General features: G+C 63.4%; 102 protein-coding genes, 1 tRNA gene and 2 pseudogenes (1 of these 105 only partly in view). 61 read left to right on the top strand and 44 right to left on the bottom strand.

Annotation, left to right across the window (positions count from 1 at the left end; translation table 11 throughout):
- The 12 genes from argS to CLI93_RS08725 all read left to right on the top strand — a co-directional run.
- Window positions 1–295, top strand: the end of a protein-coding gene (gene argS, locus CLI93_RS08780) for an arginine--tRNA ligase (RefSeq protein WP_095542254.1). The gene continues 1388 nt to the left of window position 1, outside the view; only the last 295 of its 1683 coding nucleotides appear in the window; its start codon lies off the left edge, out of view; its stop codon occupies window positions 293–295.
- Between the two features lie 73 nt (window positions 296–368).
- Window positions 369–1085 (top strand): SPOR domain-containing protein, encoded by a 717-nt coding sequence (locus tag CLI93_RS08775; protein ID WP_095542255.1) that lies wholly within the window; start codon window positions 369–371, stop codon window positions 1083–1085.
- Between the two features lie 550 nt (window positions 1086–1635).
- Entirely contained in the window at window positions 1636–2943 is a 1308-nt protein-coding gene (locus CLI93_RS08770; protein WP_095542256.1) for a nucleotide sugar dehydrogenase, read from the top strand.
- A 41-nt stretch (window positions 2944–2984) separates the two neighbouring features.
- The gene (locus CLI93_RS08765) at window positions 2985–4103 is read left to right on the top strand and encodes a UDP-N-acetylglucosamine 2-epimerase (protein ID WP_095542257.1); all 1119 of its coding nucleotides are present in this window, start codon (window positions 2985–2987) and stop codon (window positions 4101–4103) included.
- 13 nt (window positions 4104–4116) lie between these two features.
- Window positions 4117–5403 (top strand): oligosaccharide flippase family protein, encoded by a 1287-nt coding sequence (locus tag CLI93_RS08760; protein WP_143326381.1) that lies wholly within the window; start codon window positions 4117–4119, stop codon window positions 5401–5403.
- A complete protein-coding gene (locus tag CLI93_RS08755) occupies window positions 5400–6152 on the top strand; it encodes a class I SAM-dependent methyltransferase (protein ID WP_095542259.1) in 753 nt (250 codons plus the stop codon). Before CLI93_RS08760 ends, CLI93_RS08755 begins: the two co-directional genes overlap by 4 nt.
- A gap of 67 nt (window positions 6153–6219) precedes the next feature.
- Complete coding sequence (locus CLI93_RS08750; protein WP_095542260.1) at window positions 6220–6948, top strand: TylF/MycF/NovP-related O-methyltransferase; 729 nt, start codon at window positions 6220–6222, stop codon at window positions 6946–6948.
- A gap of 34 nt (window positions 6949–6982) precedes the next feature.
- A complete protein-coding gene (gene asnB, locus CLI93_RS08745) occupies window positions 6983–8896 on the top strand; it encodes an asparagine synthase (glutamine-hydrolyzing) (protein WP_095542261.1) in 1914 nt (637 codons plus the stop codon).
- A complete protein-coding gene (locus CLI93_RS08740) occupies window positions 8889–10037 on the top strand; it encodes a glycosyltransferase family 4 protein (protein ID WP_095542262.1) in 1149 nt (382 codons plus the stop codon). Before asnB ends, CLI93_RS08740 begins: the two co-directional genes overlap by 8 nt.
- Before the next feature lie 6 nt (window positions 10038–10043).
- The gene (locus CLI93_RS08735; protein ID WP_095542263.1) at window positions 10044–11147 is read left to right on the top strand and encodes a glycosyltransferase family 4 protein; all 1104 of its coding nucleotides are present in this window, start codon (window positions 10044–10046) and stop codon (window positions 11145–11147) included.
- Between the two features lie 114 nt (window positions 11148–11261).
- Window positions 11262–12272 (top strand): NAD-dependent epimerase, encoded by a 1011-nt coding sequence (locus CLI93_RS08730; protein ID WP_095542264.1) that lies wholly within the window; start codon window positions 11262–11264, stop codon window positions 12270–12272.
- A 48-nt stretch (window positions 12273–12320) separates the two neighbouring features.
- A complete protein-coding gene (locus CLI93_RS08725; protein WP_095542265.1) occupies window positions 12321–13661 on the top strand; it encodes a UDP-glucose dehydrogenase family protein in 1341 nt (446 codons plus the stop codon).
- 67 nt (window positions 13662–13728) lie between these two features.
- On the opposite strand, the gene CLI93_RS08720 is transcribed toward CLI93_RS08725, so the two are convergent.
- From CLI93_RS08720 to CLI93_RS08680, 8 genes are all read right to left on the bottom strand, one after another.
- On the bottom strand, window positions 13729–14571 hold the full coding sequence (locus tag CLI93_RS08720) for a glycosyltransferase family 2 protein (protein WP_238945797.1): 843 nt from the start codon (window positions 14569–14571) through the stop codon (window positions 13729–13731).
- A gap of 246 nt (window positions 14572–14817) precedes the next feature.
- The gene (locus CLI93_RS08715; RefSeq protein WP_095542267.1) at window positions 14818–17889 is read right to left on the bottom strand and encodes a fused MFS/spermidine synthase; all 3072 of its coding nucleotides are present in this window, start codon (window positions 17887–17889) and stop codon (window positions 14818–14820) included.
- A gap of 112 nt (window positions 17890–18001) precedes the next feature.
- Window positions 18002–18757 carry a TfpX/TfpZ family type IV pilin accessory protein gene (gene tfpZ / locus CLI93_RS08710; protein ID WP_095542268.1) on the bottom strand — a complete coding sequence of 252 codons (756 nt, stop codon included), beginning with the start codon at window positions 18755–18757 and terminating at the stop codon, window positions 18002–18004.
- A gap of 61 nt (window positions 18758–18818) precedes the next feature.
- A complete protein-coding gene (locus CLI93_RS08705) occupies window positions 18819–20579 on the bottom strand; it encodes a tetratricopeptide repeat protein (protein ID WP_172424260.1) in 1761 nt (586 codons plus the stop codon).
- Window positions 20580–20824: 245 nt separating this feature from the next.
- Window positions 20825–21247 (bottom strand): pilin, encoded by a 423-nt coding sequence (locus tag CLI93_RS08700; RefSeq protein WP_238945798.1) that lies wholly within the window; start codon window positions 21245–21247, stop codon window positions 20825–20827.
- 27 nt (window positions 21248–21274) lie between these two features.
- Complete coding sequence (locus CLI93_RS14880; RefSeq protein WP_143326385.1) at window positions 21275–23125, bottom strand: hypothetical protein; 1851 nt, start codon at window positions 23123–23125, stop codon at window positions 21275–21277.
- A 146-nt stretch (window positions 23126–23271) separates the two neighbouring features.
- Window positions 23272–23706, bottom strand: coding sequence for a pilin (locus tag CLI93_RS08685; protein ID WP_095542272.1), 435 nt, complete (start codon window positions 23704–23706; stop codon window positions 23272–23274).
- Between the two features lie 328 nt (window positions 23707–24034).
- Window positions 24035–24736: an FHA domain-containing protein gene (locus CLI93_RS08680; RefSeq protein ID WP_124857713.1), complete on the bottom strand. Its 702-nt coding sequence runs from the start codon at window positions 24734–24736 to the stop codon at window positions 24035–24037.
- A gap of 424 nt (window positions 24737–25160) precedes the next feature.
- Here CLI93_RS08680 and recA point away from each other — a divergent pair, with 424 nt between their 5' ends.
- From recA to CLI93_RS08665, 3 genes are all read left to right on the top strand, one after another.
- A complete protein-coding gene (gene recA / locus CLI93_RS08675) occupies window positions 25161–26228 on the top strand; it encodes a recombinase RecA (RefSeq protein WP_095542274.1) in 1068 nt (355 codons plus the stop codon).
- Window positions 26228–26920, top strand: a complete 693-nt coding sequence (gene recX, locus CLI93_RS08670; protein WP_095542275.1) for a recombination regulator RecX — start codon at window positions 26228–26230, stop codon at window positions 26918–26920. The genes recA and recX overlap by 1 nt, the downstream gene beginning before the upstream one ends.
- A 92-nt stretch (window positions 26921–27012) precedes the next feature.
- Complete coding sequence (locus tag CLI93_RS08665; RefSeq protein WP_095542276.1) at window positions 27013–27327, top strand: hypothetical protein; 315 nt, start codon at window positions 27013–27015, stop codon at window positions 27325–27327.
- Between the two features lie 139 nt (window positions 27328–27466).
- Here the strand turns inward: CLI93_RS08665 and CLI93_RS15395 are convergent, their stop codons facing one another.
- The 4 genes from CLI93_RS15395 to CLI93_RS15390 all read right to left on the bottom strand — a co-directional run bounded on the left by CLI93_RS15395 (window position 27467) and on the right by CLI93_RS15390 (window position 29760).
- Window positions 27467–28282, bottom strand: coding sequence for an exosortase H-associated membrane protein (locus CLI93_RS15395; protein ID WP_238945800.1), 816 nt, complete (start codon window positions 28280–28282; stop codon window positions 27467–27469).
- The gene (gene xrtH, locus CLI93_RS08655) at window positions 28275–28835 is read right to left on the bottom strand and encodes an exosortase H (protein ID WP_095542309.1); all 561 of its coding nucleotides are present in this window, start codon (window positions 28833–28835) and stop codon (window positions 28275–28277) included. The genes CLI93_RS15395 and xrtH overlap by 8 nt, the downstream gene beginning before the upstream one ends.
- A 165-nt stretch (window positions 28836–29000) precedes the next feature.
- Window positions 29001–29354, bottom strand: a complete 354-nt coding sequence (locus CLI93_RS08650; RefSeq protein ID WP_095542277.1) for an RNA recognition motif domain-containing protein — start codon at window positions 29352–29354, stop codon at window positions 29001–29003.
- A gap of 244 nt (window positions 29355–29598) precedes the next feature.
- Window positions 29599–29760, bottom strand: coding sequence for a hypothetical protein (locus CLI93_RS15390; RefSeq protein ID WP_172424262.1), 162 nt, complete (start codon window positions 29758–29760; stop codon window positions 29599–29601).
- A 75-nt stretch (window positions 29761–29835) separates the two neighbouring features.
- Here CLI93_RS15390 and metX point away from each other — a divergent pair, with 75 nt between their 5' ends.
- From metX to CLI93_RS08630, 4 genes are read left to right on the top strand one after another with little or no spacing between them, the layout of a single operon-like run.
- Window positions 29836–30978, top strand: coding sequence for a homoserine O-succinyltransferase MetX (gene metX / locus CLI93_RS08645; RefSeq protein WP_095542278.1), 1143 nt, complete (start codon window positions 29836–29838; stop codon window positions 30976–30978).
- Window positions 30975–31556: a methionine biosynthesis protein MetW gene (gene metW / locus CLI93_RS08640; protein WP_095542279.1), complete on the top strand. Its 582-nt coding sequence runs from the start codon at window positions 30975–30977 to the stop codon at window positions 31554–31556. The genes metX and metW overlap by 4 nt, the downstream gene beginning before the upstream one ends.
- A gap of 49 nt (window positions 31557–31605) precedes the next feature.
- Window positions 31606–32469, top strand: a complete 864-nt coding sequence (locus tag CLI93_RS08635; protein WP_095542280.1) for a hydroxypyruvate isomerase family protein — start codon at window positions 31606–31608, stop codon at window positions 32467–32469.
- A gap of 56 nt (window positions 32470–32525) precedes the next feature.
- The gene (locus tag CLI93_RS08630; RefSeq protein ID WP_095542310.1) at window positions 32526–33527 is read left to right on the top strand and encodes an NUDIX hydrolase; all 1002 of its coding nucleotides are present in this window, start codon (window positions 32526–32528) and stop codon (window positions 33525–33527) included.
- A 122-nt stretch (window positions 33528–33649) separates the two neighbouring features.
- Here CLI93_RS08630 and CLI93_RS08625 read toward each other — a convergent pair whose 3' ends face one another.
- Window positions 33650–35170 carry a high affinity choline transporter 1 gene (locus tag CLI93_RS08625; RefSeq protein ID WP_095542281.1) on the bottom strand — a complete coding sequence of 507 codons (1521 nt, stop codon included), beginning with the start codon at window positions 35168–35170 and terminating at the stop codon, window positions 33650–33652.
- Window positions 35171–35541: 371 nt separating this feature from the next.
- Between CLI93_RS08625 and lhpI the strand changes: the two genes are divergently transcribed.
- Complete coding sequence (gene lhpI, locus CLI93_RS08620) at window positions 35542–36489, top strand: bifunctional Delta(1)-pyrroline-2-carboxylate/Delta(1)-piperideine-2-carboxylate reductase (RefSeq protein ID WP_095542282.1); 948 nt, start codon at window positions 35542–35544, stop codon at window positions 36487–36489.
- Between the two features lie 99 nt (window positions 36490–36588).
- Here the strand turns inward: lhpI and CLI93_RS08615 are convergent, their stop codons facing one another.
- Window positions 36589–37641: a tripartite tricarboxylate transporter substrate-binding protein gene (locus CLI93_RS08615; protein ID WP_095542283.1), complete on the bottom strand. Its 1053-nt coding sequence runs from the start codon at window positions 37639–37641 to the stop codon at window positions 36589–36591.
- A complete protein-coding gene (locus tag CLI93_RS08610; protein WP_095542284.1) occupies window positions 37638–39140 on the bottom strand; it encodes a helicase HerA-like domain-containing protein in 1503 nt (500 codons plus the stop codon). The genes CLI93_RS08615 and CLI93_RS08610 overlap by 4 nt, the downstream gene beginning before the upstream one ends.
- A gap of 210 nt (window positions 39141–39350) precedes the next feature.
- On the opposite strand from CLI93_RS08610, the gene CLI93_RS08605 reads away from it, so the two are divergent.
- Window positions 39351–40811: a DUF4139 domain-containing protein gene (locus CLI93_RS08605; RefSeq protein ID WP_095542285.1), complete on the top strand. Its 1461-nt coding sequence runs from the start codon at window positions 39351–39353 to the stop codon at window positions 40809–40811.
- 84 nt (window positions 40812–40895) lie between these two features.
- On the opposite strand, the gene arsC is transcribed toward CLI93_RS08605, so the two are convergent.
- Genes arsC through argC form a run of 3 tightly spaced genes read right to left on the bottom strand, consistent with a single transcriptional unit; the run spans window position 40896 to window position 43004 of the window.
- Window positions 40896–41270: an arsenate reductase (glutaredoxin) gene (gene arsC / locus CLI93_RS08600; protein ID WP_095542286.1), complete on the bottom strand. Its 375-nt coding sequence runs from the start codon at window positions 41268–41270 to the stop codon at window positions 40896–40898.
- A gap of 8 nt (window positions 41271–41278) precedes the next feature.
- The gene (locus tag CLI93_RS08595) at window positions 41279–42037 is read right to left on the bottom strand and encodes a MarC family protein (protein ID WP_095542287.1); all 759 of its coding nucleotides are present in this window, start codon (window positions 42035–42037) and stop codon (window positions 41279–41281) included.
- Between the two features lie 52 nt (window positions 42038–42089).
- On the bottom strand, window positions 42090–43004 hold the full coding sequence (gene argC / locus CLI93_RS08590) for an N-acetyl-gamma-glutamyl-phosphate reductase (RefSeq protein ID WP_095542288.1): 915 nt from the start codon (window positions 43002–43004) through the stop codon (window positions 42090–42092).
- Window positions 43005–43436: 432 nt separating this feature from the next.
- On the opposite strand from argC, the gene sucC reads away from it, so the two are divergent.
- The 3 genes from sucC to CLI93_RS08570 all read left to right on the top strand — a co-directional run bounded on the left by sucC (window position 43437) and on the right by CLI93_RS08570 (window position 45765).
- Window positions 43437–44600 carry an ADP-forming succinate--CoA ligase subunit beta gene (gene sucC / locus CLI93_RS08580; protein WP_095542290.1) on the top strand — a complete coding sequence of 388 codons (1164 nt, stop codon included), beginning with the start codon at window positions 43437–43439 and terminating at the stop codon, window positions 44598–44600.
- A gap of 9 nt (window positions 44601–44609) precedes the next feature.
- On the top strand, window positions 44610–45503 hold the full coding sequence (gene sucD, locus CLI93_RS08575) for a succinate--CoA ligase subunit alpha (protein WP_095539331.1): 894 nt from the start codon (window positions 44610–44612) through the stop codon (window positions 45501–45503).
- Between the two features lie 187 nt (window positions 45504–45690).
- Window positions 45691–45765: transfer RNA gene (locus CLI93_RS08570), tRNA-Val, on the top strand.
- 201 nt (window positions 45766–45966) lie between these two features.
- Here CLI93_RS08570 and CLI93_RS08565 read toward each other — a convergent pair.
- Window positions 45967–47574 carry a leucyl aminopeptidase gene (locus CLI93_RS08565; RefSeq protein WP_095542291.1) on the bottom strand — a complete coding sequence of 536 codons (1608 nt, stop codon included), beginning with the start codon at window positions 47572–47574 and terminating at the stop codon, window positions 45967–45969.
- A gap of 64 nt (window positions 47575–47638) precedes the next feature.
- On the opposite strand from CLI93_RS08565, the gene lptF reads away from it, so the two are divergent.
- Genes lptF through cobJ form a run of 6 tightly spaced genes read left to right on the top strand, consistent with a single transcriptional unit; the run spans window position 47639 to window position 53641 of the window.
- Window positions 47639–48811 (top strand): LPS export ABC transporter permease LptF, encoded by a 1173-nt coding sequence (lptF, locus tag CLI93_RS08560; RefSeq protein WP_095542292.1) that lies wholly within the window; start codon window positions 47639–47641, stop codon window positions 48809–48811.
- A complete protein-coding gene (lptG, locus tag CLI93_RS08555; protein WP_095542293.1) occupies window positions 48808–49959 on the top strand; it encodes an LPS export ABC transporter permease LptG in 1152 nt (383 codons plus the stop codon). The genes lptF and lptG overlap by 4 nt, the downstream gene beginning before the upstream one ends.
- On the top strand, window positions 49938–51416 hold the full coding sequence (locus tag CLI93_RS08550) for a precorrin-3B synthase (RefSeq protein ID WP_095995838.1): 1479 nt from the start codon (window positions 49938–49940) through the stop codon (window positions 51414–51416). Before lptG ends, CLI93_RS08550 begins: the two co-directional genes overlap by 22 nt.
- Window positions 51338–51967 carry a precorrin-8X methylmutase gene (locus CLI93_RS08545; RefSeq protein ID WP_095543717.1) on the top strand — a complete coding sequence of 210 codons (630 nt, stop codon included), beginning with the start codon at window positions 51338–51340 and terminating at the stop codon, window positions 51965–51967. The genes CLI93_RS08550 and CLI93_RS08545 overlap by 79 nt, the downstream gene beginning before the upstream one ends.
- Window positions 51957–52724, top strand: coding sequence for a precorrin-2 C(20)-methyltransferase (locus CLI93_RS08540; protein ID WP_095543718.1), 768 nt, complete (start codon window positions 51957–51959; stop codon window positions 52722–52724). The genes CLI93_RS08545 and CLI93_RS08540 overlap by 11 nt, the downstream gene beginning before the upstream one ends.
- A complete protein-coding gene (gene cobJ, locus CLI93_RS08535; protein WP_095543719.1) occupies window positions 52718–53641 on the top strand; it encodes a precorrin-3B C(17)-methyltransferase in 924 nt (307 codons plus the stop codon). The genes CLI93_RS08540 and cobJ overlap by 7 nt, the downstream gene beginning before the upstream one ends.
- On the opposite strand, the gene CLI93_RS08530 is transcribed toward cobJ, so the two are convergent.
- Complete coding sequence (locus CLI93_RS08530; RefSeq protein ID WP_095543720.1) at window positions 53605–54369, bottom strand: cobalt-precorrin-6A reductase; 765 nt, start codon at window positions 54367–54369, stop codon at window positions 53605–53607. The two genes, cobJ and CLI93_RS08530, sit on opposite strands and share 37 nt — an antisense overlap.
- Here CLI93_RS08530 and cbiT point away from each other — a divergent pair.
- Window positions 54368–55615: a precorrin-6Y C5,15-methyltransferase (decarboxylating) subunit CbiT gene (gene cbiT, locus CLI93_RS08525; protein WP_095995837.1), complete on the top strand. Its 1248-nt coding sequence runs from the start codon at window positions 54368–54370 to the stop codon at window positions 55613–55615. The two genes, CLI93_RS08530 and cbiT, sit on opposite strands and share 2 nt — an antisense overlap.
- Window positions 55616–55643: 28 nt before the next feature.
- Here the strand turns inward: cbiT and CLI93_RS08520 are convergent, their stop codons facing one another.
- The 11 genes from CLI93_RS08520 to CLI93_RS08475 all read right to left on the bottom strand — a co-directional run bounded on the left by CLI93_RS08520 (window position 55644) and on the right by CLI93_RS08475 (window position 70560).
- Window positions 55644–57803, bottom strand: coding sequence for a UvrD-helicase domain-containing protein (locus CLI93_RS08520; protein ID WP_095543601.1), 2160 nt, complete (start codon window positions 57801–57803; stop codon window positions 55644–55646).
- A gap of 4 nt (window positions 57804–57807) precedes the next feature.
- On the bottom strand, window positions 57808–58182 hold the full coding sequence (locus tag CLI93_RS14875; RefSeq protein WP_124863885.1) for a hypothetical protein: 375 nt from the start codon (window positions 58180–58182) through the stop codon (window positions 57808–57810).
- Window positions 58179–59297, bottom strand: a complete 1119-nt coding sequence (locus CLI93_RS08515) for a hypothetical protein (RefSeq protein ID WP_238945933.1) — start codon at window positions 59295–59297, stop codon at window positions 58179–58181. The genes CLI93_RS14875 and CLI93_RS08515 overlap by 4 nt, the downstream gene beginning before the upstream one ends.
- An 89-nt stretch (window positions 59298–59386) precedes the next feature.
- A complete protein-coding gene (locus CLI93_RS08510) occupies window positions 59387–62443 on the bottom strand; it encodes a site-specific DNA-methyltransferase (protein ID WP_095543602.1) in 3057 nt (1018 codons plus the stop codon).
- Between the two features lie 137 nt (window positions 62444–62580).
- A complete protein-coding gene (gene dinD / locus CLI93_RS08505; protein ID WP_095543603.1) occupies window positions 62581–63426 on the bottom strand; it encodes a DNA damage-inducible protein D in 846 nt (281 codons plus the stop codon).
- Window positions 63423–66497 carry a BPTD_3080 family restriction endonuclease gene (locus CLI93_RS08500; RefSeq protein ID WP_095543604.1) on the bottom strand — a complete coding sequence of 1025 codons (3075 nt, stop codon included), beginning with the start codon at window positions 66495–66497 and terminating at the stop codon, window positions 63423–63425. Before CLI93_RS08500 ends, dinD begins: the two co-directional genes overlap by 4 nt.
- 18 nt (window positions 66498–66515) lie before the next feature.
- Window positions 66516–67667 carry a polyphosphate kinase 2 gene (ppk2, locus tag CLI93_RS08495; RefSeq protein WP_095543605.1) on the bottom strand — a complete coding sequence of 384 codons (1152 nt, stop codon included), beginning with the start codon at window positions 67665–67667 and terminating at the stop codon, window positions 66516–66518.
- A gap of 127 nt (window positions 67668–67794) precedes the next feature.
- Window positions 67795–68520 carry a histidine phosphatase family protein gene (locus tag CLI93_RS08490; protein WP_420823120.1) on the bottom strand — a complete coding sequence of 242 codons (726 nt, stop codon included), beginning with the start codon at window positions 68518–68520 and terminating at the stop codon, window positions 67795–67797.
- Window positions 68517–69155 carry a DUF4136 domain-containing protein gene (locus CLI93_RS08485; protein ID WP_238945934.1) on the bottom strand — a complete coding sequence of 213 codons (639 nt, stop codon included), beginning with the start codon at window positions 69153–69155 and terminating at the stop codon, window positions 68517–68519. Before CLI93_RS08485 ends, CLI93_RS08490 begins: the two co-directional genes overlap by 4 nt.
- Window positions 69143–70129 (bottom strand): tRNA 2-thiocytidine(32) synthetase TtcA, encoded by a 987-nt coding sequence (ttcA, locus tag CLI93_RS08480; protein ID WP_095543606.1) that lies wholly within the window; start codon window positions 70127–70129, stop codon window positions 69143–69145. The genes CLI93_RS08485 and ttcA overlap by 13 nt, the downstream gene beginning before the upstream one ends.
- 125 nt (window positions 70130–70254) lie before the next feature.
- Entirely contained in the window at window positions 70255–70560 is a 306-nt protein-coding gene (locus CLI93_RS08475) for a hypothetical protein (protein WP_095543607.1), read from the bottom strand.
- 213 nt (window positions 70561–70773) lie between these two features.
- Between CLI93_RS08475 and CLI93_RS08470 the strand changes: the two genes are divergently transcribed.
- The 4 genes from CLI93_RS08470 to cobF are packed head-to-tail and all read left to right on the top strand — an operon-like array spanning window position 70774 to window position 73310.
- Window positions 70774–71229, top strand: a complete 456-nt coding sequence (locus CLI93_RS08470) for a cobalamin biosynthesis protein (RefSeq protein WP_172425536.1) — start codon at window positions 70774–70776, stop codon at window positions 71227–71229.
- Window positions 71226–72044, top strand: a complete 819-nt coding sequence (cobM, locus tag CLI93_RS08465; protein WP_095543635.1) for a precorrin-4 C(11)-methyltransferase — start codon at window positions 71226–71228, stop codon at window positions 72042–72044. Before CLI93_RS08470 ends, cobM begins: the two co-directional genes overlap by 4 nt.
- A 22-nt stretch (window positions 72045–72066) precedes the next feature.
- On the top strand, window positions 72067–72480 hold the full coding sequence (locus tag CLI93_RS08460) for a PaaI family thioesterase (RefSeq protein WP_095543634.1): 414 nt from the start codon (window positions 72067–72069) through the stop codon (window positions 72478–72480).
- A 14-nt stretch (window positions 72481–72494) separates the two neighbouring features.
- Complete coding sequence (gene cobF, locus CLI93_RS08455) at window positions 72495–73310, top strand: precorrin-6A synthase (deacetylating) (RefSeq protein WP_095543633.1); 816 nt, start codon at window positions 72495–72497, stop codon at window positions 73308–73310.
- A 303-nt stretch (window positions 73311–73613) separates the two neighbouring features.
- On the opposite strand, the gene CLI93_RS08450 is transcribed toward cobF, so the two are convergent.
- Together CLI93_RS08450 and gpmA are read right to left on the bottom strand one after the other, a co-directional pair.
- Window positions 73614–75104, bottom strand: coding sequence for a S41 family peptidase (locus CLI93_RS08450; protein WP_095543632.1), 1491 nt, complete (start codon window positions 75102–75104; stop codon window positions 73614–73616).
- A gap of 50 nt (window positions 75105–75154) precedes the next feature.
- Entirely contained in the window at window positions 75155–75868 is a 714-nt protein-coding gene (gpmA, locus tag CLI93_RS08445; RefSeq protein ID WP_095543631.1) for a 2,3-diphosphoglycerate-dependent phosphoglycerate mutase, read from the bottom strand.
- A 564-nt stretch (window positions 75869–76432) separates the two neighbouring features.
- Between gpmA and CLI93_RS08440 the strand changes: the two genes are divergently transcribed.
- From CLI93_RS08440 to CLI93_RS08420, 5 genes are all read left to right on the top strand, one after another.
- Complete coding sequence (locus CLI93_RS08440) at window positions 76433–76852, top strand: rhodanese-like domain-containing protein (protein WP_095543630.1); 420 nt, start codon at window positions 76433–76435, stop codon at window positions 76850–76852.
- 62 nt (window positions 76853–76914) lie between these two features.
- Complete coding sequence (gene grxC, locus CLI93_RS08435; protein ID WP_095543629.1) at window positions 76915–77169, top strand: glutaredoxin 3; 255 nt, start codon at window positions 76915–76917, stop codon at window positions 77167–77169.
- Between the two features lie 117 nt (window positions 77170–77286).
- The gene (gene secB, locus CLI93_RS08430; RefSeq protein WP_095543638.1) at window positions 77287–77757 is read left to right on the top strand and encodes a protein-export chaperone SecB; all 471 of its coding nucleotides are present in this window, start codon (window positions 77287–77289) and stop codon (window positions 77755–77757) included.
- Window positions 77758–77912: 155 nt separating this feature from the next.
- Entirely contained in the window at window positions 77913–78953 is a 1041-nt protein-coding gene (locus tag CLI93_RS08425) for an NAD(P)H-dependent glycerol-3-phosphate dehydrogenase (RefSeq protein WP_095543637.1), read from the top strand.
- Window positions 78954–78990: 37 nt separating this feature from the next.
- A complete protein-coding gene (locus CLI93_RS08420; protein WP_095543628.1) occupies window positions 78991–79659 on the top strand; it encodes a LysE family translocator in 669 nt (222 codons plus the stop codon).
- Between the two features lie 97 nt (window positions 79660–79756).
- Here the strand turns inward: CLI93_RS08420 and clpB are convergent, their stop codons facing one another.
- Window positions 79757–82342 (bottom strand): ATP-dependent chaperone ClpB, encoded by a 2586-nt coding sequence (gene clpB / locus CLI93_RS08415; RefSeq protein WP_095543627.1) that lies wholly within the window; start codon window positions 82340–82342, stop codon window positions 79757–79759.
- 61 nt (window positions 82343–82403) lie between these two features.
- The gene (locus tag CLI93_RS08410; protein WP_095543636.1) at window positions 82404–83369 is read right to left on the bottom strand and encodes a LysR family transcriptional regulator; all 966 of its coding nucleotides are present in this window, start codon (window positions 83367–83369) and stop codon (window positions 82404–82406) included.
- 132 nt (window positions 83370–83501) lie between these two features.
- Between CLI93_RS08410 and CLI93_RS08405 the strand changes: the two genes are divergently transcribed.
- Together CLI93_RS08405 and CLI93_RS08400 are read left to right on the top strand one after the other, a co-directional pair.
- Window positions 83502–84716 (top strand): CaiB/BaiF CoA transferase family protein, encoded by a 1215-nt coding sequence (locus CLI93_RS08405; RefSeq protein ID WP_095543626.1) that lies wholly within the window; start codon window positions 83502–83504, stop codon window positions 84714–84716.
- Window positions 84717–84746: 30 nt separating this feature from the next.
- A complete protein-coding gene (locus CLI93_RS08400) occupies window positions 84747–85745 on the top strand; it encodes a Bug family tripartite tricarboxylate transporter substrate binding protein (protein WP_095543625.1) in 999 nt (332 codons plus the stop codon).
- 275 nt (window positions 85746–86020) lie between these two features.
- Here the strand turns inward: CLI93_RS08400 and CLI93_RS08395 are convergent.
- From CLI93_RS08395 to CLI93_RS08370, 6 genes and pseudogenes are all read right to left on the bottom strand, one after another.
- A protein-coding gene (locus tag CLI93_RS08395; RefSeq protein ID WP_238946661.1) for an IS5 family transposase occupies window positions 86021–86792 on the bottom strand; the annotation gives its coding sequence in 2 pieces (ribosomal slippage) (window positions 86021–86435 and window positions 86434–86792; 774 coding nt in all).
- A gap of 51 nt (window positions 86793–86843) precedes the next feature.
- Window positions 86844–87005, bottom strand: a pseudogene (locus CLI93_RS08390) (ABC transporter substrate-binding protein); the annotation flags it as partial.
- A gap of 154 nt (window positions 87006–87159) precedes the next feature.
- On the bottom strand, window positions 87160–87513 hold the full coding sequence (locus tag CLI93_RS08385) for a YgiW/YdeI family stress tolerance OB fold protein (RefSeq protein WP_095543652.1): 354 nt from the start codon (window positions 87511–87513) through the stop codon (window positions 87160–87162).
- Window positions 87514–87635: 122 nt separating this feature from the next.
- Window positions 87636–88853 (bottom strand): formate-dependent phosphoribosylglycinamide formyltransferase, encoded by a 1218-nt coding sequence (gene purT, locus CLI93_RS08380; RefSeq protein ID WP_095543644.1) that lies wholly within the window; start codon window positions 88851–88853, stop codon window positions 87636–87638.
- 86 nt (window positions 88854–88939) lie between these two features.
- Window positions 88940–89926, bottom strand: a complete 987-nt coding sequence (ispH, locus tag CLI93_RS08375) for a 4-hydroxy-3-methylbut-2-enyl diphosphate reductase (RefSeq protein ID WP_095543645.1) — start codon at window positions 89924–89926, stop codon at window positions 88940–88942.
- Between the two features lies 1 nt (window position 89927).
- Window positions 89928–90404, bottom strand: coding sequence for an FKBP-type peptidyl-prolyl cis-trans isomerase (locus CLI93_RS08370; RefSeq protein ID WP_095543646.1), 477 nt, complete (start codon window positions 90402–90404; stop codon window positions 89928–89930).
- A gap of 57 nt (window positions 90405–90461) precedes the next feature.
- Between CLI93_RS08370 and radC the strand changes: the two genes are divergently transcribed.
- From radC to CLI93_RS08345, 5 genes are all read left to right on the top strand, one after another.
- The gene (gene radC / locus CLI93_RS08365) at window positions 90462–91151 is read left to right on the top strand and encodes a RadC family protein (RefSeq protein ID WP_095543653.1); all 690 of its coding nucleotides are present in this window, start codon (window positions 90462–90464) and stop codon (window positions 91149–91151) included.
- Between the two features lie 92 nt (window positions 91152–91243).
- A complete protein-coding gene (locus tag CLI93_RS08360; protein WP_095543654.1) occupies window positions 91244–91897 on the top strand; it encodes a Smr/MutS family protein in 654 nt (217 codons plus the stop codon).
- A gap of 111 nt (window positions 91898–92008) precedes the next feature.
- The gene (locus tag CLI93_RS08355; RefSeq protein ID WP_095543647.1) at window positions 92009–93337 is read left to right on the top strand and encodes an ABC transporter substrate-binding protein; all 1329 of its coding nucleotides are present in this window, start codon (window positions 92009–92011) and stop codon (window positions 93335–93337) included.
- Window positions 93338–93458: 121 nt separating this feature from the next.
- A complete protein-coding gene (locus tag CLI93_RS08350) occupies window positions 93459–95165 on the top strand; it encodes an ABC transporter permease (protein ID WP_095543648.1) in 1707 nt (568 codons plus the stop codon).
- A gap of 3 nt (window positions 95166–95168) precedes the next feature.
- Entirely contained in the window at window positions 95169–96260 is a 1092-nt protein-coding gene (locus tag CLI93_RS08345) for an ABC transporter ATP-binding protein (RefSeq protein ID WP_095543649.1), read from the top strand.
- A gap of 53 nt (window positions 96261–96313) precedes the next feature.
- Here CLI93_RS08345 and proB read toward each other — a convergent pair whose 3' ends face one another.
- Window positions 96314–97480: a glutamate 5-kinase gene (gene proB / locus CLI93_RS08340; RefSeq protein ID WP_095543650.1), complete on the bottom strand. Its 1167-nt coding sequence runs from the start codon at window positions 97478–97480 to the stop codon at window positions 96314–96316.
- Between the two features lie 190 nt (window positions 97481–97670).
- A complete protein-coding gene (gene mnmH, locus CLI93_RS08335; protein ID WP_095543651.1) occupies window positions 97671–98732 on the bottom strand; it encodes a tRNA 2-selenouridine(34) synthase MnmH in 1062 nt (353 codons plus the stop codon).
- Here mnmH and CLI93_RS14870 point away from each other — a divergent pair.
- The 14 genes and pseudogenes from CLI93_RS14870 to CLI93_RS08270 all read left to right on the top strand — a co-directional run bounded on the left by CLI93_RS14870 (window position 98731) and on the right by CLI93_RS08270 (window position 113180).
- Window positions 98731–98970 carry a hypothetical protein gene (locus CLI93_RS14870; protein ID WP_143326479.1) on the top strand — a complete coding sequence of 80 codons (240 nt, stop codon included), beginning with the start codon at window positions 98731–98733 and terminating at the stop codon, window positions 98968–98970. The two genes, mnmH and CLI93_RS14870, sit on opposite strands and share 2 nt — an antisense overlap.
- A gap of 49 nt (window positions 98971–99019) precedes the next feature.
- Window positions 99020–99721 carry an arylesterase gene (locus tag CLI93_RS08330; RefSeq protein WP_095996029.1) on the top strand — a complete coding sequence of 234 codons (702 nt, stop codon included), beginning with the start codon at window positions 99020–99022 and terminating at the stop codon, window positions 99719–99721.
- Between the two features lie 22 nt (window positions 99722–99743).
- Window positions 99744–100613: a TlpA disulfide reductase family protein gene (locus CLI93_RS08325; RefSeq protein WP_172424348.1), complete on the top strand. Its 870-nt coding sequence runs from the start codon at window positions 99744–99746 to the stop codon at window positions 100611–100613.
- Window positions 100613–101326, top strand: a complete 714-nt coding sequence (locus CLI93_RS08320) for an AraC family transcriptional regulator (protein WP_095996025.1) — start codon at window positions 100613–100615, stop codon at window positions 101324–101326. Before CLI93_RS08325 ends, CLI93_RS08320 begins: the two co-directional genes overlap by 1 nt.
- 107 nt (window positions 101327–101433) lie before the next feature.
- A complete protein-coding gene (locus tag CLI93_RS15635) occupies window positions 101434–101652 on the top strand; it encodes a helix-turn-helix domain-containing protein (protein ID WP_095996026.1) in 219 nt (72 codons plus the stop codon).
- 420 nt (window positions 101653–102072) lie between these two features.
- Window positions 102073–104247 (top strand): TonB-dependent siderophore receptor, encoded by a 2175-nt coding sequence (locus tag CLI93_RS08310; RefSeq protein ID WP_095996027.1) that lies wholly within the window; start codon window positions 102073–102075, stop codon window positions 104245–104247.
- Between the two features lie 5 nt (window positions 104248–104252).
- On the top strand, window positions 104253–104750 hold the full coding sequence (locus CLI93_RS08305; protein ID WP_095543368.1) for a hypothetical protein: 498 nt from the start codon (window positions 104253–104255) through the stop codon (window positions 104748–104750).
- Between the two features lie 551 nt (window positions 104751–105301).
- Window positions 105302–106726, top strand: coding sequence for an arginine-ornithine antiporter (arcD, locus tag CLI93_RS08300; protein WP_095543367.1), 1425 nt, complete (start codon window positions 105302–105304; stop codon window positions 106724–106726).
- A gap of 116 nt (window positions 106727–106842) precedes the next feature.
- Window positions 106843–108093 carry an arginine deiminase gene (arcA, locus tag CLI93_RS08295; protein ID WP_095543366.1) on the top strand — a complete coding sequence of 417 codons (1251 nt, stop codon included), beginning with the start codon at window positions 106843–106845 and terminating at the stop codon, window positions 108091–108093.
- 24 nt (window positions 108094–108117) lie between these two features.
- A complete protein-coding gene (locus CLI93_RS08290) occupies window positions 108118–109128 on the top strand; it encodes an ornithine carbamoyltransferase (RefSeq protein ID WP_095543365.1) in 1011 nt (336 codons plus the stop codon).
- Window positions 109129–109220: 92 nt separating this feature from the next.
- Window positions 109221–110150 carry a carbamate kinase gene (gene arcC / locus CLI93_RS08285; RefSeq protein ID WP_095543364.1) on the top strand — a complete coding sequence of 310 codons (930 nt, stop codon included), beginning with the start codon at window positions 109221–109223 and terminating at the stop codon, window positions 110148–110150.
- 528 nt (window positions 110151–110678) lie between these two features.
- A complete protein-coding gene (locus CLI93_RS08280) occupies window positions 110679–111284 on the top strand; it encodes a type IV toxin-antitoxin system AbiEi family antitoxin domain-containing protein (RefSeq protein WP_095543363.1) in 606 nt (201 codons plus the stop codon).
- Window positions 111281–112133, top strand: a pseudogene (locus CLI93_RS08275) (nucleotidyl transferase AbiEii/AbiGii toxin family protein). The gene CLI93_RS08280 and the pseudogene CLI93_RS08275 overlap by 4 nt, the downstream one beginning before the upstream one ends.
- Window positions 112134–112253: 120 nt before the next feature.
- A complete protein-coding gene (locus CLI93_RS08270) occupies window positions 112254–113180 on the top strand; it encodes an integrase core domain-containing protein (protein ID WP_143326452.1) in 927 nt (308 codons plus the stop codon).
- Window positions 113181–113427: 247 nt separating this feature from the next.
- On the opposite strand, the gene CLI93_RS14865 is transcribed toward CLI93_RS08270, so the two are convergent.
- Complete coding sequence (locus tag CLI93_RS14865; protein ID WP_143326451.1) at window positions 113428–113811, bottom strand: hypothetical protein; 384 nt, start codon at window positions 113809–113811, stop codon at window positions 113428–113430.
- Window positions 113812–114135 lie beyond the last annotated feature (324 nt).

Here is a 114135-nt window from a genome sequence, read left to right as displayed (position 1 = left end):
GCTGGCCCAGGCAGATCTGGCCCCGCTGGACACCCCCGCCGCCCAGGCGCTGATGCTGCAGCTGGCCAAGTACCCCGACATGCTCACCGCCGCCGCGCGCGGCTTTGCGCCGCACGACGTCAGCTTCTATCTGCGCGAGCTGGCCGCCAGCTACCACAGCTACTACGACGCCGAGCGCATTCTGGTCGAGGACGAAGCAGTTAAACTGGCCCGCCTGGCGCTGATCGCCGCCACCGCCCAGGTGCTGCGCAACGGCCTGGGCATGCTGGGCGTGAGCGCCCCGCAGCGCATGTGATTCAGCCCATGTGATTTAGGGCCTGTCACACCGAACACACGACGGCGTCAACTCCACTTGCACAGCTATGGCTATGGCAAACACCCCCCTGCGGCACGGCGGCCGCACCCCACAGCGCGGCGGCACCATCGCCGGGATCCTCATCGGCCTGCTCATCGGCTTTGCCATCGCCATTGCCGTGGCGCTGATGGTCTCGAAAATGCCGGTGCCCTTCATCAACACCCAGGCCAACACCCGCCCCTCCTCGCTGGACGCGACCGAGCAAGAACGCAACCGCAGCTGGAACCCCAACGCCTCGCTGGCCGGCAGCCGCCCCAGCGGCAGCAGCACGCCGCCAACACAGGCCCCATCGCGCACCCTGCCCCCGCCACCGCGCGAGGAAATCAAGCCCCCGGTGGAACCAGAGCCGCCCTCTGAAGTCGTGGCCGTCGCCCCCGTGGCCCAGCCCGGCTCCGACCCCCTGGGCGAACTGGCCGCCCGCGTCGGCAACCGCCCAACTCCTGCCACAGCACAGCCCGCGCCGGCCCCTGCCACAGCAGCCCCTGCGGCAGACAACTACCAATACTTCGTGCAAGCCGGCGCATTCCGCGCCCAGGCCGACGCCGACGCCCAACGCGCCCGCCTGGCCATGAACGGCTGGGACGCGCGCATCACCAGCCGCGAAAGCCAGGGCCAGACCATCTACCGCGTGCGCGTAGGCCCCTTCGGCAAAAGCCAGGACGCCGCCAACATCAAGCGCCAATTCGACCAACAAGGCATCGACGCCGCCGTAGTGCGCCAGCCGCGTTGAAACAAACTTAGCTGACTCCTAGCTGTAGTTTCTCAACACGTAGGTCAGTCGCTGGGTGCGCCGCAGTGCTACGGCGTGCTTGATCTTGCCGGCATCAGTGCGCCTGGGACTGCGCTGTGGGCACGAGCTGCAATCGCGCAAACCTGCTTCGCCCTAGCGAAGAAGCGGCGCTGCCACTTGGTGCAGTACGGCAACTAATATCGGCTGTCTGGGCCGCTGCGACCAAACACAATACGGCATCTGGGAGACCAGATGGGTTTGCCCTTTGGGTGTCAATGAGGCATTCTTGTGGGTGTTCATCCGGGGACTCCTGAAGCAGGTGGTTTGGCTTGAGAACCTCCATCTTGCTTCACCTCGGGTGGACAACCTGTTGGAAGCGACACGCTGGCAAGCTCTAAACGTGGCAGCACTCCAAATGGCGATGGGTGCTGCACTTGGAGATTGAGTTTTAGTACGTTACATTCGATCCGTAAGAAAAGTTAATTTGTAACAAATCGCCTTTTCATTGTTAGCCATCATATTCAATAACTTACAAATTTCTTCCCAACCCATGAGCGTCCTTCAACTTCTTCACCAACGCATAGCCGATAAAAGCATCCGTATAGGCATTTTTGGCCTTGGTTACGTGGGTCTGCCGCTTGCGCTGCGATTCAGCGAAGTCGGCATTCGCGTGATCGGCTTTGATATCGACGCCACGAAAGTCGCTCAGCTCAATGCAGGCCGCAGCTACATAGAGCGCCTCACCACAAAGCAAGTCGAAGCCGCCAGGAGACACGGCTTCGAGGCCACAACCGACTTCACGCGCACCCATGAGGCCGACGCCCTCATCATCTGTGTGCCCACACCCCTGACTCGCCATCGAGAGCCGGATCTGAGCTTCATCATCCACACCGTTGAAGCCATGCTCCCGTACATGCGCGAAGGCCAGTTGCTCAGCCTGGAAAGCACCACCTGGCCTGGCACTACCGAAGAGGTGTTGGCCCCACGCCTGCAAGCGCGGGGCCTGCTGCCTGGCCAAAACTGCGCCTTGGTGTTCAGCCCAGAGCGCGAAGACCCTGGCAATCCACACTACGGCACTGCGGATATCCCCAAAGTCATCGGCGGCGTCACCTCCAGTTGCCTGGAGTTGGGCCAAGCGCTGTACCAGCATGCCATCAAAACCATGGTGCCCGTCAGCAGCACCCGCGCCGCCGAAATGACCAAGCTGCTGGAAAACATCCACCGCAGCGTCAACATCGGTCTGGTCAACGAAATGAAAATCGTGGCCGATAAAATGGGCATCGATATCCACGAGGTGATCGATGCCGCTGCCACCAAGCCTTTCGGCTTTGTTCCCTATAAACCAGGCCCCGGCCTGGGTGGTCATTGCATTCCCATAGACCCCTTCTACCTGACCTGGAAGGCCCGCGAATACGGCATCAACACCCGCTTCATCGAGCTGGCGGGCGAGATCAACCACTACATGCCCCATTGGGTGGTGAGCAAAGTCGCAGACGCGCTCAACGAACGGGGCAAAGCCATCAAAGGCAGCCGCATCCTCATTCTCGGGCTGGCCTATAAAAAGAACATTGATGATTCGCGCGAATCACCCGCCATGGAGATCATAGACTTGCTGCAAACCAAGGGGGCGCATATTGATTACAGCGACCCACACATTCCCCGTTTTCCCAAAAAGCGCGACTATGCTTTCGATCTGCAATCCCTTGCCCTGACGCCGAAAGTCATTCGCGATCACGACTGCCTGATTCTGACTACAGACCATGACGCTTTTGACTACGGCATGCTACAGCAGCATGCGCGGCTGATTGTCGATACGCGGGGGCGCCTTGAATCTGGATCAAATATCATCCCAGCATAACCAAAGTTATGACTCACTCACTGGTTTCTTCATAATTTCGCATGCCAGCTCCCTCCGAAACTCGACCCTATGCGCTAGTATTCATTGGAACCAAAGCGCAATTTATCAAGACTGCTCCAGTTCTTTCGGAAATGGATCGTCAAGGACTGGCCTATCGGCTCATATATACCGGGCAGCATTCGGAAACCTTTGATTTACTGGAAAAATCGTTCCAGACCCAACCTCCCGATGAAACTATCGTTCCCAGCTTTGAAGCCGATACCCATGTCAGTTTTTTGCGCTGGACCTTGAGGTTCTGGAGTGCGGCTGTTCGGCGCATACGCTCGCCAGATTGGCGTCATGCCTCTGTAGCTTTGGTGCATGGTGATACTGCTTCCGCCCTGTTTGGTGCTTTGGCCGCACGCTTGGCAGGTGTGCCCGTGGCCCATATTGAAGCTGGACTGCGCTCAGCTCGCCTGCTTGAGCCTTTTCCCGAAGAGTTGATTCGAAGATGGGTAGCGTATTTAGTCCAGCTGCACTTTGCGCCAGATACCAGTGCCGTCGAGAACCTCCGTCATATCCGAAGCCATGTCGTTAATACAGAGGGTAACACTCTACGCGACGCGCTACGTATGACATTACAACAACACGCTTTACACCCTGAGGGCGGATATGGTGGGTATGGCGTGGTCTCCCTACATCGGAATGAAAATCTATCTCAGAAAAACACCTTCGAACAGCTAATGCGGGAAGTTGCCGAGACTGCAGCCATCACCCCATTGATTTTTGTTCTTCACCCCGCCACACGCGCCAAGCTCACCCGTACCGGCTGGGATCAGCGACTCTCTAGAGTTTCTGGCTTAAGGCTTGTGCCTCGTATGGATTATCCTGATTTCATTAAATTATTATTAGGGGCGTCATTTCTTTTGACAGACGGTGGCAGCAATCAAGAAGAAGCTGCCATGATGGGGCTGCCTACCTTTTTACTCAGGCGAGAAACTGAGCGCAGTGATGGATTGGGTGATGTTGTGAAAATTTCCGGTCTCGCGGCAGGTGAAATGACCGATTTTGCCAGAAAAAACTCCGGGAGGCGCTGGGTTTTGCGAAATATTCCTGAAGACTCTCCATCCAAAATCATAACCAATGAGTTAACAAAGATTTTTGGAATTACCAAAAAATAATAGGCACTTTCCATTGTCAATTTCCAAAAAACTTTTAATTTCCACGCTGCGTATCAATCCAATTTTTGGAGGCGACTCATTGGCCCGCAGCACACTCATCGTGCTGTGCTGGAACATGGCGCGCTTGGGTTTGCAACTGCTGTGGGTGATCTTGCTGGCCAGGTTGCTGGGTGTGGCCGGATACGGAGCATTTTCCGGCGCTGCCGGCCTGGCCATCGCTTTCAGCGGCTTTACTGGGGCGGGCCTGGGTTTACGCCTTTATCAGGATGTGTCGCGTGCCCCCGGGTTGCTGGGCGTACGCTGGGCGCAGGCGGTGCGCATGCAGGCAATCAGCAGCCTTCTGCTCGCCCTGCTTTTTCTGCTTGCTGGCGCCGTGTGGCTGCCGGATATTGCCTGGCCCGCCCTGCTGTGCATCGCCATTGCGGAACTGCTTTGTATGCCGGTAGTGAGCTTCGTGGCCTTTGCTTATGGCTCCCAAGGGCAAATGGGGCGGGTGGCTGCTGCCCCGGTACTGATGTCGCTGGCCAGAATCATGGCAATCTTGGCTATGCTGTTGAGCGGGCAGGCGATCAGTGTCACAGCGTATGCCGGCTGGCACGCAGCCGCCGCGATATTGGCCGCTGGCTGGCTGCTGTATCGCTGCCGCAAGCAACTGCGTCCCCCGCCTGATTCAGCAAAGATTGGCCTTGCGGACTTCAAGGAAGGCATGCGCCTGTCTTCCATCTGGGCCAGCAGCCTTGCCCTGGGGGCGGTGGACAAGGCCGCGGCACTGCGTTTTGCCGGTGCCGACGCAGCAGGCAATTACACGGCATCGCAGCGTTTTGCCAGCCTGTTGGCGGCACCGGTGGATGCGCTGGTTACGGCGGTCATGCCGCGCTTGTTCCGTCACGGTGCCGGGCAGATCGACAACACGCGCCTGATTGGCTTGCTGGCGCTGTGCGTGGCGGCCTATGGTTGCTTGAGTGGGGGCGTGTTGTGGCTTGGCGCAGACGGGCTGCCATGGATTCTCGGCGCCGATTTTGCTGCGGCGGTGCCAGCTTTGCAGGTCATGGCCTTTTATCTGCCAGCCTATTGCCTGAGAACCCTGGGCGCCAATATCTTGCTGGGATACGGGCAGGTAGTCTGGCGTTTTGGTTATGAGTTGCTGGCATTGCTGGTTTTGCTGATCCTGATGCTGGCATGGGCAGGTAACAGAGCTGCCGTCGGCGCCGCCTGGGCGCTGGTGGTGACCGAATCGCTGTTGGCGGCCTTGCTGTGGGGGCGGTTGTTGCTTGGCAGACGGAGGGGAGAGACAAGATGAGTCTGGAATGGTTGCGGGTGATACGCGAGCATGAATTCGAGCAAATACTCAAATTCATGCCGCCGGCAGATTCCGCTGCCAGGGTGCTTGAAATCGGTGCCGGTACCGGGCAACAGGCAGCGCAGCTTGAGGCATTGGGTTACCAAGTCACCGCGATCGACATTCCGGAAAGCGCCTATGCCCGGCAACGGGTATACCCGGTCAAGGATTACGATGGAAAGACCTTGCCGGTTTCGACGGCATCCATGGATGTCGTATTCAGTTCGAATGTCCTGGAGCATGTCGTGGCAATCGACGCCTTGCTGGAGGAAATGGCGAGGGTGCTCGTGCCGGGCGGGCTGGCTATCCATGTCCTGCCAACGCCGGCTTGGCGTTGTTTGACCACTTTTACCTACTATCCTTGGCTGCTCAAGCGCTTCTTGCAGATTGTCTTTCGATCAGGTGCAAAGCGGCATGACAGCTCTCCAGTCAGCCGTTCGATGCCGAATCCGGGATCAGCGCTCTCCATGCTCTGGCAGAAAAAGCACGGGGAACGGGGCAACTTGCTGACGGAGACCTGGTTTTTCTCCGAGGCCTGGTGGCGAAGGACTTTTTCCAGGGCCGGATTCAAGGTGGTCGAGGTCCGGCCGGCTGGCATCGTGTACTCCGGCAGTTTTCTTTTTTCGGAGTTGCTGCCGATGACGGTGCGCAAACCTCTGGCGAAGTTGCTGGGCTCGGCTACCAAGATATACATCCTGAGGCTTGATTGAGTGTGCTGGCGGGGTATGGGTTCATTGGGCGCTGGATTGTCTGATATCTGAAATTCGAGGTTTGGCAATGATGTTTTTGGGGACGATAAAAATGTTTCGTGCATTTCTCAGGGAGCAGCGGCTGGCCGATGTTCCTGCCTGGCAGAAGGACATTCTTTATCGGGTGCGACCATTCACGATGGCGGGGGTGGCAAGAACACTGGCAACCATCTCTACGGTGGAATATCTTGAAAAGAACAAAATAACGGGTTGCATAGTCGAGTGCGGGGTCTGGCGGGGCGGGCAAATGATGGCTGCGGCGCTTGCCTTGCAGCACATGGGGGCAAAGCGCGAGCTTTATCTTTTTGACACCTTTTCCGGGATGACGCCGCCAGAAGCCAGGGATGTCGATCATGAAAAAATATCTGCGAAGGGCACCTATCAATCTTCGCTGGCACGCCCGGAGGGGCAACGCTGGTGCGAGGCGGGCATTGAAGAAGTAAGAAAAAATCTGCGGACAACGGGGTATCCCGAGAGTTGCATGCATCTGATTCCCGGGGATGTCGAGAAGTCCATTCCCGCACAGGCGCCTGAGCAAATAGCCTATCTTCGCTTGGATACGGACTGGTATGCCTCCACGAAGCATGAGCTTGACCATCTTTTTCCTCGCGTGGTATCGCGAGGTGTGGTGGCGGTAGATGATTATGGCCACTGGCAAGGCGCGCGAGAGGCTACAGATGAATACTTGGCTGAGCACGGAATTTGCGCTCTGCTGCACCGCATTGATTACAGTGGGCGTCAGTTCGTCAAACTGTAATCGCACGGATTTCAAATAAAAGCGAGCATTGCTGATGTGCGGACTGGCTGGAATCCTTGGCCCGGGCGCGGATGATGCCCATAGGCTGGGGGCGGCGATGGGGCTGGCCCTGGCGCATCGGGGGCCGGATGCGCAGGGCATTTGGGCCGATGCCGAGGCGGGTGTGGCCCTGGTGCACAGGCGCCTGAGCATTCTGGAACTTTCCGCTGCCGGTGCCCAGCCCATGCATTCGGCGGATGGGCGCTGGGTTCTGGCCTTCAATGGCGAGATTTACAACCATCGCGCCTTGCGCGCTGAGCTCGAAAAATCGGGGGGGCGCCACTGGCGCGGGCATTCCGATACCGAAGTTTTGTTGGAAGCCATTGCGCAATGGGGCGTGAAAGAAGCTTTACAGCGGTGTACCGGCATGTTCGCGTTAGCCGCCTGGGATCGGCAAACGCGCATATTGACTTTGGCGCGGGACCGTTTAGGCGAAAAACCCCTATATGTTGGTCGGGTAGGAGGCGATATTGTTTTTGGCTCGGAGCTGCGTGCCTTTCGACAGCATCCTGCTTGGCGCCATGATGTGGAGCCGGCCGCCTTGACGTGGATGCTGGAAGTGGGCTACGTCCCTGCTCCTTGGAGTATCCATCCGGGGATTTTCAAGCTACCGGCAGCAAGCATGCTGCAATTGCGTCCTGCACAAGCCTGGTCAAAGGACGTCGGGGGCTTTTGCCAGCAGCTTCAACCATATTGGCAACTGGACAGCGAAATCGAGCAAGCACGTCAATCCCCTTGGACTGGTAGTGAAAGCGAAGCGCTGGAAACCTTGCAATCGCTGCTGGATGACGCAGTATGCGCACAAATGGATGCGGATGTGCCTGTCGCCGCCTTGCTTTCGGGCGGAATCGATTCCAGCCTGATCGTCGCCAGCATGGTCAAGCAGGCGCCCGGCAAAGTGCACGCATTCACTGTGGGTTTTGACGAGCCAACATTGGACGAAACCTCTGCGGCAACTGCCACCGCTCAATTTCTGGGAGTTCATCACACAGTCTTGCCGTTGCAATCCAATACAGCATTGGATTTGGTTGAAAGCCTGCCAGAAGTTTATGACGAACCGTTTGCCGATGCGGCGCAGTTACCCGCACTGATGGTTTGCCATGCCGCCAAAGGGATTGCTGGCGTCGTGCTGACAGGAGATGGCGGCGACGAGTTGTTTCATGGCTACCAGCGTTACTTGGATGCGGCTCGCCTATGGCCATGGATGACCCGCACTCCTGCACGCCTGCGGGGCTGGATATGTCGACGGGCGGAGACTCTGGCAGAGTGTTTGCCCCCTGGCAGGCTAGGCCGTGCGCTGATCCGGCAATCGACTCGCCTTACTTCAGGCGATGTGCCAAGTTATGCCATGTCTTTGTTGCGTTTTCCCAGCATGCGAACAAAAGCAGCGACGCTTTTTTTGCAAGACCCTGCTTGGCCACGTTTACCTGCCTGTCTTTTACAAGCCCCCATAGGCGAACAGTTACGTTACTTCGATCAAGCTTTTACCTTGCCGGAAGGTATTCACACCAAGCTTGATCGAGCCAGCATGCGGGCTGGCTTGGAGTTGCGGGTGCCAATGCTGGATCTGCGATTGCTTTCTTTTTCATGGCAACTACCTTTGCATTGGCTTGCCAATAAAGATCAAGGCAAGTGCCTGTTGCGCAAGCTGGCTGCAAGCCAGCTCCCCCCGGCGACGGCACACCGGCGCAAACACGGTTTCGATGTGCCTGTTTCTCAGTGGTTACGAGGGCCGTTGAAGAAATGGTCGGCGAGCTTGTTGGCACCACATGCTTTGGAAAACGAACCCCACTTAGACGCTAAGCGTATCCAAGTTTTATTCAAGGCGCATCAAAGTGGAAAAGCGGATTATGGTTATGCTTTGTGGGCAGTATTGATGTTTCGCTTGTGGAGTCTACGTTATGGTTGATCTGCGCTTACGTATCCTGGTACTGGCCAACTTGCCCCCCCACGTCATGGGAGGTGCAGAAAATCAGGTATCGCGTCTGGTGGCATGTTGGACACAGCAAAACACACATGTGGAAGTTGCCGGGCACCGCATCCCTAAAGGGCAGCAGCAAATAGGGGCAAGTCTTGTGCGCACCCATCACCTGCGCTCTTGGAAGACAGCTGGCAGAGCAGGGCGTGCGCTTGGTTATTTTTTTTCATTGCTCAAGCTGGTCTTGCAACGCAAAAAAGATTTTGATGTCGTATATTGCCGCGGGCTGGGCGATGGCGCCATTGCGATGGCATTGTTACGCTGGCTTGGTTTTTGTCGTTGGCCCTTGGTTGCTGTGCCTATTAATGCACGTGGTGCGGGGGATGCAAGCTTCATCCGCTCGATCCCGGGGTGGCGTTTTTTTTGCAGACGATTGAACCAGGAAATTTCAGCCATCAACCTGATTAACTTGGAAATAGCCCATGAATTGAATGCATTGGGCATTACCAAGCCACCTCGCAGCACAATTCCTAACGGAATTCCACTTCTGCCGAAACTGGAGCGCAGCTCGGTTGCTGCGACGCGCAGACTTGTGTGGACAGGCCGGTTGGAGCCACAAAAAGGAATTGATCTGCTGCTCACAGCCCTTGCTGCATGCCAAGCGGCAGGCAAGCACTTTCACCTTACGCTATGGGGTGATGGCGCGCTACTGCCACAATTACATTCGCAGGCGGTCGCGCTAGGCCTTATCGAACGAGTCAGTTTTGCAGGCGTATGTACGGCGGAACAGGTGCGCAGCGCTTTGCAAGATGCAGACATTTTCGTTCTTCCATCACTTTACGAGGGTATGTCCAACTCTGCTCTCGAAGCTATGGAAGCCAGCCTGCCTGTACTGTGCACCCGCTGCGGTGGCATTGACCAGAGCGTGGCGGAAGGCGCTGGCTGGGTATGCGAACCCAACGACTTGGCAACATTAGAAATAGCACTGCTGGACATATTTGATGCTTCAGATGAAGAAGTTTTGGCGCGTGGCCGATATGCTCGTGCTTTGGTTGAGTCTCGGTTCAATATTCAGCAGGTGGCCACGGACAATCTCCGTCTATTGAGAAGCGTGTCCAATCCGTCTGTATAAAGAACCATGCGTATTCTCGTTTTATGCAAGCGCCAATATACGGGACGTGATTTGCTTGAAGATCGATATGGCCGCTTGTGGGAAGTTCCCACGGGCTTGGCGCGGCTGGGGCATGAAGTCCAAGTTGTGGTGAGCTCTTACCGTCGGCGCGGGCCACTGAGAAATGTAGAAGAGGGCGTTACTTGGTATTCAACAGATGCTCTCTTTGGCGATGCGCTAGGAGCGCAGCGTTCCATTGCACGATCATGGCAGCCCGAAATCATGTTGGCCAGCTCCGATGCATTGCATCTAGTCGCAGGCGCGCGCTTGGCACGGCGCCGTAAGATTCCAGTGGTTTTGGATTTTTATGATGACTATGAGGCTTTTGGCCTGACAAACATTCCTGGTTTAAGGTGCGCATTGCGTAGGGCATGCGCCAGAGCGGAGGCAGTCATTTCAATCAGCGGTGTATTGGCAGATCTCCTGCAGAAGCGGGGCGTTTCAAAGCAGCGGATCAGTATCATTGGTAACGGGGTGCCGAAAAACTTCGCTATGGCTTGTAGTCAAACAGAAGCTCGACTTTTATTGAATCTCCCCATTGATGTGCCCTTGATTGGAACAGCTGGTGCGCTAGACGATTCGCGTGGCATTCAAGATTTATTTCAAGCCTATGCCCACTTGAAGAAAACCCACCCCGCGCTTCGGTTGGTTTTGGCTGGGCCTCGCGATCGTAAATTGGCTTACGCTTTTCCCTCTGATGCAATTGACTTAGGTCACTTGCCTCATAGCCAAGTTGCCTTGCTGTTCCGTGCCCTGAATGTGGGTGTGGTTTGTAACCGTGACAGCGCTTTTGCGCGCTCCTGCCATCCGATGAAGCTTGTCGAGATGACCGCATGCCGCTTACCTGTTGTTGTCGCAGCCGTTGGCGAAGCCGCTGCCTTGCTTGCAAAACGGCCAGATGCGTTGTTTTCACCCGGGGATGTGCATGCTTTGACATCCCGCATCGCTGCGCAAATCGATAATCCTCGCCCACTCCCGCAAGACTCCGTACAAGACTGGGGTGTGATCGCCCATAAATTTGATACGGTATTGCGACAGTCTGCTCGTCACTATTGGCAGACAGAGGTTTGATTTATTTTAATAACTCACACCCATGGTGCTCAAGCAAACACCCGTCATTTTTTGCACGAAATGGCAAATGCACATAAACCATCAACAACCAAGGTCGCCCCAACAATTAATCAAATGAAAAAAGTAATAGTAACAGGCTGCGCCGGATTTATTGGCATGCACTGCACTCAAACCCTTCTTGCGCAGGGCTATGAGGTTTTTGGAATTGATGACCTGAATGAATATTACGATCCTTCCCTTAAAATGGCCAGGTTATCCAATCTAAAAAATCACCAAAATTTCCAATTTGAAGAAATGGACATTTCTAACTGTGCGGCAGTTTCTCAAATATTCAAGAGGGCACGACCGGTGCGAGTGCTACACTTGGCAGCCCAAGCAGGCGTACGTTACTCTCTGGAGCAGCCCAAAAAATATACGGACAGCAACCTTATTGGTTTTGCAAATATTCTAGAAGGTTGTCGACTCTCACAAGTTGAACATCTCGTTTTTGCCAGCAGCTCTAGCGTATACGGCGGAAACACAAAAATGCCACTTTCAGAGTCTGATGCTGTAGATCATCCCATCAGTTATTATGCAGCAACAAAAAAAGCCAATGAAATCATGGCTCACACATATGCGCACCTTTATTCCATTCCATGTACGGGCTTGAGGTTTTTCACAGTTTATGGCCCATGGGGAAGACCTGACATGGCCTTGTTCAAATTCACACAGTCTATGCTGGCAGGCGAGCCCATAGAGCTTTATGGCAATGGCCAACTGGTACGTGACTTTACTTATATCGACGACATTGTTGAAGGCGTATTACGAATTTTGGCAAAACCAGCCACCTCAGACATGCTATTTGATCCCATGAATCCCAATCCCAGCACGTCATGCGCACCCTACCGAATCTTCAACATTGGCAACTCCAGACCAAAAACAATTATGGATTATGTCGCCGCATTAGAGTTGGCGCTAGGATTTGAAGCAAAAAAAATTTTTCTGCCACTGCAACCGGGCGACATGAAAAAAACGGCGGCTGATACCCATGCACTGAGCTCTTGGATTGGCTTTGTGCCGAACACTCCAATTCGTGTTGGCGTGAATCGCTTCGTTCAATGGTATCGCGAATACTACAAAAAATGAAGTCGCACCAATAAAATCATTAGACGATATGCTGGAGGTTTTGCAATCATGAAAGTAACTATTTTTGGCACTGGCTATGTTGGCTTGGTGCAAGCTGCCGTGTTAGCTGATGTTGGACACGATGTGTTTTGCGTAGACATCGATGCAAAAAAAATATCTTCCCTGCAAAAAGGACTGGTTCCGATTCATGAACCCAATCTGGTGCCTTTGGTGGTGGCAAATCAGGCTGCTCAGCGTTTGCACTTTACCACTGATGCTGCGACAGGCGTTGCCCATGGCGATATTATTTTTCTTGCTGTAGGGACGCCACCTGATGAGGATGGCAGTGCTGACCTTGAATATGTTTTATCTGCAGCAAAATCTATTGCGAGACATATGAAATCTCCAAAGATTATTGTCAACAAATCTACTGTCCCAGTAGGTACGGCAGATAAGGTTAGAGAAGTCGTATGCAGCATACTACGTGAGCGGGGTGTCTCCATTGATTTTGAGGTCGTGAGCAATCCTGAATTTTTAAAAGAAGGCTGCGCTGTCGCCGACTGCCAGCGCCCTGATCGAATTATTATTGGCAGTTCTAGTGAAAAAGCGATTCGCACGCTTCGAGAACTCTATGCCCCCTTCAATAGAAATCACGATCGAATCATCTTAATGGATGTTCGCAGCGCTGAGCTAACAAAATATGCCGCCAATGCCATGCTTGCCACGAAAATCAGCTTTATAAACGAAATTTCAGGCTTGGCAGAGCGTCTAGGAGCAGACATTGAAGCTGTACGGCGCGGGATCGGCTCGGACCCGCGTATTGGCTATCACTTTATCTACCCTGGAGCAGGCTATGGGGGGAGTTGCTTTCCAAAAGATATCAAGGCCCTCATCAGCACCGCGAAATCAAGCAATTTCGACCCCAAGATACTAATCGCAGTAGAACAAAGAAATAATGAGCAGCGCCACGTATTAGGCGACCGAATCTTGAGTTTCTACAAACACAACATAAAAGGCAAGAAAATTTCCTTATGGGGCTTGGCCTTCAAGCCTGAGACCGATGACATGCGCGAGGCGCCGAGTTGTATTCTTTTAAAAACCCTATTAGATGCGGGAGCGCACGTACAAGCATTTGATCCCGCAGCCATGCATGAAGCCCGCCGGATCTTCGGAAATCATGCCGCCTTCAGTTTTTGCGAAAACCCCATGCAGGCTCTTGAGGGCGCAGATGCATTGGCTATCGTGACCGAGTGGAAGCAGTTCCGCGCACCAAACTTCGTACGCATGGCAAACTTATTAAAAGACCGTATTGTTTTTGACGGACGCAACATATACGACCCTGAAATGATGCGTCGTCATGGACTAAACTACTTCAGCATTGGACGACCACCCGTAATCATTAAAACCTGACAATCACATTTCCTACCCGCAATAGCAAAATAATCTAATCATTGATTTTTTATGCAAAGAGCAAACATCAAGCATCCCGACGATAGGTTAAAGCCGTAATCTGCTCCGAAATCAGCCCAATTAGAAAGATGATTACAGCCGCGCTGAGCAAAAGCAAGCTCATATTGGTAAACCTGCCAGCCGCATGGAAAGTCCATCCATAATAGATAAGCCCTGTCACGAAGAAAAATGTGGCAATCGGCGCAAACAGTTTGAGCGGGGAAAATAGCGTGGCAATCTTGAAAATGATGAGCAAAAAGCGGATGCCGTCGCGAAAAATGCGGATATGGCTGGTGGTTCCCACCCGTTGATGCACGGGGATCGGTAGATAGGCCACCGAATACCCGCTGCGAAAGAAGGCCATGGTGCAGGTGGTGGGGTAGCTGAAGCCGTTGGGCAGCAGGTGCAGGAACTCGCGAAACTTATCGGCGCGTACCGCACGAAAGCCAGAGGTCAGATCGTCGATGCGGTGCCCCGTCATCCAACTGGCCAACCGGTTGTAGAACGCATTGGCCATGCCGCGGTGCCGGCTGGCTTGGCCTGCGGCATCGCGTGCGCCTACGACCATGTCGTAGCCTTCTTCCAGTTTGTCCAGCAAGGCCTGGATGTGCGCAGGGTCGTGCTGGCCATCTGCGTCCATGAACACGATGATGTCGCCTCGCGCGGCACGCGCGCCAGTCTTAATGGCGGCACCATTGCCCTTGGAGTAGGGGTGGCGGATGACGCGCGCGCGCGCCGCCTCGGCCACTTGGGCCGTTGCGTCGCTGGAGCCGTCGTCAACCACGATCACCTCGGCCTGGGGCCAGGCACGCACGATGCGCTCGACCGTCTGGCCAACGGCTTCCTGTTCGTTCTTGGCGGGCAGCACCACGCTGAGTGTGAGTGCGTGCGGGCCCGCAGTGAGCGTGATTGGCTTCGTCATGGCAATGTCTCCCTAAATGCATGGCGATGGTGCGCACCGCACACCATCGGTCTGTCTTGTACGTCTTTCAGAGGCCTCTTTAAGCAGCAGTGAAAGCGCTGCGTGCCGGGCATGGTTTCCTTTAGGCATGGGGTGGTTGTGGCGACAGGCGGGGGCATCACATCCCGTCATTTACGCGATCTGCAACGTGGCGGTTCATTGGGAGGCTTCTTGCATTTTTCCCTGCCGCGGCTCACCGTCGGCCATGGCCAGCAACAGCATGCGCGTGGCCAAGTAGGCGCCGCTGGACTCCACCTTCGCCCCCAGGCTTTGTTCGGCTTCGCTCAGACCTTGCCAGTCGCCCTCGCGCGCCTTGTGCAGCAGCACGGCCGACAGGGCCACGTCGTCGAAATGGCTTTTCCATGTGGCTCCGCCGGGCGGGACTGCGAGCCAGTCTGCGCCCAACGCACTGGCCTGCGCCCACTCGCGCCGCGCCAGTGCGTCGAGCAAGGCCAGCACGCGGGTCAGGTCGGGCGAGATGCGTTCGGGTGCGCAGGGCAGCCACGCCGGAGCGATCAGCACGCCGCGCTGGACATCGGCAGGCAGCAAGGGCATGGTGAGGTCTGTCACTTCGCGCAAGCGGCTGGCCAACCCTTCTTCCCACACCGCTGCCGGTTCGTGGCAGACCTGTTGCGCCACGGCATGCAGCAACTGCGCGGGCGCCAGTTCTGCGGCCGGCACCGCAACCGCTTCTGCCGTCGCCTCCGCCGCTTCACCGCGCAGCAAGCGGGCCATGGCGCGAGCGCGCCGCGTGGCGCCATCGGCGGTGAAGTGATTGAGCCGGGAGGGGGCAGTCGACGCGGGCAGCGGCGAGCGTACCGACAGCGCTTCCAGTAACAGCGCGGGCCTGTAGGGTAGGTCGGCCAATGACCAGGCTACGGCATTGGTAAAGCGCGTCTTGGGCGCCTCCAGACTCAGCAACGGGTGGTAATACGAATTGGGCCTGGTGCCATAAAGCCGTCCGTACGCCCGCAGCATCCGGCCATCGGCCACTTGCCGGAATGCCAGGTGTTCCGGCACATCCAGGCCCAGGCGGCGCATTTCCCCGCCCAGCATGCCTTGCAGCACGCGCTCGGCCTTGACGGGCGGCAGCTTGCCATCGTGCGCTGCCACGATGATGAGATCCGCATGGTTGGTCAGGTAGGCTTGGTAGTCGGTGAAGGTCGCTGTCAGCCCGTTCAGGATGGAGGCCACCAACGCGTCGTCGATTTCGTACAGCTGCACCCACTGCACGAACAAGCCGCCCGGCTTGAGGTGGCGCGGCACGAAGGCATAGAACTCCTTGGCAAACAACGCCCCGATGCCGCTGACCCAAGGGTTGGATGGCTCCGACACGATGATGTCGTATCTGGCCTGACGGCCGGAGAAATAGGCCTTGGCATCATCGATCACGATGTGCGAACGCGGGTCTTCGTAGGCGCGGGCCACACGCGGGCCGAAAGCCCGGGCGCCATCGACCATGACCTGCTCGATCTCAATGGTGTCCACGCGCCGCACGCGTGCGTCGCCCAGCAGCGTATGGGTGGTCATGCCCGAGCCAAAGCCGATCACGCCCACCTCCTGCGGGTCGCCATGCATCGCGAGCGGCAGAGTGGCCAGCAGCCCCATCGTCGCTTCATCCGACATGGGCGCGCTCGCATCAGTCATAGTGATGGAGGCGTCGGGCTTGCCATTGGTGGCAATACTCAATTGCCCGCCGGGCAAGCCGCGCACCGAAATGCTGGCCGTTTTACCATCACGGTAGAAGAGCATGTGCGTTCCCTGCGGCACGCTGGTTTCCCCTGTACGGAACACGCCGCTGGCAAGCCGCTCCGGCTCAAACGGCACGCGCAGCACAGCCAGCGCCGTGGCCAGCAGCACGGCAAAGCCGGCTGCGGCCACCCGCCACAGCGCCGGGCGGCTTTGTACCTGCTGCCGCAGCAGAAACAGGCCGATGCCCATGTCCACCAGCGCGGCCGCCACCAGTGCCAGCTTCAGCCCCAGGCCGGGAATGAGCACGTGCACGGCGACGAACACGCCCATGATGGAGCCCACGGTGTTCCAGGCATACACCTGCCCGATGGCGCGTTCGCCCTGCCGCGCACGCAGCAGGGCCACCGTGAACAACGGCAGCGTGGTCCCCGCGAAGAAGGCCGCCGGCAACATGATCAGGATGGCGATGGCCGCCGTGCCCAGGGTATAGAGGCTGTAGCCGTGCTCCGTCTTGCCCAGCGCCGACATCAGCCAGCCTACCCATTCGAAGGCATTGCCATACAGCGCCAGCGAAGCCAGCGCGGCCAGCCCCATGCACACCTGCATCCAGCCCACCAGGCGCAGCGGCGCGGGGTGCGCATCAGCCCGCTTGCGCACCCACAGGCCGCCAAAGGCAATGCCAGCAATGAACGAGGCCAGCATCAGCTCGAAGGCATGCAAGGTGCTGCCCACTGCCATGACCAGCATGCGTACCCACACGATTTCGTACACGAACGAGGCCGCGCCCGACAGCGCCGTGCTGCACAGCACTAGCCATAGCAGGCGCTGGCTGGCCGGGCGCCCGGGCGCCGGTGTGCCCTGAGCCCGGGTTTCAGGCACCGCTGGCGTGGCCCGCGCCAACTCCGGCCCAAGCGACAGCCACCAAGCCAGGGCCGCCACCAGCAGATTCAGCACACCCGCCGTCACCATGGCGCCGGGCAGACCCACCCAGGGCAGCAGTACGAACACCGACACCAGCGCCCCCAGCGCCGCGCCAATACTGTTGGTGAAATACAGGCCGCCCAGCAAGCGGCCATCGTGATGAGGAAAGCGCCGCGTCAGCCCGCCGCTCATCAACGGGAAAGTCATGCCCAGCAGCACCGTTTGCGGCACGATCAGCAGCGCCGCCACCGTCCAGCGCAGGACATCCGTGGCCCAGGGCGAGCCTATGGACGGAATCAGCACGTCGTAGCTGAACCCCGCCACGGCCGTGAAAATGAGGTGGAAACCCAGGCCCAGCAGCCCGATCAAAGCCTCAATGAGCGCGTAAGCCCGGATCAAATTGCGCCAGCGCTCGCCCACGTGGGCGATCCACATCGCGCCAGCGGCCATGCCGCCCATGAAAATCGCCAGCACCAAGGCCTGTGCATAGGCCGCGTGCCCCAGAAACAAACCCAGGTAGTGCGACCATATGGACTGATAAACCAAGCCAGAAAAACCGGACAGAACGAATACGCCCAGCAACAATGCCTTGGGAGAGCGCAGGAGATTTTTCATAGATATGAAATTTGGAATGGGTGAATATTGAAAATATTTCCAAACCGTGGCCTTGGCACCCATCAGCCCATGCCTTTCTCACCCCCAGAATTCAATGGAACGCCTTCTGAGGTCATGGCTTCAGACTGTCAAATGCAGCATAGCCCATAGGATTGGCCTCAGCATCCAAAAAAACCGTCCAGACCACAAAATTACGCCCAACAACAGGCAAATAGCGTATGGCTGTTTTGGCCACATTGAACTCTTTAGCAAGCTGCTCAAGCATAGGGGACAACTCAGGAAACTGCTGTGCCAGCGCCTGCGCGGGGTGCGCTGCGGCCAGCACCTCCTCGCGACTTTCCGCGTAAGGCACCCACAGCTGCGGCTGGAAGGCTTCATACGTGCCCATCAAGGCGCGGGTCAGTACCTGGTCGCGCTGCATCGGGTCTGAAGGCATGCGCACCGCCAGCCAGCTTGGCCCGTTCCACGGCAAAGGAACGACTCCTGGGTGTAATTTGCCCAGCGCCCGCGCATCGACATCAGCCGCATGCACCACCCTGAACAAATCCTTTTCAAACACCATGTGCACAGGCCTGGCCTGCGCCAAGGTCCACATGCCATAGCCAAGGGCCATGAATTGAACGAATGCAATGACGCCATAATCGAAACGGATCGCGCGTCGGGATTTTTTCTCGTTGTAAATGACCAAAGTCACCAGTGGCCCGACAATGACGTCGATCGCCATGATCATCAGGAAAAGCTCCAGCCCGCCCGACAAGCTGCGATACGGGTGGGGATACCAACAGAAAAATGTAAATGCCGCCACCCCCAGCGCGATGACGCAACTGATGGCCAGGTGTATGGCAAAGGCATGAATGCGCTGCTTCATGGGCGTCTTTTAGTCTGTCAGGGGGAAATATCGGTGTAGCCGCGCGCGGTGTGACCTGAAGTTATCGCAGGGAATCCGAGGGGCTGAGCCTTGCGCGCAACTCGTTCATGCGCCGCACCTGGCTTCGACTCAAGGATGCACCTGTCATTTCATTTAAAACAGTTTGCGCTTCGTCTTGCATGCCCAAGTCGGCCAGTATGACAGCGAAATTCAGGGCTATGGTCAGATTCTGGGCATCGGCTCGGTAGGCCTCCTGAAGAAAGGCTGCCGCCGTGGGCAAATCGTCGCGGTCAATGAACAACTGCCCCAGCATGGTGTTGACCCTGGCCTGGTCGATGGGTCTGATTTGGGGGTTGGCCAGCAAACCATGCGCCAACTCCAAAATGACATCCATCTCGAAGCGGCAATGGCCCCGGTGCTGGCATTGCATCAGGCTGACGATGACCTCCGGCGTGGCAGCGGCCAGGGGCGGAGTGGCCAGTAACTGTGCCACTTGCGTCACCGCCTGCGGGTCGCTGTCTCGGCCCAGCCGATTGTGGGCCACGAGCTGCCCCACGGCCGACTGGGGCGTTCCCCGCACGGCATCGGCCCTGGCGTAAAAATCCAGCGTCGCCTGGAGCAACTGGCGCTGGCTGGATTCATCCGGTGCATGCAAGGCCCTGGTCCCCAGCAGGGCGGCCACGTCAGTCAGCGCACGCACGGAGCGGGGGTGGTGCTCAGCCTCCATCAGGGCACGCCGCAAATCATCGCTCCACTCGACCGCGCGCCAGGCAGTCAGCGCCGTCAGGCACAGCAGGGCCAGCGTACAGGCTGCCGCCAGCCGTCTACGGCGCACAGCCTGGCCACGCTGCCATGCCAGGCCCGCCCCATAGGCCACCGCAAAGGCCAGCCCGAAGCTGGGCAAATAGTTGCGGTGCTCATGCACCATTTCCAGGCCCAACACGCTGGACTCGAGGGCGTGCCCGATCAGAAAGAAAAAGACGGCAAAGGCCAGCACCGGCCAGTGCCGACGCAGCCGCCATGCCAGCCATACCAGCATCAGCAAGCCGATGATCGCCGGCAGGGTGGACCATGGCGCCCACAGACTGCGCGAAATCTCGAAATCATCGTGGTAAAGGCCCATCTGGCGGATGTCGGGCAGCGCCAGCAGACGCAAATAAAACCAAAGCACCCGCGCTTGGGTGTACAAGCGCTCCTCCCAAGTGAAATCGCGAATGCGGTAGCTGCCCAGAATCCACTGGGGATGCAAGGCTAGATAGGCCAGCACCGCCAAGGCCGGCAGAACGCACAAGGTCAGATGCAACCCCTGCAAGGCGCGACGACCCTTGGGTGCCAGGCCCTGCCAGCGGAAGAACAGCCACTCGGTCAACAGCAGCAGCGGACTCAGCAGCACGCCGTTCTCCTTGCTCAGGGCCGCCAGCGGCAAAAAAACGCCCCAGGCCGAGGCAATCATCAGCCACGCGCCCCAGCCGGCATGCCCCTGTACCTGCCGCTGGCGGCCCAGGGCATACAGTGCCAATCCCCAGGCCATGAACAGGGCCGCCAGGCTGGCCATGCGCTGCACCACATACAGCACGCTGGTCAGCTGCAACGGATGGAGCAACCACAGCGCCACCGCCAGCAGCGCCAGCGGTCTGGCCCAGTGGCGGCTGCAAGTCGCTGAGCTTGCCGTTCCCACATCACGCCGCGCCAGCACGCCAGCCAAGGCCAGCGCATAAACGTAAAAGCCCATGCCCGCCAGCAGGTGGATGACGAGGTTGCTCAGCTTCATCGGCCATGGGGCCATGCCGCTGACCGCATGGTTGAGCGCGAAAGTCAGCATGCTGACCGGGCGCTTGAGCGCCCCGGCGTCGCCGGACCAAGCTGCATCTTGGATGGCCCGCCAATCCCACCCACTGATATTTTGCAAGGCTACATTTTCCCTAATATTGGGAATATCATCAAATACGAAACCGCCAGGCAGGCCTTGCCAATAAATAATCACGCAAAACAATAGAGGCAGCAGCACGATTCCGCCATTCATCTGCTTGCCAAGCCATCCTGCACCCATACTCTTAATACAATAAATTAATTGCAGCTAGATGGCAAATACACTTTATCTGCCGTACTACTGCATGCCCAAACATAGGAGCCATTCGGATGGACAGAGGTCGTCAATGTCAATGTCTTGCCAGCGAGGCCTGCTGTCACGTTTGAACTTCGCATCTGAGCCACAATATTTGGCCCACTGATTGTCACTGAAGCCACGTATTTTCCAGAAATACTTCCAGGGGAAGCCAAGCCCGCACTCATATTGCTGGAGGGCCAAGCTCCCGCGCGATCATGAAATTCATGCATGGCTGAACGTGCGCTACTGGCCAAAGAGAAAGCCTCTGCAAGCTGTGCGCGTCCCACGTAGGACTGGTATGCAGGAATGGCCACCGAGGCCAAGATGCCTACAATAGCCACCACAACCATCAGTTCTATCAAGCTAAAACCATTCTTCTTCATGCGCACATTACCTTTAAAAGTTTCGCCTCAAACGCCCCGCTTGGAATTCAGCCGAATATGTTGATCGATATGCTCCAATTCATTCTGATACGTAGTGCGGCCGTATTCCAATTGCGTTTCAGGAATACGCTTCATCACCATCTTTGCAAGAGGCATCAACTCCAATGCTTTGGCATACTGCCCAAACTCAACTAATTCTCTCAAGATTCGCAAAACGAGATCTGGATGCGCGGCCTCTTGCATAGCCCTCTCCATATAATTGTTTGCCTGCTCAAATCTTCCCAATGATAATTCCAGCAAACCTTTTTGAAAATTGGCGTAGCGAGCGATTTCACTACGCTGGTAGCCTGGATTTTCCTGAAGACCGGTCAATACCTTTTGCATGCCTACTATTTGGCTTGATTCAACAGGCGCTTGCCGTACTGCATCAACCAGTATGGTGATGCCATTGGCCAACTGGGCGTCCATACGTGCTTTTGAAAAAACTTGTGCAGCCTGCTCAAAATCCCCAGCGCTCGCCCTGTTTTCACTGATTGCCATCAGCAATCTACGAATGTGCAGCAGGCTACTTTGCGGTTTTTGCTGCAATGCGTCTTCTAGAACCTTTCTTGCTTGCGTTGCTTCTCCATGTGCAAGCAGATAACTGATCAGGGCCTCTTGGGCGCGTGCAGATTGTGGCTGTCGCAAGGCCCAATGCAGCTGCAAATGCTCAACATCACTCCACAGGGCAGCTCGCGCATACAGCAGACTACACAAAACTGTAAATATTACCAAACCAGGCGCCGCAGCCAAATAACCCGCATTGCGCTCATACAATCCAAACAATGCCTGGCCGAGGGGCAAAAACATAAACGCAGCGGGCAGGTAATTTCGATGCTCAAAATACAACTCCAACCCCACGGTCGTGGATTCCAAAAGGTGCCCTGCCAAAAAAAACAGTAAGCCCACGCTCCACAAAGGATATTTTTTTCGTACGAACACACCCAACGCCACCACTCCGATCAGGCCTATGGCAGCCATCAAGGTACTGACGGGCTCTAACCAACCAGTAGAAAGAGGGTATGCATCTTGGAAAAGGCCCCATGCCTCTACACGCGGAAGCCAAAGCAAACCCAGATAGCCCCATAAGATGCGACTTTCAGTCCACAGTCTTTGCGGCTGAGTAAAATCTCGGTGAGGCCATGCATCTTCCGAGAAGTCTACCAAAGACAGCAAATATCCAATCACCAATATGCTTGGCAAATATAAAAAAATTACGCGCCAAAACAGAGAGGGCCTGGCGGCATGAGTCACTTCATGCTGGCTCGCCAGTACCCACTCCACCACGCCAATCAATACTGGCAATAAGATTCCGTTTTCCTTGGAGAGGACGGCCAGTACCGTGCCGAACAGGACGGCCAAGCTCATCCATACATAAGCTCGCCGAGGCGAAGATGGCAAGTATTGACGGCCATGCAACCACGCCCATAGCCCCAGTAGCACAAACAATGCCGCGAGCTGCGCCATGCGCTGTACGGCGTATAAAGTTGTAGAAATCCACAACGGATGCAACAGCCATAGAGCCGCCCCCAATAGCGCAACCGGCCACACTCGATTTTCAGGCCACGACAGAGCACGCAACATGACCACACTGCATGCCAGTATCATTGTGGCACACAGGGCATGCAAGATTAAATTGGTACGTTTGAATGAAAATGGATCGGCAGGCCAGTCGCGCGCATCCAGCAAAAAGCTCAGCAACGATATGGGGCGCCCTGTGGGGCCTGCAAACCCTGACTGAAGATAAGCGCGCAGCGTGTCAAAATTATGCACACCCCCGTCGCTCTTACCCAATGGGGCAAGGTTGGCAAAATCATCAAATAAAAAGCCGCCGTGCAAGCCAGGCGCATAACAGAGGCCTGCACAGGCAAGCAACGCCAGCCAGAGCAGCAGCCAGCGAACAACGGAGTACTTACTACAACCCATATAATGAATAAAAGCCCGCACAAGGCGGGCTTTAAGGCTACTGCGCCCAAGCAACCAAATTAACGGCAGGAAGAAGGCAGAAACTTGGCCAAGGCGTTAGAGCTGCACCGCCAGTCATAGGAGCCAGCAGTAGCGCCAGCAATACCACTCAAAGTCAAAGTCTTACCTTGGATGCCTTGAGAAACACCAGTAGCCTGCATCGTAGCAGTAATCCTACCACCAGTAGTCGCAACCTGAGCCACATACTTGCCCTTGATAGAAGCAGGCGCCGCCATACCAGCAGATGCATTATTGGATGGCCAATTACCCGTATTGGTGTGGAACTCAGACACTGTTCCCTTCTGGCCGCCAGCCAGACTGAAGGCTTCAGCCATCTGCGAGCGAGCGGTGTAATCCTGATATGCAGGCAATGCCACAGCAGCCAAAATACCGATGATGGCCACAACGATCATCAGTTCGATCAGCGTGAAGCCTTTTTGCAGAGATGCTTTCATGTCAAAACTCCTAAGTTGATTGATTTATTGAACCCCTCGTTCAACGCCGATGATGAACGCAAGCGGCGTGCCAGGGTGCGGCGCCCTAGGGAAAGCCCTGATTTGTCAGCTTTCTGTTAGGCTATTGTCAACTCTGGCAAAGCTTACTTGCAATTTGTGTCACCTGCTGACGTTTTGGGCTGGCAAGACAAATTTTGTCAGCCCAAAGATACAAAAAAGCGGCATATCAGATCTGACATGCCGCTTTTTGAATGGATGCTTGGTATGAGCGTGTGGGGTTGATGGGGTGCCTTGTGCTGCCCAAGCCCCGCTGCAAAGCCTCTGAGGTTCAGGCTGCCGGAGGCAGCAGGCGAAACACCATCTCGATGGCGGCCATGCGGATGCGGTCGCCGTCCTTGAGCTGGATGGGCTTGTTGGCGCCAATGGGCTGGTCGTTGACGAAGGCCTCTTGCGCGCCTTCGAGCTTGGTCAGGGTGTAGTGGTTGGGCCGGTGCGTGAAGGACAGCACGCCCACGGCGGGCGAGCCGATGGTGGTGACGATTTTGTTGAGCATCAAGCGGCGGCCGGCGTTGGCGCCAGTGGCGATGTCGATGGCCGCGGGCAGGCTGCGCGCCACGAGGGCTGAGGCGGGCTGGGTTTCCTCGAAGTGGCTGGCCGTCAACGTCGGGGTGATGCTTTGGCCGGTATCCCAGCTGCCTTCCATCTGCAGTTGCACGCTGATGCGGTAGGGGCCGATGACGATGCGGTCACCCAACTGCAGATCCTGGCGCACTTTGGCGGGAATAGGGTCGCCATTGACGTAGGTGCCGTTGGTGCTGCCCACATCCTCAATGTCCAGCTGCGTGCCATTGATGCGCACGACAGCATGCTTGCCACTGACGGTGGAGTCTTCCAGCACCAGGTCGTTGTGCTGGCGGCGGCCGATGTGTGTCAGCGGGGCGACCAGGGCGTGCTCACGCATCACCTGGTCTTCCTTGGTGACGATGAGCTTGTAGGCCATGGGGGAGAGCGCAGAGGTAAGCCGTTTCACACGTGGGCCTCGTAGTCAAAGAGAGGAGATTGCAGCTGCAGCTACCACTGGATAAAGCGGGTGCCGCTGCACCGGGCCTTCACCTTGGGTATCGGCGTCAGCCATGCGGTTGCATCATAGCGGAAGTTACTCGCTTTCCGCTTTTTGCATAGGTTGCAAAGCCTTGCTGGATAAGGGTTTGCGCACATTTTGCAGGGTCAGATGTTGCTTTCGTGCTGCAGTTTCCAGGCTTCGCTGCGCAAGCCCGCGAAACATTTGATTGATATTTCCTTATCAAATTGGGGGCTATTCATCCTTCCATTCAAGCGCTATAGGCATGCAAACTGACTAAAAAATTGATTCTTTTAAAGGATCGTTCTTCTACACTGGCACTCCATTGAGCACAGCATTGTTGCTCCGTCCATTGACTCAAAGGGATCACACCATGAACGCAAGTACCGCGAATTCAGAGAAGGCCAAGGCGCTGCAGGCGGCGCTGGCGCAGATTGAGAAACAGTTCGGCAAGGGCACCATCATGCGCTTGGGCGAAGAAGAAGCCTCGCAGGACATCCAGGTTGTCTCCACCGGCTCGCTGGGCCTGGACGTGGCGCTGGGCGTGGGCGGATTGCCGCGCGGGCGCGTGATCGAGATTTACGGGCCCGAGTCTTCAGGTAAGACCACGCTGACGCTGCAAGTCATTGCCGAGATGCAAAAGCTCGGCGGCACCTGCGCCTTCGTCGATGCCGAGCACGCGCTGGATGTGCAGTACGCGGGCAAGCTGGGCGTGCAAGTCAAGGACTTGCTGATTTCCCAGCCGGACACGGGCGAGCAGGCGCTGGAGGTGGTGGACAGCCTGGTGCGCTCAGGCGCGGTCGATCTGGTGGTGGTCGATTCGGTGGCCGCACTGACGCCCAAGGCCGAGATCGAGGGCGACATGGGCGATGCGCTGCCCGGCCTGCAAGCGCGGCTGATGAGCCAGGCGCTGCGCAAGCTCACGGCCACCATCAAGAAGACCAACTGCATGGTGATCTTCATCAACCAGATCCGCATGAAGATTGGCGTGATGTTTGGCAGCCCCGAGACCACCACCGGCGGCAATGCGCTGAAGTTCTATGCCAGCGTGCGCCTGGACATCCGCCGCACCGGCGCCATCAAGAAGGGCGATGAGGTCATCGGCAATGAAACCAAGGTCAAGGTGGTGAAGAACAAGGTCTCGCCGCCGTTCAAGACGGCGCAGTTCGACATCATGTTCGGCAGCGGCATCTCACGCGAAGGCGAGATCATCGACATGGGCGTGTTGGGCCGCATCGTGGACAAATCCGGCGCCTGGTATTCCTATAACGGCGAGAAGATCGGCCAGGGGCGCGACAACGCCAAAGAGTTCCTGAAAGAAAACCCGGAGCTGGCGCGCGAGATCGAGAACAAGATCCGTGCCAATCTGGGCGTCGTGGCCGCCACCATGGCCGAGCTGCCCGATGGCGTGGACGAAGACGGCGTGCTGCAAGACGAGTGATGCCCAAGCCCACGACACGACGTGCGGCGCAAGGCCAAGCGGCCCAACCCAAATCCGTGGCCGACTGGCTGCGCCAGGCCAAGCCCGATGCCCCTTCGCTACAATCGCCTGAGGCCACAGCGCCGCCGCGCACGGCGCGCGGCGCAGCCCGTGCCACACCTGCCATGGCTCCGGCTGCACCCGCCGAATCCAGCCCCGCAGGCGGCCGCGCCAGCCGCCGCACCACGCCATCACTGGGCGCACGCGCCTTGCGTGCCTTGGCACGGCGCGAGTACGGCACGCAAGAGCTGCGCCGCAAGCTGGCCCCCCATGCCGAGCACGCCGCAGAGCTGGATGCGCTGCTGCAATCGCTGCAGGCCAAGGGTTTGCTCAGCGATGCCCGCGCGGCAGCCTCCATCGCGCGGCAAAAGGCGGCGCGCTATGGCAGTGCCCGCATCCAGCGCGATCTGCTGGCCAAGGGGCTGGACCGAGAGCTGGTGCAAAGCACGCTGGCGGATTTGCAGCAGGACGAATGGCAGCGCGCGCAAGCCATCTGGCAAGCCAGATTCGGCGCACAGGATATGCGCGCACTGGATGCGCCACAGCGCCAGAAGCTGCGCGCCAAACAAGCCCGCTTCATGCTGGCGCGGGGCTTTCCCATGGACATGGTGCGCAAGCTGCTGGATCGGCATGATTCAGGCCAGCTCCAGTAGCCGCTGCCGTACACTGCACAGCAGCCGCTTCGGGAGCAGTCTGCTCGGATCGCAGCGGCCGATTTCAACGCACTTTCATTGAGGGACTTTTCATGCGCATTCGCCTTTTTTCCATCGCCCTGGCATTGGCTGGGGCCGCTGCTGTAACCGCCTGCGGCGAAAAAAATGTCATGCCCGCAGAATGCCAGGCTTATCTGGACAAAACCCAGGCCTGCATGAGCAAACTCGGCACTGATCCACAGCAGGCTGCGATGCAAAAGCAACTGCAACAGCAAATGGAAGAGCAGAAAAAACAGCTCAATGAAGAGCTGAAGAAGCTGAACAAGCAAGAGCTGGAGAACATGCGCCAGTCCTGCCAGCAGCTCAACAACCAGTTCAGCGCCATCTTCAACCAGCTCGGTTGCTGAGAACCTGCCCTGAGCAGGCCACATCCGCACAAATTAAAGCCCGGCATTGATAAAGCCCGGCATTGACAATGCCGGGCATTTTTAATGCCTTTAGGCTCTGGCGAAGAACTGAGGCTGGCTGGCGAAGGCCAGCGCCCATTCACGATCTCCGCGCGGTAAAGCGCTGCACGATGACTTCGTTGAAGAACCGGCGGTCCAACCACAGCCAGACCAGAATTGGCACCAATGTCGGCACGATCAGGGTGCCCAGTTGAAAGCCGTACACGATGGCCTCGACCTGCCAGGGGCTGACGCGCAGCAGCGCATAGTCGATCTGCGCGGCCACGATGATCTCTTTGAGGATGTAAAAAACCACTGTGAAAGCCTGGAACGGCAACAGCAGGCAATAACCCGCCAAGGCCTTGCGCCACAAGCCAGGCTGACGCGCAGCCAGCAGCAGAGCCAGGAAAATGGCCAGGCCATAGGCGTAGCGCGAGGGGTCGGCCTCCAGCAAAACCTGCGCGTGGCGGCCCTGTGATTCGGGCACAGGCACGGCAATGCCGGTCTCCACCAGCACATGCCCAGCTCCGCCATCGCCTTGCTCGGCCTGGGCATGGCCGATGACCTGCGCCTTGCTCACCCAGACCGGCGCACCCAACTCCAGGGCCGTGGCGGCCATGAAACTGACGGGGTAGGACGTCCAGGGCTTGACGAACATCCACACGGCAATGAGCACGGCCATCCAGGCGAATGCCGTGGCCGCAAACACGGGCATGCGCACCGGCTTGCTGTGCACCACCCTTGGCTGGGCCACAGGCGGCGGCGCAGTTGCAACCGCAGGCTCTGCGGCGGCTGCAGGCGCTGGCGACCGGGGCGGGCGCACCGGTCGCTCGGGCAAGGTGGCTGCCGAGGAGGTAGAAATCTGCGCAGCCGCTTGCGCAGCTGGCGAGGACGGGGGTGTCGTGGTCTCAGGCATGGACAAGCTCACCAGGGCTGCCACCGCCGCCCGGGGGCGGTGTGGTGCTGCCCACATCATCGCTGGCATCGTCCGCCGGGCGCTGCAGGCTGCGCACCCACAGCAGCCAGACGATGAGCACGTCGATCATGATCAGCGCCTGCCACAGGTATTCGTGCGCAAACTTGAACACCGCCTCATCCCACTGCCCCAGGTAGAACAGGCTGATGACGCGCACCACATTGACCGCTTGAACGGCCACAAAGCCCAGCACGATGCCCACCAGCTTGGCCCGCCAGCTCGAAGGGTAGGCCATGATGGCGGAGAACAGCACGATGCAAGCCTCAACACCGTTGCAGCCGGGTTCGATGGAGACGCCAAAGCCTGTGCTGGGGTTCCACAGCACCTTGCCAGAGGCCATTGCAGTGGCATCAAACGTCGTCACCAAATAGGCGCACATCTGCGCCAGCAGTGAAGTCCACGGCAAAACCACAGATTGCTGTACGCTGTTGAGCATGTTCAGGCCGAACAGCAGCAACTGCAAAAGGACGAAGATCAAAAAGAAACGCTTCATGGTGTGAGAGCCCGCCCCATTGTCGCGAGCTGCTGGGCTGAAATTGCAGCAAAAAAGCGCCTCCATCCTAGCGCAAGATGCAGGGCTCAGCCATGAGGACCTGCCCCACGGTCAGCAATGAAAAACCGGCCCAAAGGCCGGTTGGTTCATCAGGGGCTGAAGCGATCAGTAGCCGCTGTCATGGCCGCCACCACGCGGACCGCTGCCGTAGGGGCTGCGCAGACCGCCTTCGCGGCGGTTGCCGCCAAAGCCATTGCGCGGCGGGCGCGGCTCCAGCGGGCGGGCCTCATTGACGACCACGCTGCGGCCACCCATGGATTGACCATTCATGGCGTTGATGGCGGCCTGGGCTTCGGCGTCGCTGCCCATTTCCACAAAGCCAAAGCCTTTGGAGCGGCCTGTGTCGCGCTCCATCATCACCTTGGCACTGACGACCGTGCCGTATGGGCTGAAAGTCTGTTCGAGCTCCTCATCACGAACAGAATACGGCAGATTGCCAACATAAAGTTTGTTGCCCATTACGGACTCCTTCAAAAGATTTTCTCAAGCGATGGGGCCCCGGAGCCGCATGAGCGAACATCTCTTGAACTGCGCACGAAACCATCAAACACCGCATACCGATTCAGGCTTTGCAGCCTGCGGCCATTATCACTGACAAACACTTGAAGGACCTTGGCCGCAGCACTGCACCAATCAGTAAAAACACTGCTTTTTCGCACTTGCAGCAGGTTTTTTGGTAACCATGCGTATCAGCCGCAGTCAGTTAAAAATTGATTGCCAATTGCCGCTGCGATTCGTGCAGGGCATCCGCAATCGTTTCACAGCGTCCCACAGCCTGGCGGGCAGGTGCAAAGCTGCTATAGTTGCCTTTCGATGCGCTGATTTGCAACGCTTGCGGGCGCTTTACAAATACTGCTAAAGACATGGCCCGTGCAATGTGAGCGCATCCCAACGGCAGCCGGCTTGTTTTTAGCAAGCCGGCTTTTTGTTTTCTTGCACCATGACCTTCATCGCCCAGCCGCAGTCCATGGCGTTTGCCCGGCCGCTGCCGCTCCAAAGCGGGCAGCGCCTGGAGCGCTACACCCTGGCTTATGAGACCTACGGCCAGCTCAACGCCCAGCGCAGCAATGCGGTGCTGATCTGCCACGCGCTCAATGCCTCGCACCATGTGGCGGGCATGTACGAGGGCCAGCCCAAAAGCGCAGGCTGGTGGGACAACATGATCGGCCCGGGCAAGCCCGTCGATACCAATCGCTTTTTCGTCATCGGCATCAACAACCTGGGCTCGTGCTTTGGCTCGACCGGGCCGATGCACACCAACCCGGCCACGGGCAAGGCCTGGGGCGCGGATTTTCCCGTCGTCACGGTGGAGGACTGGGTCGATGCGCAGGCGCGCCTGCTCGACGCGCTGGGCATTGAGCAGCTGGCCGCCGTCATGGGCGGCAGCCTGGGGGGCATGCAGGCGCTGTCGTGGACTCTGCAATATCCGCAGCGCATGCGCCATGCAGTGGTCATCGCCAGCGCGCCGAACCTGACGGCCGAAAACATCGCCTTTAACGAGGTGGCGCGCCGCGCCATCGTCACCGACCCGGACTTCCACGGCGGGCATTTCTACGAACACGGCGTCGTGCCAAGGCGCGGGCTGCGCATTGCGCGCATGGTCGGGCACATCACCTATCTGTCCGACGACGTGATGAACCAGAAATTCGGTCGCCAGCTACTGAGCGGGCTGGACGTGCGCTACAGCACGCAGGACATCGAGTTCCAGATCGAAAGCTACTTGCGCCACCAGGCCGACAAGTTCAGCGAATACTTCGACGCCAACACCTATTTGCTCATCACCCGCGCGCTGGACTATTTCGACCCGGCGCGCGCCTTCAATGGCCAGCTCAGCGCCGCCTTGGCACGCGCGCAGGCCAAGTTCCTGGTCATCAGCTTCACGACCGACTGGCGCTTCTCGCCTGCGCGCAGTCGCGAGATCGTGAAGGCCCTGCTGGACAACCAACGCGATGTGAGCTACGCCAAGATCAACGCGCCACACGGCCACGATGCCTTTTTGCTAGACGACCCGCGCTACCACAACCTGGTGGCGGCCTATTTCAACCGCATCGCGGGCGAGCTCGCGCAGGAGGGGCAGCCATGAGCGACAACCAAACCATGGCCGCCATTGCCGCGCTGGTGCCGGCTGGCTCGCGCGTGCTGGACCTGGGCTGCGGCGACGGCGCGCTGCTCGAGTACCTGCAGAAAGAGCGCAACTGCAGTGGCTACGGCGTCGAGCTCGACGACGCCAAGCTGCTGGCCTGCGCGCGCCGTGGCGTGAACGTGCTGCAGATGAACCTCGACCGCGGCCTGTCCATCTTCGCCGATGACAGCTTCGACGTGGTGCTGCAAATCGACACCTTCCAGCACCTGCACAATGCCGAGACCATGCTGCAGGAGACCGTGCGCGTAGGCCGCGCTGGCATCATCGCCTTCCCCAATTTTGCGCACTGGGCCAACCGCCTCTCAGTGCTGCGCGGGCGCATGCCGGTGACGCGGCGCATGCCCTACCAGTGGTACGACACGCCCAACATCCGCGTGGGCACTTTCAAGGATTTCGAGATCCTGGCGCGCAAACACCAGCTGCGCATCCGCGACGCCTTTGGCCTGCGCGCTGGCCAGCCGGTGCGCAGGCTGATCAACCTGCGCGCCACCACCGCCGTATTCCACCTGGAGCGCTGAACGCACCCACACCGGGCCACAGCGCAAGAGACAAAACCACCACGCCCACATGCCCCGCCTGGCTGCCAATCTGAGCTTTCTGTACCAAGAGCTACCCTTCGAGGCGCGCCTGGCCGCCGCTGCACAGGATGGCTTTGGCGGGGTGGAGTTTTTGTCCCCCTACGAGTGGGAGCCCGGCTGGCTGGCCGAGCAACTGCGCGCGCATGGGCTGCAGCAGGTGCTCTTCAACGCCCCTGCCGGCGGCGGCACGCTGGCGGCGGTGCGCAGCGCCTGGGCCGCAGGCTCGCGCGGCACGGCCAGCCTGCCGGGCGTGCAGCGCGAGTTCGAATACGGCATTGAGCTGGCGCTGGATTACGCCCAGGCGCTGGGCTGCAGCCGCATCCACGTCATGTCCGGCACGCACCCGGGCCAGCTGGCGCATGGCGGCAACCTGCGCCAGCAATGGCTGCACCGGCTGAGTTGGGCCGCCGAACGCGCCGCCAGACGGCACAGCCCGGGCGCAGCGCCCATCGTGCTGTTGATTGAGGCCATCAACCGCCAGGACATGCCCGGCTACTGGCTGCACACCCAACAGCAAGCGCTGGCAGCGCTGCAAGAGATCGGCCACCCCCTGCTGGGCCTGCAGCTGGATCTCTACCACTGCCAGATGACCGAGGGTCATGCCCAGGCAGAGCTGCAACGCGGCCTGAGCAGCGGCCTGCTGCACCATGTGCAAATCGCCGCAGTACCCGGCCGCTGCGAGCCCGATGCCGGCGCAGTCGATGGACCGGCGCTGCTGCGCCAGCTCGATGCAGCTGGCTATAGCGGCTGGGTCGGGCTGGAATACCGCCCGCGCAGCAGCACGCGCGCCGGGCTGGGCTGGGCCGCGCCATGGCTGCGGCCCGGCGGCGGCGCAGCGGGGCCGCGGCCATGACAGCAGGGCGCGCCAAGCCCGCACCGCACCCCAGCCAGGCATCGGCCGCGCCGCGCATGCCAGCGGCGCCTGCGGCCTCGCACGCCATGCAGGTCGAGCTGGTGGCGGTGCTGGTGGCCGTGGCCAACGGCCAGCCGCGCATCATGACCACGGGCCACGGCCAGTCACTGCCCTGCGGGCCGTTCACCGTCACGCACCGCTCGCTGCAACAGGGCATGCGCGCCTGGATCGAATCCGAAACCCACCACCCCATCGGCTACATCGAGCAGCTCTACACCTTTGCCGACCTGGGCCGGCTGCAACACGAAGCTCACGCGCCCGGTGATATGGCAGCTGCCATGCCCGAAGCCCGGCACATAGCCATCAGCTACCTGGGGCTGACGCGCGAGCAGGCCACGCAGGCCGACTCGCTCAACACCGCAGCCGAACACGCCGCCTGGCGCAACTGGTACGACTACTTTCCCTGGGAAGACTGCCGCAGCGAATGGGCGCTGGCGCTGCAGCAGCGCATCGCCGCGGCGTTGCACGCCTGGTGCGGCAATACGCCCGATGGCACGGTGCGGCAGGCGCGCCAGCAACGCGCGGACAGCGCCTTTGGCCTGGGGGCCATGCCGTGGAATGAGGATTTCGTGCTGCACCGCTATGAACTGCTCTACGAAGCCGGTCTGGTGGCCGAGGCGCAGCGCAGCGGCCAGTCACGGGCCGACAACGCACCGCTGCCGGGCCTGGCGATGCGCTTTGACCACCGGCGCATCCTGGCCACCGGCATGGCGCGGCTGCGCGCCAAGCTCAAATATCGGCCTGTGGTGTTCGAGCTCATGCCCGAGCACTTCACGCTGCTGCAGTTGCAGCAAGCGGCCGAAGCCATCACCGGTCGCTTGCTGCACAAACAGAACTTCCGCCGCCTGGTCGAGCAGCAGCAGCTGATTGAGGAAACCGGCGCCATGGCCCTGGGCCATGCCGGGCGGCCGGCCAAGCTGTTTCGCTTTCGCAGTGGCGTCACCCTTGAGCGCGCCATTGCCGGCACCAAGTTGCCGGTGGCGTCCAGCCTGCCCTGAGGGCCTGTCCTCAAAACCCTGCGCCGCGCACACCCCCACGCTCGGGCGGCCTGGTGCAAGCGCTGCTCACGGCGACTTTGAGGGCAGACTCTGAGAGCCTCTTCTGGTCGCCGGCCAGGCCATCAGGCCGGCAGCGGGCTGGCCGCGTCGAGCTGGTGCGGCTTTTCCTTGGTGTCGGCGATGAACTGCGGCATCAGCGAGCCCACGACCATCGCCACAGCCGCGCCAACCACGCCCGCCAGCTGCTGCGGCACCAGCTCGCCAAAAGCCGCCAGGGCGGCGATCGCGGCATTGGCGCCCCAAGTCTCGGGGTAGCTGGCCGCCAGCAGGCCCGACAGTGCAATCGCCCCCCAGACCAGGATGCCGAACACCACCGACAGCACCGCCCCTTGCGTGGTGGCGCGCTGCCAGTACAGGCCGAAAACCAGCGGCACGAAGGCGCCTACCAGCGGCAGTTGGTAGGCCTCGGCCACCAGCTCATAGATCGACTTGCCCTCCATGGTCAGCGCATAGACCAGCACCATGGCGGTGAACACCGGCACGCTCAAGCGCATGGCCTTGAGGGTTTGCGCATCGCTCATGCCCGGCTTGATGTTGCGCAGGATGTTTTCCACGAAGGTGGTCGAAGGCGCCAGCAGCGTGGAGGCCGTGGTGGAGGTAATGGCCGAGAGCAGCGCGCCAAAAAACGCCACCTGCAGCAGCATCGGCATGTGCTGCAGCACCAGCGTGGGCAGCACGTACTGCACGTCCTTGTCGATGATGGCTTGCACATTGGGCAGGATCAGCACCGCCGCAGTGGCGATGAACATGGGCACAAAACCAAAGACGATGTAGAACGTGCCGCCGATGATGGGCCCGCGCACGGCCGCATCGGCATTGTTGGCCGCCATGACGCGCTGGAACACGTCCTGCTGCGGAATCGAGCCCAGCATCATGGTGATCAGCGAGGCAATGAAGAACAGCCAGCCGCGCCCGTCGCCCCAGTCTGGGAACATCTTGAACTTGCCCTCGCTGGCGGCATAGTCGATCACGCGCCCCGCGCCGCCGGCCAAATCGGCGGCATACCAGGCCACGGCCAGCAGGCCCACCACGATGACGATCATCTGGATGGTATCGGTCAGCGCCACCGACCACATGCCGCCGTACATGGTGTAGACCAGCACCACAGCCGTGCCAATCACCATGCCCCAGAAAAAGCTGATCGCGCCCGCCGAGAGCATGTTGAACACCAGGCCCAGCGCCGTGATCTGCGCCGCCACCCAGCCCAGATAGCTGAAGATGATGATCAGCGAGCACACCACCTCGATGCCCTTGCCAAAGCGCTGGCGGTAGTAATCGGCCAGCGTCAGCAGGGTTTTCTGGTAGAGCTTGCGGGCAAAGAACATGCCCACCAGCACCAGGCACAGGCCCGCGCCAAACGGGTCTTTCACCACGGCGGCCAGGCCGCCATCGACGAACTCGGCCGACACGCCCAGCACCAGCTCCGAGCCAAACCAAGTGGCAAAGGTCACGATGGCCACCATGCTCAGCGGCAAGTGGCGCCCGGCCAGGGCGTAGTCCGTGGTGTTGTTCACGCGCCGCGCAGCCCACAGGCCAATGCCGACCGAGACCAACAGATACAGAACGATGAAGGTGATCAGCATGGTGCAGCACTCCCAAGCGGTTCACAAATCTGCACGGACTGCCCCCATCGGCGGCCGCGCAAGACAGCAAAAAGGCCGGCTGCGCCCTCTGACCGCGCCCCATGGCGCCGGCCCAGCCGCCCCGACCATCCCCACCCATCCCTGCCCGGCCCTGCGCTTGGCGGGGATGGAATACTGCGCACGGGCCGAGCGGCCCATGCCGCTGCGGCCCGTGCGCAGAGGGCGGCATTATCAAGCAATTTGTTTGCTCGGCGCAGACAAAATTCGCCTTGGCCCGGCACGGGCTGTGCCGCATGGCCCAAGGCCCAGCCAGGCGCCTGTACAAACACGCTCTAATGACAAGCCATCACTGAACCACCGGAAAAACCGCCATGCACATCTTCACCGCCGAAGCCACCGCAGCCGCCCTGCCCTTTGAGCGTCTGGTGCCTGCCTTGCGAGCCGCCTTTTGTGGGCCGATCACCGTGCCGCAGCGCCATATCCACCCCATCGGCGAGCCAGCCCAGGGCACGACGCTGATCATGCCCGCCTGGGATCTGCAGGCCGGCTTTATGGGCATCAAGATCGTCAATGTCTTTGCCGGCAACGCCCAGCGCGGCCTGCCCGGGCTGCACGCCAATTACCTGCTCTACGACGCCCATACCGGCGTGCCGCTGGCGCTGATGGATGGCGATGTCATCACCGCGCGGCGTACGGCAGCGGCCGCAGCGCTGGGCGCAGCCTTTCTGGCGCGTGAGGACGCCGCGCACCTCTTGGTGCTGGGCGCTGGCCGCGTGGCCAGCATGTTGCCGGCAGCCTTTGCCGCCGTGCGCCCGATTGCCCGCGTCAGCGTCTGGAACCACCGCCCCGAGGGCGCGCAGCGCCTGGCCGCACAGTGGCGCGAGCAGGGCTGGGACGCCCAGGCCGTGACCGAACTGGCGCAGGCCGTGCCCGCGGCCGACATCATCAGCTGCGCCACGCTCTCGCAGCAGGCGCTGGTTGAGCCGCAATGGCTGGCGCCGGGCGCACACCTGGACCTGATTGGCAGCTTCACGCCTGCCATGCAAGAGGCCGCACCAGGCTGCTTGGCCCAGGCGCGGGTGTTTGTCGATACCGACGAGGCGCTGCAAAAAGCCGGCGATTTGCTGCGCGCCATCGAGGCCGGCGCCTGGCAGCGCGAGGCCCTGCAGGGCGATTTGTTTCAGCTCTGCCGCGGCAGCCGCACGGGCCGCGCCAACGCCAGCGAGCGCACCGTCTTCAAGGCCGTGGGCAATGCGCTTGAAGACCTGGCCGCAGCGCAACTGGTCTGGGCAGCGCGACCTGCATCCGCCAGCGCCTGATGGCCCGCAAGCGCCCCGCCGCAGCGTGGCGATGAAAAATACCCAAGCTGAGGCAGAGGCGCGCCCAACGCCTTGGGCTGAGGCTGGGGGCTGGCCGCCTCAACAGCGGCTGCAGCCCGCTGAGCTGTCGGCTTTTTGCCCTTCACAAAAGATCAGGCGCTTCCAGGCCTTTCGGTGGTCGGCCTCGCGTGCTTGCAGCTGGGACCGATTCATGTACTGCACGCTCATGCCCCAGTCGCGCAGCTGCTGGGCCACCTCTGGCAGGGCCAGCACCTGCTGCACGGCCTGCTCCCACTGCGCCACCGTGGCCGTGGGCAGGTCGTGCGGGGCGTACAGGCCGTAAAACGATGCCTGCTCAAAGCCTGGCAAGCCCAGCTCGGCAAAGGTCGGCACTTCGGGCAGCACCGCCTGGCGCTGCGCGCCCAACACGGCCAACACGCGGATGCGCTGGGCGCGGTGCAGTTCCATGAGTTCATGCATGGCGGCCACGGCCGATTGGATGCGCCCGTGTACCAGTTCGGCCAGCATGGGCGCGCTGCCGCGAAAGGGCACGGCCTGCAGGGGCAGGCCATGGTTGCGCTGCAGGCACTGGACGAGAAACTCCGGGATCGAGCCCGTCGCAGGCACGCCCACGGCCAGTTGCTGCGGCTGCGCGCGCAGCCATTCGAGGTATTCGGCCCAGTTGCGGGCCGGGTGGCTGGCAGAGACAGCCAGCGCTTCGACAAAGCCAGCTAGCCCGGCCACGGGCGTGAAATCCTGCTGCGGATCAAAGCCCGGCTCAGGCATGGTCATGGGCAGGATGTTGATGGTGTGGGTGTGCGAAAGCAGCAGCGTCTGGCCATCGGCCGGGGCCGCCTTGAGGGCCAGCGCGGCGCGCTGCCCGCCAGAGCCCGGCTGGTTGTCGACCAGCACCTGGCATTGCAGCGCCATGCCCAGATGCACAGCCAGCAGCCGCGCCAGCAAGTCGGTACCGCCGCCCGAGGGAAAGCCCACCAGCAAGCGCACTGGCGCTGGCTGATCGATCGGCCCATGCGCCCAGGCTGGCTGCCGCAGCATCGCCGGCCCGGCCAGCGCCAGGCCCAGTGCGGCCAGGCTGCGCCGGCGCGTGAGTGGCGCTGCCTTGGCAGGGGGGTGATGGCAGCGGTGGCTCATCGCCTTCCCTTGCCGCCGCCCAGCAGGCCACCGAGCACGCCGCGCAGCAGCTCACGGCCCATGCGGTTGGCCTGCGAGCGCACCGAGGACTTGATGACCGATTGCACCAACCCGTCCTTTTTGCCGCCGCGCGGGCCCGTGCTGCCGAACAGGAATTCGTTGACCATGCCGGCCACGCCGCCGCCTTGCTGCGCTGCGGCCTCGGCGGCCTGTTGGGCCTGCTCGGCGCGCTGCTTGAGCACCTCGTAGGCCGATTCGCGGTCCACGGCCTGCTCATAGACGCCAGCGACCAGCGATTGCGCCATGAGCTGCTGGCGCTGCACCGGCGTGATGGGGCCCAGCTGGCTGCCTGGCGGCACGACAAAGGCGCGCTCGGTGATGCCCGGGCTGCCCTTGGCGTCGAGCAGGCTCACCAGCGCCTCGCCCACGGCCAGCTCGGTAATGGCCTTTTCGATGTCCAGCCCTGGCTTGGCGCGCATGGTCTGTGCCGTGGCGCGCACGGCCTTTTGATCGCGCGGCGTGAAGGCGCGCAGCGCATGCTGCACGCGGTTGCCCAGCTGCGCCAGCACGCTGTCGGGGATGTCGGCCGGGTTTTGCGTCACGAAGTACACGCCCACGCCTTTGGAGCGAATCAGCCGCACCACCAGCTCGATGCGTTCGAGCAGCACCTTGGGCGCATCGTTGAACAGCAGGTGCGCCTCATCGAAGAAGAACACCAGCTTGGGCTTGTCGGCATCGCCCACCTCGGGCAGGTGCTCGAACAGCTCCGAGAGCATCCACAGCAAAAAGGTCGCATACAGGCGCGGCGCGTTCATCAGCTGCTCGGCCGCCAGGATGTTCACGTAGCCATGGCCGTTGGCATCGGTCTGCATGAAATCGGCAATGTCCAGCATGGGCTCGCCGAAGAACTGGTCGGCGCCTTGCTCCTCGACCTGCAGCAGCGCGCGCTGGATGGCGCCCACGCTGGCGGCGCTGATGTTGCCGTAGGTGGTGCGGTATTGCGCGGCGTTGTCGCTGAGGTGCTGCAGCATGGCGCGCAGATCCTTCAAGTCCAGCAGCAACAAGCCGGCCTCGTCGGCCACGCGGAAGGCAATACTCAGAATGCCGCTTTGCGTCTCGTTCAAGCCCAACATGCGCGCCAGCAACAGCGGCCCCATGTCCGAGATCGTCGCCCGCACCGGGTGGCCGTTGCGGCCAAATACATCCCAGAACATCACTGGCGCGGCCTGAGGCTGGGGCGGCGCGATGCCGCGCTGCGCCAAGATGGCGGCCATTTTCTCGCCCACCTGGCCCGGCTGGCTGATGCCCGAAAGATCACCTTTGACATCGGCCATGAACACCGGCACGCCAATCTGCGAAAACTGCTCGGCCAGCGCCTGCAGCGTGACGGTCTTGCCCGTGCCCGTAGCGCCGGTGATCAGGCCGTGGCGGTTGGCCAGCGCAGGCAGCAGCAGGCACTCAGTCTGGGCATTCTTGGCAATCAAGAGCGGCTCGCTCATGCGGTACTCCAAAGTGGATGGAAAAGGCCAGCCAATTGTATGTATGCAGGCCAGACACAGGACGCAATAGAAAAAACGCTGCGCTTAACCCTGTGCCGCACACTTGAACGTATAAACCTCCATCGAGCAGGCTTTGGCAGACCGTCATGGGATGTGGCACGCCTGCCCACAATGCATTTTGACCAACCACAGACCTAGGAGTGAGACACCATGCCTACCCCCGCACCGCACCTCAAATGGCTGGGCCTGCCGGCCTGCATGTTAGGCCTGGCCGCCAGCGCGGCCGCAGCGCCCGCCGATGAAATTCAGAGCACGGCCAAAGACCGCGAATCGCTGGCAGTGACGATCTACAACGATGCGCTGGCGCTGGTGCGCGACACGCGGCGCGTCACGCTCGGCCAGGGCAGCAACCGTGTGGCGCTGCGCGAGGTCTCGGCCAAGATCATGCCGGAGACGGCCAGCCTGCGCGCCAGCGATGGCAGCGCGCTGGCGCTGCTGGAGCAGAACTTCGACTACGACCTGCTCAGCGACCAATCGCTGCTGAACAAATACATCGGGCGCAGCGTGCAGGTCATCCGCACCCATCCGGCCACGGGGCAGGAGCAGCGCGAGAGCGCCACTGTGTTGTCCAACAACGGCATGCCCGTGCTGCAGTACGCCGACCGGGTCGAGACTGGCCTGCCGGCCAACGCCCGCCTGGCTTTCGACGGCGTGCCCGCGCAGCTGCGCGACCAGCCCACGCTGGTGCTGACGCTGCAGGCACCGCAGGCCGGCGCGCAGCTGCTGGATCTGTCCTACCTCACGCAGGGCATCGGCTGGCGGGCCGACTACGTGGCCACGCTGGCGCACGATGAGAACAGCCTGGGCCTGTCTGGCTGGGTGACGCTGGACAACCAAAGCGGCGTGGCCTACGAGAACGCGCAGCTACAGCTGGTGGCCGGCGACGTGGGCCGCGCCCCGCCCGAGCGGTACCGCGCTAAGAACATGGAAGTCGTCGGCCTCTCGGCCATGGCCGCCCCCGCGCCGATGCAGCAGGAGGCCTTGTTCGAATACCACCTCTACACCCTGCCGCGCCCCACGACGATTGCCAGCCAGCAGACCAAGCAGGTGGCGCTGCTTTCGGCCAACGGCGTGCCGCTGCGCAAGGAATACCGCCTGCAGGGCGAGCCGCATTGGTACTCGGTGTATGGCACCGACACCAACCACAGCCCCGAGCTGGGCGAGCCGCGCAAGGTGGATGTGTTCGTCGAGTTCGACAACAAGGGTGGCGACCTGGGCGTGCCCCTGCCCAAGGGCGTGGTGCGCGTGTACAAGGCCGACAGCAAGGGTCGCGCGCTGTTCATCGGCGAGGACCGCATCGACCATAAGGCCAAGGATGAGCAGGTGCGCCTGAAGCTGGGCAGCGCCTTCGACCTGAACGGCACCTGGAAGCGCCTGTCGGTGGACAAGCTCAGCGACAAGCTCTACGAAATCCGCGTGCAGATCGAGCTGCGCAACGCCAAGGAAGTGCCAGCCACCATCAAGGTGGTCGAGCCCATCCACGGCCACTGGACCATGCAAAAGGAAAGCCACCCGCACAGCAAGGCCGCAAGCGGCCTGGCGCAATGGAGCGTGGAAGTGCCCGCCGGCGGCAAGACGGTGCTGGACTACACCGTGCGCATGCAGTACTGATGCGCTTGGAGATGCGCCTGGATGAACGCACCCCGCGCCGGCCACTGCGGCCACTGCAGCCGGGGCGCAGCTTGGGACAGGCTCTTACAGAATGTCGAGCAGCGCATCCACCGGCCTGGCCAAGCGCGTGCCCTTGGCGGTGACGACGAAGGGGCGGTTGAGCAGCACCGGATGCGCGGCCATGGCGTCGAGCAACGCCGCGTCATCGGCCTGGGCCAGTTGCAGCTCTTCATACAACGGCTCCTTGGTGCGCACGGCCTCGCGCACCGTCAGGCCGCTGGCGGCAATCAGCTGCGCCAGTTGCTGGCGCGTCAGCGGTGTCTTGAGGTATTCCACCACCTGCGGCTGCAGGCCATGCGCCTGCAGCAGCTCCAGCGCCTTGCGCGAGGTGCTGCAGCGGCTGTTGTGGTAGATGGTGGCCGCGGCGGCGGCGCTGGCATTGGGTTTTGGTGTCGTCATGGGCAAACTCAATACAAGGAGTCCACCGCGCTGGGCGGCCTGCCAGGCGCTGCGGGCTGCGCAATCGGCCCCAGCGGCGTGACGCCGGTGCGGATGGCGTCGCTCAGCAGGCTGCCCGCGCCATCCCAGAAGATCTGCACCCCCAGGCACAGCAGGATGAAGGCCGAGAGGCGCAAGAATACCACGGTGCCCGTCTCCCCCAGCAGGCGCAGCAAATACTCCGCATAGCGGTAGCTCAGGAAAATCAGCATGGCAATGCCCGCCAGGCCCAGCACCGCGCCAGCCGTGCGCACAGCCGCCAGCGCAATGGACGGCGAGGCCAGGCTGACCCCGACAGTGATCGCCGCAGAGATGGTGCCCGGTCCGCAGGTGATGGGAAACGAGAGCGGGAAGAACGCCTGCGAGCGCACCATCTCGGGCGTGTAGTTCTCCGCGATCTTGGCCGCTCGGGGCGACTCGGCGCTGTTGGTGGTCAGCAGCCGCCAACCGATATTGGTCACGATCAGGCCGCCGGCCGTGCGCACGATGTCCAGCGAGATGCCGAACACGTCCAACACCAGCGAGCCCAGCAGCGTGGCGCCCACCATCAGCAAGAAGACATTGCGTGCAATGCGGCGCGCCAGTTCCTGGCGCATCTTGTCGGAGGCGCCTTCGGTCAGCGACAGAAAGATCGGCGCCGTGCTGGTCGGGTTGGCGATGGGCAGCAGCGTGGCCAGCGCCAGCAGGGCGCTGGTGCCAAAGGCAACGAGATAACTGACGATGTCCATGGCGAAAACGTGCGGGAGCGTTCGGCTGTGGCAGCGGCAAGAGGCCGACGACTCAAGCCAGCCCCAGCATCAGCTTGAGGTTTTGCACCGCCGCGCCGCTGGCGCCCTTGCCCAGGTTGTCCAGCCGCGCCACGCACACGGCCTGGCGGTGCTGCGGGTTGCCGAACACGCGGATTTCCAGCCGGTTCGTGTCCTTCAGCGCCAGGGCGTCGAGCTTGCCGTTGTCGGTGGCAGGCTCGGCCGTGACCCATTCGCTGCCCGCGTAGTGCGCGGCGTAGATTTCGGCCAGGCGCTCGGGCGTGGGCTGGCCGGGCAGCACGTCCAGGTGCAGCGGCAGCTCCACCAGCATGCCCTGCGGGAAATTGGCCACGGCGGGCATGAAGATGGGCCGGCGCGTGATGCGGCCGTATTGCATGATTTCCGGAATGTGCTTGTGCGCCAGGCCCAGCGCGTACAGCTCATAGGCGGGTGCCTGACCGGCCTCGTAGGCCTCGATCATCTGACGACCGCCGCCCGTGTAGCCGCTGACGGCGGGCAGGGCCACAGGGTGGTCGGCCGGCAGCACGCCAGCCTCCACCAGCGGGCGCAGCAGCGCGATGGCGCCAGTGGCGTAGCAACCGGGGTTGGCCACGCGCTGGGCCTGCTGCACGGCGGCGCGCTGCGCCGGCGACAGCTCGGGAAAGCCGTAGGTCCAGCCCTCTGCCACGCGGTGCGCGGTGCTGGCGTCGATGATGCGCGGTTTGTGGCCGGGCAGCGCGTCGATCATGGCCACGGATTCGCGCGCCGCATCGTCGTGCAGGCACAGGATAACCAGATCCACCCCAGCCATGATGGCGCGCTTGGCCTCGGGATCCTTGCGCAGCGCCGGGTCGATGCTGACCAGCTCCACGCCCGCCATGCCCTGCAGGCGCTCGCGGATTTGCAGACCGGTGGTGCCAGCCTCGCCATCGATGAAGATTTTCGCCATGGGCTTTCCTCTCTTGTGAACAGGCTCTTGGAAGGGCCTCCAGGGGGGTGAACAGGGGTGGCATGGAGCCATGCCACGGCACGGCCAATGCCCAGGCATACAAAAACGCAGCGCCGCCCAATTGGGAAGGTCTGCTGACGCGCGGCCAACAGCCCCGACTCTGCGTTGCGCGCGCGCCAGCGGGCGGCGTACAATGCGCGCGCCCGGCACTCATGCCCGGCCGGCACAGCCAATGGCTGCTGCGCATCGGCCGGGCATGATACATGAGCATGTTGCACATTGGCGGGCTGCAGCGCACATGCTTTCTCGCCATTTCCCCATCTCCGGCGGCACTTGCTGGCCGGGCCTGACTGGGCCGCGGCGGAGTGCAGCATGGCTGCTGCGCACTGGCCGCATTCATTCTTTCCACTTCCCCTCCCTAAGAGATCTCTCATGAAGATTCACGAGTACCAAGGCAAGGAAATCTTGCGCAAGTTCGGGGTGCCTGTGCCCCGTGGCATCCCCGCATTCACCGTGCAAGAGGCCGTCGAGGCCGCGCAAAAGCTCGGCGGCCCGGTGTGGGTGGTCAAGGCGCAAATCCACGCTGGCGGTCGCGGCAAAGGCGGCGGCGTGAAAGTGGCCAAGACCTTGGACGACGTGAAAACCCTGGCTGGCCAGATTCTGGGCATGCAACTGGTTACGCACCAAACCGGCGCCGAGGGCCAGAAGGTGCGCCGCCTTTATATTGAAGAAGGCGCCGACATCCAGCAGGAGTACTACCTCTCGGTCGTGACCGACCGCGCCAGCCAGAAGGTGGCCTTCATTGCCTCCAGCGAAGGCGGCATGGACATTGAGGAAGTGGCCCACAAGACACCCGAGAAAATCGTCAAGGTCTTCGTCGATCCGCTCGCTGGCATGAGCGACGCCCAGGCCCAGGAGTTGGCCAAGGGCGTGGGCATGCCCGAAGACTCCGTGCCCCAGTTCGTGGACGTGTGCAAGAAGCTCTACCAGTGCTACATGGACACCGACGCCAGCCTGGTCGAAATCAACCCGCTCAACCGCGACAGCAAGGGCAACATCATCGCGCTGGACGCCAAGTTCAACTTTGACTCCAACGCCCTGTTCCGCCATGAGGAAATCGTCGCCCTGCGCGACCTGGACGAGGAAGACCCGGCCGAGGTCGAAGCCAGCAAGTTCGATCTGGCCTACATCAGCCTGGACGGCAACATCGGCTGCCTGGTCAACGGCGCGGGCCTGGCCATGGCCACCATGGACACCATCAAGCTCTTCGGCGGCGAGCCGGCCAACTTCCTCGACGTGGGCGGCGGCGCCACCCCCGAGAAGGTCACCGAAGCCTTCAAGATCATGCTGCAAAACCCCAAGGTCAAGGCCATCCTGGTCAACATCTTCGGCGGCATCATGAAGTGCGACACCATCGCCACCGGCGTCATCACCGCCAGCAAGGCCGTGAACCTGCAAGTGCCGCTGGTCGTGCGCATGAAGGGCACCAACGAAGAGCTGGGCAAGAAGATGCTGGCCGACAGCGGCCTGCCCATCATCAGCGCCGACACCATGGCCGAAGCGGCCGAAAAAGTCGTGGCCGCCGTCAAGAAGTAAGGAATTGCCATGTCGATCTACATCAACAAAGACACCAAAGTCATCACCCAAGGCATCACCGGCAAGACCGGCCAGTTCCACACCGAGAAGTGCATCGAATACGCCAACGGCAAGAACTGCTTCGTCGCTGGCGTCAACCCCAAAAAGGCCGGCGAGAAGATTTTTGACGTGCCCATCTACGCCTCCGTCAAAGAAGCGGCCAAGGAAACCGGCGCCACGGTGAGCGTGATCTACGTGCCGCCCGCTGGCGCAGCCGCCGCGATTTGGGAAGCCGTGGAAGCCGACCTGGACCTGGCCATCTGCATCACCGAAGGCATCCCCGTCAAGGACATGCTGGAAGTGCGCAACCGCATGAAAGCCAAGGAGGCCGCTGGCGGCAAGAAAACCCTGCTGCTGGGCCCCAACTGCCCCGGCCTGATCACGCCCGACGAGATCAAGATCGGCATCATGCCCGGTCACATCCACAAGAAAGGCCGCGTGGGCGTGGTCTCGCGCTCGGGCACGCTGACCTATGAAGCCGTGGCGCAGCTCACCGAGCTGGGCATCGGCCAATCCAGCGCCGTGGGCATTGGCGGCGACCCGATCAACGGCCTGAAGCACATCGACGTGATGAAGGCCTTCAACGACGACCCGGACACCGACGCCGTGATCATGATCGGCGAGATCGGCGGCCCCGACGAGGCCGAAGCCGCGCGCTGGTGCAAGGAGCACATGAAAAAGCCCGTGGTCGGCTTCATCGCTGGCGTGACCGCCCCTCCGGGCAAGCGCATGGGCCACGCTGGCGCTCTGATCTCTGGCGGCGAGGACACCGCCGAGGCCAAGCTGGCCGTGATGGAAGAGTGTGGCTTCAAGGTCACGCGCAACCCATCGGAAATGGGCAAGCTGCTCAAGAGCCTGCTGTAACACCCGCTCCAAGCCATGCCGCAGGCCGACGCACTGGCGGCATGGCACAAAAAAACCTGCACTGGCCTGGGCCAGCGCAGATTTTTTTATCGGCCCGCATGCAATTTGGCCCATTGCGCCCGGCACACACGAAAAAAGATGGTATAGTGCGCGCTTGCCTTGAGGGGCACACGAATTCAAATGCTTTGGGCGGTTAGCTCAGCGGTAGAGCACTGCCTTCACACGGCAGGGGTCACTGGTTCGAACCCAGTATCGCCCACCAAAGCCTAAAGGGGTTGGACGAAAGTCCAACCCCTTTTTTATTGTCTTTGATCTTTGCGGTGGGCAAGACAGGCTTGCCCCTTCAGAAACCGTACAGAGCAGCGCTGCACACTTTGGACTTGGGACTGCCCCGCCCTCTCGGCTGCGCGACTCGGACGCATAAAGGCGGGATTGGGCAGGCATTCAAGCCTGCCCACCGGGTTTATGTGCGCTTTGCCGCCGTGCGGGCCTTGCTGCGCGGCGCTGCGGTTTTCTTGCTGGCCTTGCTGGTCTGGCCGCCCGGCGATGCGGGCTTGCGCTGCGGCGCGGTCTGGGCTGCCTGGGGCATGGCCAGGCCCAGCAGATAGTGCATCAGCAGGCCCACGGGGCGGCCTGTGGCGCCCTTGGCGTTGCCGCTTTTCCAGGCTGTGCCGGCGATGTCCAGGTGCGCCCAGGGCCAGTCGCCAGCGAACTTCTGCAGGAACTTGGCCGCTGTCACCGCCCCGGCTTCGCGCCCAGCGACGTTGGCCATGTCGGCAAAGGCACTCTTGAGGCCCTGGCCGTAATCGTCGTCCAGCGGCATGCGCCAGCCCAGATCCTGGGCAGCCTCGCCAGCCTGCAGCAGGGCCTGGGCCAGCGCGTCGTCGCTGGCGAACACGCCGCTGCGCACGCCGCCCAGCGCGATCACGCAGGCGCCGGTGAGGGTGGCGATGTCGATCACCGCGCTGGGCTTGAAGCGCGCCGCATAGCTCAGCGCATCGCACAGGATCAGCCGGCCCTCGGCGTCGGTGTTGAGCACTTCGATGGTCTGCCCACTCATGCTGGTGACCACGTCGCCGGGCTTGACGGCCTTGCCGCCAGGCATGTTCTCCGTGGCTGGCACCAGGCCGACGACGTTGATGCGCGGTTGCAGCCGTGCCAAGGCTTGGAAAACGCCCAACACGCTGGCGGCGCCACACATGTCGAACTTCATTTCGTCCATGCCGGCGGCGGGCTTGATGGAGATGCCGCCGGTGTCGAAGGTCACGCCCTTGCCCACCAGCACCACTGGCGGCTGCGTCTTGGGCGCGCCCTGGTAGTGCAGCTCGATGAGCTGCGGCGGCTGGGCCGAGCCCTGCGCAACGGCCAGGAAAGCGCCCATCTTCAGGCGTTCGAGCTCACGCTGCGCATGCACTTTGACGCTGATGCCCTTGGCCTTGGCCAACTCGCGCGCGGTCTGCGCCAGGCGCGTAGGTGTGGCGTGATTGGCTGGCAAATTGCCCAGCTCGCGCGCCAGCGCGATGCCGGCGGCCACGCCCAGCGCCTGTTCGAACGCGGCTTGGGCGCGGGCCTTGCTGGCCACGCCGAGCACGATTTTCTGCAGCGACACTTCAGGCTTGCTGGGCTTGGTATGGCGGTAGCAGTAGGCGGCCGCGCTCAGGGCCCGCGCCAGGGCCTGCACGGCGGCATCGTCCTGCGCGGCATCGCCCAACGCCAGCACCACGGCTTTCTTCACGCCTTTTTGGCGCAGCTGCGCCGCCACGCCTTCAATGGCCTTGCACAGCTGTGCGGGCCTAGCCTGGGCCACGCCCAGCAGCAGGACTTTGCGCGCAGCGACTTGTGCGACACTGTAGAGCGCCAGTTGGTTGCCAAGCTTGGCCGGCTCGAAATCGCCGCTTTGCTGCGCTTGCTGCAGCAATTGCCGCAACGCTGCAGCGCCTTCGTTTTCTGCCGCCTGGGTCTTTGGCTCCTGCTGCTGCCCAGCCTCGGCCTGGGGCACCAGCACCAGCAACAGGTCGGCCTTTTCCTGGGCTGCGCTTTGCAGGCTCAGGGTCTTCAATTCCAGCGTCATCGCCATGGCGTGTCTTTCTCCAATCGTTGCCTTGTTCGAGAGTTTTCTCATTCCGTCCTGAGCCATGCTGTTCGATGCCGCCTTGCGCAAGGATTTGTCGCGCACTTTTCTGGGGACGCTGACGGTGCTGTTGACCGTGGTCGTCACGCTGATGCTGATTCGCACTTTGGGCCAGGCCAGCAAGGGCTCGGTCAGTCCGTCCGACATTATGCTGGTGATGGGCTACACCGTTTTGGGCTACATGCCCATCGTGCTCAGCCTGAGCCTGTTTGTGGCCATCATCGGCACGCTGGCGCGCATGTATCAGGACAGCGAGATGGTGATCTGGTTCGCCAGCGGCCAGGGGCTGGCTGGTTTTCTCGCACCGCTGCTGCGTTTTGCCTGGCCGCTGTTGCTGGCCATTGCTGCGCTCTCGCTGCTGGGCTGGCCCTGGTCGCAGGCGCGCATTCTGGATTTGCGCCACCAGTTCCAGCAGCGCAGCGATCTGGACCGCATTGCGCCCGGTGAGTTTCAGATTTCCTCCAACGGCGAGAGCGTGTTCTTCGTCGATCGCGACAGCAGCTCGCTGGAGCAGGCGCGGCAGATTTTCTTCGCCCAGCAGGGCGAGGAGCACAGCGCCGTGACCACGGCGCGCCACGCCAGTCTGGTGCAAGGCCAGGGCCAGAGCCGCATCGTGCTGGAGACTGGCCAACGCACCGAGCAGCTGCGCGGCCAGCGCCCGGCGCTGCGCGTGGCCGAGTTCGCACAGTACGAGGCGCTGCTGCAGCGCGACCCGATCGGCACGGCGCAGGCCACGATCCGCTCCACCCCCACGCTGGAGCTGCTGGCGCGCATTCGCGGCGCGGCCCCGCCCGTGTCACTGGCCGGGCCCGATGCCCCGCCGCCCAGCGCGCACGAGGCCCAGCAACTGCGCCGCGCCTACACAGCTGAGCTGGTCTGGCGCGCTGGCTTGGTGCTGGCGGCCATCAACTACGTGCTGCTGGCGCTGGCGCTGACCAGCAGCAACCCGCGCTCGGGCCGCATGGGCCACATCGTCACAGCGCTGCTGGTATTCGTGGTCTATTTCAACCTGCTCACGCTGGGGCAGAACTGGGTGGCGCGCGGCAGCATACACGGCGGCGTCTGGCTGCTGGGGTTGCACGGCAGCGTGTTGTTGATTGGCATTTGCTGGCTATGGGCGCGCAATGCGCAGTGGTCGGTGCAGCAACTGTGGCGCCGCCGGGAGGCCATGGCATGAAGATCGTTACCCGCATGCTGCAAAAGGAGATCATCGCCACCGTGGCGATGACCACCGCCGCCTTTTTGGCGCTGTTGCTGTTTTTTGACCTAATCAGCGAAAGCCGCTTTGTCAGTCGCAGCGGCGTGCAAAGCAGCTACGGCATGCTGCAGGCGCTCACGCACATGGCGTTCTCCGCGCCGATGCACGTTTATGAGCTGCTGCCCATCTGCGTGCTGATCGGCACCGTGTTCGTGATGGCGCGCTACGCCAAGACCTCACAGTTCACCATCCTGCGCACCGGCGGTCTGGGGCCGGGCCAGGCGCTGGGCATTCTGCTGGGCGTGGGCCTGCTGTTCACCGCCGTGACCTTTGTCATGGGCGACTACATCGCCCCCTGGGCCGAGCGCTCGGCGCAGCTGCTGCGCGCGCAGCACCTGGGCGGGCGCATCGTCGCTGGCGGCGGCGCGGGCGCCTGGCTGCGCGAGCGCCACAGCGATGGCTCACGCATCGTCAGCGTCACGGCGCTGCAGGCCGATGGTCAGCAGATGCAGGGCATTCGCATCTTCGAGTTCGCCGCCGATGGCCGCCTCAGCCGCCAGATCCACGCCAGCAGCGCCCAGGTGCGCCCCGGCCTCTGGCAACTGCAGCAGGCGCAGGAGGAAACCCTGCCCGCGCAGACCGACACGCCAACGCTGCAGGCCGACGGCAGCCTGGATGCCTCGCTCACCCCCATGCAAGTGCAGCGGCATGACGAGCTGGCCTGGCCCACCGGCATCACCAGCGCCATGGTCAATGCCGCCATCCTCAAGTCCGATGGCATGTCCACCATGCAGTTGCTGGACTACGTGCGCCACCTGCGCGCCAACGACCAATCCACCCAGCGCTTCGAGCTGGAGCTGTGGCGCAAAGTGTTCTACCCGCTGGGTTGCCTGGTGATGGTGGTGCTGGCCCTGCCCTTTGCCTACCTGCACTTTCGCTCCGGCGGCATCGTCGGCTACATGTTCATCGGCATCCTGGTGGGCATCAGCTATTTGATGCTCAACAACGTGCTGGGCTACATGGGCAATCTGCGCGGCTGGCCGCCGCTGCCCACGGCAGCCGCCCCGGCCGTGGCCTACACCCTGCTGGCGCTGGGGGTGTTCACATGGATGGTGCGCCAGCGCTGAACCCCACCTTGGCGCCGCCAGGCTCTGCGGTCGTGCGCGGCTGGTGCCCAGGCGCCTGGCAACCCATGGCCAGTGGCGACGGGCTGGTGCTGCGCGTGCGCCCGCCACTGGGCCGCCTGAGCGCGCGCCAGGGCCTGCGCCTGGCGCGTCTGGCCCAGTCGCACGGCGCGGGCGTGATTGAGCTCTCGCGCCGCGCCAACCTGCAGTTGCGCGGCCTGCAGGCCGCGCGCCATCCGGCCGTGTTGCGCGCCCTGGCCGGAGCCGGACTGCTCGATGCCGATGCGCGCCAGGAGCGCCTGCGCAACCTCGTCATTGACCCGCTGTGGCAGCCCGGCGACGGCCTGCTGGCCATGGCCCAGGCCCTGCAGCAGGCGCTGGCGCACAGCCCCGGCCTCGATGGGCTGCCAGCCAAGTTCGGCTGGGCCATCGGCCATGCCCCGGCAGGCGGCAGGGCCGGCTCGGCGGCGCTGCCGGGCGACCTGCAATTGCTGCGCCTGGCGCCCGCGCCCGGCCAGCGCGAGGCCGCCTGGTGGCTGCAAATCGACGGCCAGCCCTGGGCGCTGACCGCGCCCAATGCCGCCGCCGCACTGGACAGCGCCCTGGTGTTGGCGCAATGGTGTGCGGCCCAGGCCCAGCAGCGCCGCGCCCAGGGACAGCACCCCGGCCGCATGGCCAGCCTGCTGGCGCACTGGCAAGCCCGCCACGGCCAGCGCCTGCCGCCCTGGCCGCTGCCGCTGGCGGTGCAATTGCCGCCGCCCTCAGCGCTGAACACCGCACCGAGCAATGCACAGACCACGGCGCCTGCAGCTCCGCCCAAGCCGGGCTGGCTGCCCGGCCACGGCCTTTTGCTGGCCGCGCCGCTGGGGCGCATCGACGCGCTGGCGCTCTCGCGCCTGGCCCAGGCCCTGCCCCTGCTGGCAACAGCCGCCAGCGCGGGCGCGCCCATGCTGCGCATCACGCCATGGCGCATGCTGTTGATCGAGGCGGCGCAGCCGCCCAGCGCGCACTGGCTGCGCCTGGCCGGGCTGGATGACGCCCGTCACTGGATCGGCCATGCAGGCGATGCCCGCCTGCGCGTCTCGGCCTGCGCCGGGGCGCCAGGTTGCCGGCAGGCCCTGGCCCCCACCCAGCCGCTGGCGCTGGCGCTGGCGCCGCAGGTGCCGCCGGGCCGGCACCTGCACGTCAGCGGCTGCGCCAAGGACTGCGCCCGCCCCAAGCAGGCCGCGCTCACGCTGCGCGCCGTGCAAGGCTCAGGCCAGAGCCGCTTTGCCCTGCTGCCCCAAGGGGCCGCGCAAGCGCCCGGCCAGCCGATGGATACAGCGGCGCTGCGCGACAATAGCGCCCTGTTTTTCCAGCAAGATTCCGATTCAGGCTCCCCATGCCGCACATCTACGAAACCGACGGCGCCGCCATCTACCGGCAGTCCTTTGCCATCATCCGCAGCGAGGCGCAGCTGAGCCGCTTCGACGCCGACGAAGAGCCCGTGGTGGTGCGCATGGTGCATGCCGCAGGCCTGGTCGAGTTGGCCGAGCAGGTGCAGTTCTCCCCCGGCATGGCGCGCGCCGCGCGGCAGGCGCTGCAGGCCGGCGCGCCTATCCTGTGCGATGCGCGCATGGTCAGCGAAGGCATCACGCGCGCACGCCTTCCAGCTTCCAACCGCATCGTCTGCACGCTGCACGAGCCCGGCGTGGCCGAACTGGCCCAGCGTCTGGGCACCACGCGCAGCGCCGCAGCATTGGAGCTGTGGCGGCCGCAGCTGGCCGGCGCGGTAGTGGCCATCGGCAATGCGCCCACGGCCTTGTTCCACCTGCTGAACATGCTGCAGCAGCCCGGCTGCCCGCGCCCGGCGGCCATCATCGGCTGCCCGGTGGGCTTCGTCGGCGCGGCCGAATCCAAGCAGGCGCTGCTGCAAGAGCTGCCTGCGCCCGCGCTGGTGGTGCGCGGCCGGCTGGGCGGCTCGGCCGTCACCGTGGCCGCCATCAATGCCCTGGCCAGCCATGCAGAGTAAGCCGCTGCCTGCCGCCGCGCCGGGCGTGGTCTGCGTCGGTCTGGGCCCGGGCGACCCGGAGCTGATGAGCGTCAAGGCCCAGCGCCTGGTGTGCCAGGCCCAGCACGTGGCCTACTTCCGCAAAAAGGGCCGCCCCGGCCAGGCGCGCCAAATCGTTCAAGGTCTGCTGGCGCCCGGCGTGCAGGAGTACCCGATGGAGTACCCCGTCACCACTGAAATTGCGCTGCACAGCCCAGCCTACACGCAAGCGCTGGCCAGCTTTTACGACCACTGGTGCCAGCGCCTGGCGCAGCTGGCGCGCGATGCGCAGGTGGTGGTGCTGTGCGAGGGCGACCCGTTCTTCTACGGCTCCTTCATGCACCTGTACACGCGGCTGCGCGCGCGCGGCGACGTGGCGCTGCAGGTCGTGCCCGGCATCCCCGGCATGGTGGGCTGCTGGCACGCCACGGGCCAGCCCATGACCTGGGGCGACGACGCCCTGGCCGTGCTGGCCGGCACCCTGCCCGAAGACGAGCTGGCGCGGCGCATGCGCGGCGCTGAGGCGCTGGTGGTGATGAAGGTCGGCCGCAACCTGCCGCGCATCCGCCGCGCGCTGGCGCGCGCCGGCCGCCTGAGCGATGCCTGGCTGGTGCAGCACGGCACCATGGCCAATCAGCAGGTGGCGCGGCTGAGCGATGTGCCCGGCGACGCCTGCCCCTACTTCGCCATCGTGCTGGTGCACGGCCAGGGCCGCCGGCCGGAGGCCGCGCCATGCTGAACAACGCCAACGCCAGCAACGACCACGGCTGCAACAACGGCGCGGCAGCCGCTGCCGCTGCGGCTGCTACAGGCCGCCTGTGCATCGTTGGCCTGGGCCCGGGCGATGCGGCCCATACCACGGGCGCGGCGCTGCAAGCGCTGCAGGCCGCCAGCGACGTGGTGGGCTACCTGCCCTATGTGCAGCGGGCGCGCCAACTGCTGCAGGCCCAGCCCGGCGCACAGACCCCAGCCTGGCACGCCAGCGACAACCGCGAGGAGCTGGCCCGCGCACGCCATGCGCTGGCGCTGGCCGCCCAGGGCCGGCAGGTGGCCGTGGTGTCCTCAGGCGATCCAGGCGTGTTCGCCATGGCTTCGGCGGTGTTCGAGGCCATCGAATGCGCCGCCGCGCCCGAGCGCGCGCAGTGGCTGGCGCTACACATCGAGGTACTGCCCGGCATCACCGCCATGCTGGCCGCCGCCGCGCGCGCCGGCGCGCCGCTGGGCCATGATTTTTGCTGCATCAACCTGTCGGACAACCTCAAGCCCTGGGCTGTGATCGAGCAGCGCGTGCGCCTGGCATTGCAGGCGGACTTTGCGCTGGCGCTGTACAACCCGCGCTCACGCAGCCGCCCCGAGGGCTTTGTGCGGCTGCTGCAACTGCTGCGCGCGCACTGCGAGCCCGAGCGCCTGCTGATCTTCGCGCGCGCCGTGTGCACGCCCGATGAGCAATTGCTTTGCTGCCCATTGCAGCAGGCCGAGCCGGAAATGGCCGACATGCGCACCGTGGTGCTGGTGGGCAACAGCCAGACGCGCCGCATCGGCGCAGCGCAGCGGCACTGGATCTACACGCCGCGCCACTACCCCGGCGCGCCCGGCCAAAGCGCCAATCAGCCAGCCGATCAGCCCTCCGCCCCGCTCGCAGGCAGCGCGCCATGAGCCAGCCAGTGCAGCACCGCCTCCACCTGCTCGGTGCGCGCGCGCTCGGGCAGTGCCGGGCGCTGCACCATCACCACCGGCAGGCCCAGCGCGCGCGCCGCATCCAGCTTGCCGCGCGTGGCATCGCCGCCGGCGTTCTTGGCCACCACCCAGCCGATGCCGTGCGCGCGCAGCAGCTGCAAATCCTGCTCGGCGCTGAACGGCCCGCGCCCCAGCACCACCTGGGCGTGCGGCAGCGGCAGGCTGCCCGGCTGCGGGGCATCGACCAGGCGCAGCAAATAAAAATGCTGCGGCTTGGCCGCAAAGGCCGCCAGCTGCTTGCGGCCAATGGCCAGGAAGACCCGCGCAGCTGCAGCGGGCAGGGCCTGCGCGGCGGCGGCCATGTCCGGCACCTCGATCCAGGCATCGCCCGGCTGCGGCCGCCAAGGCGCGCGCTCCAGTGCCAGCAGCGGCGTGCCCGTGGCGGCGCAGGCCGCGCAGGCATTGCGGCTCATCTGCGCGGCAAACGGGTGCGTGGCATCGACCACATGGCTGATGCCCTGGGCGCGGATGAATTGCGCCAGCCCCTCGGCCCCGCCAAAGCCGCCGCAGCGCGTGGGCAGCGGCTGGGCCAGCGGCGCGCGCGTGGCGCCCGCGTAAGAAAACAGCGCCGCAATGCCGCTGGCGTGCAACCGCTGCGCCAGCGCACTGGCGCCGCTGGTGCCGCCCAGCAGGAGCACATGCATCATGGCCGATTCCATTGACTCTCCTTGGTTGACTCTGGTGGGCCTGCACGAGGACGGCCTGCAAGGCCTGTGCCCGGCCGCGCAGCAGGCGCTGGCCCAGGCCCAGACCGTCTTTGGCGCGCCGCGCCACCTCGCGCTGGCCCAGGTGGCGCTACAGCCGAACGGGCGCGGTAAGCCCTGGCCCGTGCCCTTCGCCCTCGACGAGCTGCTGGCGCTGCGCGGCCGGCAACAGGTCCTGGCGCTGGTCTCGGGCGACCCATTTTGGTTCGGCGCCGGCGGCAGCCTGGCCGAGCACCTGGCGCCGCACGAATGGCGCAGCCTGGGCCAAAGCCCCACATTCTCGCTGGTGGCCGCGCAGCTGGGCTGGCGGCTGGAGCACACCGACTGCCTGGGCCTGCACGCCAGCGCGCACCAGCAACTGCTGCCGCTGCTGGCGCCGGGCCGCCAGTGCATTGCGCTGCTGCGCGACGGCGCGGCGGCGCTGGCGCTGGCGCAATGGCTGCAGGCCGAAGGCTGGGGCGCCAGCCCTTACTGGGTGCTGCAAGCCCTGGGCGGGCCGCAGGCGCGCTGCCGCCACTGGCCTGCGGCGCAGCAGGCCATTGCCGCGTTGCAGGCCGAGCCGGCCCAGGCCCCGGTGGCCGTGGCGCTGCGCGCCGCCGGCGGCTGCGCCCTGCCCGCCGTGCCCGGCCGCAGCGAGCACTGGTTCGCCCACGACGGCCAGATCAGCAAGGCCCCGGTGCGCGCGCTGACGCTGGCCGCGCTGGCGCCGGTGCGCGGCGCGCATCTGTGGGACATCGGCGGCGGCTCGGGCGCCGTGGCGGTGGAATGGTGCCTGGCTGGCGGCAGCGCCACCAGCATCGAAGCCCTGCCCGCGCGCGCTGCCAACATCCGCGCCAATGCCCAGCGCTTTGGCCTGCAACAGCGCCTGCAGGTGCTGCAGGGCAAGGCGCCCGATGCCCTGCAGCCGCAGGATGGCGCGCCGCCCTTGCCCACGCCGCAGGCGGTGTTCGTCGGTGGGGGCTTTGATGCTGCGCTGTTCGCCTGGCTGCAGGCGCAGCTGCCGCCCAGCTGCCGACTGGTGGTCAACGCCGTGACGCTGCAGACCCAGGCCCTGCTGACGCAGCTGCACGGCCAGCACGGCGGCCAATTGCTGAAAATCGACATCGCCAGCGCCGCCCCGCTGGGGCGCATGCACGGCTGGCAAGCCGCGCGCACGCTGCTGCAATGGTGCTGGCAGCGCGGCAGCTGAGTATGAGTACAGGCCCTGAAGCTGCTTTTCAACGATTGTTCCGCAACAGCAAATCCTGCAAAAACTCCGATTCCGGCGCCACCGCCGAGACATGCAAAAAGTCGCGCGCCCGGGTACAGGCCACGTAGAGCAGGTGGCGCTCGGTGTCGTAGATCTCGCCCAGCGCCACTTCGTCGGCGGCGGTGTTGATGCGCGCTTGGGAGGGGATGACTTCATCGTCACAGGCCATCACTGCCACGGCTCGAAACTCCATGCCCTTGGCCAGGTGCATGGTGGCCAGGCTGACGCAGCCTTCCTCGGTCGCCATGTGCTGGTCCAGCACCTTGGCGGCAAGGCCAGCGGCGGCCACAGCCGCTTGCGCACGCGGCATTTCAGCCTGGGAGCGCACGAACACCGCCATTTCATGCGCCTGCATGCCTTGCTCGGCGCACTGCCGCAACCACTGCCCCACAGCGCGGCTTTCAGCCTCGGCGCTGGGGTAGCTGCGGATGACGGGCGCGGGGCCGTTGAACACCGAGATCGTGCCCTTGCGGGTTTCCACATTGCCGTCCAGATCGGACACTTCCGGCCCCAGCAGGCGGTCGGCCTGGGCGCGGATCTGGTGCGAGGTGCGGTAGTTGATGGTGAGCATGCGCGAGCGTCCGCTGATGTCCACCCCCTGCGACTTCCACGAAAACGGTTGTTGGAAGATGCGCTGGCCCAGATCGCCAGCAAAGAACAGCGCATTGGGCCGGTCCCCGGCCAGCGCGGCCAGAAAGCGCAGTTGCTGCACGCCAATGTCCTGCGCCTCGTCCACCACAATGTGGCTGAACACCGGATGCGCTCGCTCAGGTATGGCCTCGGCCAGTTGCCGAAACAGGCCCGCCCAAGTCAGTTGCCCGGCCTGTTCCAGCCGTGCCTGCACCTGTTCAAACACCTGCCAGCACAAGGCCCGTTGCGCTTCGGGCAGGCGGGTTCTGCGGCCCAGCCGCTTGGCATCGCGGTAGGCCTCCCAGTGGTTGATCTGCCAGGCATCCACCACCTCCTGCCACTCGGCCAGCAAAAACGCCTGACCTTGCTTCAGGCCAGCTACCGTGGCCGCCGCTTCTTGCAGCCAGGCGGCGATCTGCGCTTGGTCGGCCAGCTTGGACGGCTTACCGAACTGCCCCCGGTACAGGCGCAACGCCATGGCGTCCATCGACGCCACGTCGATGCGCTCGGCCACGCGCGGCGTGTTGCAAAGCAGGCGAAACAACGCGCCTTGCAGCACTTTCGCCAGCGGGGCGGAAAAGGTGGTGAGCCACACCCGAGCATCCTCGTCTTGACGCGCCAGATGCGCCGCCCGGTGCAGCGCCACCACCGTCTTGCCCGTGCCGGCCGAGCCGGACACCCGCGCCGGGCCGTTGTAATCGCGCGCCACCATCTGCCGCTGCGCCGGATGCAGGAACACCGTCCACTTGTCCCACGGGTATTCCAGCGCCTGTGCCAGCTCCTCGGCATTGTCCAGCGTGCGGAAGCGCCGCTGCGCATCCGGATGCAGGAAGGGATCGGCATCGGCGTCAGCAGGCACGGGCAGCGTGGGTGTGCCACCCGTGGCCAGCTCCAGCAAAGCCTCGCCGGCCTCGGCCGGTAGATGCGTGACCAGCTCCAGCAGCCCGTCCTCATCGGCGGTGCGCACATCGTCCAGCCATTCCAACGGCACGCCATAGGCCAGCAGCGCATCGTCGCTGTAAGCGGCAAACAGCGCCGGGCCAGCGGCAGCGGGCGTGACCGTGGCAGCGGATACCGGCGGCGCGATGGCCACGCTGGCCGCCGCACCTCCTCCCGCGTTGGCATCGGTGCTGGCTTCGGCACGACGCGGCGGCGCCACCTCCTGCACGCTTTCGCGAATTTCCACCAGTTGCGCCGCGCCCGTGGCGGGATGCGTTTGTAGCTTGCGCCGCTCGGCCCACTGGTAGGCCTTGTCGTGGTGATCGACGTAGCACAGCAGCAGGCTGCTGACCATGCGGTGCACGATCAAGCGAATGTCGCGGCTAACCCGCACCGACCAGAAATTGGGATCCTTCGCGCGATCGAGCTTGTGGAAACTGTGCCCCTTGCCGCTGGGATCCATTTGCAGGTCAAAGGCGGTGGTCTTGACCAGCTTTTGCTCGTCGCGGGTCAAGCGCGCCAGGCTGGCGGTAAAGGTGTCGGCAATGCGGAAGTGCATGGGTTTACTCTTTGGGATAAAGCCGTCCACGGCTTAAGGCATATTCCACGAGCCGCTTGGCAAGTTTTCTGCACTCTTTATTCGTGCGCTGGCCAAATTCAATCAGGGCATGCGCCGAATTGCCCTCAACAGGATCAGCGCAATAGCTCAAGTCAAGGGACTTCACCTCCTCACCCGAAACGCCCCAGACGCCTGCGGATAGCAAATGCTGCTCCTCGGTGTAATGCCGATAAGCCTCTTGCGGCGACACCTGATCTCCATCGTAGACTGAAAGACCGCCTTGATCTTTTGGGAAAGGTGTGAAAGCTTGACTTGTTAGCACGCCCTCAACCAAAAAATTAGGATTTACTTGGCGAAAAAACAGGGTTTGATCATTCATGCCAACTCCCCTTTGATGTGTTCGCCAAGGAATCGGAAAAGCAATCTCCAATCATCTTCACCCTTCAAATCAAAGTCTCTCTCAACGTCCTCGCCAGTCTCGTCAAATACATGGAAACTCGCCTGCATGTTGGCAAGATCAATATCTAACGACGGGAAGCCTTTCGCCTGCCACTCCAACAGCAGATTGCCGTCTTGTGTCGGGACAATCAGTGGCAAAGGCACATCATCAGGGTAATCCGCCAAGTGATCGGCAATCTGTTCCAAATACTCTTTATTCAGGGAAAATCCGCCGCCTTCAAACCAGCCATCTTCCAGTTTCGCTATTTCGTCCAGGCGCGATGAAATCGCATGATTTTTAATGACTTCAAGAGAATCGACGGTGATCACGCTTTTCAAGCGATCCCAGGAGTCATAGGCGGCAACCCCTTTAAGAACCACCTGATGACGTTCACGCCCGCCAAATTTTCTCACCGTTTCCCGAGTTGATTCCGGCATGGTCACAGTACACTGGCCACCATCGATCAGATGCAGTCTGAAGGTGGACTTGGCCCAGTCCACTTCCATAATAACGCCCGACAGCTTTGCTTCTTTTTCGTAGGTTTTTTCAGCTGCCAATACCAGTTCTTTTCGCTTTGTCGGTGTTAAGACTGCACCATCTTGCCTGTGGCGGCGCGGCAGCTCCATTGCTTCACCCTCACGCAGTGAACGTCCCAGCTGGTTGAAGTGACTCAGCAGCTCTTTTGGAAAACTCTCGGGCAATGCGTTGGCAGGGGCCGCAATACATTCAGCCACCAGATCGCGCGCCTGCCCAAAATATCCTTGGGCTTCACCCAGATAACCAAACAGTCCGCCCGCTACCGCCATGGCAACCAAATGTGGCTTTGTGCTGCCTTTTTCTATTCTTTCTATATCCAGTCGGAAATTATCCGAAAATCCGCGCGGCACGCGTTTTCTTTTTGGGTTGGCTTGCAAATACAAATGCTTTGCCAAGTCCACGATCAGCGCCTCGTAAGCGGCCAAGTCGCGCGCCACATCCACCGGAAGCGTGTGCGCATCAAATCGCGCTCCGGTGAATCGGGGTATTGCGAACGCTTCTTTCAAGTCGGTTTGCATATGCAGCTCCTTGGGGCTTATCCACTTGTGTGAACACCTAGTTAGTTCTAGCCAGTTCTAGCAACTTTCTGCTAGAACTGGCTAGAACCTCATCCCACCTTGAACACCTTCATCACCTCATCGCCCAAATGGTTGATAACCTTGACGGCAAAGCGGCCGGTCTCGGGCCGGGGGAAGGGGCGGGAGGTGTCGGAATTGAGGCTGGCCCAGGCTTCGGGGTTGATGTCGGCCTTGAGGGTGGTTTTCAGGGCCTTGTAGGGGTCGCCCGCGCCGAGGAAGTAGGCGTGGCGCACGAAGAAGGATTCTTCGTTGTAGTTGGTGTCCAGAAACCAGCAGGCAATGCCGTCGGCGCTGTCGCTGCGCACTTCGCCGCTGGCGGGGTCGAACACGTCCACGCCGCGGATTTTCACCACCAGTTCCTCGCCTGCGGGCAGGTCGATGATGTCCTGCTGGCCGTCGTAGCGGCGGATGCTGCGGCCTTGCGTATCCTGCACATCCACATCCGGCTCGCCGAAGATCACGAACAGATTGCCCTTGCCGGTGTTTTTCAGGTCTTCGGCCATGTGCAGGTCGGCGTTCATGCGGGCCTTGAGCACGCGCACGCGGCCGAGTTTGTCGAACTCGCTGGCCTGCGCGTCGTAGTTGAAGGCACAGGCGATCAGCACGTCGAAACCGGCTTCGCCCGCCTCGCGCGCGGCGTCGGCCAGGTCCACGCGGGTGACGGTGCCAAATTCCGGGCCGATGAAGATGCCCGCCCGCTTGCTGGCGCCGGTTTCGTCGTCATAGCGCCCTTCGGCGCAGACCATCTGCCCCGGCCAGGGGGTGAGCGCGGTGAATGCGATCTTGCCCGACTTGTGCGCCTGCTGCACGCCGGCGCTGCGCAGGTTTTCCAGAATCAAACCGGCAAAGTCTTGCCCGTATTCGGCGCGGCTTGCTTCCACGGGGTCAATCAGGCGGTCTTCTTCATCCACGCCCAGCTCGCGGTGCGGATTGAGCGATTCCACGGTAAACGGCCCGGCCACGCGCACGCGCTTTTTGTCTTCATAGGGCTTGTCGTACAGGGTTTCAAAATCGGCCTTGGCGGCAATGCTGGCGTCGATGTCTTTTTGCCTTGCGATGCGCTGTTGCCAGAACGCCTCATGCAGGGCGCGTGCCGATGCCGGCCAGCTGTCGGGGCAGTCGCGCGGCACCTCCCATTCCTGAATGTCGGCGGGCACTTCGGCAGTGTATTTTTGCGCTTTGCGATGCGCGGCCAGCCAGCCTTTGGGCAAAACGTCTGTCAATTGCGCGCGCAGCGGGGCCAGCGCGGCCTCGTATTGGTCCCAGATCACGTCGATCTCGGCATTGTTGGCGATGGCTTTGAGCGTGATATGCGGCACGCGCTGGCAGACAAAGCCGTGGGCGATATTGCCGTAGGCGGGCTGGTTGGACGGGGCACGTTGGCTGATTTCGGCCTCTTTCAACTGCCCCTCGCGGCTGTCGGCCAGCAGGTAGTACGGATAGCGCGCGCCCATGATGCGCGCCCGCGCCAAGGCCAGCGCCACGCGCGAGGTGTCGATGGTGATCCAGCGCCGCCCCCATTGCTCGGCCACATAGGCGGTGGTGCCGCTGCCGCAGGTGGGGTCAAGCACCAGATCGCCGGGGTCAGAGGCCATCAGGAGGCAGCGTTGGATGACTGATTGCGAGGTCTGAACAACATAAATTTTGTCAGACATAAAGCTTGCGCCAACGTCATCCCAACGATTATTTATTTGAACAGCCGGAAAATCATCCAAATATCTAACGTAACCAATCCTGCTTGCTGTAGCCTCCAGGCGGCCCGCAATCTTTAAGCGAGACATGCCTTCTTCATTTGTTTTCCATCGAACGGTTAGCGAAGGCTTATATGTTTTCCCGCCCAAACTAACACCAAACCATGAAGCGGCTCCTTCCCCTTTATCCCTTCCTGCGCTTTGCGATGTAAGGTTATCGAGTGAATATATTTTCAAATCTCCCGAATTTACCCGTTCATCGCTCAGTAATTCATCCGTCAGTGAAAAACTTTCGCCAAAACCATTCCTGAGGCGATTGTAGTTTGTCCCTCCCTTTTCTCCGGGCTTTTTTATTTTTAATGATTTTCTAAATTTTACTTGCCGTTTACTCTTCGCATACCAAATCAAGTAATCTGTTGTCTGCCCCAGGTAGTCATCTGTTGATCCAGTGGTTTTTGCGACACCTATTTGAGAAACAAAATTCCCCTCCCCAAACACCTCATCCATCACCGCCCGCACGCGGTGCACGTTTTCATCGCCAATCTGCACGAATATGGAGCCGGTGTCGCTCAACAAATCGCGCGCCACCATCAGGCGGTCGCGCAGATAGCTCAAATACGAGTGGATGCCGTCGCGCCAGGTGTCGCGGAAGGCCTTGACCTGCTCCGGCTCGCGGGTGATGTGGCTGGCGTTGCCGTCTTTCACGTCGCGGCTGGTGGTGCTCCACTGGAAGTTGCTGTTGAATTTGATGCCGTAGGGCGGGTCGAAATAAATGCATTGCACCTTGCCGCGCAGGCCCTCGCGCTCGGCCAGCGATGCCATCACTTGCAGGCTGTCGCCCAGAATCAGGCGGTTTTGCCAGTGGCCTTCGTGCTGGTAGAAGTCGGTGCGCTCGGCGCCTTCGGGCAGGCCGTTGAAGTCGCCAAACAGCTCGGCCTGTTGCATGTCAGCGCTGGCGGCGCTGTTGTCGGCCGTCTGGCTCAGGCGACGCAGGTCGTCGATCAGGGCCTTGGGCTTGACCTTTTCCTGGATGTACAGCGGCGGGGCGTTGACCACCAGATCGCTCCAATCCTGCTGGTCCTTGCCGCGCCAGATGAGCTGCGGGTCCAGCTCGCGGTTGAGGCGCGGCTGGGGCGGCAGCATGGCTTCGTCCGCTCCGCTCCCGTTGGTTTCGTGCAGGGCGCACAGCGCCTCCAGCCACTGCGCATTGGCGCGCGGGTAGCGGGCCTGCCTGGGCGCGCGCTGCGTCGCGTCCATGATGGATTGGTGCTCGGCGGTGGGGATGTTCTTGCGCGTGGCCGTGGCGTGGACGAGGTCTTCCACGCCGATGGGGGGTTTTTGAGAGGCTTTGCTCGCGGCTTGGGATGCGCCGGTGGACTTGGGTTGACGGGCCATGAGGAGTGGTGATCTTTAATCAGGAAGGCAGCTAAGTTAAGGGAAACGCGTTTGCCTTAACTTAGCAGGCGGGCAAGTTAAGGTTTTTGCATTTGCCCTAACTTGGCGTGGCTGCAAGTCAAGGCTGTTCCAACATCTCAGTTGTCATCCAGCGCATCGGGCTTGGCCAGCGATTTGCGGTTTTCCGAAGCCAGGCGACGCTCAACCTTTTTAATGTCCTCGGCGGGCGGCAAATTTTCCGGCTGGATTCCGCGATCAAGCAATGTCTTGCGCACGGCCTTGTTGTTGGTGACATGCTCGCTGGAGATAGCCGTTTCGGTCCGCATCTGGTGCTGCCGGGCGTTGTGGATGGTGATCTCGGCGGCAAAGTCCTTGGCCTTCAGAATCAGGGTGGGGGCGAAGTCTGCCAATGGGCGATTGGCTGGCACCTTCCAGCGACTTTTCATGCCCTGCGTGTTGACACCAAACAGGGCATGGTCTCCCTTGCTGCGGATCAGTGCGAAGTCCTGATTGCCACCGGTTTGCTGATAGATGACACTGGAGAGCTCTTTTTCGGTCTCAACCAGCTTCTGGCGCGCCTGCAAGCGCTCGTTCTCCAGCAGACGCTGCTCAATCAGCTCAGCACGGCGAGTCTGCAGGGCGAAGTAGGTTTGCGCAAAGGCAATTTCCTGCTTGCGCGGGTCGCCGTTTTGCGCGAGCAGGTAGCAGGCGTAGCGGGTGAGCATGATGTCATCCACCTCGCGCTGGCTGCCGGAGCCAAGACCGACCATCTTCCCGACGTCGGCAAAATGGTCGGCAATGTCATGCCCCGAGACTTCGCACGCAGTTTTGGCTTTGTTGATCACGTTGACGAAGTTGTCCCACTTGCTGTAGCCCAACAGGTGCTGCAAATCGCGCGCCAGCCAGAACTCCACACCAGATTCAGTTTGGTGCGCATGGGCTTCAAAACTGTGCGTGAGGCTATGGATGAGGTCGGTTTTCATGGCTTTTCTCCAGCGGCTTGCAGCATCTTGTCAAACTCGGCCTGCACTTTCTGGGCAAAGTCGCTTTGCATTTCGTACACGTCGCCAAATTCGGCAAAGGCCCAGCGCCCGTGGGTGCCCAGGTGATTGACGGCGGGCAGCCAGTAACTTTGCATGGCGGCTTTCTTGAAGTCGGCATCCTCGCGGCGGTAGCCCTTGATTTCGACGATGAGGTATAGCGGGTCGTCTGTGCCGTGGCCGTCGTCCACCAACACGATGAAGTCGGGCCGGTACAGGCGGTTGTCCGGGCCGAACTGGTAGGGCACTTCCAGCCCCAGGTTGTGGTTTTTGGTGTAGGCGATCACGCGCGGGTGTTGCTCGGCCACGCGGCAAAACTCGGCTTCCCAGTCGCTGTCGGTGACGACCCAGTTGACGTGGTTCTTGGGCGGCGGGCCCAGGGTTTCAAAGCGGCCTTCGCGCGCGGTGGCAAAGCGCACGTGCGCGGTGCTGCCGGTGGGGTTGTAAGGGTCGAGGATGGCCTTGATTTGCGCGCCGTTTTCCAGCGCCTCGCGGGTGATGGCGGCGGTGATTTTCTGGCAGGCTTTTTCGGTCAGTTCGCCGTACATGAGTTGCGCCGGATGAGTGTCGCCATCGCAATGCAGGCAGCTTTCCAGCCATTGACGAACGATGCGTTTGAGCTGCCCGAACAGGTGGATGGGCGGCTCCTGCCCCGGCTCGCGCCAGTGCTGGATCAGGTGGCGCGTCAGCTCCATCAGCAGGGTGGACTGGCGCACATCGCCCAGGTGCTGCAAGGTAAGGTTGACGGCCTCACCGATGATGCCGGCGTTCTGGGTTTGCGTGGGGCCGCCCATGTCGGGGGTGAGCGTCATGTGGTGCTCGGGTTCAAAGCGCGCCTGCAATCCGGCTTGCGGCCGCTCGACGCGGTAGCCCAGCACGCGCGGGAAGCGGATTTCCAAATGGTCGCGCTCGGGTCGCAGCGCCTTGACGGTGACGGTTTCGCGCGGCGTGGGTGGGGCGGTGACGACAGGCTTGGCAGTGAAGTCGAAGGGGATGCCGAAGACGTCGGCGTATTCCACGTCAAACAGCCCCTGGGCATTGAGTTCGTAGGACTGGCGGCGCAGCGCGCGGCCGATGACCTGCTCGCACAAGAGCTGGGTGCCAAAGGCACGCACGCCAAGGATGTGGGTAACGGTGTTGGCGTCCCAGCCCTCGGTGAGCATGGACACCGACACCACGCAGCGGATGGATTCGCCCAGCCGGCCGGGTTTTCCGACGGTGTTCATGACTTCGCGCAGCAGGTCCTGGTCGCTCAGGTCGTCGGCACGGGTGCGATCGCCGGTGCGTTCGATGATTTCACGCCGAAAGCGCTCGATTTCATCGCCGGCCATGCGGCGGAAGTTGTCGTCCAACGCCTCGCCCGATTCCAGTTGCTCGCTGTCGATCAGCAGGGTATTGGGACGCGCCAGCGGGTTGCCGTAGTCATCGTGGTTGCGGAACAGCTCCAAGCGGCCAGGGATGGGGGTGGTGTTGCCGTCGTCATCGGTGCGCTCGAAGCCAGCGATGTAGTCGTACACCAGCTTGGAGGTGGCAGTGTTGTTGCACACCACGATGAAGCAGGGCGGCACTTTGATGCCAGCCTTTTTCCAGGCATCGAAGGTTTGCACGTAGTGGCCGTACAGCGCCTCCAGAGCGGTTTGCAGCTCCACAGGGATGGCGTGCGGATCCAGCGCGCCGCCCTTGCCGCGGCCTTTTTTGGGCATTTTCTTGCCGATGTGCTTCCACAGTTCGCGGTAGATGGGCATTTCCGCACCGGGGATGTTGTCCACCACCGGCACACGCGGCAGTTTGACGATGCCGCATTCGATGGCATCCATCAGCGAAAAATCGCTCATCGTCCACGGAAACAGCGTGCCTTCGGCATAGCCGGAGCCGGCCAGAAAGAACGGCGTGGCCGAGAGGTCAATGACGCGCTGCACACCCAAATGACGCTGCACGGTTTCAAGGCCGGAAATCCACAGGCGGGCGGCTTCGTTTTCGCTTTGGGCATGTTCCTTGGCCGCCTTGAGGTCATCGCCTGTGAGCGGGTTGCCCTTGCCGTCGATGTAATCCTCATCAGACGCGGGCTTTTCGCGGTAGCAGTGGTGGGCCTCGTCGTTGAGCACGAGGATGTTTTTCATGCCCATCAAGGCTGGCATGACGCGCTGGAGCATCTGGCCTTCGGTTTCCAGCGTGTCCGGCGCGCTGCCGGCGCGCCCTTGCAGCAGGCGGCGGCCGCCTTTGGATATTTCCATGCGCTCGCGCCGCTTGAAGGCGTGGTAGTTGGTGATGACGATCTTGGCCCTGTCCAAGTCGGCCAGCATGTCGCGCGGCACGATCTCGCGGCTGGCGTAATAGCTGTCCGGATCGTTGGGCAGGAGCACACGCAGGCGGTCGCGGATGGTCAGGCCCGGAGCCACGAGCAAAAAGCCGCGGGTGAACTTCTTGTTGCGCGGATGGCGCACGGCGTTGACGGTTTGCCAGGCAATCAGCATCGCCATAACAGTGGTCTTGCCCGCACCGGTGGCGAGCTTGAGCGCCAGCCGCATCAGGCCGGGGTTGGCGTCATCGTTGACTTTGGCAAGGTGCTCCAGAAAACGCTGGCCGCGCTGGCCCAGTTGCGGCGCCACCTCGGTCAGCCAGATGGCGGTTTCGGCAGCCTCGACCTGGCAGAAAAACGGGCGCACACCGGCAAAGTCATGCGTGCGCCAGTGTTGCAGCAGGCGCGCGGTTTCCGACGTGACCCGCCACTGCGAGGGCGGCAACTGGCGCCAGGCATCCACCTCCTGCCGCACGGCATTGATAAGGTCTCTGTGGTAGAGCTGGTTGTCGCTGCCGTGCTGGCTGCCCAGCGCCAGTTCAGACTGCGCGCCACGCGCCTTGCGCGGCCTGGGAATGGGGGTGATGAAGTCCGCGCGGCGGCGGCTGTCGATGACCTGCCCGGTGGGCTGCCCGGCCTCGTCCAGCGCCCAGTGCCGGGCGGGGTAGGCATAGGGTGAGTTGAGAATGGGCTGCTGAAAAAACTGTTCGCTCATGGCATGTCTGGAACTGGGTCACAGCAGCGCGCTGGGCTTTTCGCCGCGCTCGTAGACCACGTGGGCGCGGCCGACGATCAGCGGGTCGAGCTTGCCGATTTGCTCCAGGCTCTTGCCGGTGTAGGGCAGCTTGTGCAGCACGTAGCGCATGGCGTTCAGGCGCGCGCGCTTCTTGCAATCGCTCTTGACCACCGTCCAGGGGCTGTCGGCGGTGTCGGTTTCGAAGAACATCGCTTCCTTGGCGCGGGTGTAGTCGTCCCACTTGTCCAGGCTGGCCTTGTCGATGGGGCTGAGCTTCCACTGCTTGAGCGGGTGGCCTTCGCGCTCCTTGAAGCGACGGCGCTGCTCGGCCTGGCTGACGCTGAACCAGAACTTGATCAGGTGCACGCCGCTGCTGACCAGGTGGCGCTCGAACTCGGGCGCCTGGCGCATGAAGTCCTGGTATTCCTTCTCGCTGCAAAAGCCCATGACGCGCTCGACGCCGGCGCGGTTGTACCAGCTGCGGTCAAACAGCACGATCTCGCCGGCAGTGGGCAGGTGCTGCACGTAGCGCTGGAAGTACCACTGGCCGCGCTCGGTGTCGGTGGGCTTTTCCAGCGCCACCACGCGCGCGCCGCGCGGGTTGAGGTGCTCCATGAAGCGCTTGATGGTGCCGCCCTTGCCGGCTGCGTCACGGCCTTCGAACAGGATGACCACGCGCTGGCCCGTTTCCTTGACCCAGGCCTGCAGCTTGAGCAGCTCGACCTGCAGCTTGAATTTGTCTTTCTCGTAAACGCTGCGGCGCAGCAGGTTTTTGTAGGGGTAGGCGCCATCGCGCCAGCCCTCGGAGAGCTCCTCATCCGGGTTGGGCTTGTCGGCCGAGCCCTTGCCGCTCTTGGCCAGCAGGGCCTTGCGCAGGGCTTCGCGGTCGTCCTGAGAAGCGCCGTCGATCAGCGCGCGAAGCGCATGGGCGCGCTGCTCGATCGGGCTGGTGCCGCCGATGATGGTGGTGGCCGCCTCGGCCAGCTCGACATGGCGCGCCTGCGCGGCCTTGCCGGCCACGTGCTCGGCCGTGGCTTTGCGGCTGCTGGTCGGGGCCACGTCGCCCAGGCTGGCCTTGCGGGTTGCGGGGGTTTTCTTGGGGCTGGCGACGGCGCGCTGGGCTGCACCGGCTTTGGAGGTCTCGGCCATGAAAGCTGCTTTCTGTGTGGGTGGTGAATGGAAATGTCGTGTTGAACACGGCGTCGCCACACGGCGACGCAGCCAAAGCGCATTATCCCGCCGCCCAAGCCTTGAGCGCCTCTGGTTGGGGGAGGGGTCAAACGAAGTGCTGAGTGCTCGCGGCCTGCGGCCCTGGCTGCGGTGCAGGCAGCTCATCCAGATGCGCCACGTCGCCCCAGGCCAGCAGGCGCAGGCCTTGCGGCGTCCACAGCAGGCGGTGGATGGAGGTGTTTTCGATGCTCCAACTGCGCGCGGCCTGCAAATCCAGGCCGGTGGCCTGGCGGTACAGCGCATCGAGTACCCCGCCATGCGTGACCAGCGCGATGTGCTGGCCGGCATGGGCTGCGGCCAGGCGGGCGACGCAGGCCCAGGCGCGCTGTGCGAACTGGCGCAGCGATTCGCCTTGTGGCGGCTGGTAGTCGGGGTCGCGGCTCTGGAAGGCGCGGGCGCGCTGCGGGTCTTGCGCGCAGATTTGCGCCACGCTCAGGCCTTGCAACTGGCCAAAGCAGCGCTCGCGCAGGCCTTCCTCGGCCTGCAGCGGCTTGCCCAGCCGCGCCTGCAGGGCCTGGGCCGTCTGCCAGGCGCGCGCCAGATCGCTGCTGTAGATGCAGGCGATGTCGGCCTCATCGGCCAGCGCCTGCGCCATGGCCTGTGCCTGGCGCAGGCCATGGGCGTTGAGTGCAATGTCGATGTGGCCCTGGATGCGACCGTCCTGATTCCAGGCCGTCTGGCCATGCCGGATCAGGGTCAGGCGGGTGCTGCGCTGCCCGCCCGGCAAGTCGAAATCATCGGCAGCGGCGCTGGCCTGTTCGGGCGCGATCACGGCGCCAGCTCGCGGCGGATGCGGCGCGGCCCTTCGGGCGGCGTGGGAAAGCCATCGAGCGCGGCATCGAACAGCGAGCGGAAGATGGCCTCGTCGTCGCGCCAGATGTCGTCGTAGCGCGCGCTGCTTTCATAGACCACGCGGCCCTGGGCATCGCGCAGCAGCAGGCGCACTTCGCGCAGGTACAGCGTGGGCGGGCGCTCGCGCCAGCTGCCGTAATAGCCATAGCCGCCCCACAGCGGGCCGGGCCACCAGCCCCAGGGGTCGGGCCAGCCTGGGCCGTAATGGGGCCAGTCGGGCAGGTAGCGCTGCGAGTGCGCGCCCAGCTCCAGGCGCAGCGCGCCGTGCGCATCGTCGCGCTGCAGGCCTACGCGCGCCAGCGCCTCTGTGGCTTGGCGCTCGATCATGCGGCGGTAGGGCGTGTCCTGCTGCTGCGAGGGCAGGCGCTCGATGCGGTAGCTGGCCGGCTGGGGCATGGCCGCCAGCGTGGAATAGGCGCGCACTTCCTGATCGATCACGCGCGTGCTGGCACAGCCGCCCAACGCCAGGGCGCTGACCGCCAGCATGGCCGCCGCCAGCGCCGCGCCGGCGCGCCGGGGGGCGCGCCACGCAACAAGGCTTTTCAGGAGGAACATGCCGTCCAGGCCTCCGCTTGGGACGCCGCTGGGGCTGCAGGGGCGACGCTGACGCGGATGCCCAACGTGTCGCCCGCAGCCGCAGGGGCAAAGGTTTCAGTGAAGGTGTCGGGGTCGAAGGCGGTGTCGCCCTCGGGGCTGGCCACGCCGGTGGCCCTGGCATGGCGAAAGTCGTGCAGCTTGGGGTCCATCATGTGCGTGGTGACGACGTGCTGCATGGCGCGGAACATGCTCTCCAGGCGGCCGGGGTATTGCCGGTCCCAGTCGCGCAGCATGTCGCCCACGATCTGGCGCTGCAGATTGTCCTGGCTGCCGCAAAGGTTGCAGGGGATGATGGGGAACTGTTGATACTCGGCCCACTGGCGCGTGTCTTTTTCCGGGATGTAGGCCAGCGGGCGGATCACCACGTGCTTGCCATCGTCGCTGACCAGTTTGGGCGGCATGCCCTTCATGCGCCCGCCGAAGAACATGTTCAGCATCAGCGTCTGCAGGATGTCGTCGCGGTGGTGGCCCAGCGCGATCTTGGTGCAGCCCAGGCGCTCGGCCACGCTGTAGAGGATGGCGCGGCGCAGGCGGCTGCACAGGCCGCAGGTGGTCTTGCCCTCGGGGATGACGCGCTTGACCACGCTGTAGGTGTCCTGCGTCTCGATGTGGAAGTCCACCCCTTGAGCGCGCAGGTACTCGGGCAGTACGTGATCGGGAAAGCCCGGCTGCTTCTGATCCAGGTTCACGGCCACCAGCGAAAAGCGCACCGGGGCGCGCTTTTGCAGGCGGCGCAGAATGTCCAGCAGGGTGTAGCTGTCCTTGCCGCCGGACATGCAGACCATGACCTTATCGCCCTCCTCGATCATGTTGAAGTCCAGGATGGCGCGGCCCACCTCGCGGCACAGGCGCTTTTCCAGCTTGATGGCTTCGCGCCGCGCCTTGTCGGCGGCCTTGGCGCTGCTCACGGGTTGTTCGGCAATCGTGTTCATGGGGGCGGTGCGCAAATAGAAAGCGCCACCTGGGCGGCGGCAATGGGCGGATTCTACCCAGAGCGCGCGCAAGGGCCTGCCCCTTGGGTCTGCCCAGCGGCTGGGCAGACGGTTTCAGAGCCTGTTCAGAAGTTCACCGACATGGCCGGAATGTCCACCTTGATGGCCGGCTTGCCCAACGCCGCGATGGTGGCGGCGGCGAAGCGCTCGCTCCAGGCCGGGTCGCGCAGCAAGGAAGCGCCGGCCGTGGCGGCAATGGCCAGCACCTTGTCGGCGATCAGCACCTTGCCGCTGGCGCGCATGGGCTCGCAGTCAAGTTCGACGAACTGCGCGTCCAGCCACTGCCGCGCCTCCTGGGGCGAAAGCTCCTGATGCGCCGGCAGGCGGAACTCCTGGCCAGCGGCCAAAACGACGTTGACTTCTCTTTGCACAGTCGGTCTCCTTTCATGGGTGGCAGCGCGCCGCAGCAGCAGCGCTGAAAAAATTGCCAAGTGTAGGCGAGCTTGGCAGCCGTGCAACGCTGGCGCAGACCGGGGAAAACCCATATCGAGCGCCACCGCAGGCGATGGCGCCCAATGGCCGCAGCGCACGCCATAGGGCCTACACTGCGCGCTCTGCACGCCCGCGCTGCCTCATTTGATGTGATGACGCCACCTTGCCCCCCCGATGCCGCCCCGGCCCGCCTGGTTTTGGGCATTGGCCTGCGCGCCAGCGCCCAGGCCGCGGCCCTGCATGCGCTGTGGCAGCGGGCGCAGGCGCTGCTGCCTGCGTTGACGCCTGCTGCCGTGCAGGCCGTGGCAGCGCTGCCGCACAGGGCGGCGCACCCGGCGCTGGCGCAATGGTTGGCCGAATGCGGCCTGGGCCGGGCGCACACCGTGGCCGTGCCGCCCCAGATGCTGGCGGCCCAGCCCACGCACACGGCCTCGCCGCAGTCGCTGGCGCGCTATGGCTGCGGCAGCGTGGCCGAGGCCTGCGCGCTGTGGGCCGCCGCCGGCACGCAAGGCCGCTCCAGCCTGTTGCTGCCGCGCCTGGTGGCCGCCTGCGGCAGCGCCACCCTGGCCGTAGCCATTCCATCAGGCCTATCAAGACTTCAACGATGACCGTACATTTCATCGGCGCCGGCCCTGGCGCTGCCGACCTGATCACCGTGCGTGGGCGAGACCTTCTGGCGCGCTGCCCGGTGTGCCTGTACGCCGGCTCGCTGGTGCCCAGTGCGCTGCTGGCGCACTGCCCGCCGGGCGCGCGCATCGTCAACACCGCGCCGCTGAGCCTGGATGACATCGTCGCCGAGATGGCCACCGCCCACGCCCGCGGGCAAGACGTGGCGCGCCTGCACTCGGGCGATCTGTCCGTCTGGTCGGCCATGGGCGAGCAACTGCGCCGCCTGCGCGCGCTGGGCATCGACTACAGCGTCACCCCCGGCGTGCCGGCCTTCGCCGCCGCCACCGCGGCTCTGCAGGCCGAGCTGACCCTGCCCGGCCTGTGCCAATCGGTGGTGCTCACGCGCACCCCGGGCCGCGCCAGCGCCATGCCCGAAGGCGAGCGCCTGGCCGCCTTTGCCGCCACGGGCGCGGTGCTGGCCATCCATTTGTCCATCCACATGGCGCAGCAGGTGCGGGACGAACTGCTGCCGCACTACGGCGCCGACTGCCCGGCGGCCATCGTCTGGCGCGCCAGCTGGCCGGATGAGGCCATCGTGCGCACCACCGTTGGCCAACTGGCGCAGGCCGTGGCCAGCCACATGGAGCGCACCGCCATCATCTTGGTCGGGCGCAGCCTGCAGGCCGAGCACTTTGCCGAAAGCCGCCTGTACGCCGCCGACTACGACCGCCGCTACCGCCCGGTGGGCGATGCGCCGCGCTTTGCGCACGACGCGCAGGCGCTGGACACGGCCACCGACCGGCCCCGCCGGTGATTGCCCCCCAAGGAGAGTCCCCATGGAGATGCACACCTTCGCACAGCAAGTCTTTGCCGCTCAGCCGTTCAGCCAATTCATCGGCGCACGGCTCGAAAGCGTCACGCCGCAATCGGCCACCATTGCCCTCGACCTGCAGCCCCACCTGCTGCAGCAGCATGGCTTTGCACATGGTGGCGTGCTCAGCTACCTGGCCGACAACGCCATCACATTCGCTGGCGGCCTGGCACTGGGCGGCAATGCCCTGACCTCCGAATTCAAGATCAACTACCTGCGCCCGGCACAAGGCGCCCAGCTGCTGGCCCGCGCCACCGCCAGAAGCGCCGGCAAGCGGCAAGCCGTCTGCCAATGCGACATCCTGGCTCTGCGTGATGGGCAGGAGGTGCTGTGCGCCATTGCCCAAGGCACTGTGGTGGCTGCCGGCGATCAAGCATGAGATCCCGCCATCCAATGACCGCGCTGCCGCCACTGGAGCTGACGCTCATCGGCATCGGCACCGGCAACCCCGGGCACCTGACGCGCCAGGCCGAGGCAGCCATGCGCGCGGCCGATCTGATCCTGTTGCCGCACAAGGGCGAGGACAAGGCCGAGCTGGCCGCCCTGCGCCAGGCGCTGTGCGATGCCGTGCTCGGCGCCGATGCCGCCCGGGCCTGCATCGCCGGCTTCGACATGCCGCTGCGTCGCAGCGAGGGCAGCGATTACCTGAACCAGGTCGATGAGTGGCATGCCGCCATCACCCAATGCTGGCAGGCCGCCATCGCCCAGGCCCTGGCGCAGCAGCCAACACTGCGCCAGGGCAAGGCCGCACTGCAGGTGGCGCTGTTGGTCTGGGGCGATCCGGCGCTGTACGACAGCACGCTGCGCATTGCCGCGCGGCTGCGCCCTGCGCCGCAGCGCGTGCAGGTCGTGGCCGGCATCACCGCCATGCAGGCGCTGACGGCTGCGCACGCCCTGGCGCTCAATGACATCGGCCAACCCTTTCTGGTCACCACCGGGCGGCAGTTGCGCGAGCATGGCTGGCCCCTGGGCGTGGACACGCTGGTGGTGATGCTCGATGGCCAGTGCAGCTTTGAAGCCCTCCCTGCCGCGCTGGCGCAGCAGCTGCACATTTGGTGGGGCGCCTACCTGGGCATGCCGCAGCAATTGCTCGACAGCGGCCCGCTGCCCCAGGCTGGGCCGCGCATTGTGCAAACCCGCGCCGCCGCCCGGGCACGGCACGGCTGGATCATGGACACCTACCTGCTGCGCCGCCAGCCGCAGGGCTAGGAGCCTGTTCAAAATCTTTGCACGGCGGTCAAGAGAGCGGATTTGGGTGCTCTGCCGCGTTGCAAAGCCTCGCCATAGCCCCAGCTATGGCTGCGTTTTGCGCCTTGCAGCCCATCCCAAACCGCTTCTTGCCCACTCGCGCCGAGATTTTGAACAGGCTCTAAGCGCCCGGCCGAAAAGACCCGCACCAACGCAACAGCGGCCCATGGCTTTGCGCCATGGGCCGCTGTTTTTCATACCGCGCGGCGGGCCTTTTGCTCAGGCCTTGCGCTCGGGCATTGTGCTCAATGCCCTGACAGGCCCTTATTTGGATTGGGACTTGGCCTGCTCTGGCGCTGCTGTCGCAGCCTGCTTCCCAGGCGCGGCATCGCCCGCGTCACGCTGGGCCACCTTGACCGGCAGGCCCTTGAGCTGGTTGATGGCCTGCTGCAGCTGGAAGTCCTCAGGCGAGCCAAATTGCGGCAGGCGGCGCAGGGGCTTGCCGTCGTTGTCCTGAGTTTCTTTCTCCAGGCGCTTGAGGGCCTGCTCACGCTCTTTTTCCTTGCGTGCGGATTCTTCCGGATCGTCGTCGTTGCCCAGGTGCTTGTGCAGATCGGCCTCGCGCACGCGCAGCGAGGCGTAGGGGCTGCCCTCGGCGGTCTCATCCAGCTCGATGTCCGGCGCAATGCCCTTGGCCTGGATGGAGCGGCCCAGCGGCGTGTAGTACAGCGCGGTGGTGAGCTTGATGCCCGAGTCCGGGCCGAGCTGGCGCACGGTCTGCACCGAGCCCTTGCCAAAGGTCTGGCTGCCCATGATGGTGGCGCGCTTGTGGTCCTGCAGCGCGCCGGCGACGATCTCGCTGGCCGAGGCCGAGCCTTCGTTGACCAACACCACCAGCGGCACTTTCTTCACGCCTGCGGGCAGGCGCTTGAGCGGGTCGTTGCCGCCGATGGGGAAGCGCCGGGGCATGTAATCGGCCGGGCTGGTGGTGAAGGTGGCCTTGCTCTCGGCCAGCTGGCCGTTGGTGGTGACCACGGTCACATCCGGCGGCAAGAAGGCGGCCGAGACGGCGATGGCCGCGTCGAGCAGGCCGCCCGGGTCGTTGCGCAGATCCAGCACCAAGCCCTTGAGCTGGGGCTCCTTGGCGTAGAGCTCGGCGAGCTTGTTGACGAAATCGTCCACGGTGCGATCCTGGAACTGCGACAGGCGCAGCCAAGCGTAGCCCGGCTCGATGATCTCGCCCTTGACCGAGCGCGTCTTGATCTCCTCGCGGGTGATGGTGACGGTGAAGCTGCGGCTTTCGTCCTTGCGGAAGATGGTCAGCACCACCTGGGTGTTGGGCTCGCCGCGCATGCGCTTGACAGCCTCTGTCAGGCTCAGGCCCTTGACAGCGGTATCGTCGATCTTGGTGATCAGGTCATTGGTCATCAAGCCGGCGCGGTCGGCCGGCGAGCCCTCGATGGGCGAGACGATGCGGATCAGCCCGTCTTCCTGCGAGATTTCGATGCCCACGCCCACGAAGCGGCCGGTCGTGCCTTCGCGAAATTCCTTGAAGCTGGATTTGTCGAAGTACTGCGAGTGCGGATCCAGGCTGGCCACCATGCCGGAGATGGCATCGGTGATGAGCTTCTTGTCATCGACCGGCTCGACATAGTCCGTCTTGATCAGGCCATACACGGCCGCCAGTTGCTGGATTTCCTCCAGCGGCAGCGGCGCCACGGCATTGCGCGCCAGCGGCTGCAGCGAGAAAGTGGCCAGCGCGCCGGTGAGTATCCCGACGCCCACCCACGCTGCGGTTTGCATTTTTTGTCTCATAACACCGATTTCCAGAATTTGCTCTTCTCAAGCCCTACGGCCTGCGGCGTTCACTGCAGGGGCTTCTCGCCCGAGGGCTCCAGGTAATAGCGCCGCAGTGGCTTGAGCTGTTCATCGAGCTCATAAACCAGCGGCGTGCCGTTGGGGATGTTGAGCGAGACGATGTCCGCATCCGAGATGCCATCCAGGTACTTGACCAGCGCGCGCAACGAGTTGCCATGCGCGGCAATCACCAAGCGCTTGCCGGCGCGGATGTCCGGCGCGATGTGCGACTCCCAGTACGGCAGCACGCGCGCCACCGTGTCCTTGAGGCACTCAGTCAGCGGAATCTGCTCGGGCGCCAGCGCGCTGTAGCGGCGGTCGCCGCGCTCGCTTCGCGCATCGCCCGCTTCCAGCGGCGGCGGCGGCGTGTCGTAGCTGCGGCGCCAGATCAGCACCTGCTCATCGCCGTATTGCTTGGCCATGTCGGCCTTGTTCAGCCCCTGCAGGCCGCCGTAGTGGCGCTCGTTCAGACGCCAGGATTTTTCTACCGGCAACCAAGTCGCATCCATGGCATCCAAGCAATGCCAGAGCGTGTGGATGGCGCGCTTGAGCACGCTGGTGTAGGCCTTGTCGAATTCCAGACCCGCTGCCTGCAAACGGCGCCCAGCCTCCTGGGCCTGGGCAATGCCGGTGGCCGTCAGCTCCACGTCGGTCCAGCCGGTGAAGCGGTTTTCAAGATTCCAGGTGGATTCGCCGTGGCGGATCAGTACGAGCTTGTGCATGGGGCAAGGGCTACAGGGAAGCGACAGGGAGGGGAAAACTCTGCCATGCTGGTGTGCCGTCCGCAGGCCATCTGCAAGCATCTGAACGCTAGGGGTCAAACGATTGGGCAACGCCAGCGCACCAGCAAAACAAAAAGCCCGTCATTTTAAAACCTGTTGCCCAATCGTGCTTGCCCCGCAACGACCGCCGCTGAACAGCACCCCCCAGGGGCGGGGCATTGCCGCCGCCCCTGCCATATGGCGGCGCGCGCCGTATTGCGGCTGCACGGTTTTGGGCCAGCGCGGGAGGCGAAAAGTGCACAACACGCTCTGGGGTTGTTGAGATCGGGTTTGCGAAGCGGTTTCTCGAGTCAACAGCCGCAGATGCAAGGCGCAAGGCGAAAACGCACACAAGGCCTGGACACCTTGCCAGCGCTCTCAACGCAGCAGTTGCGGGTTTTGACCGAAAACACCGCCGCAACACTCAATCTCAACAACCCCTAGAATGCGCGCTTTTGTATTTTTCCTGCCCCTGATCGCCCAGCTGCAACGGCGCGGCGAGCTGTTTTTTGACGAGTTGTTGTCGTGAGTTTTTTCCTGGAAAACTGGTATTTGTTCGTGCTGGCCATTGGCTCTGGCGCCATGCTGTTTCTGCCCGCCCTGGCCCGCCAGGGCACAGCCAGCATCACACCGGCGCAGGCCGTGCAAAAAATGAATGCCGAAAAGGCCGTGGTGATCGACGTGCGCAGCAGCGACGAATACGCCAGCGGCCACGTCAAGGGCGCCAAGCACATTACCGGGGACGCGCTGGAGCAGCAGCTGCCGCAGGCCGTGAAGAACAAGGCCGCGCCCGTGCTGTTCATCTGTGCCAGCGGCCCACGCGCCCAGCGCGCACTGCTGCAGGCCAAAAAGCTCGGCTACGAAAATGGTTTCGTCATCGCTGGCGGCACCAAGGCCTGGCGCGATGCCGGCCTGCCACTGGCCACCGGCGCCAAGGCCGGTTAAGAACCTGCTCGCCGCGCCCCCCTTTCCCCGAACCGATTCGCCAACACGCCATCCATCGCCCTATGCAAACCGTCACCATGTACACCACGGCCGTCTGCCCCTACTGCCTGCGCGCCAAGCAGCTGCTCAAGGCACGCGGCGTGCAAGCCATCGAGGAGATCCGCGTCGATCTGGACCCTGGCCTGCGCACGCAAATGATGGAGCGCACCGGCCGCCGCACCGTGCCGCAAATCTACATCGGCAGCACCCACGTGGGCGGCTACGACGACCTGGCCGCGCTGGACGCTCAAGGCCAGCTGGTGCCGCTGCTGGGCTGAGATACCCTCTCCCAGGAGCTGCGCCAATTGCCTGCATAATGCGCGGGCCTTGGCGCCAGGCGGGGCCACAGCGCCTTGCCTTTTCCGATTGCACAGATCCATATGAAAGAGCCCAGCATGGCTGAAGAAACCAACAACCAACCCGTGTTCCAGATCCAGCGCGTCTACCTCAAAGACTTGTCGCTGGAGCAGCCCAATTCGCCCGCCATCCTGCTGGAGCAGGCCCAGCCCAACGTGGACATCCAGCTGGCCGTGGCCGCCAACAACATCGACGAAGGCATCTTCGAGATCGTCGTCACAGGCACGGTGCACACCAAGGTCAACGACAAGACGCTGTTCCTGGTCGAGGCCAAGCAAGCGGGCATCTTCGAGATCCGCAACATCCCGCAAGAACAAATGGGCGCCGTGGTCGGCGTGGCCTGCCCGCAAATCGTCTATCCCTATCTGCGCGGCAATATTGCCGATCTGATCAACCGCGCCGGCTTCCCGCCCGTGCATCTGGCTGAAATCAACTTCCAGGCCATGTACGAGCAACAGGCACAGCAGGCGGCCGCCTCCAACGGCGGCAACCCGGCCCCCGTGCAGTAAGAGCCTGTTCAAAGTCTCGGCGCGGCGCGCTAGCACACTGGCATGCCTGTGACATGCCACCAAACAGGGGCCTTTCAGGGCCCCTTTTTTGCGGCCATCCGCGCAGGCTGCCAATGCACAGGGGAAGGAGAGACAGCATGCTTGACACACAGGCTTTGCGCATTCTGATCATCGGCGGCGGCGCCTGGGGCACGGCAATGGCCCTGGCTGCGGCCCGGCACCCGGCAGGCCATGCTGTCAGCCTATGGCTGCGCGATGCGGCCCAGGCCGCGCAGCTGCGCGAGCAAGGCAGCAATGAGCGCTACCTGCCGGGCGTCGCACTGCCGCCAGCGTTGCGCGTTGCCAGCGGCGAGCAGGCGCTGCAGGCGGAGGTCGCCCAGGCGCAGCTGGTCATACTGGGCACCCCAGTGGCCGCGATGCAGGCCATGCTGGGCCAGCTCGCACCCAGCCTCCGTGCAGATACCCCGCTGGTCTGGCTGTGCAAAGGCTTTGCCCCCACGCCACAGCAGGCCTGGCACGGCCAGTTGCCGCATGAGCTGCAACAGCGCATCCTGCCGCAAGCGCTGTGCGGCGCGCTCAGCGGCCCCAGCTTCGCGCAGGAGGTGGCGCGCGGCCAGCCCACGGCCCTGGTCGCGGCCTCGGCCCATCAGGCTGTGCGCCAAACGCTGATGCAGGCCTTCCATGCCCATGCGCTGCGCCTGTACAGCAATGACGACCTGGTGGGCGTGGAGGTCGGCGGCGCGGTCAAGAACGTGTTGGCCATCGCCACGGGCATTTGCGACGGCCTGGAGCTGGGCCTGAACGCCCGTGCGGCCCTGATCACGCGCGGCCTGGCCGAGATGACGCGCCTGGGCGTGGCCATGGGCGCGCGCGCGGCCACCTTCACGGGCCTGTCCGGCATGGGCGATCTGGTGCTCACCGCCACCGGCAATCTGTCGCGCAACCGCAAGGTCGGGCTGCTGCTCGCACAGGGCCAGCGCCTGCCGGACATCCTCACCACACTGGGCCATGTGGCCGAAGGCGTGCATTGCGCCCAGGCGGTCGTGGCGCGCGCTGCGCAGCTGGGGGTGCACATGCCCATCAGCGAGGCCGTGGTGCGCCTGCTCGATGGCCAGGAGCAAGCCGCGCACGCCGTGCAAAGCCTGCTGCGGCGCGACCCGGCTGCCGAGGCCGGCCACGAAGACATCACGCCATGAGAGCCGGCCACGCAACCAGCCACACTTGCCTGAGCCCATGCCCAGCCTCGACACCCTGCTGCAGTTCTTCGGCCTGACTGTGCTGCTGGCCCTCAGCCCCGGCCCAGACAACCTGTTTGTGCTGATGCAGTCCATCCAGCACGGCTGGCGCACCGGCTTGCTGGTGGTGCTGGGGCTATGCCTGGGCGTGTGCCTGCACACCCTGGCTGTGGCCATGGGCTTGGCCGCGCTGCTGGCCGCCTCGCCTCAGCTGCTGACGCTGCTCAAGCTGCTGGGCGCGGCTTACCTGCTCTGGCTGGCCTGGGGCGCCTGGCATGCGCCCGTGGCAGCGCGCACGCCCGATGCAGCGCCCCAGGCGCCACAGGCGCCCCAGATCGCCCAAAGGCCAAACCTGCGTCAGGCCCTGCGCCGCATTGGCCGGGGCCTGGTGATGAACCTGAGCAATCCCAAGGTGCTGCTGTTCTTTCTGGCCTTTCTGCCACAGTTCGCCCATCCGGCGCGCGGGCCTGTGGCTGCGCAAGTCGTGGTGCTGGGCGCGGTGTTTGCCTTGAGCACGCTACTCGTGTTTGGCTCCATCGCCTTTTTCTCCGGCAGCTTTGGCCAGGCTCTGCAGCGCTCGGCGCGCATGCAGCGCGTGCTCAACCGCAGCGCCAGCATCGTCTTCGCCGCCCTGGCGCTGCGCCTGCTGATTGCGCAGGTGCAGTGAGCGCCTGCCATCGCGTCAGCGCAATAGTTCAAAACACAACACGCCGACCTGGTTTTTCACCAGAGCGGCGTGTGTGCAGGCCGATCAAGGCAGGCGCTTATCGAAACTCAAACACCCCCGGCGCCTTGATCGGATCGACGCTGACCTCGATCGTGCTCTTGGGCGGGAACTGCCCTTGCAGCAGCGCCTTGGACAGCGGGTTTTCGATGCGCTGCTGAATCGCCCGCTTGAGCGGCCGCGCGCCGAACACCGGATCGAAGCCGACCTTGGCCAGCTCGGCCAGGGCCGCGTCCGAGACTTGCAGGTGCAGCTCCATCTTCTCCAGCCGCTTTTGCAGCGTGGCCAGTTGGATCTTGGCGATCTCGCCGATGTGCTTGGCATCCAGGCCGTGGAAGACCACCGTCTCGTCGATGCGGTTGAGGAACTCGGGGCGGAAGTGGTTTTTCAGCTCCTCCCACACCGCGTCCTTGACCTCTTCATACGGCTTGCCCGCCATCTCCTGGATGCGGTGCGAGCCGATGTTGCTGGTCATGATGATGACGGTGTTCTTGAAGTCCACGGTGCGGCCCTGGCCGTCGGTCAGGCGGCCGTCGTCCAGCACTTGCAGCAGCACGTTGAACACATCCGGGTGGGCTTTTTCCACCTCGTCGAGCAGCACCACGCTGTAGGGCTTGCGGCGCACGGCCTCGGTCAGGTAGCCACCCTCGTCATAGCCCACGTAGCCGGGCGGCGCGCCGATGAGCCTGGCCACGGAGTGCTTCTCCATGAACTCGCTCATGTCGATGCGGATGAGGTGGTCTTCGCTGTCGAACAAAAAGCCCGCCAGCGCCTTGCTCAGCTCGGTCTTGCCCACGCCTGTGGGGCCCAGGAACAAAAAGCTGCCCAGCGGCCGGTTGGGGTCAGACAGGCCCGAGCGCGAGCGGCGGATGGCGTCGGCCACGGCGTCAACGGCCTCGTTCTGGCCCACCACGCGCTGGTGCAGCGCATCTTCCATATGCAGCAGCTTCTCGCGCTCGCCCTGCATCATCTTGCTGACGGGGATGCCGGTGGCGCGGCTGACGACTTCGGCAATCTCCTCCGCACCCACTTGGGTGCGCAGCAATTGCGGCGCGGTTTTCTCGCGCGCGCCCTCGCTGGCCTGGGCTTCTTTCAACTGCTTTTCCAGCGCGGGCAGCTTGCCGTATTGCAGCTCGGCCACCTGGTTGAAGTCGCCCTTGCGGGTGAATTCCTCGATCTGGAACTTGATCTGGTCGATCTCCTTACGCAGTTGCTCGCCGCCTTGGGCGCTGGCTTTTTCGCTTTTCCAGATTTCTTCCAGGTCGGCGTATTCCTTCTCCAGCTTGGCCAGGTCGTCCTCAATGAGTTGCAGGCGCTTTTTGGAAGCCTCGTCGGTTTCCTTCTTCATGGCCTCGCGCTCGATCTTGAGCTGGATGATGCGGCGGTCGAGCTTGTCCATGGCCTCCGGCTTGGAGTCGATCTCGATCTTGATCTTGGCCGCGGCCTCGTCGATCAGGTCAATCGCCTTGTCGGGCAGGAAGCGGTCGGTGATGTAGCGCGCTGACAGTTCTGCCGCAGCCACGATGGCCGGGTCGGTGATGTCCACGCCGTGGTGCACCTCGTACTTCTCTTGCAGGCCGCGCAGGATGGCGATGGTGGCCTCCACCGTCGGCTCTTCCACCAGCACTTTCTGGAAGCGCCGCTCCAGCGCCGCGTCTTTTTCGATGTACTTGCGGTACTCGTCCAGCGTGGTCGCGCCAATGCAGTGCAGCTCACCGCGCGAGAGCGCGGGCTTGAGCATGTTGCCCGCGTCCATCGCGCCCTCGGCCTTGCCCGCGCCCACCATGGTGTGGATTTCGTCGATGAACAGGATGATGCGGCCCTCGTCCTGCGCCACTTCTTTCAGCACGGACTTGAGGCGCTCTTCAAACTCGCCACGGTACTTGGCCCCGGCCAGCAGGCCGGCCATGTCCAGCACCAGCACGCGCTTGTCTTTCAGCGTATCGGGCACTTCGCCAGCGACGATGCGCTGGGCCAGCCCTTCGACGATGGCGGTCTTGCCCACGCCCGGCTCGCCGATGAGCACGGGGTTGTTCTTGCTGCGCCGTTGCAGCACCTGGATGGCGCGGCGAATCTCGTCGTCGCGGCCAATCACCGGGTCGAGCTTGCCTTGGGCGGCGCGCTCGGTCAGGTCCAGCGTGTATTTTTTCAGCGCCTCGCGCTGGCTTTCGCCCTCGGCGCTGTCCATGGTCTGGCCGCCGCGCACAGCGTCGATGGCGGTTTCCAGGCTCTTGCGGCTCAGGCCGCTTTCCTTGGCGATGCGCGCGGCCTCGCCTTTGGCGTCGGCCAGCGCCAGCAGGAACATCTCGCTGGGGATGAACTGGTCGCCGCGCTTGATGGCCTCCTTCTCCGTGGCCTGCAACAGCTTCATCAGATCGGGGTTGGGCTGCACCTGCTCCTGGCCCTGCACCTGCGGCAAGCGCTTGATGGCCGCTTCCGCCTCCTGCGCCAGCCGCGCCGTGTTCACGCCCGCGCGCTGCAACAGCGACTTGGGGCCGTCCTCCTGGCGCAGCATGGCCGCCAGCAAATGCTCGGGCTGGATGTAGGCATGGTCGTTGCCCAAAGCCAGCGACTGCGCATCGCCCAGCGCTTCCTGGAATTTGGTGGTGAGTTTGTCGAATCGCATGTCGAAAATCCCTCTGCAATGGTGTTTACTGCATCGCACATAAGGTTGGCCCAGCGGGCATTCAAGAGGGAGCAACAGGCTTTTTGCCATGCGGTTTACCAATAAGGGCTCGTGCATTTTTGCCTCTTGCTGGAGAGGCTTTCTGCACAGCAGCAACGGCCTGTGCCTTACGGCACAGGAACTCAATCAGCGTCTTCTGGGTTTTGGTCTGATAGCGCGATGGCAGATGCAGCAAATACAGGTTTGAACGCAAAAAGTCCAGATCCCGCTGAGGTATGGGCAATTGGTACAACTGGCCAGACGAGATTTCGCTAGCCACCATGTACACAGGCACCAAACCAGCCCCCAGGCCTTGCAGGACAGCATCACGCAAAAAGAAAAAATTTGCCGACATCAAGCGTGTGCGAATGCTCTCACTCTGACCCGCCAGCTTGAGCTTTTCGCCTGTCAGCTCCGAAGTAATCAGTGGCAAGCGCCGCAGCTGCGACAGCGTCCGCACAGCGTCTTGGCCTTTCAACAAGTCAGGGGCCGCACAAGCTACATACTCCACAGCGCCCAGGTTATGCGCCACCAGGTTGCTGGGGGCATCGCCCATGACGCGGATCGAAAAATCCACCGCCCCTTTGATCAGATCCTCAATGGCGTTGTCAAAAATCACCTCTAAGGTCACCTGTGGATACAAGCGCATGAACTCCATCAGCCACGTCGCCATAGTGTGTTGACCGTAGCCAATGGGCACGCTCAGGCGCACCGTACCACCCAAGTCCTTGCCCAGGCTCTGCAATGACTCTTCAGCCGCCATCAGTTCATGGCGGATCTTCTTGCCATGGGCGTACAACTGCCGCCCGAGCGCCGTGGCCTCAAGTTGGCGCGTGCTGCGCTTGAGCAGCTCAACCCCCAAGCTTTTCTCGAAATGGTTCAACCGCTTACTGATGTTGGCACGGCTCATGCCCAGCTTGCGCGCCGCGCGGCTGAGGTTGCCACTATCAATGATGTCCACCAGCAAGCTCAGCCCGTTTAAGTCCATTGTCAACCTCAAGTTAATTAATCTGTTGAATATTAATTGCAATTGTCAAGATTGAGTACCTAGTCAACAATGGCCTCCATCACAAGAAGGCCCCATTGATCGAAGGGCCGCTGCCGATGGAGACAAAACCACATGCCTGCAAGCCTTCCCCCAGCTGCGCTGCCCCTGGCAGGGGTTCAGGTGCTTGACCTGTCCCGCGTACTGGCAGGGCCCATGTGCGCCATGGCCCTGGCCGATCTGGGGGCAGACGTGATCAAGGTCGAGCATCCGGCGCGAGGCGACGACACCCGCGATTGGGGCGTGCGCATCGGCACGCACAACACCTCTTACTTCAACTGCTTCAACCGCAACAAACGCTCCATCACCCTGAATCTGCAAAGCCCGCAAGGTGCGCAGATCGCCAGGGATCTGGCTGCGCGTTGCGACGTCGTGATTCAGAATTTCAAGGTCGGCGGCGCCGAAAAGCTAGGCCTGGGCTATGAGCAGCTCAAGACCCTGAATCCACGGCTGGTGTACTGCTCCATCTCGGGCTATGCGCGCTTCACGCCCGATGCCCAGCGCCCCGGCTACGACCTGGTGGTCCAGGGTGAGGCCGGGGTCATGGCCACCAATGGTGAACATGGCCAGGGCCCGTTGAAATTCGGTGTGGCGGCCGTGGACATGTTCACGGGCATGTATTCCGCGCAAGCCATTTTGGCAGCCTTGTACGCCCGCCAATCCAACGGTCAGGGGCGTCACGTGCAAATGGCGCTGTACGACTGCGGCCTGATGATCACCTCCTACTACGGCATGGAGGCCTTGCTCAGGGGCAGCGACCCGCCAAAGTTCGGCAACTCCCATCCGTCCATCGTGCCCTACGGGGTGTTCGAAGCCGCCGATGGCCCATTGGTCATCACCGTGGGCAACAACGGGCAATTCCAGCGCTTCTGCCAGGATGTGATCCAGCGCCCCGAATGGGCCAGCGATGCCCGCTTTGCCACCAATACGGGCCGCTCAGCCCATCGCGAACTGCTCCTGCCACAAATCTGTCAGGCATTGCGCAGCTTCACGCGTGCCGAATTGTTGCAGCGGCTGACACGGGCCGAGATCCCGTGTGGCGAGGTACTGGGCATGCTGCAAGCGCTGCAGTCGGAACGTACGGCCCAAGCCGGTCTTCTGCACCACTACGAAGACCCCGAAGCCGGCATGCAGGCCGTGCTGGCACCGCCCTATGCCATGGACGGTCAGCGCGCACCTGTGCGCCACCCACCCCCGCATCTGGGCGAGCACACCGACAGCGTGCTGCAGGAGTTGCTCAAGCTGGACGCATCGGCCCTGGCCGCACTGCGGGAAAACGGTGTCGTTTGACACCCATATTGACCAATAAGGAGACATCGCATGCACCCCTCATCCATTCGTCGCCGTCAATTGCTGGCCTGGGGCGCCATCGCCCCAATGTTCGGCTGGGCCCATGGCAGCCTGGCGCAGACGGCATGGCCCAGCAAGATCATCAAGATCATCGTCGCCTTCCCTGCCGGCGGCCCGACCGACACAGTTGCCCGCATCATGGCGCACAAGCTGGGCGAGCGCCTGAGCCAACAGATCATCATCGAGAACAAGCCCGGCGCGTCGGGCTCGATCGGCACCACCGCGCTCATCAAAAGCCCGGCCGATGGCCACCACCTGTCCATGTTCGGCATGCCTGCATTGCTGGCCCCGCTGATGTACAAGAACGACGCATACGATGTGACGCGGGATTTTGCTGCCGTGGCTGCCATCTACGACCTGCCCATGGCCATCATCATCAACCCGGCAGTCATTGAGGGCGTGGACGATCTGCCCGGCCTGATCCGCTTCATCAAGGCCAGCAAGCAACCGCTGAGCTTCACCAGCGCAGGCACGGGCAGCTTTGGGCACCTGGCCATGGAGCAGCTCAAAGGCATGGGCCAATTCGAGCTTATGCACGTGCCCTACCGCGGCAGCGCACCGGCCGTGGCCGACTTGCTGGGCGGCCAGGTCGGGATCATGTTTGCCGATGTGGTTGCAGCTCTGCAATACATCCGCAACGGCAAGCTCAAGGCCATCGCCCTGAGCTCCCCCAATGCCAAGGCGCTGCTGCCAGGCACGGGCACCATCTCCGAGCAGGGCTTCCCAGGATTCGACTTCGACTCCTGGGGCGGCCTGATTGCCCCCTTGGGCACCCCCCAGGCCATCATCGACCGGATTGCTGGCGAAACCAGTCAGATCGTGCGCCAGGACGAAGAGCTGCGGCAAAAACTGCTGTCCGTGGGCGCCATCGCATCCTTTCAAGACGGCAAACAGATGCACGAGCGCCTGAAAAAAGACTTCGCCCGCTGGAGCGCCATCGTCAAGGAGAAAGGCATCAGCGCTGCTTGAGTGCGAACAGGCTCCGGGAGCTTCATCCTTCCTCTTGCAACCCAGTCAAGACTGGACTGAGGCCGCCGCCCAGGCTGACGAACACAATGACGCGCTTGTCGCAAGAAAGGATTCGCCCATGGGCGATTACGCCCAGTGGCTGGACGTCGCAACCCAGGCCAGAGCCCTGTTGCCAGCGCATGCGGCCGGCCGACTGCGCGCCCCAGACCAGCCGCTGGCTGTGTGCGACGCCTGCCCAGGGCTGACGAGGCCCCACTCCTAGGCTGAATCGACATTCACCCCACCCACAAGGGAATCGATGCGAGGTAGAGGAAGGCCAGGAAGTGGGAGGGCTTGCGGTCGAAGCGAGTGGCGATGCGGCGGAACTGTTTGAGCCTGGCAAAGCAACGCTCGATGCGATTGCGTAGCCGGTAGAGTGCCTTGTCGTAGGCGCGCGGTTGCTGGCAGCTGCGAGGCGGGATCACCGGCTGGGCGCCGAGCGAGTGGATCAGCGCCACCAGCTGCCGGCTGCCATAGCCTTTGTCGGCCAAGACGTACTTGGGCTTGAACCCGGCCAGCAGCGCTGGGGCTTGCGTGATGTCGTTACGCTGGCCGCCAGTGAGGATGAATCGCACCGGTCGACCCTGGCCATCTGTCGCCATGTGGATCTTCGTGCTCAGACCTCCTCGGCTACGCCCCAGAGCCGGGTGCGCTGCCCCCTTTTCCAGTCGCCGCCTGTGCGTGCGCCCGGACAATGCTGCTGTCGATCATCAGATACTTGTTGCTTCGATCCTGAATCAGGGACTGGAACACCAGCTCCCAGATACCCTTGGCCGCCCAGCGGGTGAAGCGCTTGTGCACGCTCTTGTAGGCTCCGTAGCGCGTGGGCAGATCGCTCCAGCGCGCCCCGGAGCGCAACACCCACAGCACGCCATTGACGAAGCTGCGGTTGTCCGCTGCCGTACGCCCGGGGTCACCGGCCTTGCCTGGGAGCAGATCTTCGATCCGCTCCCATTGGGTTTGGGTCAATTCGTAGCGGCTGGGCCGCGGATGCTTGGTCTTGGACATCCGCCGAAGATACCGGATGAATGTCGATTCGGCCTAGCACCGCCTGTGCGCTCACTGCTTGAGCAATGGGCACTGCGATTCGGCCAGCGGCAAAAAGGCCTTGTCGCCAGGGATGGTGGCCAGCAGCTTGTAGTAGTCCCACGGTGCGCGGGATTCGCTGGGCTTCTTGACCTCGAACAAATGCATGTCGTGCACCATGCGGCAGTCGCGGCGGCATTGCAAAGGTTTGCGGTTACCGCAGGACCATCCGAATTCGCAGATGCACACAGCGCTGCAATTTGTGCAGCGCCTTTCTTGATCGCTGCCCCACGCGACAACGGCCAGGCCTGCAAACACAGACCTGGCCGTTGTCGTTGCACAGGGATTCTTACTTCACGATGCGCAGCGAGCGCACGTCGATTTCCGGCGCTTGCAGGGTGTCTTTTTCCACCTCGCCAATGATTTCCACGACGGTGCTGGCATCGAATGGTGTGGCCGGCAGCAGGTGCTGGTCGATCTCCACCCGGATTTCGGCCTTGCCGTCGGAGAAGATGTATTCGTCGCTCTTGACCTGGCGCACGATTTTGCCGCGCAGTGTGACGTGCTGATCGTCCACTGGCTTGTCCAGAATGGCCTGCACACTGGTGGCTGCGGGCTGCACGCCGGGGCCGGCGTATTGGGCCAGGGCCGGAGTGGCCAACACGGCGGCCGTCAGCATCAGGGCGGAAGCAGTTTTTTTCATGAGATCAATCCCTTTCAAGTTTGGATAAGGTTCAGCCCAATGGCATGCGTTGGCCACAGGCTTGGCCGCCAGCATAGCCAGCGCGGCTTAAACACGGGATGAATCAACGAAAGGCAACCGCTTCAAGGCTGGCGCGGCCTGACTTGTGCGACGGCCTGTTTGGCGTGTTGGCGGGCCGTGTCCAGATCGTCGTGCCAGGCCAGGGCCACGCCCATGCGGCGCTTGGCAAAGCCCTCGGGCTTGCCGAACAGGCGCAGGCTGGTTTGCGGCACAGCCAGGGCCTGGGCCACGCCGTCGAAGACCAGGCCGGCGGCGTCCACGCCGCCGTAGATCACGGCGCTGGCGCCGGGCGATTGCAGCGCCGTGTCCACCGGCAGGCCGAGGATGGCCCTCGCGTGCAGCTCGAATTCGCTTTGGCGCTGCGTGGCCATGGTGACCATGCCTGTGTCGTGCGGCCTGGGGCTGACTTCGCTGAACCAGACCTGCTCGCCCTTGACAAACAGCTCGACGCCAAACAGGCCCAGCCCGCCCAGCTCGTCGGTGATGGTTTTGGCAATGTGCCGCGCCCGCTGGCGCGCCGCGGCCTGCATGGGGTGCGGCTGCCAGCTTTCGACGTAGTCGCCGTTGCGCTGGATGTGGCCAATGGGTTCGCAAAAGTGCGTCTGCACCTGGCCGTCGCTGCCTTGTGCGCGCACGGTCAGCTGGGTGATTTCGTAGTCGAAGTCGATGAAGCCTTCGACAATGACGCGACCATGGCCAACGCGCCCGCCGGTCATGGCGCAGTCCCAGGCAGCGGCCACGTCCTGCGGGCCGTCGATCTTGCTCTGGCCCTTGCCGGAGCTGCTCATGACGGGCTTGACGATGCAGGGGTAGCCAATGGGCGGCTGGCCGTCCGCGCCGTCGATGGCGGCCTGCAGGGCAGGCAGCGAATCGCAGAAGCGGTAGGCGCTGGTGGGCAGGCCCAGGGTTTCGGCGGCCAGGCGGCGGATGCCTTCGCGGTCCATGGTCAGGCGCGCGGCGCGCGCCGTGGGGATGACGCGCACCAGGCCTTCGGCCTCCAGGCGTTCGAGCTCGGCGGTGGCGATGGCCTCGATCTCGGGCACGACCAGCTGGGGCTTTTGCGCTTCGATCAGCGCGCGCAACGCAGCCGCGTCGCTCATGGCGATGGTGTGCGCGTGGTGCGCCACCTGCTGTGCGGGCGCGCCGTCGTAGCGATCCACAGCGATGGTTTCGACGCCCAGGCGCTGCAGCTCGATGACAACTTCCTTGCCCAGCTCACCGCTGCCCAGCAGCATGACGCGGGTGGCATGCGGGGTGTTGGGGGTGCCCAGTGTGTCCATGGCGGATGTCCTTGTCGTGAGGCTGCGTGCGCCCGGCCTGTGTGCAGTGGCTGGGCGCGCTGAGGGTGTGATGGGGATAGAGGCTCTTAGCCGCGCGGCGCAGCGGATGCGGCGGGCGCAGCGGTTGCCTCGGCGGCATCCAGCTTCAGGCCCTTGGGCAGCGGAAAGCGCATGGTCTCCTGCACGCCGTCCATCTTGCGCACGGCGATGATGCCCAGCTGGCGCAGGCGCTCGATCACGCCCTGCACCAGCAGCTCGGGCGCGGAAGCGCCGGCCGTCAGGCCCACGGTGTGCTTGCCTTGCAGCCATTCGGGGCGGATCTCGCTGGCGTCATCGACCATGTAGCCGGGCGTGCCGAGCTTTTCGGCCAGATCGCGCAGGCGGTTGCTGTTGGAGCTGCTGGGGCTGCCCACGACGATGAGCACGTCCACCTGGCGGCTGAGCTGCTTGACCGCATCCTGGCGGTTTTGCGTGGCATAGCAAATGTCCTGCTGCTTGGGCTGGCGGATCTGCGGAAAGCGCGCCTTGACGGCGGCAGTGATCTCGGCGGCGTCGTCCACCGACAGCGTGGTTTGCGTCACCACGGCCAGGCGCTCGGTCTGCGCCGGCTGCACGCGCGCCACGTCGGCCACGTCCTCGACCAGGTGGATGCCCTCGCTGAGCTGGCCCATGGTGCCCTCGACCTCGGGGTGGCCCTTGTGGCCGATCATGATGAATTCGTAGCCTTCCCTGGCCAGCTTGGCGACCTCGACGTGCACCTTGGTCACCAGCGGGCAGGTGGCATCGAAGACCTGAAAGCCCCTCTCGCGCGCCTCGTTCTGCACGGCCTTGCTCACGCCATGGGCGCTGAACACCAGCGTCGCACCCGGCGGCACCTCGGCCAAGTCCTCGATGAAGATTGCGCCCTTCTCGCGCAGCGTGTTGACCACGTGCGTGTTGTGCACGATCTCATGGCGCACGTAGATGGGCGCGCCGAACTTCTGCAGGGCCCGCTCGACGATGTCGATGGCGCGGTCCACGCCGGCGCAAAAGCCGCGCGGCTCGGCCAGCACAATGCTGCGCTGCTCGCCCATGTCAGAGCACCCCGATCAAGAGCACCTCGAAGGTCACGGGCTGGCCGGCCAACGGGTGATTGAAGTCAAACAGCACAGCGCCATCCTCGCGCACCTGCAACACCGTGCCGGCATAGCTGCCCATGCCGCTGGGGGTGGGGAACTGCACCACATCGCCCAGGCGGTAGTCCTCATCCGGGTCGCCCAATTCTTCGAGCAGCTTGCGCGCCACCCATTGCTGCATTTGAGGGTTCTTATCGCCAAAGGCCTCGCCAGCGGGCAGCTCATAGGTGGCGCGCTCGCCCTCTTGCATGCCCAGCAGGCGCGTCTCCAGCGCCGGCGACAGCTCGCCCGAGCCCAGGGTCAGCGTCGAGGGCTGGCCGTCAAAGGTGTTGATGATGTCGCCCTGCGGCCCGGCCAGGCGGTAGTGCAGGGTCAGAAAGGCGCCGGGCCGCACCTGGGGGGCGCCCGCATTGGAAGAAGGGGTAGAGGCCGGCATGGCTGGCAGTCGTCGATGGGCTTTGAATACACTCGGGGCGATTCTAGAGCCATGCCCATGTCCTTCAAAGATGTACCGCCCGAGGCCCGCCCGCGCGAGAAGCTGCTGGCGCGGGGCGCGGCCGCGCTATCGGACACCGAGCTGCTGGCCATTGTGCTGCGCACCGGCACGGCCGGGCGCGGCGTGCTGGCGCTGGCCAGCGATCTGCTGCAACTGCCGCAGGCCACAGGCATCGGCGGCCTGGCCGGCCTGCTGCAGGCGCAGCGCGAAGACCTGCGGCGCATCAAGGGCCTGGGGCCGGCCAAGCAAGCGGAGCTGCTGGCCATCATGGAGCTGGCGCGGCGCGCGCTGGCGCAGCAGCTGGCGCTGGGCGATGCGCTGCAATCGCCCGCTGCCGTGCGCCAATACCTTCAGGCGCAACTGGCACACCGCCCCCAGGAGGTCTTTGCCGTGCTGTTTCTCGACAGTCAGCTGCGGCTGATCGCTTTTGAGGAGCTGTCCCACGGCACGCTGACCGCCGCCAGCGTATTCCCGCGCGAGATCGCGCGGCGCGCGCTGCTGTGCAATGCGCACAGCCTGATCCTGGCGCACAACCACCCCAGCGGCACGCCCACGCCGTCGGCGGCCGACATCGACAGCACGCGGCGCGTGCGCGAGGCGCTGGCGCTGCTGGACGTACAGGTGCTGGACCACATCATCGTCGCGCAAGGCCAGAGCCTGTCGCTGGCCGAGCAAGGGCTGCTGTGAGCACCAAAAGCAAAAAACCCGGCGCGGCATCGGCAGCGCGAGCAGCCCAGCAAGCGCCAAAGGCCGCGCCCAAGCCAACGCGGGGCGCGGCGCTGAGCCTGCATGCGCTCTCGGACCTGCGCCAAGTCTCGGCCCTGCTGCGCCTGCAGCGCGAAGCCGCGCAACAGCAGGCGTTGCGCGAGCAGCAGCGCCGCGAAGCCGCCGAGCGCGAGCGCAACCTGTTCCGTCACAGCGTCGGCGCGGTGCAGCCGCTCAAGCACGCGCCGCGCGTGCACCAGGGGCCGCCGCCTGCGCCACCCCTGCCGCTGCAGCTGCAGCGCGACGAACAGCGCGCGCTGCTCGAATCGCTCAGCGATGAGTTCGACGTCGCCTCGCTGCTGGACACCGACGAGGCGCTGAGCTATCGCCAGCCCGGCGTGGTGCCGGATGTGGCGCGCAAGCTGCGCCTGGGGCACTGGAGCATCCAGGCCACGCTGGATTTGCACGGCCTGCGCCTGGACGAGGCGCGCGAGGCGCTGGGCCAGTTCATCCGCCAGGCGCACCGCCAAGGGCTGCGCTGCGTGCGCGTGGTGCATGGCAAGGGCCACGGCTCGCCCGGCCACATCCCGGTGCTCAAAAGCCGCGTGCAGCGCTGGCTGGTGCAGAAAAGCGAGGTCATGGCCTTCGTGCAGGCTCGCGCCAGCGAAGGCGGCGCCGGCGCCGTGGTGGTGCTGCTCGACCGCGCGCGGCGCGGCCCCTCCTCCTGATGGGAGCCCAGGGTTTTCCCCAGGCCTCAAAACCGTGACAAGGCCAGCTTATCGGGCACCATTCGCGCCTGTCCAGACTATTGACCACACCACTGACGCAAGGAGATTGTCATGCGCCGCTTTGCACCGATTCGCCTGGCCACGGCCGCCGTACTGGCCAGCGCCGCCCTGGGCCTGGGCGCCCAAGCCGGCACCGTCACCGTCATCACGTCCTTTCCCAAGGAGCTGACCGGGGCCTACAAGGCCGCGTTCGAGAAGGCCCACCCGGACATCAAGCTGGAAATCCTCAACAAGAACACCGTGGCCGGCATCGCCTACGTGCGCGAGTCGGCCGCGGGCAAGCGCCCCGAGGTGTTCTGGGCCAGCGCGCCCGATGCCTTCGAAGTGCTGGCGCAAGGCGAGCTGCTGGAGAAGATCGACGGCATCGCCAATGCAGACGTGCCGGCCAGCATCGGCAGCTTCCCGGTCAACGACCCCAAGGGCCTGTTCCTCGGCCAGGCGCTGGCCGGCTACGGCATCATGTACAACCAGCGCGTGCTCAAGGCCAGAAAGCTCGATGCGCCCAAGACCTGGGCCGACCTGCTGGGGCCGCAGTGGTTCGGCCTGGTGGGGCTGACCTCGCCCTCGCGCTCGGGCACCACGCACCTGACGGTGGAAACCATCCTGCAGGGCCAGGGCTGGCAGCAGGGCTGGAACACCATGCTGCGCATGAGCGGCAATGCCGCCGCACTGACCGACCGATCCTTCGGCGTGCCCGATGGCATCAACAACGGCCAGTTCGGCGCCGGGCCAGTGATCGACTTCTTTGGCCTGTCGAGCAAGTATTCCAAGTTCCCGGTGGAGTTTGTCTATCCCGAAGAAACGGCCATCGTGCCAGCCAACATCGGCCTGATCTCCGGCGCTGCCAATGCCGAGGAAGGCAAGAAGTTCATCGCCTATGCGCTGAGCCAGCAAGGCCAGCAGCTGCTGCTCAAGCCGGAGATCTCGCGCCTGCCAGTGCTGCCGTATGACAAGCTCTCGGGCGTGCCCGAGGGCTACCCCGACCCGCAGCAAATTGCCGCGCGCAGCAAGGTGCAGTTCGACGTCAATCTTTCCAAGAGCCGCTATTTCATCGTGCAGTCGCTGTTCGACCAGACCATCACCTTCCGCCTGGACGATTTGCGCAACGCCACCAAGGCCATCCACGAGGCCGAGGCCAGGCTACAGAAAGCGCCCAGCGAGCAGGGCCAGAAACTGCTCGACGAGGCCAAGCAGTTGGCCTTCTCGCCGGTCATCAGCGCCGAGCAGGCCGCCGACAAGGAGCTGCAGGCGCTGTTTGCCGCCGACAAGAAGGACGCGCAAGTCAACCAGCAGCTGTCCAAACTGCAGGGCGAGTGGAACAGCCAGGCCAAGGCCAACTACGAAAAAGCCACGGAACTGGCCAAACAGGCGGGCCGCTGAGAGGCCCAGAGCGGTTTGAGCCATGCCTGGGGCGCTGGCTGCCTGCGCCCCAGGCATGGCCACCTGAACCCACTGTGCGCAGACCTTGCCCGCCGCGCACCTTTTTCACTTTCCTCTCCCTATGTCTTCTACTGCATCGGCCCCCTGGCCCAAAGGGGTAGCGCTGGCGGCATTGCTGGTGCTGGCCTTTCTGGGCCTGTTCCTGGTGGTGCCCGTGGGCACGGTGTTCTACACCGCGTTCGTCGATGGCAATGGCGCGCCCACGCTGGGGCATTTCAACGCCTTCATGCAGCAGCCGCTGCTCAAGGAGTCTTTTTTCAACAGCCTGTACGTGGCGCTGGCGGCCACGCTGGTGGCCTCGCTGATTGCCGTGCCGCTGGCCTATCTGACGGTGCGCTTTCGCTTCCGGGGGGCGCTGGCCATCCAGACGCTGGGCGTGCTGCCACTGATCATGCCGCCCTTCGTCGGCGCAGTGGCCATGCAGCTGATCTTCGGGCGCGCGGGCTCCATGAACCTGTTGCTCGATGAGCACTTGGGCTTCACCATCCCCGTGATGGAGGGGCTCACGGGCATCATCTTCGTGGAGTCACTGCACTACTTTCCCTTCATCCTGATGAACCTGACCATGGCGCTGCGCAACATCGACGGCGCCATGGAAGAAGCTGCCGTGAACTTGGGCGCCAAAGGCTGGCGCCTGTTCTGGCGCGTGATCTTCCCGCTGGGGTTGCCGGGCTACATCGCCGGGGCCTCGCTGGTGTTCGTGAAGGTGTTCGACGATCTGGGCACGCCGCTGGTCATGGGCGTGACCAACATGCTGGCGCCGCAGGCCTACCTGCGCATCACCCAGGTGGGGCTGGACGACCCGCTGGGCTACGTCATCAGCGTCATCATGATCGCCTTTTCCATCCTGGCGCTGTGGCTCTCGGCGCGGGTCATGAAGGGGCGCGATTACTCCACGCTGCAAAAGGGCGGCAGCGCCATCGAGCAGCGCCGGCTCACGCGCTGGCAAAGCGTGCTGGCCTATGCCTGGATTGCGCTGGTGCTGCTGCTGGTGCTCTCGCCACACCTGGGCGTGCTGCTGTTGTCGCTGGCCACGGTGTGGAGCTATGCGCCGCTGCCCGATGGCTACACGCTGGCGCACTATGCGGCAGTGTTCAGCGAATCCAGGGGCATGATCGGCAACACCCTGCTGTACTGCGGCCTGGCCGCCGGGCTGGACGTGGTGCTGGGCACGGCCATCGCCTACATCATGCTGCGCAGCAAGCTGCCGGCGCGCCAGTGGCTCGATTGGATCGCATCGGCCGCGCTGGCCGTGCCTGGCATCGTGCTGGCCATTGGCTACATGCGCACCTTCCGCAACGTGGAGATCCCCTTCACCGACGTTGGCCTGACCAGCACCTGGCTGCTGATCATGATCGCCTACGCCGTGCGCCGCCTGCCGTATGCGCTGCGCTCGTGCGTGGCGGCGCTGCAGCAGGTGCACATCTCGCTGGAGGAGGCCGCCGCCAGCGTGGGCGCCAGCCGCATGCGCACCATCGGGCGCGTGGTCGTGCCGCTGATGGCCGGGGGCATTCTGGCCGGCTTCGTCACCAGCTTCATCACCGCCGCCGTGGAGCTCTCGGCCACCATCATGCTGGTCACCAAGGACAGCGATGCGCCCATGAGCTACGGCATCTACCTGTACATGCAAAGCGCCTCGGGCCGCGGCCCCGGCGCCGCCCTGGGCGTGCTGGCCGTGCTGGCCGTGGCCGTGGGCACGTATGCATCGCACCTCATCGTCGAGCGGGCCTCATCGCGCTTTCGGCCTGCGCGCAGCCAGGAGTCTTGAGCCATGAATAAAGTCAGCGTCGAGTGCCGCAACATCCGCCTTGCCTATGGCAAGACCGAGGTGCTCAAGGACATCAACCTGCACATCGAGGCCGGGGAATTCTTCGCCCTGCTCGGGCCATCGGGCTCGGGCAAATCCACGCTGCTGCGGCTGATTGCCGGCTTCAACCAGCACCAGAGCGGCCAGCTGCTGGTCGATGGTCAGGACATCAGCCGCGTGCCGCCGCACAAGCGCAACATCGGCATGGTGTTCCAAAGCTACGCGCTGTGGCCGCACATGACGGTGTGGGACAACGTGGCCTTCGGCCTGGTCGAGCGCCGCGCCAGCCGCGACGAAATCCGCCGCAAGGTCGGCGCCGCGCTGGACACCGTGGGCCTGCAACACCTGGCCAAGCGCCGCCCCAATGAGCTCTCTGGCGGGCAGCAGCAGCGCGTGGCGCTGGCGCGCACCATCGTCATCGAGCCGCAGGTGCTGCTGCTGGACGAGCCGCTGTCCAACCTGGACAAAAACCTGCGCGTGCAAATGCGCCAGGAGCTGCTGTCGCTGCAGCGCCGCCTGGGCATCACCACCATCTTCGTCACCCACGACCAGGAGGAGGCCATGACCACTGCCGACCGCATGGCCGTGATGGACCAGGGCGTGGTGCAGCAAGTGGGCAGCCCGGCGGCGCTGTACGACTACCCGGTCAACCGCTTCGTGGCCGATTTCGTCGGCACCATGAACGTGCTGCCCGGTCAGGTGCGCCAGCGCAGCGCCGAGCGCATCGTGCTGGGCATCGACGGCCTGGGCGAGCTGGCCCTGCCTGCCACCGCCGAGACCAGCAGCGGCCAGGATGCGCTGGTGCTGAGCTTTCGCCCGCACACCGTGCGCATCCAGGCCGAGGGCAGCGATGGCGATGCCGGCTGCATCTGGATTGCCGGCGTGGTCGAGCGCAGCGAGTTCCTGGGCGAATTCACCCGCTACGAAGTGCGCGTGGGCGATCAGCTCACCGTCACGGCCGACCAATCGCACCGCGCCGGCGCCAGCCCCTTCGCCCCCGGCGCAGCCGTGCGCATGGGGCTGGAGCCCTCGCAAATCCGGCTGCTGCCGGTGTAAGCGCCTGTTCAAAGAACATCCGCTTCACAGCCTGCGGCGCGGGGCCGCGGCCGTCACAGCAGCACCAGGTTGTCTCGGTGCACCATCTCGGGCTCGGCCACGTAGCCCAGCAGGGCCTCGATGGCTTCGGAGGGCTGGCGGCAGAGCTTGCGCGCCTCCTGGTCGCTGTAGTTGGCCAGGCCGCGCGCCACCTGCTGGCCTTGCTCGTCCTCGATGGCGATGACCTCGCCGCGCGTGAAGCGGCCCTTGACCTGCACCATGCCCACTGGCAACAGGCTTTTGCCTTCGTGGCGCAGCTTGCGCGCTGCACCCGCGTCGATGACCACGCTGCCGTGCCATTGCAGGTGGTCGGCAATCCACTGCTTGCGCGCCTGCAGCTTGTGCATGGGCGCATACAGCAGCGAGCCGATGCCGTGCTCGCCGGCCATGAGGCGCGGCAGGATGTCCGGCTCGCGGCCCCAGGCGATGATGGTCGAGGCGCCCGAGCGCGCGGCGCGCTTGGCCGCCAGGATTTTGGTGAGCATGCCGCCAGTGCCAATGGCGCTGCCAGCGCCGCCGGCCATGGCCTCCAGCGCAGGATCGCCGGCCTGGGCCAGCTGCACCTTGGTGGCCTCGGGGTGCTTGCGCGGATCGGCGGTGTAAAAGCCGTTCTGGTCGGTGAGGATGATGAGCAGGTCGGCCACCACCAGGTTGGCCACCAGCGCGCCCAGCGTGTCGTTGTCGCCAAAGCGGATTTCGTCGTTGACCACCGTGTCGTTCTCGTTGATGACCGGCACGATGCCGCGCTTGAGCAGCGTCAGCAGCGTCACGCGCGCGTTCAGGTAGCGCTCGCGGTCGGCCATGTCGGCATGCGTAAGCAACACCTGGGCGCTGCCCAACTGGTATTGGCGCAGCATGGTTTCGTACATCTGCACCAGGCCCATCTGGCCCACGGCGGCTGCGGCCTGCAGCTCGTGCAGCTCGCGCGGGCGCTTGCTCATGCCCATGCGTTTCATGCCTTCGGCAATGGCGCCGCTGGAGACCATGATGACCTCGCGCCGCTCCTGCCCGGGCGCGCCATGCACGATATGGCTGAGCTGACGCGCCCATTCGCTGATGGCTTCGGCATCCAGGCCCTGGCCCTGGTTGGTCACCAGGCTGGAGCCAACCTTGACGACGATGCGCCGGGCGCGGCGCACGCTGTCCCAAGGGGAAGAGGAGATCTCGGCGGAAGAAGCCATGGCAAGAGGGCAGAAGAAGCAAAAGCTGGAAATTGTGGCACAAAGCCCACCGTCGATTGGCCGCCAGTTGGCCGCCAGTTGGCATGTGATCGAGCGCGGATTGCCAGCCCCCCATGCGCCTCAACCAGCCTGGCGTTGCAAGCGCCGCAGGCCGCCCCGCGCGCTGGCACAGCCACTTGGATGGGCAGCGCTACGCCTCGCTGGCCAGAATGGCCGCGCCAGCCGCCGCCAGCGCAGCGGGCGAGCGCTGTGGCAGCACCACGGCCTGCGCACTGTCAAAACGCGTGAAGTTGCGCCGGGTGGAGCGCTCATAGCCTGGGTCGTAGTGCTGCGCCAGCAGCGCGCGCACCACGGCCTCAATCTGGCCGGCGCGCACCTGGGCCTGCCAGGCCTCGACGGTGGCGCGCCCGCGCAGGGCGGTGAGCGTTTGCAGACGGCGGCAGAAAAATTCCGGGTCCTGCACGAAGAAGGGATAGTCCTCCAGCAGCAGGGCCACGCGTTCGTGCTCGGCCAGCTGCACGTGCAGGCAATCGCTGGCGCGCATGGCCTGCATCAGCGCATCGGGCAGGGTGCAGTTGCCCACTTTCTTGCTTTCGGCCTCCACGTACACGGGCCGTGCGGCGTCAAAGCCGCGCAGCGCTTGCCAGACGCGCATCTCGAACTGCTTTTGCGAAGGCTGGGGCTGCCCAGGAATCAGCCCCAGCACCGAGGCGCGATGGCTGGCCAGCGCCTCCAGATCCAACACCTGCGCGCCTTGCGCGGCCAGCGCCTGCAGCAGCCGCGTCTTGCCCGAACCGGTGGGGCCGCACAGCACGCGGTAGCGCAGGCGCGCCGCCTGCTGCGGCAGATCGGCCAGCATGGCCTGACGGAAGGCCTTGTAGCCGCCCTCGATGCGCTGCACGTGAAAGCCGATCTGCCCCAGCACCAGCGCCAGCGCGCCGCTGCGCTGGCCGCCGCGCCAGCAGTACACCAGCGGCCGCCAGTGCTTGGGCAGGGCCTGCACATGCTGCTCGATGTGGCGCGCGATGTTGGCCGCCGTCAGGCCCGCACCCAGCTTGCGCGCCTCGAACGCGCCGACCTGCTTGAACATGGTGCCCACGCGGGCGCGCTGCTCGTCGTCCAGTGAGGGCCAGTTCACCGCGCCAGGCAGGCGATCGTGGGCAAACTCGCTGGGGCTGCGCGCATCGATGATGGCGCTGAACTCGCCCAGGCGGGCCAAGGCCTGGGCAGCGGAAATTTCTTGAACACTCATGGATGGGACAAAACAAACCGGGCTGGCGCGCAAGACAGGCCGCGCAGCGGTCGCGGCAAAAAGGCCGGGGGCTGTTGAGATTGGGTTGGCGAAGCGACTTTCGAGGCAAAAGCCGCAGATGCAAGGCGAAAATGCGCGCAAGGTTGTGCATACCGTACAAGCATTTTCAACGCAGCAGCTGCGCAGTTTTGACCGAAAACACCGCCGCAACACTGAATCTCAACAACCCCTACAGTGACGCCAGCCTGTGCGACACGGCCCGGATCACCAACCCACAAACAATCAACATGAAGCATACGACGAGCGGCCCGCGCCACCGGCCGACCACAGCCTTCGACCCGGCCCGCCGCCATGCGCTGCGCTGGGCCGCTGCCGCAGCGGCCGCCCCGGCGCTGCTGGCTGCGCTGGCCGCCTGCGGACGGCGGCGCGCCAAGGCCCAGCCCGTGCCCACCGGCGCCACCGTGCTGGCGCTGGGCGATTCGCTCACCCAGGGCGTGGGCGCCAGCGCCGAACAGGCCTTCCCGCCCCTGCTGGCGCAGGCCACCGGCTGGCAGGTCGTCAATGCCGGCGTCTCGGGCGACACCAGCGCTCAGGCGCTGGCCCGCCTGCCCGAGTTGCTGCAGCAGCACCGCCCGCAGCTGGTCATCGTCGGCATTGGCGGCAACGATTTTCTGCGCCGCCAATCCACCAGCCAAACCAAGCAGAACATCACACGCATCGTCCAGGCCTGCCTGGATGCCGACGCGCAGGTGCTGCTGGTGGCCATCCCCGGCCTGGGGCTGCTGGCCACGGCCGGCCTGCTCAGCGACCATGCCATGTACGAAGAGATTGCCGACGAACTGGGCGTGCCACTGCTGGCCGATGCCTGGGCGCAGGTGCTCTCCGAGCCGCAGTTGCGCTCGGACCAAATCCACGCCAATGCACAGGGCTACGCCGCATTCACCGACAAGCTGCTGGCCGGCCTGCACGCCCACGGGCTGCTGCGTTGAACAGGTTCTGAAACCACCCGCCATGCATGCCACCTTCACCCTAGGCCCCCTGGTCTTCCCAGCGCAATTGCTGCTGCTGGCACTGTGTGTTGCCGCCGGCCTGGCCTGGGCGCGCTGGCGCAGCCGCCGCCACCCGTGCCAGGAACAGCAGGCCCTATCGCGCACATTGCACCAAGCGCTCTGGATGGGCTTGCTGGCAGCTCGGCTGGGCTTCGTGTTGCAGTACCACCAAGCCTACCTGGCCCACCCCTGGAGCGTGATCGACATCCGCGATGGCGGCTGGTCGCCCTGGGTGGGGCTGATGGCCGCCTGGTTCTACGCCATGCTGGCCACGGCCCAAACCCGCCAACGCCAGCGCCAGCTCATCGCGCCCATGGCCGCTGCAAGCCTGCTGTGGGTGGGTGGCCAGGCCGCGTTGCTGTGGCAGCAGGCCCCCGGGCTGGGCCGCCTGCCGGCGTTCACCGCCCCATCCCTGCAGGGGCCGATGCAATCGCTGCAATGCCTGCAGGGCCGACCGGCCGTGGTCAACCTCTGGGCCACCTGGTGCCCACATTGCCGCAACGAAATGCCGCTACTGGCCCAGGCCCAGGCCGAGCACCCTCAGGTGCAGTTCGTCTTCGTCAATCAAGGCGAATCTGCGCAGACCATCACCCGCTTTCTGCGCAACCACCGCCTGCCCATTGCCCCCGTCTGGCTGGACGCCAAAGGTGAGCTGGCCCGCCACTACGGTCAACCGGGCCTGCCGCTGACGCTGTTTTTCGATGCCAACGGCCAACTGGCCAGCACCCGCGTCGGCGCCCTGTCCGCCGCCAGCCTGCAGCAGCGCATCCAGGCGCTGCGCCACAGCGCCCCGCCCGGCCCAGCCAGGCCCGCGCAAGACAAGGACTGCTGATGCCGCGCAGTGCCGCGCCGCGCTTCATCGAGCACCGCAGCGAGCGGCTGCACCTGCTGGTGCGCGGCGCCGAGCACGCGCCGCAGGCGCCACGCTACATGGGCGGCAGCGGGCACTGCGTGCAGGCCGGGCTGTACGTCACGCTGCTGGTGCACGGCAGCCTGCAACTGCGTTGCGGCGACTGCGCCAGCGCGCCACGCAGCGGCGGCATGCAGGTGCTGGCCGTGCGCGAGCCCCTGCCCTGGAGCGCACAGGGCCAGGCCTGCGCGCTGTGCGCCGTGGGCGTGAGCATGCTGCGCGCCGATCTGCGTGCGCGGGCGCTGGAGGGTTGGTTTGACGACCTGTTCGCCCCGCACCAGGCGCTGCGCCAGGTGCAGGTGGCGGCCGAGCCGCGCTGCCTGGCATTGGCGCAAGACATTCTGGGCAGCGACCCGCGCCAGCCCTTGGCGCTGATGCGGCTGGAGGCCGCCGCGCAAACCATCTTCCTGCGTGGCATTGCGGCGCTGGAGCAGGCGCGCGCGCCTGCGCCGCACGAGCGCCTGTTGCACCTGGCCGATGCGCTGGAGGCCGACCTGGCCCGCGCCTGGACGCTGGACGACATGGCGCGCCTGGCCGGCATGAGCGCGCGCAGCCTAAGAGCCTGTTCAAAATCTCGGCGCGAGTGGGCAAGAAGCGGTTTGGGGTGGGCTGCAAGGCGCAAAACGCAGCCATAGCTGGGGCTATGGCGAGGCTTTGCAACGCAGCAGAGCGCCCAAATCCGCTCTCTTGACCGCCGTGCAAAGATTTTGAACAGGCTCTAAGCGCGGCCTTTCGCCGCGAGCTGGGTGCCTCGCCCTTTGGCTGGCTGCGCCAGCGTCGCCTGCTGCGCGGCCGGCACATGGTGCTGGACGAGGGCCTGCCCATCGCCCTGGCGGCCGAGCGTCTGGGCTTCAGCAGCGCGGCGCACTTCAGCACCGCCTTTCGCGCCCATTTCGGCCAAACGCCCAGCCAGATGCGCCGTCAGGGCGGGCTTGCGCCGGGCCAGCAAGGGGGCGGCTAAAAGCCTGTTGAAGGCTCGCCAGGCAAACGCCTGCCAGTGGGCAACGATCAACATGCTGGCAAATGCAAATCATTCGTCACTAGAGCGTGTTATGCACTTTTCGCCCTCCGCGAGAGCACCCCGGCGTGTGCAGTGCAAGACGCCGTTTCCGCCGCAGCCCGGTGGGCTGCAAGGAAACGGCAACGCCGCAATGCGCAGGCCGGGGCGCTCTCCCTTCGGGCTGGCCCCAAAGCCATGCACTCGCCGCGTTGGCCCGCTTGCCAAGGCAGCCAGCCTTGGCCGCGCGCGCCGCCTTGCGATTACACGGCTTTGGGGCCAGCGCGGGGGGCGAAAAGTGCATAACACGCTCTAATGAAAGTGCACGGATGACCGGCAGCCTAGATTCCTCCATCACACACATCGCAGCATGGAGGCATCGCAATGACAGCGCAGTTCGTTTCGCGGCCGTGGCAGCGCCGCGTTTTTTCTTCTCTTTCTTCCTCTCCGGCAAGCCCGCCCGGGTGGGCGCATGGCGTGCTGGCGACGGCGGCGCTGGCTTGCCTGGCGGTGGCAAGCCCCGGCTGGGCGGCGCAGCCTGCCACCCAGCCGGGCCAGCCGGTGGTCGGCGAGCTGCCCACCGTGACCGTGCGCGGCGATGTGCTTGATGCGCCCGATGCGCCTGGCGAGGCCGCTGCCGATGAAGGGCGCAGCGGCAAGCTGGCACAGCGCGCGCAGGGCGCGACCAAGACGGATACGCCGCTGCTGCGCACTCCGCAGTCGGTGTCCGTCATCACCGAGACGGCGCTGCGCGACAGCGGCGCCACCAGCCTTGACCAGGCGCTGGCCTACCTGCCGGGCCTGTACGCGCCGGTGAGCGGCGGCAACGATTCCAGCCGCTACGACTTCGTCAGCCTGCGCGGGCAGAGCTACAACGGGGCAATGTTTTTCGATGGCATGCGCGCCAGCTTCGGCATTGGCAACCTGAGCCTGCCGCAGTTCGACCCCTGGCTGATCGAGCGCGTGGAGGTGCTGCGCGGCCCGGCCTCGGCGCTGTACGGGCAGGGCTTGCCCGGCGGCCTGGTCAACGTGCGCGCCAAGCGCCCCAGTGCTCAAGCGTCCCAAGATGGCCGGGCGCAGCGCGCGGCCGGACTGACGCTGGGCAGCCACGGCCAGCGCGCCCTGCGGCTGGATGTGGGCGGCCCGGCGGGCCAAGGCGCGCTGGACTGGCGGCTGGCGGCGCTGGCGCGCGAGGCAGGCAACCAGATCGCGCATGTGCGCGAGCAGCGTGTGGCGCTGGCGCCTTCGCTGCGCTGGCGCATCGCGCCGGGCACGGCGCTGACGCTGCTGGCCAGCCATCAGCGCGACCCCAAGGGCGGCTACTACCACAGCGCGCTGCCCATGCAGGGCACGCTCACGCCGCTGCCCGATGGCGGGTACATCCCGCGCCGCTTTTTCGTGGGCGAGCCGGCCTTCGACCGCTTTACGCGCCGCCAAAGCACGCTGGGCTACGACTTTGAACACGCCCTGGGCCAAAGCTGGCAATTGCGCCACGCGCTGCGCGCCATCGACTCCCAGGCCGAGGTGCAGGCGCTCTCGGCCATTGCGCTGGCGCCACCGGCCACGCTGATGCGCTCGGCCATGGCAGTGGATTCGCACACCCGCGCGCTGCTGAGCGACACCACGCTGCAAGGCCGGGTGCAAACCGGCGCTGCGCAGCACCACCTGCTGCTGGGGCTGGATGCCATGCGCAGCCGCACGCACCAGCGCCTGGGCATGAACCTGCAAGGATTGCCGCCCATCGACATCTGGCAGCCCGGCTACGGCCAGGCCATCGCCGCGCCCAATGGGCCAGACCGCGCCTTCTCCGGCCGCGCCGCGCTGGGCTACCGCTTGGGCGATGCACTGGCCGCCTACCTCAGCCACGGAAGCTCTTTCCTGCCGCAAACCGGGCTGGATGCGCGTGGCCAGGGCTATCGCCCGCTGACGGCCCGGCAATGGGAGGCGGTCCTCAAATACGCGCCGCCGCAAGGCGGTCTGCAACTGGCCGCCGCCATCTTCCAGATCCAGCAAAAGAACGCCCTCACGCCCGACCCAGAACCCAGCCACGTCTGCCCCGGCCTGACCGGCCCCGGTGCCTGCATGGTGCAAACCGGCCGCCAGCGCACCCGTGGGCTGGAGCTGGAGGCCAAGGCCGAGCTGGGCCGCGCCAGCTTCGTGCACGCCAGCCTCACCCTGCTGGACGCGCGCATCACCGCCAGCAATGGCCCCGAGCTGGGCCAGCGCCCCGTCAATATCCCCGGGCGCACGGCCTCGCTCTGGCTCGACCACGCCCTCAGCCCCCAATGGCGCGTGAGCCTGGGCCTGCGCCACACCGGCAGCACCCATGCCGACCCCGCCAACACCGTGCGCGTGCCCGGCCACACGCTGATGGATGCCGCGCTGCGCTACCGCTTTGGCAACGGCGGCAGCCATGACAGCGCCAGCGGCGAGCGCCCCAGCCTCACACTGCGCGCCAGCAACCTGGCCGACCGCCGCTACGTCAGCTGCGCCAGCGCCAGTTACTGCAACTGGGGCCGGGGCCGCACATTCAGCGTTGAACTGCATTACCCTTGGTGAGCCGCATGCAACACGCCAACCCCACACCCCCCGCAACGGGCCTGGACGCCGACCTGGCCCGCCAAGTGCAGCAGCGCATGGACTTCAGCCACTGGCCCGCACTCATCGTGCGCATGCCGGGCGCGGATCAGGCCCCCATCCTGTTCGGCATGATCGAAGCCGCGCTGCGACGCGGCCAGCCCTTTGCCCTGGTAGCCGACATGGCCGAGTACCTCAGCGGCCCGCCCGAGACGCCCGAGCAGCGCAAGAGCGCCGCGCTGTGGCTCAAGCAGCACCGCCAAGCCTTTTTCGGCCTGTGTTGTGGCAACGTTTACGTGCTGGCCGACGAGCGCGCCCGCGCCGCCTTGTTGGCTTCAGGCCGCCAGCAGGCCAGCGCCAGCGGCCTGCCCATCGAAGCCGCCGCCACGCTGGAGGAGGCGCTGGCGCTGGCGCAACAGCTGCTGAATAAAGCAGGCCCGCTGCCGCAGCAAAATGCTCAGGAAACAAAAAATAACCAAATGTGAGCAAAAAATGGGCATTTTGAGGCCGAATATCCGAATAAATAAGTAGATATTTGAAAAATAATGGCCTTCGAGCCTTTCCTTTGCTTATGATGGCCGAAAGGTGAGGGGGACAGCAGAAGCCCAAATTGAAGAGCGCAGCAAAGCCATTTTTGATGGCCTGATGTTGTAGATGTTGTGCGCGGACTGGGGAGGTTTGTTGCACACACAGACCATGGCAGCGCTCAAATGGCATTGCCATGGTCTGTGCTTACATCCCATATATATCAAAATCACGCATTCGGCTTTTCTGAGCAAACCATGAACAGGCTTTCGGGCCATGTGGTTCATCAGGTTATGGGCGGTAATACTCGCATGCTGGCAGATTTTCTGTTTGAGGCTCTCTGAAAACCCTTCTTGATGGGTGCAGCCTGTATGGGCAGTGTGGCACTTGGCTCTTTCAGTGGCGCTTTTTTCGTTCAGTGATTGGCAATTGCTGCAGGTTCTTTGAGCAGCAGGCATGGGATGTGCGGCTGCTGCATGCCCCATCGTGATTCGAGGAAGGAGATCAAGCCATGGCACAGGAAGGCAAATTGCGGCTGGGCGCACTCACGGCGCTGGTGGTCGGCTCCATGATCGGGGGCGGCATATTTTCCATCCCGCAGAACATGGCCGCCGGCGCTGCGGCTGGCGCCGTGCTGATTGGCTGGGGGATAACGGCCATTGGCATGCTGATGCTGGCTTTCGTGTTCCAGACTCTGGCCAACCGCAAGCCTGAGCTGGACAACGGGGTTTATGCCTATGCCAAAGCGGGTTTTGGCAATTACTTGGGCTTTTCATCGGCCTGGGGCTATTGGATCAGCGCCTGGTTGGGCAATGTCAGTTATCTGGTGCTGCTGTTTGGCACTCTGGGCTATTTCTTCCCAGCCTTTGGCGAAGGCAATACCACGGCGGCCATCATCGGTGCCTCGCTGGTGCTGTGGTTTGTGCACGCCCTGGTGCTGCGCGGTATCAAGGAGGCTGCCTTCATCAATTTGGTCACCACCATCACCAAGGTGGTGCCGCTGCTGACCTTCATCGCTCTGGTGGGCCTGGCCTTCAAGATGGATGTGTTTACAGCCGATTTCTGGGGCCAGGGCAATGCCGAGCTGGGCAGCGTGCTGACGCAGGTCAAGAGCATGATGCTGGTGACGGTGTGGGTGTTCATTGGCATTGAAGGCGCCAGTGTGTATTCAGCCCGCGCGCAAACGCGCAGCGACGTGGGCAAGGCCACGGTGCTGGGCTTCATCGGTGTGCTGCTGCTGCTGGTGATGGTCAATGTGCTCTCGGCAGGGGTGATGAGCCAGCCGGAGTTGGCCAAGCTGAAAAACCCGTCCATGGCCTATGTGCTAGCGCACGTGGTGGGCGGCTGGGGCGCGGCGTTCATTTCCATCGGCCTGGTCATTTCCCTGGCCGGCGCGCTGCTGTCATGGACTTTGCTCAGCGGCGAGATTTTGTATTCAGCCGCCAAGGATCAAACCATGCCGGCATTTTTCCGCCGGGAGAACCGCAATGGCGTGCCAGCCAATGCGCTGTGGGTGTCCAATGGCTCCATCCAGATCTTTTTGATTCTCGCGCTGCTGTATGGTCAGTCCTATCTCGACCTGATTTATCTGGCCACGTCGATGATTCTGATTCCGTACTTTTTCTCTGCCATTTATGCCGTCATGATTGCCGTGCGCGGCGAAGGTTATGGCCAGGCCGACCCCCAGCGCAATTGGGACATGCTCATCGGCGCGCTGGCCGTGGCATACAGCGTCTGGCTGCTGTATGCAGCGGGATTGAAATATTTGCTGCTGTCTGCACTGCTGTATGCACCAGGCGCTATTGTCTATGCCAAGGCGCGCATTGAAAATGGCCAGCCGGTATTTAACGACATTGAAAAAATGTATTTTGCTGCAGCCCTGATCGGTGCCGCATATGCTGGATATGGGCTTTACAAGGGCACATTGACAATTTGAATTACCCTGTATCTGCCGCTTTCAATCCCCGAATGATTTTGAATCGGCAGGCAGGCAGCGATGCCGCTATCGAGGCGGCGCGCCAGTGATTTTTTACGAAGAGGAAGGGCCAATCCATGCAATCGACAAGCCCACTGGGCGTTTTCTCTGAAGTTGGCAAGCTGCGCCGCGTCATGGTGTGCTCCCCAGGCTTGGCGCACACCCGGCTGACGCCGGACAACTGCGACGAGCTGCTGTTCGACGATGTGCTGTGGGTCAGCCAGGCCAAGCGCGACCATTTCGATTTCGTCACCAAGATGCGCGAGCATGGCGTGGAAGTGCTGGAGATGCACAACCTGCTGACCGAGGCCATCAGCCAGCCCGAGGGCCTGCGCTGGGTGCTCGATCGCAAGATCACGGCCAACACTGTGGGCGCCACCGTCATGCACGAGCTGCGCGCCTGGCTGGAGGGGCTGGAGCCGCGCCGCCAGGCCGAGTTTCTGATCGGCGGCGTCAGCGTCAATGACTTGCCCAAGGAGTTCAATCCCGATGGCATGGCCTTCATCAAGGCGGCCAAGGGGCATGGCGGCTTTGCCATTGCGCCGCTGCCCAACACCCAGTTCACCCGCGACACCACCAGCTGGATCTACGGCGGGGTGACGCTCAACCCAATGTACTGGCCCGCGCGCCAGCAGGAGACTCTGCTGGCTGCGGCCATCTACAAGTTCCACCCAATGTTTGCCGGCCAGGTCAAGGTCTGGTGGGGCGACCCGGATCAATCCTTTGGCAATGCCACGCTGGAAGGTGGCGATGTCTTCCCCATCGGCAAGGGCGTGGTGCTCATCGGCATGGGCGAGCGCAGCTCCATCCAGGGCATTTCGCAGGTGGCGCGCCAACTGTTCGAACAGGGCGCGGCCGAGCGCGTCATCGTCGCCGCGCTGCCCAAGACGCGCTCGGCCATGCACCTGGACACGGTCTTCACTTTCTGCGATCGGGATTTGGTCAGCGCCTTCCCTGGCGTGGTGGATCGCATTGCCTCTTTCAGCCTGCGCCCCAGCGACAGCCACCCCAGCGGGCTGGACGTGCGCCAGGAGCGCAAGCCCTTCGTGGACGTGGTGGCAGAGGCGCTGGGTCTGAAAAAACTGCGGGTCGTGCACACCGGCGGCGACGACTACGCCGCCGAGCGCGAGCAATGGGACGATGGCAACAACGTCATCGCACTGGAGCCCGGCGTGGTCGTGGGCTACGACCGCAACACCTACACCAACACCTTGCTGCGCAAGGCCGGGGTGGAAGTCATCACCATCAGCTCGGCCGAGCTGGGCCGTGGCCGTGGCGGCGGGCGCTGCATGACCTGCCCCATCGTGCGCGATGCCGTGGACTACTGAACCGCCCGAAGAAAGGACTGCACCATGGCCTACAACCTGCACAACCGCCACCTGCTCAGCCTGCTGCATCACAGCCCAGTGGACTTGCGCTATTTGCTCGATCTGGCCCGCGACCTCAAGCGGGCCAAGTACAGCGGCACGGAAATGCAGCACCTGCGCGGCAAGAACATCGCGCTGATCTTCGAGAAAACCTCCACCCGCACACGCTGCGCCTTCGAGGTGGCTGCTTACGACCAGGGCGCCAACGTCACCTACATCGACCCCAGCTCCTCGCAGATCGGCCACAAGGAAACCATGAAGGACACGGCCCGCGTGCTCGGGCGCATGTACGACGGCATCGAGTACCGAGGCTTTCACCAAGAAGTCGTACAGGAGCTGGCCCAATACGCAGGCGTGCCCATCTTCAACGGCCTGACCGACGAATACCACCCCACGCAGATGCTGGCCGACGTGCTGACCATGCGCGAGCACAGCGACAAGCCGCTGCACGCCATCAGCTACGCCTACCTGGGCGATGCGCGCAACAACATGGGCAACTCGCTGCTGCTGGTGGGCGCCAAGCTGGGCATGGACGTGCGCATTGCCGCGCCCAAGGCCCTGCAGCCCAGCCAGGAGCTGGTTGAGCAATGCCGCGCCTTTGCCGCCGAAAGCGGCGCGCGCCTGCTGCTGACCGAAGACCCGCGCCAGGCCGTGCAGGGCGTGGACTTCATCCACACCGATGTGTGGGTTTCCATGGGCGAGCCCATCGAGGCCTGGAACGAGCGCATCGAGCTGCTGCTGCCCTACCAAGTCAATCTGGAGATGATCAAGGCCAGCGGCAACGCGCGCGTCAAATTCATGCACTGCCTGCCCGCCTTCCACAACAGCGACACCAAGGTGGGCCAGCAAATCGCCGCGCAATACCCCAACCTGGCCAATGGCATCGAGGTGACCGAGGAGGTCTTCGAATCGCCCTACAACATCGCCTTCGACCAGGCCGAAAACCGCATGCACACCATCAAGGCCGTGCTGGTGGCGGCCCTGGGCGGCCTGTGATCCTGTCGTGAACAGGCCTGCGCCCTGCCCGGCCGCAGCCACCGCCCACCTCAACGCACGCCACAGCACCATCCAACAAGGAGACCCAGCCCATGCGCATCGTCATCGCCCTGGGCGGCAACGCACTGCTCAAACGCGGCCAGCCCATGAGCGCTGAAAACCAGCGCGACAACGTGCGCCAGGCCGTGGCGCAAATCGCCAAAATCCATGCTGGCAACGAACTCGTCATCGCCCACGGCAACGGCCCGCAGGTGGGCCTGCTGGCCCTGCAGGGGGCGGCCTACACCGAGGTGGACACCTACCCGCTGGACGTGCTGGGCGCCCAGACCGAAGGCATGATCGGCTACATGATCGAGCAGGAACTGGGCAATCTGCTGCCCAAGCAGGTGCCGCTGGCCACCATCCTGACCCAGGTCGAGGTGGACTTGGCCGACCCGGCCTTCCAGCACCCCACCAAGCCCATCGGCCCCATCTACGAAGCGGCCCAGGCGCAGCAGCTGGCGGCTGAGAAAGGCTGGCACATCGCGCCAGACGGCCCGCATTACCGCCGCGTCGTGCCCAGCCCGCGCCCGCAGCGCATCTTTGAAATCCGCCCCGTGCAATGGCTGCTGCAACAAGGCACGGTAGTGATCTGCGCCGGCGGCGGCGGCATCCCCACCTGCTACGACCAGCAAGGGCGTTTGTGCGGCGTCGAGGCCGTGATCGACAAGGACCTGTGCTCGGCCCTGCTAGCGCAGCAGCTACAGGCCGAGCTGCTGGTCATCGCCACCGATGTGGATGCGGCCTACGTCAACTGGGGCCAGCCCGGCAGCAAGGCCATCGCCCAGGCCCACCCCGATGCGCTGCGCACGCTGACCTTCCCGGCCGGCTCCATGGGCCCGAAGATCGAGGCCGCCTGCGAATTTGCCGAACACACCGGCCACACCGCCGTCATCGGCGCGCTGCAGGACATCGAAGCCATCGTGCGCGGCCAGGCCGGCACCCGCGTCAGCACCGCCGCGCCCGGCATTCGCTACCACTGAATGCCCACCGTTGCAAGGCTTCTGCGCAGAGAACGTCCCTTTGCGAAGGGTCTGCACAGACCGAGCGACTGCAGCGTGCGTTGGTCGTGCTGTGCCCGACTGTAAATATCAGCCTAGCGTTGTGAAAAACGGGATTGAAATCAGAAGAAGATCGGCCAACAGCTGACAGACTACACAAAGAAAAACGCCCAACCGTGAATGGTTGGGCGTTTGTGTTTGGTGGTGTAGTTCTCTACAAGAGGAGGCTTTTCTGCCACACGGGCGTTGCCGTCGTCGGCGTGGTTTTATATTGATCGCGCATCCAAGGGCAAATGCGGCACTACCGCGCATTTGCTCGCTGCCACAGGCAACGCACGATCAGTGGTTTGATCCCGGCCCGGGGAATCGCACAGGCGTGCCATCGCGCCATGAATGGGCGGAAACTGGCGTCGCAATGGCGCATGTCAGTCGTCACATGGCTGGACGGCAGAAGTTCCGTTTTATCGTCAAAATGTTGTATTAAACGAATAAACGGAGCAAACTCTCACCATGCTCGCTGATACCCACACCCGACGCGTTCTCGAGCTGGCCAGCCAGAAAGGACTGCTGCGCGCCAGCGATCTAGACGCCATCAATGCGCCCAGGGTTGTCCTGACGCGCCTGATCGCCACTGGCGTTCTGGACAGGGTGGGGCGTGGCCTGTACCGCCTATCAGATGCGCAGGGATCGGAATTCGAAAGTCTCGCAGCCGTCGCCACCAAGGCGCCGCAGGCCGTGTTCTGCCTGCTCACGGCGTTGCAATTTCACGAGCTGACCACACAACTGCCGCGCCAGATCTGGATCGCCATGCCACGCGGCAGCCACGTGCCACGGATCGACTATCCGCCAATCAAGATGGTTCAGATGATCGACAGCGTCTACACGGTGGGTGTCGAGGAACACCTGCGCGAGGGCGTGAAGCTGAGGGTATACGGCGCGGCCAAGACGGTCGTGGACTGCTTCAAGCACCGCAACAAGATCGGCCTAGACGTGGCATTGGAGGCACTGAAAGACGCTCGGCGCAGCGCCAAAGCAACGGCGGATGACCTGTGGCGCTATGCAAAGATTTGTCGCGTGGCCAACGTGATGCGCCCCTATCTGGAGGCTGTCGAATGAGCAACATGGCCGCCTCCGTCCGCGCACGCCTGCTGGGCATCGCCAAGGCACAGGAATCGGATTTCAATCAGGTGCTGGTGCGCTTCGCACTGGAGCGCATCCTCTATCGCCTGAGCCAATCCGAGCATGCGGGTCGTTTTTTGCTCAAGGGTGCGCTGCTGTTCACGCTTTGGTACGACATGCCGCACCGGGCCACGCGCGATGCCGACCTGTTGGGTTTCGGCGCAAGCGATTTGGAATCCGTCGCGCAAGTCTTCCGCGAGATCGCTGCCATCTCGGTGAACGATGGCATCGTGTTCGATCCGGCCTCAGTCGCCGCTGAGGAAATCCGCAAAGAAGCAGGCTACGGCGGCGTGCGGGTGACTATCGCAGGCGAGCTGGCGAAAGCGCGCTGCAAGACGCAGATCGACGTCGGCTTCGGTGACGCCGTTACGCCTGGGCCGGTGGATTCGGTCTACCCTGTGTTGCTGAACGACTTGCCCGCGCCGCGTCTGCGCGGTCTATCCGACCTACACCGTGGTCGCGGAAAAGCTCCACGCCATCGCCCTGCTAGGCATGACGAACAGCCGCGTGAAGGACTACTTTGACCTGTCGGTGCTGCTGGAGCGCGAAACTCTCGACGCCGATCTACTCGCCCAGGCGATCAAGGCCACCTTCGAGCGTCGCGGCATGGCCGTACCTACCGAGCTGCCGGTCGGTCTCACGGACGAGTTCGCCCACGATACGTCGCGGCAGGCGCTGTGGCAGTCGTTCGTCAAGAAGAATGAACTCGCCTCCGAGCCCCTGGCTGCCATCGTGGTTCGGCTAAGGACAGCCTTGGAATCGGCATTGAACCGCGCCGTGCGATGACTGCGCACGTCCTGGGCGCTACCTGCTCGCGCTCATGGCCACAGTCGGTCCAGTTCCCATGCAGATTTGCATGGGGGCTCCAATGACTCCCCGGTCATCCCCCGTATTTCTTGACGCCCCGTGCTATTGCTTTGCCTGATCCTGTTCATCCTGCTCGTGTATTTTTGGCTCGCCCAAATCCAGCGACGCAAGAAGACATTCCGGTATCGCCGCGCACCTCTCGCCCCCGCTGACAGCGAAGCGGCTGCGCAAAACCAGGGGCAAGTGCGCATCGGCCAACCCAAGCCCCAGTGGGTAGTGAAAGAGGTGTTGCGCATCAAAGCCCTGATGGGCAAGCAAGCCGGATGCCGTACGGTGGCGCACACATTCAACCGTTTGCACGCACCGCAAAGCGTGGGCAAAACCTACGTCCATGAGGTCATCCAGACGCATCAGTTGGAGTTGCTGAACCTCACGCGTAATCTGCGCAGCCAAACACCCAAAGTACTGCCCATCCATGCCGTCTGGGCCATGGACGTGACCCATGTTGCCGCGTGCGGCAAACCGCAAGCATTCCTGGGCATTCTCGATCACGGCTCGCGGCTGTGCATTCGGCTCACAACGCTGATCAACAAACGCAGCTGGACGCTGCTGGGGCATCTGTGCCTGGCCATCGGTCAGCATGGTAAGCCCCGAGCGGTACGCACGGACAACGAAGCCATCTTCAACAGCTTCGTGTTCACGACATTTTTAAAACTGGTGGGCATTCGCAAGCAAACCACGCCTGTTTGTGCACCCTGGTGCAATGGACGGATAGAGCGATTTTTCGGCACTATCAAGCCTTGGCTGCGGCAGCTGGTTCATCAAAGCGCAGCGGACGTGCAAAACGCCCTTCAGGAAGCCGCCTGGTTTTACAACCATGTGCGTCCGCACCAAAACCTCAAGGGCTTGACGCCCAAAGAAGCCTGGGATGGGCTGGCGCCGGAAGACCTCCATCGGGGTGCACGGGACACGCTGCTTGTGCAAACCCTGGATGGCGTGCTTTGCGGTTATTGGATCAGGCGTTAAAGCATCCCAACACTTTTCACAGAACTGTCCGCTGGGTTTGTGCGTAGCGCAAGGGATCAACGCGCCTGTTGGGGCGGGATCGAGCAAGAAATAGCGCGAAAAGAGAAGAAATCACACGTGCGGATGCTGTGATGGTGCGCTCAACTGCGAGTTTCAGCCCTGTTTTGTGAAAAAACGGGGTTGAAAGTAGGTTAAGAAGTGTCGGCGGACAGCGGACGGGACAACGGTACAGACAACCACGGGAGGATCATTCAACATAAATCAACTCAACCGAATCACCTGAAGCCAGCGCACACAAATCACTCCAAGAGTCCACTTCGAATACAGAATATGTTAGCTCAATCATGCTTTGATTGGCGCAAAAATTGCCGAGCCTTAAGTTATTTTCTAGAGATATTACTTTTCTAACTCCTTTGTATAGATATTTGGCTTTTTCGTCATCAACAAGTAGAGTTCCTCGCTCATTGAAGTCTTGGAGGGATTTTGCAAACCTATCTATTTTTTTTTCAGCCAGTTCGCTATTAATTGCCCTCACTAGATAAACGTTTTCATAAATCAAATATGAGTCCTGAGTATCCTTCATTAACTCAAAATAAAATATCGCATGGACACAATACCAGCTCTTTTCCATTTGCTATTTCCTTCTCTTTTGTTTATTTCGAACTCCTCTTCCTTTCTGCTCTTTTTGTAGTCGCCTTTTTTCTTTGGGGTCAATTTTGGGGTCATTGATTCGATCTTGAATTTCCTCGTCAGTCATTCCCTCTAATCCAGTATCCCTAACACGTTGGCGGCCACCTTTGGCCCATAATAAATTCTTTCCTAGCCAATTATTGAGCAGAAATCAAACAACTTGAACAAATAAATCCTTCAAGCCGCATATTTGACGCTGTCCTTTTGAAAGAACTGCTTGACCTTTTGAGGTGACTTCTGCAGGTGTCTCATGTGGCTGACTGCG

Source organism: Vandammella animalimorsus (assembly GCF_002288875.1).
Classification (GTDB): Bacteria; Pseudomonadota; Gammaproteobacteria; order Burkholderiales; family Burkholderiaceae_C; genus Lampropedia; species Lampropedia animalimorsus.
Note: the sequence above shows the minus strand (reverse complement) of the source record. Positions and strands in the feature narration are given on the sequence as shown.

Excerpts from the sequence above, each read along its gene's own strand:
- CLI93_RS08775 (WP_095542255.1), top strand. The coding sequence starts at position 369 with ATGGCAAACACCCCCCTGCGGCACGGCGGCCGCACCCCACAGCGCGGC.
- CLI93_RS08770 (WP_095542256.1), top strand. The coding sequence starts at position 1,636 with ATGAGCGTCCTTCAACTTCTTCACCAACGCATAGCCGATAAAAGCATC.
- CLI93_RS08765 (WP_095542257.1), top strand. The coding sequence starts at position 2,985 with ATGCCAGCTCCCTCCGAAACTCGACCCTATGCGCTAGTATTCATTGGA.
- CLI93_RS08755 (WP_095542259.1), top strand. The coding sequence starts at position 5,400 with ATGAGTCTGGAATGGTTGCGGGTGATACGCGAGCATGAATTCGAGCAA.
- CLI93_RS08750 (WP_095542260.1), top strand. The coding sequence starts at position 6,220 with ATGATGTTTTTGGGGACGATAAAAATGTTTCGTGCATTTCTCAGGGAG.
- asnB (WP_095542261.1), top strand. The coding sequence starts at position 6,983 with ATGTGCGGACTGGCTGGAATCCTTGGCCCGGGCGCGGATGATGCCCAT.
- CLI93_RS08740 (WP_095542262.1), top strand. The coding sequence starts at position 8,889 with ATGGTTGATCTGCGCTTACGTATCCTGGTACTGGCCAACTTGCCCCCC.
- CLI93_RS08735 (WP_095542263.1), top strand. The coding sequence starts at position 10,044 with ATGCGTATTCTCGTTTTATGCAAGCGCCAATATACGGGACGTGATTTG.
- CLI93_RS08730 (WP_095542264.1), top strand. The coding sequence starts at position 11,262 with ATGAAAAAAGTAATAGTAACAGGCTGCGCCGGATTTATTGGCATGCAC.
- CLI93_RS08725 (WP_095542265.1), top strand. The coding sequence starts at position 12,321 with ATGAAAGTAACTATTTTTGGCACTGGCTATGTTGGCTTGGTGCAAGCT.
- CLI93_RS08715 (WP_095542267.1), bottom strand. The coding sequence starts at position 17,889 with ATGAAAAATCTCCTGCGCTCTCCCAAGGCATTGTTGCTGGGCGTATTC.
- tfpZ (WP_095542268.1), bottom strand. The coding sequence starts at position 18,757 with ATGAAGCAGCGCATTCATGCCTTTGCCATACACCTGGCCATCAGTTGC.
- CLI93_RS08705 (WP_172424260.1), bottom strand. The coding sequence starts at position 20,579 with ATGCTGACTTTCGCGCTCAACCATGCGGTCAGCGGCATGGCCCCATGG.
- CLI93_RS08700 (WP_238945798.1), bottom strand. The coding sequence starts at position 21,247 with ATGAAGAAGAATGGTTTTAGCTTGATAGAACTGATGGTTGTGGTGGCT.
- CLI93_RS08685 (WP_095542272.1), bottom strand. The coding sequence starts at position 23,706 with ATGAAAGCATCTCTGCAAAAAGGCTTCACGCTGATCGAACTGATGATC.
- recA (WP_095542274.1), top strand. The coding sequence starts at position 25,161 with ATGAACGCAAGTACCGCGAATTCAGAGAAGGCCAAGGCGCTGCAGGCG.
- recX (WP_095542275.1), top strand. The coding sequence starts at position 26,228 with ATGCCCAAGCCCACGACACGACGTGCGGCGCAAGGCCAAGCGGCCCAA.
- CLI93_RS08665 (WP_095542276.1), top strand. The coding sequence starts at position 27,013 with ATGCGCATTCGCCTTTTTTCCATCGCCCTGGCATTGGCTGGGGCCGCT.
- CLI93_RS15395 (WP_238945800.1), bottom strand. The coding sequence starts at position 28,282 with ATGCCTGAGACCACGACACCCCCGTCCTCGCCAGCTGCGCAAGCGGCT.
- xrtH (WP_095542309.1), bottom strand. The coding sequence starts at position 28,835 with ATGAAGCGTTTCTTTTTGATCTTCGTCCTTTTGCAGTTGCTGCTGTTC.
- CLI93_RS08650 (WP_095542277.1), bottom strand. The coding sequence starts at position 29,354 with ATGGGCAACAAACTTTATGTTGGCAATCTGCCGTATTCTGTTCGTGAT.
- CLI93_RS15390 (WP_172424262.1), bottom strand. The coding sequence starts at position 29,760 with ATGTCTTTAGCAGTATTTGTAAAGCGCCCGCAAGCGTTGCAAATCAGC.
- metX (WP_095542278.1), top strand. The coding sequence starts at position 29,836 with ATGACCTTCATCGCCCAGCCGCAGTCCATGGCGTTTGCCCGGCCGCTG.
- metW (WP_095542279.1), top strand. The coding sequence starts at position 30,975 with ATGAGCGACAACCAAACCATGGCCGCCATTGCCGCGCTGGTGCCGGCT.
- CLI93_RS08635 (WP_095542280.1), top strand. The coding sequence starts at position 31,606 with ATGCCCCGCCTGGCTGCCAATCTGAGCTTTCTGTACCAAGAGCTACCC.
- CLI93_RS08630 (WP_095542310.1), top strand. The coding sequence starts at position 32,526 with ATGCCAGCGGCGCCTGCGGCCTCGCACGCCATGCAGGTCGAGCTGGTG.
- CLI93_RS08625 (WP_095542281.1), bottom strand. The coding sequence starts at position 35,170 with ATGCTGATCACCTTCATCGTTCTGTATCTGTTGGTCTCGGTCGGCATT.
- lhpI (WP_095542282.1), top strand. The coding sequence starts at position 35,542 with ATGCACATCTTCACCGCCGAAGCCACCGCAGCCGCCCTGCCCTTTGAG.
- CLI93_RS08615 (WP_095542283.1), bottom strand. The coding sequence starts at position 37,641 with ATGAGCCACCGCTGCCATCACCCCCCTGCCAAGGCAGCGCCACTCACG.
- CLI93_RS08610 (WP_095542284.1), bottom strand. The coding sequence starts at position 39,140 with ATGAGCGAGCCGCTCTTGATTGCCAAGAATGCCCAGACTGAGTGCCTG.
- CLI93_RS08605 (WP_095542285.1), top strand. The coding sequence starts at position 39,351 with ATGCCTACCCCCGCACCGCACCTCAAATGGCTGGGCCTGCCGGCCTGC.
- arsC (WP_095542286.1), bottom strand. The coding sequence starts at position 41,270 with ATGACGACACCAAAACCCAATGCCAGCGCCGCCGCCGCGGCCACCATC.
- CLI93_RS08595 (WP_095542287.1), bottom strand. The coding sequence starts at position 42,037 with ATGGACATCGTCAGTTATCTCGTTGCCTTTGGCACCAGCGCCCTGCTG.
- argC (WP_095542288.1), bottom strand. The coding sequence starts at position 43,004 with ATGGCGAAAATCTTCATCGATGGCGAGGCTGGCACCACCGGTCTGCAA.
- sucC (WP_095542290.1), top strand. The coding sequence starts at position 43,437 with ATGAAGATTCACGAGTACCAAGGCAAGGAAATCTTGCGCAAGTTCGGG.
- sucD (WP_095539331.1), top strand. The coding sequence starts at position 44,610 with ATGTCGATCTACATCAACAAAGACACCAAAGTCATCACCCAAGGCATC.
- CLI93_RS08565 (WP_095542291.1), bottom strand. The coding sequence starts at position 47,574 with ATGACGCTGGAATTGAAGACCCTGAGCCTGCAAAGCGCAGCCCAGGAA.
- lptF (WP_095542292.1), top strand. The coding sequence starts at position 47,639 with ATGCTGTTCGATGCCGCCTTGCGCAAGGATTTGTCGCGCACTTTTCTG.
- lptG (WP_095542293.1), top strand. The coding sequence starts at position 48,808 with ATGAAGATCGTTACCCGCATGCTGCAAAAGGAGATCATCGCCACCGTG.
- CLI93_RS08550 (WP_095995838.1), top strand. The coding sequence starts at position 49,938 with ATGGATGGTGCGCCAGCGCTGAACCCCACCTTGGCGCCGCCAGGCTCT.
- CLI93_RS08545 (WP_095543717.1), top strand. The coding sequence starts at position 51,338 with ATGCCGCACATCTACGAAACCGACGGCGCCGCCATCTACCGGCAGTCC.
- CLI93_RS08540 (WP_095543718.1), top strand. The coding sequence starts at position 51,957 with ATGCAGAGTAAGCCGCTGCCTGCCGCCGCGCCGGGCGTGGTCTGCGTC.
- cobJ (WP_095543719.1), top strand. The coding sequence starts at position 52,718 with ATGCTGAACAACGCCAACGCCAGCAACGACCACGGCTGCAACAACGGC.
- cbiT (WP_095995837.1), top strand. The coding sequence starts at position 54,368 with ATGGCCGATTCCATTGACTCTCCTTGGTTGACTCTGGTGGGCCTGCAC.
- CLI93_RS08530 (WP_095543720.1), bottom strand. The coding sequence starts at position 54,369 with ATGATGCATGTGCTCCTGCTGGGCGGCACCAGCGGCGCCAGTGCGCTG.
- CLI93_RS08520 (WP_095543601.1), bottom strand. The coding sequence starts at position 57,803 with ATGCACTTCCGCATTGCCGACACCTTTACCGCCAGCCTGGCGCGCTTG.
- CLI93_RS14875 (WP_124863885.1), bottom strand. The coding sequence starts at position 58,182 with ATGAATGATCAAACCCTGTTTTTTCGCCAAGTAAATCCTAATTTTTTG.
- CLI93_RS08515 (WP_238945933.1), bottom strand. The coding sequence starts at position 59,297 with ATGCAAACCGACTTGAAAGAAGCGTTCGCAATACCCCGATTCACCGGA.
- CLI93_RS08510 (WP_095543602.1), bottom strand. The coding sequence starts at position 62,443 with ATGGCCCGTCAACCCAAGTCCACCGGCGCATCCCAAGCCGCGAGCAAA.
- dinD (WP_095543603.1), bottom strand. The coding sequence starts at position 63,426 with ATGAAAACCGACCTCATCCATAGCCTCACGCACAGTTTTGAAGCCCAT.
- CLI93_RS08500 (WP_095543604.1), bottom strand. The coding sequence starts at position 66,497 with ATGAGCGAACAGTTTTTTCAGCAGCCCATTCTCAACTCACCCTATGCC.
- ppk2 (WP_095543605.1), bottom strand. The coding sequence starts at position 67,667 with ATGGCCGAGACCTCCAAAGCCGGTGCAGCCCAGCGCGCCGTCGCCAGC.
- CLI93_RS08485 (WP_238945934.1), bottom strand. The coding sequence starts at position 69,155 with ATGTTCCTCCTGAAAAGCCTTGTTGCGTGGCGCGCCCCCCGGCGCGCC.
- ttcA (WP_095543606.1), bottom strand. The coding sequence starts at position 70,129 with ATGAACACGATTGCCGAACAACCCGTGAGCAGCGCCAAGGCCGCCGAC.
- CLI93_RS08470 (WP_172425536.1), top strand. The coding sequence starts at position 70,774 with ATGACGCCACCTTGCCCCCCCGATGCCGCCCCGGCCCGCCTGGTTTTG.
- cobM (WP_095543635.1), top strand. The coding sequence starts at position 71,226 with ATGACCGTACATTTCATCGGCGCCGGCCCTGGCGCTGCCGACCTGATC.
- CLI93_RS08460 (WP_095543634.1), top strand. The coding sequence starts at position 72,067 with ATGGAGATGCACACCTTCGCACAGCAAGTCTTTGCCGCTCAGCCGTTC.
- cobF (WP_095543633.1), top strand. The coding sequence starts at position 72,495 with ATGACCGCGCTGCCGCCACTGGAGCTGACGCTCATCGGCATCGGCACC.
- CLI93_RS08450 (WP_095543632.1), bottom strand. The coding sequence starts at position 75,104 with ATGAGACAAAAAATGCAAACCGCAGCGTGGGTGGGCGTCGGGATACTC.
- gpmA (WP_095543631.1), bottom strand. The coding sequence starts at position 75,868 with ATGCACAAGCTCGTACTGATCCGCCACGGCGAATCCACCTGGAATCTT.
- grxC (WP_095543629.1), top strand. The coding sequence starts at position 76,915 with ATGCAAACCGTCACCATGTACACCACGGCCGTCTGCCCCTACTGCCTG.
- secB (WP_095543638.1), top strand. The coding sequence starts at position 77,287 with ATGGCTGAAGAAACCAACAACCAACCCGTGTTCCAGATCCAGCGCGTC.
- CLI93_RS08420 (WP_095543628.1), top strand. The coding sequence starts at position 78,991 with ATGCCCAGCCTCGACACCCTGCTGCAGTTCTTCGGCCTGACTGTGCTG.
- clpB (WP_095543627.1), bottom strand. The coding sequence starts at position 82,342 with ATGCGATTCGACAAACTCACCACCAAATTCCAGGAAGCGCTGGGCGAT.
- CLI93_RS08410 (WP_095543636.1), bottom strand. The coding sequence starts at position 83,369 with ATGGACTTAAACGGGCTGAGCTTGCTGGTGGACATCATTGATAGTGGC.
- CLI93_RS08405 (WP_095543626.1), top strand. The coding sequence starts at position 83,502 with ATGCCTGCAAGCCTTCCCCCAGCTGCGCTGCCCCTGGCAGGGGTTCAG.
- CLI93_RS08400 (WP_095543625.1), top strand. The coding sequence starts at position 84,747 with ATGCACCCCTCATCCATTCGTCGCCGTCAATTGCTGGCCTGGGGCGCC.
- CLI93_RS08385 (WP_095543652.1), bottom strand. The coding sequence starts at position 87,513 with ATGAAAAAAACTGCTTCCGCCCTGATGCTGACGGCCGCCGTGTTGGCC.
- purT (WP_095543644.1), bottom strand. The coding sequence starts at position 88,853 with ATGGACACACTGGGCACCCCCAACACCCCGCATGCCACCCGCGTCATG.
- ispH (WP_095543645.1), bottom strand. The coding sequence starts at position 89,926 with ATGGGCGAGCAGCGCAGCATTGTGCTGGCCGAGCCGCGCGGCTTTTGC.
- CLI93_RS08370 (WP_095543646.1), bottom strand. The coding sequence starts at position 90,404 with ATGCCGGCCTCTACCCCTTCTTCCAATGCGGGCGCCCCCCAGGTGCGG.
- radC (WP_095543653.1), top strand. The coding sequence starts at position 90,462 with ATGTCCTTCAAAGATGTACCGCCCGAGGCCCGCCCGCGCGAGAAGCTG.
- CLI93_RS08355 (WP_095543647.1), top strand. The coding sequence starts at position 92,009 with ATGCGCCGCTTTGCACCGATTCGCCTGGCCACGGCCGCCGTACTGGCC.
- CLI93_RS08350 (WP_095543648.1), top strand. The coding sequence starts at position 93,459 with ATGTCTTCTACTGCATCGGCCCCCTGGCCCAAAGGGGTAGCGCTGGCG.
- CLI93_RS08345 (WP_095543649.1), top strand. The coding sequence starts at position 95,169 with ATGAATAAAGTCAGCGTCGAGTGCCGCAACATCCGCCTTGCCTATGGC.
- proB (WP_095543650.1), bottom strand. The coding sequence starts at position 97,480 with ATGGCTTCTTCCGCCGAGATCTCCTCTTCCCCTTGGGACAGCGTGCGC.
- CLI93_RS14870 (WP_143326479.1), top strand. The coding sequence starts at position 98,731 with ATGGATGGGACAAAACAAACCGGGCTGGCGCGCAAGACAGGCCGCGCA.
- mnmH (WP_095543651.1), bottom strand. The coding sequence starts at position 98,732 with ATGAGTGTTCAAGAAATTTCCGCTGCCCAGGCCTTGGCCCGCCTGGGC.
- CLI93_RS08330 (WP_095996029.1), top strand. The coding sequence starts at position 99,020 with ATGAAGCATACGACGAGCGGCCCGCGCCACCGGCCGACCACAGCCTTC.
- CLI93_RS08325 (WP_172424348.1), top strand. The coding sequence starts at position 99,744 with ATGCATGCCACCTTCACCCTAGGCCCCCTGGTCTTCCCAGCGCAATTG.
- CLI93_RS08320 (WP_095996025.1), top strand. The coding sequence starts at position 100,613 with ATGCCGCGCAGTGCCGCGCCGCGCTTCATCGAGCACCGCAGCGAGCGG.
- CLI93_RS08310 (WP_095996027.1), top strand. The coding sequence starts at position 102,073 with ATGACAGCGCAGTTCGTTTCGCGGCCGTGGCAGCGCCGCGTTTTTTCT.
- CLI93_RS08305 (WP_095543368.1), top strand. The coding sequence starts at position 104,253 with ATGCAACACGCCAACCCCACACCCCCCGCAACGGGCCTGGACGCCGAC.
- arcD (WP_095543367.1), top strand. The coding sequence starts at position 105,302 with ATGGCACAGGAAGGCAAATTGCGGCTGGGCGCACTCACGGCGCTGGTG.
- arcA (WP_095543366.1), top strand. The coding sequence starts at position 106,843 with ATGCAATCGACAAGCCCACTGGGCGTTTTCTCTGAAGTTGGCAAGCTG.
- CLI93_RS08290 (WP_095543365.1), top strand. The coding sequence starts at position 108,118 with ATGGCCTACAACCTGCACAACCGCCACCTGCTCAGCCTGCTGCATCAC.
- arcC (WP_095543364.1), top strand. The coding sequence starts at position 109,221 with ATGCGCATCGTCATCGCCCTGGGCGGCAACGCACTGCTCAAACGCGGC.
- CLI93_RS08280 (WP_095543363.1), top strand. The coding sequence starts at position 110,679 with ATGCTCGCTGATACCCACACCCGACGCGTTCTCGAGCTGGCCAGCCAG.
- CLI93_RS14865 (WP_143326451.1), bottom strand. The coding sequence starts at position 113,811 with ATGGAAAAGAGCTGGTATTGTGTCCATGCGATATTTTATTTTGAGTTA.